The organism is Rathayibacter sp. PhB1 (assembly GCF_004362935.1).
GTDB classification, from domain to species: domain Bacteria; phylum Actinomycetota; class Actinomycetes; order Actinomycetales; family Microbacteriaceae; genus Rathayibacter; species Rathayibacter festucae.
The window spans coordinates 454112-554030 of record NZ_SNYD01000005.1 but is presented as its reverse complement, the minus strand read 5'-3'; the positions used below and the strand labels follow the sequence as shown (position 1 = coordinate 554030).

The following is a 99919-nucleotide window of genomic DNA, read 5'->3' as shown; positions in this document are numbered from 1 at the left end:
CAGATCCAGCAGTGGACACACCCCGCGAGGCGGTCCGTCGAGTAGAAGGTCAGACACCCTCCCGCACCACACCACCATTCTCAATGTCGAGTAGCCGCCCCCGGCGGCGTATCGAGACCCACCATCGCCGAGACCTCCACGAGCAGGCCTCCTCCCCAGCCCCCGATCCGACGGTGCTCTCCCCGATCGGCCCGGAACCCGGCTCGAGTGTCGGTGGTCCCTGCTTCAATACCCGTATGTCAGAAGACGAGACGGCAGCGGCACTCGCGGAGGTGCGCGACTGCTTCGACGACGCCGCGGCCACCGAGCGCGCCGCGTCCCCGACGCGCCTGAGGGCGGCGGAGCGGCTGCACCGCGGCTACCGCAGAGCGCTCGCCGTTCCCGAGGCGTTCGCCCGCGGCGCGTCCCGGAGTGAGACCCGCGACCTGGCCGAGCGCTCCATCCGTGCCGAGCTCGCGGTGGCGTTCGGCGTGTCCGAGCGGGAGGTCTCGCGCCGCCTCGAGACCGCGCAGATGCTGATGGAGCACCTCCCCCTCACGCGCGCGCTCCTCCGCGACGCCCGGATCCTCTGGGAGGCGGGCGAGGCGATCTGCAGAACCGCGAGCAGCCTTCCCGACGCCTCCCGCGCCGCACTCGACGAGCGCGCTGCTGACGCCGCCGTGACGATGACGACGACCCAGCTGCGCCGCGCCTTGAGCCGCTGGCGCGAGGAGCTGCACGAGCAGCCCCTCGCCGAGCGCCACGCCCGCGCCACGCTGGACCGCGCCGTCTGGGTCACCCCGGACGTCGACGGGATGGCCACTCTCTGCGTCCACGCCCCCGCGCCGGCGGTGACGGGCGCGTACGACCGGCTGCGCCGCATCGCGCGCACCCTCCGCGACGAGGGCGATCCGCGCACTCTCCAGCAGTCGAGCGCGGACGCGGCGGTCGACCTCCTCTGCGACGGAGACATCGCCGGCACGACCCCGGACTCCGAGCACCGGCCGGACCCGACCTTCGTCCCCGGCGTCCGCGCCGAAGTCCGCCTCACCCTCGCGGCCTCCACCGCCGTCGGCCTCGACGACGCACCCGCGGACCTCGACGGCTACGGACCCGTCCCCGCCCCGATCGCCCGCGAGCTGATCCGCACCGCAGCCTCCTTCACCCGCGTCCTCACCGACTCCGACACCGGCGTCGTCGTCTCCGTCGGCCGCACCCAGCGCCTCCCACCGCAGCGGATGCGCCTGCACCTCCAACTCCGCGATCAGACCTGCCGCTTCCCCGGCTGCACCCGCCCCGCCGCCTCCAGCGAGGCCGACCACACGGTCGAGTGGCGCAACGGCGGCGAGACCTGCCTCGAGAACCTCGTCATGCTCTGCACCTCCCACCACCACGTCCGGCACGGAGAGCAGTGGAGCTACGACCCGGTCGACTCCGGCGGGACGATCGTCTGGACGAGCCCCACCGGCCGGCGGATCAGCAACCGGCCGCCACCGCTCCCCGGCCGCCCGCCCGACCCGCCACCCGAGCCCCGCTTCGTCGACGTGCCCGCACCGTTCTGACGACAGTGAATCTCGATACGCCCGCTGCGCGGGCTACTCGATCAGCATGCTGCGCTGCGCTGGCGCGCGCTCAGGGTGACACCCCGACTTCCATGCTGGTCGAGTAGCGCGCAGCGCGTATCGAGACCCGGCGTGAGCAGGCGCGCCTCCACCGAGGTTCGGACGACGTGGATCTCTATGCGCCCACTCCGCGGGCTACTCGATCAACATGCAGCGGTCGGCGTCAGCTCAGCCAGGAGAGCCGGCCGCCGTGCGGCGCCGCGAAGGCGAGCGGCACCCCGTCCGCCGCGAGCAGGAACGGCGTGCGCTCGGGCGCTGTCAGCGAGGCGGCCCGGTCCCGGAGCGACGGCAGCAGCGCCTCCGCCTCGAGCGTCAGCAGGCTCGCGCCCGACTCGGCGACCGTCGCCAGCACCCGCTCCCGCGCGGCCCACGGCAGGTACACCAGCGTCCCGAGGGACACCACGACCGTCCGCAGCCCGCGCGGGACCGCGGCGAGCACCTCCGGCAGCGCCTCCGCCGCGTCGCCCGCGATGATCTCCGGCGGGTCCTCCCGCAGCGTCGCCACGGCGGCCCGGAGCCGCTCGGTGCGCTCCGGCCGGTCCGGCGGCAGCAGCGCCTCCAGCCAGGCACGGTCCTCGGCGGAGCCGACGTCGAGCGGACGCAGGTCCAGCCCGCGCCGCCACGCCACGACGGGGAGCCGCGAGGGCGCCGCCCCCCCGGTCACCGCGCACTCGAGCGCCGGCTCGCCCCGCCCCGGCTCGCCCCGCCCCAGCCGAGTCGTCCCCTCCGCCCCCGTGAACACGTACGAGTACCGCTCCGGCGCCAGGCACAGCCCGGCCGAGGCGCCGATCTCGATCAGCGCGACCGGCTCTCCCGGCTCCGTGATCCGCTCCAGCGCCGCGACCAGCGGGGCGCAGCGCAGTGCCTCGTTCGTCTGGGTGAGCCGCTCCGCCGCCACCGGCGCGACCCGCGGCCACTCCCGCCGCAGCCACTCCGCGAAACCCGGGCCGGCCACCGCCGACACCCCGAGCAGCCGCGCCACCGAGAACAGCAGCGACGGCTGCCGGTGGGCGGGCGGCAGCTCGTCGATCAGCGCCAGCAGCGCCCCGTCGCCGGCGACGGCGAGCGCCCACTCGACCTGCAGCTCGGAGGTCTGCGCCAGCTCGACGGCGGCGCGGCGGTAGCGGTCGGCGGTCGGCTCCATGCCTCCATCCTCCGCGATGCCCCATCCTCCGCGATGCCCCGCTCAGCGCTCCAGGTGCGGCGGGTGGTCGCCGTGCCGGTGCACGATCCGCCAGCCCTGCCCGTCGATGCGGCGGTAGACGTGGGTGACCCGGATGACCAGCGGAGCCGTCTCGCGCCCGTCGATCCGCGTCGCGCCGATCTCGCGGCCGACCGTGTAGGCCAGGTCGCCGGCGACGTGGATCAGGTCGTAGTGCGGCGTCAGCCCGCCGCCGGCGAAGCGGCCCGCGACCCAGCCGAGCGTCTCGTCGATCGCCGCGCGGCCCCGCTCGATCGTGCCGAACGCGCCGTAGAGCGTCGAGTCCGCGGTGTCGGCCCAGCAGCGGCGGTACGGCTCCGCGTCGCCCGCGGCCATCGCGGCGAGCGCCTCGCCGACGGCCTCGAGGGCGAGCACGAAGTCGGGCAGCAGCTCGGTGACGGCGGCGGCGCCGATGGCGGAGGAGGCGGCGGCGTCCATGCGCGGGACTCTACTCCCGAGGACTGTCGGTGGTCGCCGGTAGAACGGACGCATGTCCGGCACCCGTCAGCGCACCCTCCTCGACGTCCGGCGCATCTACGCCGAGCCGGCCGCGCTCGAGCTGCCCCGCGGGCAGGAGATCGTCGAGCGCTGGCCCGCGGCCGAGATCGTGCCGGTCGACTCGCACTGGAACATCCCGGAGGTGCACGGCGACGAGGCGAACGTCGCGCGCTGGGTGCGGATCAAGACGGAGGCGCTCGTCGTGGGCGTCAAGAAGTCGCTGGTCACCCGCCCCAACGGCCGCTCCGCCGACTTCATCGCTCCCTCCTCCGCCAACGGCTGCGCGATGGCGTGCGTCTACTGCTACGTGCCGCGGCGGAAGGGCTACAGCAACCCGATCACGGTCTTCGCCAACATCGAGCAGATCCAGCGCCACCTCGCCCGCCACATCGCGAAGCAGGGCGTGAAGGCCGAGGCGAACCAGTGCGACCCCGAGGCCTGGGTCTACGACATCGGCGAGAACAGCGACTGCTCGGTGGACGCGCTGCTGAGCGACAACGTCCGCGACCTCTGCGACCTGTTCCGGATGTCGCCGACCGCCAAGGCCTCGTTCGCCACCAAGTACGTCAACCGCGAGCTGCTCGAGTGGGACCCGCTCGGCCGCACCCGCATCCGCTTCTCACTGATGCCCGCCGAGACGGCGAAGGTCACCGACGTGCGCACGTCGCCGATGGCCGAGCGGATCGCCGCGATCAACGACTTCGTCGACGCCGGCTACGAGGTGCACGTCAACTTCTCGCCGGTGATCCTCACCGAGACCTGGCAGCGTGACTGGACCGAGCTCTTCGAGCAGCTCGACGCGGCCCTGCACCCGCGGGCGAAGGCGCAGCTCGCCGCCGAGGTGATCCTGCTCACCCACAACGCAGGCCTGCACGAGGTCAACCTCGGCTGGCACCCGAAGGCCGAGGACCTGCTCTGGGCGCCCCGGATGCAGGAGTCGAAGGTCTCCGAGAACGGCGCCGTCAACATCCGCTACCGCCGCGACCTCAAGCGCGCGGCCCTCGACCGCTTCCTCGCCCTGCTCGCCGAGCGCCTGCCCTACTGCCGCGTCCGCTACGCGTTCTGAGCACGCGGCATCGCGTTCCTGGGAGTCCGCCCGCGGCACCCGGGCGCCGCTTCGCAAAGCGGATAGCGGCCCCCGTTCCAGGGCCGCTCCCCGTACCTTCGGAGAACGGTCGTTCCTGCGACCACTCGCTCGACTCCCCCCTCCGCCCGGCACCCGGCAGAGGGAGTCGCCGCCAGGGCCCTTCGCGCCCGGCGGTGGGTCGGCCCCCTCCGACCCGCACGACGTCCCGGCGCTCAGCCGGTTCTTCCCTCGCACGAGTCGCGGCCGACACCGCGACGCCTCACACAGAACGGCGGCTCCGCACATGGGCGCTCTCCTCTACGGCACTCCGGCCACCTCCCACGAGATCGACGACCGCGCGCTCGCGCACCTGCAGATCGTGATGATCAACAAGTTCCGCCGCAACGAGGCCTTCGCCTTCCAGCTGGACGCCTCGAGCGCGCACGGCACCGGCCGCCAGACGCTCTGGCTGCACCCGACCATCCCGCTGCAGTTCTCCTTCCACGGCAGCCGCGTCCCCGCCATCAACGCCGCCTGGGTGCGCGCGCTGATGGAGGAGGCCAACAGCGGCCGCGGGCTGCGCATCGTCCCCGAGCCGGCGCAGCAGCCGGACTCCGCCGTCGCCACCGCCGCGGCCTGATCCCGTCACGCAGCCGGGGGGCGGGGAGACGATGATGCACGGCACCGAGCACTGGGCCCCCGACTTCCTCCGGCTCGCCGGGCCGGCGCACCACGACGCGGACTTCGCCTGCTCGACGACGCTCGACGGCGTCACCGGCTCGCTCTGCGTCACCGAGGGACTGCTGGTCCTGGGCGGCACGCAGCCGACCGTCCGGCTGCGGGCGCTCGACATCCGCTCCTGGTGGGACACCTCGACGGGCGGCACGTTCTCGCTCGCCGTCGAATCCGGGGCCCGGCACTCGGTGGTGCTGCTCTCGCAGTTCCGCGGTGCCACGGTGGTCGCCATGACGCAGGCCTTCGGGCCGCGGAAGCGCCGCGCCGCCGCCTAGGTCGTCTCCGCAGGCCGTATCCGCCCAGCGAACTTCCGCGCCGCTGCTCTCGACCTCGATGCGCACGCATGCGACGCTGGTCGCGATGGACGACTCGAACGGCGAGGTCATCCGCTCCGACATCGGCGGGCGGGACTTCGAGCAGGCACGCGCACTGCTCGAGTCGGTGTACAACGGGCACCGCTTCTCGGTGGAGCCGGGCGAGGACTTCTCCTACCGCTACACCTCGGTCGGCGACAGCGACGTCACCCTCCGCGGCAGCCAGTTCGCCGGCTCGATCGAAGGGCGTATCCAGACCGACGGCGAGTACGTCGTCTCCTGGCTCACCGCCGGCGAGGGCGTCACCGACCTCGACCAGGCGCCGATGCGCCAGATCTACGGCCGCCCCGCGATCTTCGTGACCGGCCGGCCGAACGCCTTCGAGTTCCACGACTACCGGCAGAACCTCATCCACTTCGACGGCGGCTACCTCGAGGGCGTCGCCCAGGAGGTGGAGGGCACGGCGGGTGGACCGCTGCTGTTCGACACCACCGCGCGCCCCGAGGGCGAGGCGCTGCGCCGCTGGTCGGCCACGGTCGCCGCGGTCGCCCGGGTGATCTACGACGTCGACAGCTCCGCGCTCCTGCGCCAGGAGGCCGACCGCGCCGTCGCCGTCGCGCTGCTCGAGACGTTCCCGCACGAGTCCCTCGCGGCGCCGACCGACCTCGCCGTGCCGCGCAGCGGGCGCCTGCGCACCGCGATCGAGTTCATGTACGCCCATGCGCACGAGCCGATCCGCACCGAGACGATCGCCGAGGCCTGCGGCGTGGGACTGCGCACCCTCCAGTCGGAGTTCCGCCGCGAGTTCGGCTTCACCGCGGTCGACTACCTGCGCCGCATCCGGCTCGACGCCGTGCGCAAGGAGCTGCGCGCCAAGGCCTCGGGCGAGGTCAGCGTGACCGAGGTGGCGCACCGCTGGGGCTTCGCGCACCTCGGCCGCTTCTCGGCGTCGTACGCGCACCGCTTCGGCGAGCGGCCGAGCACGACGCTCGAGAAGTGACGTGCGCCCGAGTGACCGGCGCCTAGAAGAAGTCCCCGCCGCTGTCGTGGTCCTCGCTCGCGCGGGCCTCCGTGGTGGGCCGGGCCGGCAGCAGCCGCCGCGTCTTGTCGCGCATGGACTCGACCGCCTCGTCGTCGTCGAGGTCGATCCCGCGGTCGAGTGCCGGGCTGGTGAAGAGCTGGCTCGCGGGCCCGAGCAGCAGGCGGGTCTCGCCGCGCAGCCCCTCGTCGGAGAGCCCCGGGACGACGACGAGGTCGGACTTCCCGACGTTCGCCAGGGCCTGGGCGTACTCGACGACCGCGGTGCACACCGCGTCCCCCAGCAGCACGAATCCGCTCGCGTAGTACAGCTTCTGCATCGTCTTCCCCTCTCGCGCGCACGACCGCGCCGAGATCCGACGCTAGAACGCGGCGCTGAGAGCTCCCACCCCCTTGACGGAGGGCCCGAGAACTCCCCTCCCCCTACTCCTCCGCGCCGCCGACGGGCGTGCGGTTGAGCGTGTAGGCCTGCTCGCTGCCGGCCACGCCGGCGACGATCACCGTGATCGGCGCCGTGTAGGTGCCGAGCGGCCAGGTCAGCAGCAGGTCGGCGGTCTGCTCCTGGGTGCGGCCGTCGACCGGGACCCAGGCGATGGTCTTGCGGTACGAGCCGTCGGCGAGGTCGCGGTTGGTGCGCAGCAGGAGCGTCTGCGAGCCGTCGGAGCCGACGCTCGAGGAGACGACCGAGAAGTTGGGGCCGTCGGCGGCGGTGATGCGCAGCGGAGTCGCGCGCGAGTCGCCGGAGCCGGAGCGGGTCATCCGCGGCGCGACCGTCAGGGTGACGAGCTCGCCGGCGGTGAGCTGCCCGGTGATCGCGATGGCGAGCGGGCGGTTCACGTTGATCTGCTCCTCGCGGAAGCTCTCGGCGGTGAAGGAGGTGTACTCGACCGAGCGGACCGACGGCGCGGGCGGCGGGGTGGTCGAGGCCGCGGCGAGCGGGGCGGCGGCGGCGACCGCGACGATCGGGACGCTCCAGGCGGCGGCGGTCGTGAGGGTGCGGCGGCCGAGGGTGCGGGATGCGGTGGTGCGGGATGCGGTGGTGCGGGATGCGGTGGTGCGGGATGCGGTGGTGCGGCGGGAGGGGGCGGTGGTCATGTCGTCTCCAGACGTCGGCGCGGTGCGTCCCCCTTCCGGGGACACGCGCTCACGCTAACCGACACCTGACGGCCAGCCGAGCCCCTGCGAGCCCTCTCAGCCCGGGTGCCACCCCTACGGGGGAGGCGGCACCCGGGAGCCCCGCCGGGAGCGCTACTGCTCCGCCGCGCGCGCCACCGCCTCCAGGCGGGCGACGTGCTCCGGCCACCACTCGGCGGGGACCGGCGGCAGGTTGTCGCCCGGCGTGCGCAGCCCGACCCGGCCGTCGATCAGCTCGCGGACGATGTCGGCGTGCCCCGCGTGCCGGTGGGTCTCGGCGGTGAGGTGCACGAGGATCCGGTGCAGCGTCACGTCCCGGGTCGTCCACCACGGCACGACGCCCGGCGCGTCGAGGTCGAGCGCGGCGACCGTCGCGTCGGAGTGCGCCCAGACCCGGCGGTACTGCTCCACCACCTGCTCGCGCGACTCCTCCGCCGTCGCCCACATGTCGGAGTTCGGCTCGGACTCCTCCTCCATCCAGGGCATGGGCTCGGGGAACGGCCGGCCGAAGACGGCGCCGAGGTAGCCGGCCTCCGTCCCCGAGACGTGCTTCACCAGGCCGAGCAGGTTGGTGCCGGTGGGTACCAGCGGCCGGCGGAGGTCGTACTCGCCCAGGCCGTCGAGCTTCTGCAGGAGGGCGTCGCGGCCCTCCTGCAGGTAGCGGAGGAGGGTCTGCTTCTGATCGGCGCTGCTCGGATCACTGCTCATGCCCCCCAGCCTGGCCCGGGGCTCAGAGCACCGCCACCCGCGCGTCCTCGCGCACGACCTCGGTCAGCACGGTGCGCCGGGTCTCGGCGCCGACGGGCGACACCTCGCCGATCAGCACGACCTCGGCCGTCGCCTCCCTCGAGGCGCAGTCCGGCCCGACCCAGAGCTCGACGAGCCCCGGCTCGACCGAGCGGACGCCGCGCCGGTCGGTGAAGGCGAGCCGCGCTGCGGGGACGTCGAAGCGCACCAGCGCCTCCTCCCCCGCCGCGAGCTCGACCCGCGCGTAGCCGAGCAGCTGCGCTACCGGCCGGGTCACCGAGGCGACCACGTCGCGCGCGTAGAGCTGCACGACGTCGACGCCGTCGCGCTCCCCCGTGTTGCGCACCCGCACGGTCGCGGTGAAGGCGCCGTCGGTCGGTGCCTCCGCCGCTCCGGGATCCGCCGACTCCAGCGCCAGCTCGGACCGGGTGAACGCCGTGTAGCTCAGCCCGTGCCCGAACGGCAGGACGGGCGTGCTGTCGGCGCTGGTCACGTCGGAGGGCCCGCCGAGGATCGGGTGCAGGTAGGAGAACGGCTGCGCGCCGGCCGAGCGCGGCAGCGAGACCGGCAGCCGGCCGGACGGCGCGACGCGGCCCGAGAGGACGCCCGCGATCGCGCCGGCCCCCTCCTCCCCGGGGAAGAACGCCTGCAGCACCGCCGCGGGCGCGGAGTCGCCGCGGATCGCCCAGTCGATCGCGTAGGGGCGGCCGGTGAGCAGCACCAGGGCGACCGGCGTGCCGGTGGCCACGACCGCCTCGACCAGCTCGCGCTGGCGGCCGGGCAGCTCGAGGCTCTCGACGTCGTTGCCCTCGCCGACGGTGCCGCGGCCGAAGAGCCCGGCCCGGTCGCCGACGACGACCACGGCCACCTCGGCACCGCGGGCGGCCTCGACGGCCTCGGCGATCCCGGCGGTGTCGGCGGAGGAGTCGTCGCCCTCCACCGAGCAGCCCTCGGCGAGGAGCAGCTCGCTGCCGGGGAACTCGGCGGCGAGCGCCTCCCGCACCGTGCGGATCTCGAAGCCGAGCGGCACGCCCTCGTGGTGCGCCAGCACGTGGTTGGCGAAGGAGTAGCAGCCCATCAGGGCGGGCGCGCTGTCGGCGTTCGGGCCGATCAGGGCGATCCGGCGCGGCTGCGCGAGCGGGAGATGCCCGTCGTTCGTCAGCAGCACGAGCGACTCCTCGGCCAGGCGGCGGGCGAGGTCGCGGTGCGCGGGTGAGTCGAGGTCGATCGACTCGGGCGCGTCGTCGAAGCGGGCGTCGAGCAGGCCGAGCCGCTCCTTCTGGGCCAGCACCCGCAGCAGCGCGCGGTCGACGATCGCCTCGTCCGCCGCGCCGGCGCGGATCCGCTCGGCCAGCGGCGCGAGGAACGCGTCACCCGTCGGCAACTCCACGTCGATGCCGGCCTCGAGCGCCAGCTGGGCGGCCTCGCCGAGGTCGGCGGCGACGGCGTGCATGAGGTGCAGGAAGGCGACCGAGAAGTAGTCGGCCACCACCACGCCGTCGAAGCCCCAGCGCTCGCGGAGGACGCCGGTGAGGTAGGCCGGCGTCGCGCCGACCGGGTCGCCGTCGATCTCCGCGTAGGAGTTCATCACCGAGCGCGCCCCGCCGTCGCGGATCGCCATCTCGAACGGCGGGAGCAGCACGTCCGCGATCTCGCGCGGTCCGGCGTGCACCGGCGCGTGGTTGCGCCCACCGCGCGAGGCGGAGTAGCCGATGAAGTGCTTGAGCGTCGCGTCGACGCCCGCCGACTGCAGCCCGCGCACGTAGGCGGTGCCGATCGTGCCGACCACGTACGGGTCCTCGGCGATGCACTCGTCCACCCGGCCCCAGCGGGGGTCGCGGATCACGTCGAGCACGGGAGCCAGGCCCTGGTGGATGCCGAGCTCGCGCATCGAGCCGCCGATGGCCGCGGCCATCTCCTCGACCAGCTCCGGGTCGAACGAGGCGCCCCAGGCCAGCGGCGTCGGGAAGGTCGCCGCCTTCCACGCCGCGAGCCCGGTCAGGCACTCCTCGTGCACGATCGCCGGGATGCCCAGCCGGGTCTCCTCGACCAGCCGGCGCTGCTCGGCCCACAGCCACTGCGCGCGCTCGACCGGGTCGAACGGGCGGGTGCCGTAGACGCGGGTGAGCTGGCCGATGCCCTCGCGGGTCGCGTCGGCGTAGCCGGTGGAGGTGGCCATCTCTCCGGCCAGCGGCGCGACGACCTCGCCGCCCTGGTCGACCCAGTAGCCGACCAGCTGGGTCAGCTTCTCCTCCAGCGTCATCCGGCCGATCAGGTCGGCGACGCGCGCGGAGGGGGTGAGTGCTTCAGTCATGGGGGTCATCCCTTCACCGCTCCGGTGAGTCCGCCGACGATGCGGCGCTCGAAGACGCTGAAGAAGATCAGCGCCGGGATCATCGACAGCGACACGAAGGCGAGCACCTTCGCCGTGTCGACGGAGTACTGCGACGAGAAGGCCTGCACGCCCAGCGGCAGGGTGAAGCTCGACTCGTCGTTGAGGATGAACAGCGGCAGCAGGTAGCTGTTCCAGCTCGCGATGAAGGCGAGGATGCCCGTCGTGATCACGCCCGGCATCGCCAGGCGGACGACCATCCGCCAGAAGAAGCCGATCCGGCTGCAGCCGTCGATGAAGGCCGCCTCCTGGATCTCGTCGGGGATCGCCCGCAGGAACGGCACCAGGATGATGATCGTCGTCGGCAGGCCGAATGCGATCTGCGGGAGCACGACGCCGGCGAGCGAGTTCATCAGGCCGAGGCTCTTGATCACCAGGTAGAGCGGGGTGATCGCGACGGTCATCGGGAACATCAGTCCGGCCGCGAAGAGCGCGTAGAACACGCCGCGTCCGCTGAAGCTGTAGCGGGCGAGCACGTAGCTCGCCATCAGTCCCAGCACGACGACGCCGAGGGTGGTCGCTCCGGCCGCGATGGCGGAGTTGCCGACCTCGCGCCAGAAGATGCCGCCGGTGATCACGTCGAGGTAGTTCTGCACGTTCCACGGCGCGGGGAACCCGGACGGGTCGGTGGTGATCTGCGCGTTCGTGCGGAATCCGCCGATGATGATGTACGCGACCGGCGCGAGCATCAGGGCGATCACGACGATCGCGACGACGTAGGCGATGATCGTGCCGCGCCCCAGCGGGCGGCGGCGGGGCTTGGGCGGCCGCGGCGAGAGCGGCGTGGTCGCGGTGGGCGGCTTGGTGCCCGGGGGCACCGCTGTCAGGGTCGTCATCTCTTGGCTCCGGCCTTCCTCGTGTCTCCCGTGAGGGCGCCTTCGGTGTCCCGCCGCAGCACGAAGCGCTGGTAGAGCAGCGCGACGATCAGCGAGACGAGGAACAGGACCACGGCGACCGCGTTGCCGTAGCCGTAGTTGCCGGCGTTGCGGCCGTTGGTGACGAGGTACGTCGCCATGGTCGAGGTGCCGGCGGTCGAGGACACGTACTGCCCCCAGATGATGTAGACGAGGTCGAACAGCTGCAGCGCGCCGATGATCGACAGGAACGCCCAGATCCGCAGCGTCGGTGCGAGCAGCGGCAGGGTGATCCGCCGCTGCACCTGCCAGTAGGACGCGCCGTCGATCGACGCGGCCTCGGACAGCTCCTCCGGGATGCCCTGGAGGCCGGCGAGGAAGAGGATCACGGCGAAGCCGATGTACTTCCACGTGATGATCAGCATCAGGGTCCAGATGGCGATCGCCGGGTCCGAGAGCCAGTCCTGCTTCAGTGCGCCGAGCCCGACCTTCTCCAGGAAGCCGTTGACGGCGCCGCTGGTCTGGAGCATGAGGCTCCAGCCGGTGCCGACGACGACCTCGGAGATCACGTAGGGCACGAAGATCAGCACGCGGATGATCGACTGCCCGCGCAGCTTGCGGTTGAGCAGCAGCGCGATCAGGATCGCGGCCGGCCCCTGCAGGACGAGCGAGAGCACCACGATCGTGCCGTTGTGGCTGAGCGCCTCGTGGAAGGTCGGGTCCTGCAGGATCGTCAGGTAGTTCTTGAACCCGACGAAGTCGGTCGGGACGCCGTAGCCCTGCCAGCTGAAGAAGCCGTAGTAGGCCGCCATCACGACCGGGAAGATCACGAAGGCGAGGAAGACGATCAGCGCCGGGCCGACGAGGATCGCGACCTCGAGGCGGCCCGACCAGCCGAGGCCCCGGCGGCGTCGCTTCGCCGCCGGGGCCTCGGGGCGCGCGTCCTCGCGGAGCGCAGTGGTCGTCACGGTCAGGCCTTGGCCGCGGCCGCGTCGACAGCCTCGACGAGCTGCTCCGGGTCGCTCTTGCCGGCGAGCAGGTCGACGACGGCGACGTTCAGCGCGTTGCCGACGTTCTGGCCGTAGACGGTGTCGAGCCACTGCGAGACGTAGGGCGCCGAGTTGTACGCGGCGAGGATGTCCTTCAGGTACGGCTCGGTGACGGCCTCCTGCGCGACGGTGTTCACCGGCGGCGCGTTGAAGGCGGCGTAGTACTCCTTCTGCACGTCGGAGGTGGCGAGGTAGTTCAGGAAGTCGACGCACTCGTCGGGCGCCGCGGTGGAGCAGGAGTAGCCGTCGACGCCGCCCATGATCGAGCCGGGCGCGCCGGCGCCGCCGTCCACCTCGGGGAAGGGGAACCAGCCGAGGTCGGGCAGGGGCTTCTCGTCGGGGGTGAGCGAGGCGATGACGCCGGGGTTCCAGGCGCCCATCAGCTCCATGCCGGCCTGGTGGTTGGCCAGGAGTCCGGCGGAGGATCCGGCGCCCTGCTGGGCGGCGGTGGTGAGGAAGCCCTCGTTGAACGGCTCGGTGCCGGCGAAGGACTGCAGGTCCTCGCCCGCCTTCAGCCAGCAGTCGTCCGAGAAGTCCTTGGAGTCGGCCGCCTCGGCCATGGTGTCCGCGCTGCACTCGCGCAGGGCGAAGAAGTAGAACCAGTGCGCGGCGGGCCAGGCGTCCTTCGCGCCGAGCGCGATCGGCTGCGCTCCGGCGCTCTTGAGCGCGGTGACCGCGGAGTCGAGCTCGTCGAGGGTCTTCGGCGTCTCGGTGATGCCGGCCTCGGTGAAGAGGTCCTGGCTGTAGAAGAGGCCACCGGGGAGCACGGCCACGGGCATCGCCCAGACCTTGTCGTCGAGCGTGTTCGCCAGGAACGAGCCCTCGGGGATCTCGCTGCGCGCCTGGTCCGAGATGCCGCCGGTGAGGTCCTTGACCAGGCCGCCGGCGACCATCGCGGCGAGCTTGCCGCCGCCGCGCTGGAGGAAGATGTCCGGGGCGTCGCCCGAGTTGAGCGCCGTCTGCAGCTTGCCGTCCAGGTCCTCGTTCTGGATGGCCTGCGACTCGATGGTGACGCCCGGGTTGGCGGCCTCGAAGTCGGTGATCGTCTTCTCCCAGAACTCCTGGCCGGGGCCGGTGGTGGAGTTCTGCCACAGGGTCATCGCGACGGTGCCGTCGGAGGATCCCGCGTCCTGGGCGGAGCAGCCGCTGAGGGCCGCCGCCGCGCCGAGCAGGGCCACGGTGGCCACCGCCGTCTTCCTGAATGCTGTTCTCGTGAACTTCATCGTTCGAACCGTTCTCTTCGCTGAGAGGCGCCGCCAGGGAGAGCGGCGCCGGGGTGCGCCCGTCCAGGACGGGCCCGATCAGTCTCAGAGCGGCCGAAAGGATCGGCAAACGTTTTCGAAACCATTTTCGAAGCGCCGGGTCAAGGATCCGGATCGCGCTCTCATCGGCGCGCTTCCGGGGTCTAGGGTCGACCGCATGTCCCTCCGCCCGACCATCCACGACGTCGCCGCCGCCGCCGGCGTCTCGGTCGCGACCGTGTCGAAGGCGATGAACGGCCGCTACGGCATCGCGCCCGCGACGGCGAACCGCGTGCTCGAGATCGTGCGCGAGCTCGGCTACGAGTCGAGCCTGGTCGCCAGCAGCATGCGCTCGCGGCGCACCGGGGTGATCGGCGTGCTGGTCGCCGGCTTCGAGCCGTTCAGCGCGGAGATCCTCAAGGGCGTCGGCTCGGTGCTGCGCCGGTCGCGGTTCGACCTGCTCGCCTACAGCGGCTCGCACGAGGGCGAGCAGGAGGGCTGGGAGCGGCGCTCGCTCAGCCGGCTCAGCGGCACCCTGATCGACGGCGCGATCGTGGTGACGCCCTCGGTGGTGAGCACGCCGTCGGACATCCCGCTGGTCGCCGTCGACCCGCACACCGGCCGCGCCGACGTGCCGACCGTCGAGTCCGACAGCTTCGGCGGCGCCCTCCAGGCCGTGCGGCACCTCGTCGCCCTCGGCCACCGGCGCATCGGCTTCGTCGCCGGTCGCGTCGACCTCCGCTCCGCCCGGCTGCGCGAGGCCGGCTACCGCGCCGGGCTCTCGGAAGCGGGGATCGCGTTCGACGAGCGGCTGCTCCGGGTGGGCAGCTACCACCACGACACGGCGCGGCTGCCGGCCTCGACGATGCTCTCGCTGGCCGACCGGCCGACCGCCGTCTTCGCCGCGAACGACGTCTCGGCCCTCGCGATCATCGAGACGGCCGCGCACCTCGGGCTCGACGTGCCGCGGGACCTCTCGGTGGTCGGCTTCGACGACGTGCCCGAGGCGGCCCGCTTCGACCCGCCGTTGACCACGATCCGGCAGCCGATGCAGACGCTCGGCGCGACGGCCGCCGAGATGCTGATCACGCTGATGGCGGGCGGCACTCCCCCGTCGCTGCACGTGCAGCTGCCGACCCAGCTGGTGCGCCGCGCGACCACCGCGCCGCCGTCGATGCGGAGGACGCCGTGACGCCGGACGAGCTGACACCGGACGACCTGACACCGGGCGAGGGCGGGGCCGAGCCCCGCGAGGCGCACGACGAGCTCTTCGACGCGCTGGTGTTCGTCGACCTCCCCGTGCTCGACGCGCTGCTCGACACCCGCTTCGTGATCGAGCACCCGACCGGGCTCGTGCAGTCGAAGCTCGACTGGATGGACGACATCGCCGAGGGCCTGAAGGAGTACCACGCCATCGACCACGTCGAGAGCGCGGTCTCCGGCACGGCCGCGCACCCGGTGCTCGTCTCGCGCACCCTGACCGAGGCGACGATCGGCTCGCTGCACGCCACCTGGCGCCTGCAGCTCACCAGCCGGCTGGTGCCGGTCGGCGACGAGTGGGTGATCACCCGCACGACCGTCAGCACCTGGTGAGCGGGCGGGCCTGGTGAGCGCGGGCCCGGCTCAGGCCTGCAGGATCACCGCGCCGTAGTGCGTGCCCGCGCCGGTGCCGACCAGCAGCACCGACTCGCCCTCCTGCACGCGGGCGCGGTGCAGCGCGAGCGGGATCGCCGCGCCGATGGTGTTGCCGACCTCGGGGAGGGTGATCACCATCCGCTCGCGGCCCCAGAGCCGGGCCATGCCCTCGAGGCCGGCCTTGCTGGTCTGGTGCGGCACGACGCGGTCGATACCCGGCAGGCCGGTGCCGAGGCCCGGCCGCACCCGCTCGAGGAAGGCCGGGAAGTGCCGGAGGGCGTCCACGAGCAGCGCGCCGCCGTGCATGTCGAAGCGGAAGTCGTCGAGCCGCCCCGGGGCGTCCTCGATCCGGATGCGCGAGCCGAAGCCGCGGATCTCGGCGTGCCGGACGCCGCTCGGCCGGGTCTCGAAGCGCGAGGTCACGATGCCCTGGCCCGGGCCCTCGGCGCGGCCGAGGACCACGGCGGCCGCCGCGTCGCCGAAGAGCAGCGCGCTCTCGGGCTGGCGGAGGTCGATGCCGCGGCTGCCGCCCTCGGTCGAGACGACGAGCACCCGCTCGGCGCGGCCGGTCGCGAGCAGGAAGCCCGCCTCCTGCAGCGCGAAGAGGAACGAGAGGCAGGTCGCGTTCAGGCTGTAGGCCGAGACGTCCTCGAGGCCGAGGCCTGCGGCGATCAGCGCCCCGCCGTCGGGGATCGCCTGCAGCTGGGTCCCGGAGGCGTTCAGCACGACGTCGACGTCGCTAGCGTCGATCCCCGCCGCGTCCAGCGCCCGCCGGGCGGCGAGCAGGCCGAGCTCCAGCGGATCCTCGTCGTCGGCGAGCCAGTGCCGGGTCAGCACTCCGGAGCGGCGCGCCGCCTCCTCCGCGTCGATGCCGCAGAGCGCGGCGACCTCGGCGGTCGGCACGACGCGCGACGGCAGGGCCTCGCCGGTGCCGAGGACACGGACGGGCAGCAGGAGCGGGAGCGCGTCGGCCACGGTCCTGTATAGCGCCGATGAGTCCGTGCCCGCTCGCGCTAGGCTCCGGCGGGACGGAAGGGGGGGGTCCGGCGTGACCGAGTCGACGAGTGGCGCGTTCTGGGTGGTCGTGCCCTTCTACGACGAGGAGAAGCTGCTCGGCGGCGCCCTCGACGCCCTCGCCGACCAGACCGATCCCGGCTTCACCCTGCTGCTCGTCGACAACGGCAGCACCGACCGCTCCCGCGCGGTGATCGACGCCTTCCGGGCCCGGCGGCCCGACCGCCCGGTCCTCGTGATCGACGAGCCGCAGAAGGGCACCGGAGCCGCCTCGGACACCGGCTTCCGCCACGCCGTCGCGCACGGCGCCGCGACGGTCGCGCGCACCGACGCGGACTGCCTGCCCGCCCCGGACTGGGTGGCGCGGCTGAAGGCCGACGTCGCCGACGGCGCCCGCTTCGTCGGCGGCCGGCTCGTGCCCCGCACCGACGAGCCGGTCTACCGCTGGTACGACGGCGTGATCGGCACCGCGATGATCCGTCTGATGGAGCACGCCCCGGGGATCTTCTACCGCCGGCCCGGCCAGCGCTACCGGATGTTCATGGCGGCCGGCTCGAACCTGGCGATCGACGCCGCGCTCTACCTCGAGGTCGGCGGCTTCCCGCGCTCGAGCATCGACGACACCGACGAGGACCTGGAGCTGCACCTGAAGGTCTGCCGGGTGATCCCGCGCTCGCAGGCGCGGCTCGATCGGAAGGCCGTGGTGCGGATGTCGATCCGCAAGGGCAAGGCGCTCGGCTACCTCGGGATCCTGCTCTGGTACTGGGGCCGCAAGCGCTGGGGCCGCGCGGGCGTCGCGGAGGTCGTCGATGTCCGCTGACGCGCGGGAGTCCGCTGACGCCCGGGAGTCCACTGAGCAGCCCGCGCCCCGCCGCGTCCTGATCACCGGTGCGACCGGCTTCCTCGGCGGCCACGCGGTCGCCGAGTTCCTGGCCGCCGGCGACGAGGTGATCGCGACCGGCCGGAACGCCGACGCGCTCGCCCGCCTGCGCGCGACGGGCGCCGAGACGATCGCGGCCGACCTCGCCGAGCTCGCGACGCGCGACGTCCGCGCCGACGTGCTCGTGCACGCCGCCGCCCTCTCCAGCCCCTGGGGCCGCTGGCGCGAGTTCCACGCGGCGAACGTCGCGGGCACCGCGGCGATGATCGACCTCGCCGAGCGCTGCGGGATCCGCCGCCTCGTCTTCGTCTCCTCGCCGAGCATCTACTCGGCCCGGCGCCACCGGCTCGGCATCCGCGAGGAGGACGTCGACACCCGCAGCCGGATGAGCCTCTACATCCGCAGCAAGATCGCCGCCGAGCGGCTGCTGCAGGAGGCGCACGCCGCCGGCCGGATCCCGGAGCTGGTGATCCTGCGCCCGCGCGGGCTGATCGGCGTCGGCGACCCGAGCCTCATCCCCCGCTTCGTCGCCGCGAGCCGGCGCCGCGGCGTCCCGCTCTTCGACGGCGGCCGGAACCCGGTCGACATCACCTGCGTCGAGAATGCGGCCCTCGCGCTCCGCCTCGCCGCGGACGCCCCGGTGGCGACCGGCGGCGTCTACAACATCACCAACGGCGAGCCGGCCCCGCTCGGCGAGCTGCTGGACCGCTTCTTCGCCGCGATGGGCGAGAAGCCGCGCTACCTCACCGTGGACCTGCGGGTGCTCAGCGCGGTCGCGGCCGTCCTCGAGCGCGTGTACGCGGCGCTCCCCGGCGGCGCGGAGCCGCCGTTCACCCGCTACACGGTCGCCACCCTCGCCTACGCGCAGACCCTCGACATCTCGCGGGCGCGCGCCGAGCTCGGCTACGCGCCGCGCGTGCCGCTCGCGGAGGGCCTACGGAGGGTCGGCGAGCACTACCGGAGGACCGCATGAGCGAGCACGGGCCGGCTCTCCAGGTCTTCGCCTGCGGCGAGACGAGCTTCCCGCTCTCCCGCGTCTTCCGCGGCGGGAGCCCCGCGCGGCGCACCTTCCCCTCCGCCGCCTTCCTCTACACGCACCCGAGCGGGCGGCGCGTGCTCTTCGACACCGGCTACCCGCCGACCCTGCGCGGGACGGGCACCGTCGGCGCGCTCTACCGGCGAATCCTCCCGGCCCGGGTCGGCGCCGACGAGACGATCGACCGGCGGCTCGCGGCCGTCGGCCTCGCGCCGTCCGACATCGACACGGTCGTGCTCTCGCACCTGCACCCCGACCACGTCGGGGGCCTCCGCTGGTTCCCGGACGCGACGCTCGTGCTCTCGCGCGGCCAGCTCGAGACGATCGAGCGGAGCCGGATCACCGACGGCGTCTTCGCGGCGCTGATCCCGGCCCGGGCGGACACGGCGACGCTCGTCGACGACCAGCCGGTGGCGACGACTCCCAGCGGGGTCGCCGGCTACGACCTCTTCGGCGACGGCCGCTTCGTGATCACCCCGCTGCCCGGGCACGCGAGCGGCCACCTCGGCGCGCTGGTCGAGGGCCGCGTGCTGCTGGCCGGCGACGCGGCCTGGGGCCGCGAGTTCCTGACCTGGTCGGACCGGCTGCGCTTCCTCCCCCGGCTGATCAGCCACGACGCGGAGGCGCACCACCGGACGTCGCGCGAGCTGGAGCGCCTCGAGGCCGCCGGGCTGACTCTGTGCTTCAGTCACGACCACTACCCGGAGCGCGTGCTGCTGGCCTGAGCCGGCTGCACCGGCCCGCTCAGCTCGCGAACTCCTCCGGGCGGTCGTGCTCGGCCAGCGAGAGCCGGACCCGCTCGATGTCGGCGTCCGACGGCAGCTCCGAGGTGACCGCGGCGATCGCCGTGCCGACGTCGACGCGGCTGGCCGGCAGCCCGCCCTCGGCGGCCAGGCGCGTCGCGACCTCGGCGACCTCCTCGTCGGAGAGCCGGCGGCGCAGCAGCGCGATCAGCGGCACGAAGTCCTGCTCGGGCAGCCCGGCGGGGTAGCCGGCGCGGAGCCAGCGGACGACGCGCGTGACGAGTCCGGCGCGCTCCGAGGCCGGGCGCTCCGGCTCGGCGAGCTCCTCCGGGCGGGCGAGCGGCCAGCCCGCGCTCGCGAGCCGTGCCGACACCCGGACGAGGTCCTCGGGCAGCGCGGGTCCGAGGAGCGTCTCCTCGATGCGCTGCCGCATCCTCGCGGCGGAGAACTCCTCGCCGGCCGCGTCGGCGCGCACCGCGTCGGACAGCAGCTGGCGGACGACCTGCTCCAGCTCGTCGCGGGTCAGGCTGCGCTGGAGGAGGCCGAGCAGCGGGACGTAGTCGGTCTCCGGCACTCCGGAGGGGTAGCCCGCGCGGAGCCAGCTGACCACCCGAGCGACGACGCCGTCCGCGGGAGCGGGAGCCGCCGCGTCGGGCGCCGCCGGGTCGGTCGCCGCCACGGTCAGCCCTTGGGGACGAACGTCGGGAAGACGTGCTCGAAGCTCACGGCCTGGCCGAGGCCGGTCGCGATGATGATGCTCAGGCCCACCGCCACGGCGGCGACCACGATCACGAAGCAGAGCACGCCGAGCGCGCGGAGCAGCGGCGCCGGAAGGCCGGGAGCCTGCGCGGTCGAGGCCGCGGTTCCACTGGCTCCGTCACCGCCGGCGAGGGCGAACGAGCGGACGCCGACGGCGAAGAGCACGGGCAGGCCCGCGCCGAGGAGCACGGCGATGAGCGCCACCTGGCCGGCGGCACTGAAGAAGAGGGAGAGCACGGGTCGGTCCTTTCGAGTCGGTACGGAGGGATCCGGGCTAGACGCCGGCGGTCTGCTTCGCCGCGGAGCCCGCGTCCGACCACTCGTCGTTGACGTTGTGCGCGCCGATGCTGTCGCGGCGCGAGCGGACGTAGATGAAGATCGCGACGGCGACGAGGACGGCGGTCATCAGGACGCCGCCGCCGGCTCCGCCGACCAGGTGGCCGATCCACCACATCACGGCGCCCATCAGTGCGGCGGCGGGGAGCGTGATCACCCAGGCGGTCACCATCCGCAGCGCGACGCGCCAGCGGACCTGCGCGCCGGGGCGGCCGACGCCGGAGCCGAGGATCGAGCCGGTCGCGACGTGCGTGGTCGAGAGGGCGAAGCCGAGGTGGCTGGAGGCGAGGATGACCGCTGCGGAGGCGCTCTCGGCGGCCATGCCCTGCGGGGTGTCGATCTCGACGAGGCCCTTGCCGACGGTGCGGATGATCCGCCAGCCGCCGATGTAGGTGCCGAGCGAGATGGCGAGCGCGCAGCTGAGCTTGACCCAGAAGGGGACGGACTCGGTGTCGCTCCAGCCGCCCGCGGCGATCAGCGCCAGCGTGATGACGCCCATGGTCTTCTGCGCGTCGTTGGTGCCGTGCGCGAGCGAGACGAGCGAGGCGCTGCCGATCTGGCCGATCCGGAAGCCGCGGTGGATGCGGCGGTCGGCGAGGTTCCCGATCACGCGGAAGACGAGCCAGGTGCCGATCGCGGCGACCGCGCCGGCGAGCACCGGCGACATCAGCGCGGGCAGGATCACCTTGCCGACGACGCCGTCGAGCTTCGAGCCGTCACCGGCCCAGTTGACGCCGTTGAGGCCGAGGCCGGCGAGCGCCGAGCCGATCAGGCCGCCGAAGAGGGCGTGCGACGAGCTGGAGGGCAGACCGAGCAGCCAGGTGAGGAGGTTCCAGACGATGCCGCCGATGAGGCCGGCGAGCACGATCAGCAGGAGCGCCGAGCCGCCGCCCTCGAGCAGCGCCGGGTCGGGCGCGCCGGTGGAGTCCTGGATCTTGACGACCGCGTTGGTGACGGTCAGCGCCACCTCGATGCTGAGGAATGCGCCGACGAGATTGAGGACGGCGGAGAGCGTGACGGCCACCTTCGGCTTCAACGCGCCGGTCGCGATGGACGTGGCCATCGCGTTCGCCGTGTCGTGGAAGCCGTTGGTGAAATCGAACGCCAGAGCGGTGACGATGACGAGCGCGAGAAGGATGAAGGGATCCACGGAGGAGATCCTCCCGCCCGCGCAGGCCGCTCGGAAGGGTTCGCCGGGGCGTTCACCGGCTGTTCACCTCTCCGAGCGGCGCGCCGGGCTACCCTGTGCATTCTTTCAGGGTAGGGGCGTCCCGCGGGGCTCGCTCAGTTCGAGGAGTGCGGCAGCGGCGGCGTGAGGTCCGGCACGTGCTCGGGGTCGGCGTCGGGCTCGGGCTGCTCCTCGGCCTGCTGACCCTGGGCCTGCTCCTCGGGAGCCTGCTCCTGGTCCTGCTCGTCGTGCGCCGCGCTCGGCAGCGGCGGCGTGAAGTCGGGCGTGACCGACGGGTCGGCCGCGCCGACGGCGATGTGCTCGCGCTCGACCACGTGCTTGGGTGCGGAGGGCGCGCTGCGCTTCTCGGCCTGGGCGGCCTTCTTCGCCGCCTTCTCCTGCCGGCGCTTGAGCGTGTCGGTCTGCTCGGCGAGCTTGCGAGCCTTCTTGCGCAGCTTCTTGCTGGAGTCGCGGACGGCGTCGTGGGCCGCGCGGACCGACTTCTCCGCCTTCGCCAGGGCCTTCTTCGCGCGCTTCTGCGCGGCCTTGTCGTCGGTCTTCTGCGACGACTTCTTCGAATCGGACTTCTTCTTCTGCGCCATGCCGGCTCCTCACACTCGTCGACCCGATCGGTCGTGGGTCCACCGTAGCGAGCGGGCACCGCACGGGGCCTGGGCAGAACGGCCGGCCGGGGAGTACAACTGCCGCATGACCGATGCGATCTCCCCGCGCGACTTCCGCGCCGCCCCCGGCACCGCCGACTGGCGGGTCGTCGGCGACGGCGCCCGCGCCTACTTCCGCACCGGCGATCACGGGGCCGGCTCCTTCGCCGCGGGGGCCGCCCTGGTCGCCGCGATCGCGGCCCTCGCCGAGCAGGCCGGCCACCACCCCGACGTCGATCTGCGCTACGGCGGCGTCGGCGTGCGCCTGATCAGCCACGACGTCGGCGACATCAGCGAGCGCGACCTGGCCCTCGCCCGCGAGATCTCGGCCACCGCCCGCGCGCTCGGCCTCCCCGCCGAGCCGGCCGCGGTGCAGAGCCTGCAGATCGCGATCGACGCCGTCGACGTCGCCGCGGTCCGCGCCTTCTGGCGGGCCGTGCTCGGCTACTCCCCCGTCGAGGACGCCGACCTCGCCGACCCGCGCGCCCTCGGCCCGAACCTCTGGATCCAGCAGATCGAGGGCCCGCGCCCCGAGCGCAACACGATCCACCTCGACCTCTACCTGCCGCGCGACGTCGTCGACACCCGCCTCGCCGCGGCCCTCGCCGCCGGCGGGCGCGTCGTCGACGACTCGAACGCGCCGGAGTGGTGGACCCTCGCCGACCCGGAGGGCAACGAGGTCGATCTCGCGCCCTGGCGGGACGACAGCGAGTGGAGCGCCTGAGGCCGTGACCCGGCGAGCCTGGTGAGGCAGGCTGGAGTCATGGTCTTCACTCCCAACCACGGCGGCTACTCCGGCAGGCACGGGCTGCGCCGCCCGATGCGCGGCCCCAAGCGCGACCGCTGGATGTGGTGGCGCCTCGGCTCCGGCGTCGCCGCGACCGTCGCCGGACTGATCGCCCTGCTGGTCTTCACGAGCGGCCGGTACTGATCGTGTCGCGCGAGAGGGTCACGGGCATCGGCGGCTTCTTCTTCGCCGCGCGCGATCCGGAGGCGCTGGCCCGCTGGTACGCCGAGCACCTCGGCATCGACGAGGTGCCGACCGAGTACGGCGCCCCGTCGTGGCGCCAGGACGCCGGCACCACCGTCCTCGCCCCGATGCCGGCCGGCTCCGAGCCGCTCGGCCCCGCCGGCTGGACCCTGAACCTCCGCGTCCGCTCGCTCGACGCGCTCGTCGCCCAGCTCCGCGCCGCGGGCATCACCGTGCAGATCGACCCCGAGATCTACCCCAACGGCCGCTTCGCCGACCTGGACGACCCCGAGGGCAACCGCCTCCAGCTCTGGCAGCCGGCGGGCGCGGACGCGTAGCGTCTCGCAGTCGCAGGTGCGTCAGGCGCGGTCGTGGAGGGTGATCAGGTAGCCGTCCGGGTCGGCGAAGGTGAAGGTCAGGCCGAAGGGGCCCTCGGCGGGGGCCGACGCGATCGGGACGCCGGCGGCGGCGAGGGAGTCGTGCAGGGCGGCGACCTCGGTGGCGTGCAGCCAGAGGGCGACGCCGCGGCCGGGCTCGGCGGGGAGCTCGGTGCCGGGAAGAACGTCCCTGATGGCGAAGGGGATCGGCGCCGTGTCGAAGACGACGGCGTGCGGCGGGCCGGGGCGGCGGGAGAGGCCGAGGCGGGTCTCGTAGAACTCGGCGGAGCGCTCGAGGTCGCGGACCTGGAGGGAGAGGAAGTCGGGGCCGGTGATCGCCATGGGAGCGCCTTTCGTCGGGGTGGGTGTCAGTTTCCTTACATGGAGCGTATGTCAGAATAATGACATGAGTCAACAGGGCGAGAGCACGGCACGGATCGAGTTGGACACCTCCGTCGGCTACGTGCTGAAGGAGGCGTCGAGCGCCCTGCGCGTCGCGATGGAGGCGGCGCTGCGGCCGCTCGGGATCACGGTCACCGCCTACTCCTGCCTGGAGCTGCTGGCGCACCGGCCGGGGCTGTCCAGCTCCGAGCTGGCGCGGGGCGCGTTCGTGACCCGGCAGTCGATGCACGTGCTGCTGCAGTCGCTCGAGCGCGACGGTCATCTGATCCGGGCCGAGACAGCGCCGAGCGGCCGGGCGCTGCCGATCCGGCTCACGACCTCCGGCGAGGAGCTCCTCGGCGAGGCGAGCGCGGCCGTCCGGGCGGTCGAGGAGCGCATGCTGACGGGGCTGGACGGGGCGCGGATCCGCGAGCTGCACGCCCTGCTCCGCCACTGCGCGGAGGCGCTCGCCTGAGCCCGAGACGTCAATACCGTGCACCGCTCGGCATTCTCTCAGTGGCGTTCCGGAGCTACGCAGGTACTCTGGAGGGTCGCCGCGCGGTCCCCTGAGCCCCGGCTGACACCCCCCTGAGCACCACCTGCTGGGCGCCGCTGAGCGCTCCGCCGCCCCGACCCGCCCTGCCGCGCCCCCGTTCCCCCGCGGCGAACGACCCGGAAACCACGACTGCATGCACCACTCCGACCACGCCCCGGCCCCCGTCTCCGCCGCGACCGCGCAGGCCCTCCCGACCCGCCGGCAGCTGCGCGAGCAGCGCGAGGCCGAGCAGGTCGCCGCGCGCAGCGTCGCCCGCACCGCCGCCGCCCGCACCGCCGCCGCGCGCAGCACGGCCCGGAGCACCGCCGTCCGCCGCCCCTCGACGCGCCGCGTGTCCGCCTTCGCCGCGATGACCTTCGTGGTCGGCCTGGCCGTCACCTCGACGATGCCCGCCTTCGCCGTCGGCGACACCCCGGAGTCCGCCGTCGCGACCGACACCGCGAACGCCGTCGCCGCGGCCCGCCCGCAGAGCTTCGTCGCCGCGGGCGTCGTGCAGCAGAGCGTCACCCGCGACGCCTTCGCCGCCGAGGCCAAGCCCGAGGTCCTCGTGCCCACCGCCTCCCTCGACGCGATCACCGCCGGCGCGGGCGAGTCGACCGCCGCGGCCGCCGGGGTCTCCGGCACCTGGGTGCTCCCGATCGCCGGCCACATCAGCAGCAGCTACGGCCCCCGCCCGGACCAGCCGGTCGCCGGCGTGAACCTCTTCCACAAGGGCACCGACCTCGCCGGCGCCTGCGGGACCCCCGTCCTCGCGGCCGCGAGCGGCACCGTCGAGGAGGCGGCCTACTCCGGCAGCTACGGCAACTGGATCCTGCTCGACAACGGCGGCGGCATCGAGACCGGCTACGCGCACAACACCGACCTGCTCGTCGACGTCGGCGACACCGTCGTCGCGGGCGAGGTCATCGCGACCCGCGGCTCGACCGGCGCCTCGACGGGCTGCCACCTGCACTTCGAGACCCGCGTCGACGGCGAGGCGGTCGACGCCGTGCCGTTCATGGCCGCGCTGGGCGTGCCCCTGGGCTAGCGCCGAGCCGGAGCCTCTGGATCAGCCCAGCGGCACGGTGCGCGGGCCGGTCGAGACCGCGCCGGACCAGTGGGCGTCGGCGGGGTCGGTCGTCACGGTGATGCGCGCGTCCTGGTCGACGGCGATCTCCATCGAGCCGGTGTTGCCGCCGCCGTTGCTCGTCGTCCGGGTGGTGCCCGGGTCGTAGACGCAGGACGAGCCGGTGGTCATCAGGCCCTCGACCTCGACGGTCACCTCGGCGTCGGCGCTGTCGCAGACGACCGAGACGGTCACGTGCAGCGGCTCGCCGGTGAGGCGCACGGTCTGCGGCTCGACTGCGCCGGTCTCGTCGACCCACTCGACGGCGGCGGTCGCCCCCTCCGGCAGCCGGACGGGCCCGATCGGGCGGTCGCCCGGCGAGGCCGAGGCCGAGGCGGTCGAGGAGGCCGCGGGCGCCTCCGAGACGGTCGGCGTCGCCTCCGCTCCGCTCTCCGCCGGGGCGGTGCAGGCGGCCAGCGCCAGCCCGGTGAGGGCCAGCGCGGCCCCCGTCGTCATCGTTCTTCTCCTGCTCTTCACGGCTCCCCCTGCTCGTGTCGGCGGTCGTGTCGGTCCCTCCGGTCTACCCGAGGCGGTCGCCGAGCGGGACGGTCTCTGCGGCGGTTGCCAGGGACGCGGAGCACCGGACGCGGCGGTTCCGGGCATCGGATCCACGGAGCCCGCACCCAGATTCCCGAGTATTACTAGGTATATAGTGCACCTATGGATATCAGCAGCACCCGCTTCACCGATCGCGTCGTCCTCATCACCGGCGGCGGCTCCGGCCTCGGCCGCGCCACCGCCGTCCGCCTCGCCGCGGAGGGCGCGAAGCTCGCCCTCGTCGACGTCTCCGAGCAGGGCCTCGCCGCGACCGTCGAGGCGCTCCCCGAGGGCACCGAGTCGCTCACCGTGATCGCGGACGTGTCGAAGGCGTCCGACGTCGACGACTACGTCGCGCAGACCCTCGCGCGCTTCGGCCGCATCGACGGCTTCTTCAACAACGCCGGCATCGAGGGCCGCCAGAACCTCACCGAGGACTTCACCGCCGACGAGTTCGACAAGGTCGTCGCGATCAACCTCCGCGGCGTGTTCCTCGGCCTCGAGAAGGTGCTCAAGGTGATGCGCGAGCAGGGCTCGGGCATGGTCGTCAACACCGCGAGCGTCGGCGGCATCACCGGCATCGGCAATCAGTCCGGCTACGCGGCCGCGAAGCACGGCGTCGTCGGCCTCACCCGCAACTCCGGCATCGAGTACGGGCAGTACGGCATCCGCATCAACGCGATCGCCCCAGGCGCCATCTGGACGCCCATGGTCGAGAACTCCATGAAGCAGCTCGACGCCGAGAACCCGCGCAAGGCCGCCGAGGAGTTCATCCAGGTGAACCCGACCAAGCGCTACGGCGAGGCCGCCGAGATCGCCTCGGTCGTCGCCTTCCTGCTCTCGGACGACGCCTCCTACATCAACGCGGTCGTGCTGCCGATCGACGGCGGGCAGTCGATCAAGTACTGAGCCCTCACCTCGAAGCCGTCGCGGCGCGAGAGGATGGTCGGATGAACCCCACCGGGCGCCTCCGCGCCGCGCGCGACACCCTGCTCGAGCACCGCACCGACGCGGCGGCCGCCACGGACGCCTTCCGCTGGCCGGACGTCGGCCCGCACTTCAACTGGGCCGTCGACTGGTTCGACGAGATCGCCATCGGCAACGAGAAGACCGCCCTCTGGATCGTCGAGGAGGACGGCTCCGAGACGAAGGTCTCCTTCGACGAGATGCGCTGGCGCTCCGACGAGGTCGCCGCCTGGCTGCACTCCGTCGGCGTCGAGCAGGGCGACCACGTGATGCTCATGCTCGGCAACCGGCTCGAGCTGTGGGAGTCGATGCTCGCGATCATGAAGCTCGGCGCGGTCATCCTGCCCACCACGACGCTCCTCTCCCCCGCGGACCTCGCCGACCGGCTCGAGCGCGGCGAGGTCGCGCACGTGATCGCGGACGCGACCGAAACCGCGAAGTTCGAGGGCCTCACGGAGGACGTCGGACTGATCGCGGTCGGCGGCGCGGCGGGCGTGCCGGACGGCTGGCTCGACTACGCCGACTCGATCGAAGCCCCCGGCATCGCCCCGAGGGTCGTCGTCGACAGCACCGACGCCTGCCTGATCTACTTCACCTCGGGGACCACCTCGAAGCCGAAGATGGTCGTGCACACCCACGAGTCCTACCCGGTCGGGCACCTCAGCACGATGTACTGGCTCGGCGTGCAGCCGGGCGACGTGCACTCGGCGATCAGCTCACCCGGCTGGGGCAAGCACGCGTGGAGCTGCTTCTTCGCGCCGTGGAACGCCGAGGCGACGGTGTTCGTCTACAACTACTCCCGGTTCTCGCCGGTCGCGCTGCGCGAGCAGCTGGACCGCGCGGGGGTCACCACCTTCTGCGCGCCGCCGACGGTCTGGCGGATGCTGATCCAGTCCGATCTCGGCGCCCGCCCGCGCGCGCTCACCGAGATCCTCTCGGCCGGCGAGCCGCTGAACCCCGAGGTGATCGCGACGGTCGAGCGCGACTGGGGCCTCACCATCCGCGACGGCTACGGCCAGACCGAGACCACGGCGATCATCGCCAACCCGCCCGGCGGCGAGGTCGTCTCCGGAGCGATGGGCCGGCCGCTGCCGGGCGTCGCGATCGCGCTGATCGACCCGGTCACCGGCGAGTCCTCCTCCACCGGCGAGATCTGCCTCGACCTGTCCACCGAGCCGGTCAACCTGATGTCCGGCTATCTCGGCGACGACGAGCGCACCTCGCGCGCGCGTGCCGACGGCTACTTCCACACCGGCGACGTCGCCGTCCGCGCCGTCGACGGCACCATCACCTTCCTCGGCCGCACCGACGACATCTTCAAGTCGTCCGACTTCAAGATCTCGCCCTTCGAGGTCGAGAGCGTGCTGCTGCAGCACCCGGCCGTCGCCGAGTCCGCGGTCGTCCCGGCGCCCGACCCGACCCGGCACAGCGTGGTCAAGGCCTACGTCGCTCTGGCGGACGGCTGGGAGCCGACCGCCGAGACCGCCGCGGCGATCTTCCGCCACACCGACGAGCTGCTCTCCTCCTTCGAGCGGGTGCGCCGGATCGAGTTCCACGAGCTGCCCAAGACCATCTCGGGCAAGATCCGCCGCGTCGAGCTGCGCGAGCGCGAGGAGCAGGCCTTCGCCCGCGGCGAGGAGCTCGCGGCGGAGTGGCGGAGCGACCGGCTCTAGCGACGCCGTCCCGGCCGGCCGCTCCTAGAGCTTCCGGGCGACGATCTCGCCGTGGTCGCGGACGCCCGGGCTCGTGCGCGCCGCCGCCGCGACGACCTCGAAGCCCGCGTCCGCGACGGCGGTGCGCATGCTCTCGAGCGGGTGGAACCAGGCCGGCAGGACCGCGTGCGCGAACTCCCGCTGCGGGGCGCCCACGAAGAAGCCGATCAGCAGTGCGCCGCCGGGCCGCAGCGCGCGGGCGAAGCCGCCGAGGACCTCGGGCAGCTCGGCGGGCGGGAGATGGATGAGCGAGTACCAGGCGAGGATCCCGCCGAGCGATCCGTCGGCGCCCGGCTCGCGCAGGGTGCCCGTCCGGAACGGGACGCCGGGGAAGCGCCGTCGTGCGACCGCGACGAACTCCGGCACGAGGTCGACGCCCTCCGCCTCGAGACCGCGCTGCCGAAGGAACGCGGTCCAGTGGCCGGGACCGCAGCCCGCGTCGAGGACCGGACCGGTCAGGCCGGCGGCCCAGGCGTCGATCAGCGCGCGGTCGCGCGGGTCGGCGTCGTCGACGGAGCCGAGCAGGGCGGTGTACTCGTCCGCTCGGACGCCGTAGGCGTCGCGCACTTCCGGCTCGGTCACGAATCCGCCTCGGTCATGAAGCGCCTCGGTCACGAGTCACCCGTCGGACGGCGGCGCTGCTGCTTCGTGGCGGAGCGCTGCTGCTTGCTCGCGAGGTGGCGGCGGCCGGAGCCGCGGGTGGGGCGGGTCGGCCGGCGCGGAGCGGCGGGCGGGGCGAGGGCCGCGGCGACGAGGTCGCGGAGGGTCGTGAGGGCGACCTCGCGGTTGCGCAGCTGCGAGCGCTCCTGCGAGACCGTGACGGTGATCGCTCCGGAGACCAGGCGCTGGGCGAGCCGCTGGAGGAGGCGCTCCCGCTGGTCGTCCGTGAGCGCGGCGGACTCCGCGACGCTCCAGGTGAGCTGCACGCGGCTGTCGGAGGTGTTGACGTGCTGCCCGCCCGGGCCGGAGGAGCGGGAGAACCGCCACTGCAGCTCGGACGCGGGGATCGTCAGGCGCGCGGACACCTCGAGATCCGCACCCACCTCGACAGCCATGCGGCAAGCCTGGCACGCCGAGCGCCGTCAGGCCGAGGGCGGACGTCCCCCGCCCGCGCCGCCGCCGCCGCCGCCCGAGGGCACCGACCCGCCGGTCGGCTCCGTCGTCGTGTCGACGCGGACCGTGAGGGCGAAACGGTAGCCGGAGGTGGCGTCGCCGGTCGCGGTCGGCAGCTGCAGCTCGCCGCCGTCGTCGCCGAAGACGTTGTCGTCGTCGAGGCTCACCTGGGCGAGGTTCTCGCTCGAGCCCTCGTATCCGCTGAGCGCGTAGACCGCGGTGCAGGCGTCCTCGGGGACGGCCAGCTGCGAGGTCGCGATCGCGTTGCCGGAGTCGCTGATCGAGTAGACGTCGGGGTAGACCTCGAAGTGGATGTGCGGCCAGCGGCCGGAGTAGCAGGCCGGGAAGATCGAGGTGTAAGTGACCTCGCCGTTCGCGTCGGCGACCTGCACGCCGCGGAGATAGGTCTCCTCGGTGATGCCGTCGGAGTACATCGAGTAGCCGCCGGACGCGTCGCAGTGCCAGACGTAGACGGCGGCGTTCTCGAACGGGACGCCGCCGTTCGCGGTGTCGAGGATCGTCAGGGTGAAGGCGAGCGGCAGGCCGGCCGCGGTGGCGCCGCCGTCGATGCTCGAGCGGATGTCGCTGCGGACGATGCCGGAGTCGCTCAGCACGTCGGGGCCGTTCGAGCCGTCGCCGGGATAGGGACCGGCGGTCTCGTCGGGGATCTCGCCGGTGGTCGCGGCGGCGCTGCTGCTCGCGCTGCTCGTCGCGGTTCCGGAGGCGCTGCCCGCGACGGCCGAGCACGCGGCCAGCGCCGTGGTGGCGGCGCCGACCCCGATCAGGCCGAGCACGCGGCGCCGATCGAGCATCCGGCGGCTCAGCAGGGTGCCGACGTCGAAGGAGAGGCCCTGGTCGACGACCTCGTCGTCGGGGCGGACGAGGGCGCGGCCCTCGTAGCGGAGGCCGTCGGGGGTGCGGTCGGGCTCGGGGATGCGGGACATCGGGGGATCCTTGTCACTCGGGGGCTCGGGGAACCCCAGAGTGACCGGCGCGGCAGGCGGGACCCTTTGCGTCGCCTATGAGCCTCCGATGTCAGGAGCCGCTGGTGTCCCGGCGCGACCGCCGCCAGAAGGCCTTGAGCCGGTCGACCTGCCGGTCGGTCCACGCGTTCGACAGCGCGAAGGCCGCGGCGGCGGGATCGCCTCCGCTGCTGATCCGCTGGATCGCCTCGAGCGCCTGCTGGGCGGGGTCGCGGTCGTCGGGGACTTCGGGATCGTGACGCGACTCGGTCACGATGCGCTCTCCGGGTACGGCGTGCTCGCCGCCGGCCAGTCCGAGGCCAGCAGCTCGCCGCGCAGCCGGTGGTACTGCTGCACGGCGCTGAGCGAGTCGGTGCGGAACGCGATCGCGACGGCGGCGTCGCGCCAGTAGCCGTCCCAGCCGCTGTACTGCGCGAAGACGCGGGAGCCGATGCTCTCCAGCAGCTCCCAGGCCCGGTCGGCGGTCACGTAGCCGGCGACGTAGGCGTAGCGGATCGCTCCGATCGTGCGCTCGGCGTCGCCGGCGAGCAGCAGCACGGGCGGCCGGCCGCCGACCGGCTGCGCGCGCTCGAGCAGGTGGAACTCGCTCTCGCCGGTGAGAGCGGCGATCCGGGAGCGCATCCGCTCGGCGTCCTCCGAGGCAGAGACCTCGGCGAAGCGCGTCGACAGCGGACCGCGGGCGAGGACGTCGGCGACGAACAGCTCGACGTCCTCCGCCGAGGCGATGCGGAAGTCGCGGTCGAGCGCGCCGCGCTGCTCGGCGAGCGCCGGCATCGGCAGCTCCGGCCAGGGCGAGCCCTTGGCGCCGTCGGCGTAGCGGGCGCGCAGCTCGGCGGGCAGCTCGGCCCAGGTGGGCTGGAAGGCGAGCGAGGAGTTCCAGCCGCCGAAGGAGAAGTCGCTGACGGCGTCGAGGGCGAGCAGCTGCTGCTGGCGCAGGGTCGGCGCGGGCGTCCGCGCCTCGGCGCGGTAGGCGAGCTGCTGCCGGCGGGGCGCTCCGGCGTCGCGGATCTGGAAGGCGATCGACGCGAGGGCCAGCCCGAGGACGAGGCCGATTCCGAACGTGAAGATCGGCAGTCCGGTGCTGCCGTCCGCGCTCGCGAGGCCGAGCACGAAGCCGACGATCCCGAGCGGAGCGGCGACGGCCGTGACCAGCAGTGCGCGGCGGCCGATCCCGCCGCCGGGGGCGCGCCGGTGGGCGTCCGCGACGCGCGCGTAGCGCAGGCGCGAGCGCACGGGGAACTCGACGTCTCCCGGGTGATTCTGCAGCGGCACGATCGGCAGCCTAGACGGGCAGCGAGGACGCCGCGCGTGTGGTTGCCTGGGGGCATGAAGCTTGCCGAAGCACTCCTCGAGCGGGCCGATCTGCAGAAGCGGATCGAGGCCCTCCAGTCGCGGATCGTCGCGAACGCCTCCTACCAGGAGGGCGAGGAGCCGACGGAGGACCCGTCGGAGCTGCTGGCCGAGTGCCTGCGCGCGCTGGACGCGCTGGAGCGGCTGGTGACCGCGGTCAATCTGACGAACACGGCGGCGACCACGCCCGACGGCGTGCGGCTGACCGCGGCGCTCGCCCGGCGCGAGGCGCTCAGGTCGCAGCACAGCATCGTCGTGCGCGCGGCCGACGCGGCGGCGGGCGACCGCGGCTACCGACAGCTGCGCAGCGAGCTGCGGCGGCTGCCGGCGCTGCCGGTGCGCGAGCTGCGCGCGCGGGCCGACGTGCTCGCCCGTGAGCTGCGCGACCTCGACGCGGCGATCCAGCGCACCAACTGGGAGGTCGATCTGCTGCAGGAGTGAGCCGGAGCGCCCTGCGGGGCGCGGTCGGGCGGTGAGTCGGTAGGCGCACCGGAGCGAGCACACACCGTCGGGCCGGCGGTCAATCCGGCCCACTGTCACGCGGTGGGCAGCGTACGGCTTCGGCCATCACTCACAGCCCAGCACCGACGACCGGTGACCGCGCAGACAGGACATCTCATCACCACGTGCTGGCCGGGGCGCCGAGGGCGGGTTCGGGGACCTCACCGCCTGTCCTGCGTCAGCTCGCGCAGCCGGGCCGCGAAGAAGGCGAGCGAGCGGTCGACCTCGGGCAGCGCGGGCGTGCGGTTGAGGTGGCCGTGCGGCATGCCCTGCGCGAGGTAGCCGGTCGCGGCGACGCCCGCCTCCGCGAGCTGCCGCAGCAGGAGCTCGGCCGAGCCGCGGAGCTCGTCGAACTCGTTGACGAGGACCGAGGTCGGCGGCAGTCCGTGCAGCGGCGCCGCGCCGGGGAGCGCGTGCGGGGGCAGGTCGGAGATCCGGCCGACGTAGGTGCGGACCATGTCCTCGATGCCCGCGGTCGGGAAACGCAGCAGCGGCGGGAGCGGCAGCAGCTCGCGGATCACGGCGTCGTCGAGCGCCGGGTTGGGGAAGTGCGCGAACGGGTAGGCGAGCAGCACGTGGTCCGGGAGGCGGGTGCCGGCGTCGCGCTCGCGGAGCGTCGCGGCGAGCGCCAGGGCGGCGCCGGCGCTGGCCCCGCCGATGGCGACGGGCAGCGCGTCGGGGGTCTCGGCGCGGAGGTGGCGCCAGGTGGCCTGCACGTCGTCGAGTGGGACGGGGAAGCGGACGTCGGCGCTCGCGAGGCGGTAGCCGACCGAGACGACGCGACTGCCGGCGCGGGCGGCGAGCTCGGCGGAGACGACGTGCGACTCGCGCATCTCGAGGTCGCCGGCCTGGAAGCCGCCGCCGTGCACCCAGAGCAGGGCGGAGGTGGCGGGCTCTGCAGGCGCGTAGACCCGGAGCGGGATCGGGCCGTGCGGGCCGTCGATCGCGGCGTCGGAGACGGTGACGCCCTCGGGGAGCGACCACGGGCCGGGGTCCTCCTCGAACTCGGCGACCTTCGCCGCTTGCGCCGCGTCGAGCGGGTAGGCGACTCCGTCGAGCAACGGCAGGCGGGCGGCGAGGTAGGGATCGAGCGGCAACGGTGCCTCCTGGGTGGGTGCGGGGTACGGAGAACACGGTAGTCAGCGCTCTGCCGGGCGGTGGATCTCGATACGCCCTCTGCGAGGGCTACTCGATCAGCATGAATCGCCCCCGCGGCGCCGACCATTCAGGGAAGGCGCGAACGCGCTGGAGAGCATGGGCGGGCGCGCTCGTTCCATGCTGGTCGAGTAGCGCGCAGCGCGTATCGAGACCCGCCCTCTGCAGAACGGTGGATCTCGATACGCCCTCTGCGAGGGCTACTCGATCAGCATGGATCGCTCCAGCCCGGTGTGCGCTGGGCGGAGCATGCTGGTCGAGCAGCGCGCAGCGCGTATCGAGACCCGCGTCCGTCAGAACGGGGGCGGGACGTCCTCGAAGCGGGGGCCCGGCGGCGCTCCGGCCAGGGCGGGCGGGCGGATCGTGACGGTGCGGCCGGTCGGGGTGGTCCAGACGATGCTGCCGTCCTTGCGGGGGACGTAGGTCCAGCGGTCACCGTGGCGGACGTGGTGGTGGCTCACGCACAGCGAGACGAGGTTCTCGAGCGATGTCTCGCCGCCGTTGCGCCACTCGATCGTGTGGTCCGCCTCCGACCTCGATGCGGAGCGGGTGCAGCCCGGGAAGCGGCAGGTCTGGTCTCGGAGCTGCAGATGCAGGCGCATCTGCGGGGGCGGGACCCGGTAGGTGCGGCCGACGGAGACGACTGCGCGGGTGTCCGGATCCGTGAGGACGCGGGTGAAGGAGGCGCCGGTCTCGACCAGCGCGCGGGCGAGGTCGGCCGGGATGAGGCCGTACCCGTCGAGGTCGGCTGGTGCGTCATCGAGTCCCGCGGCGGTCGACGCGGCGAGGGTGAGCCGCACCTCGGCTCGGATCCCGGGACGTACGACTCGGACACGCGAGGACCGTCGCTCGCGGGAGTGGTGCCGGCGATGTCGCCGTCGCGCAGCAGATCGGTGAGGGCATCGGCCCTCAGCTGAGCCAGGGTGCGCTCGTCGCCGCCCTCCCGGAGGGAGCGGGCGATGCGGTCGAGACGATCCCCGATGCCCATCGCGTCCGGTGCGGGGAGGAGCGCGCAGAGGGTGGCCATCCCGTCGATCTCGGGCGAGATCCACACGGCGCGGTCCTGGCGGGCGCGGGCGTGGCGCTGAGCGAACGGCTCCTCGTGCAGCTCGTCGCGGAGCCGGGCGACGATCCGCCTGAGCTGCGTCGGCGTCACGTCCGGCGCGACGCCCGCGGCGCGCTCGTCGAAGGCGGCGCGAGAGGCGGCGGGCAGGGTCGCGGCGGTCGCACAGATCACCTCGCTCGACTCCCAGAGGAGGCGTCCCTCCGCCACCGCGGCGCGGGTGCACGGCAGCGCCTCGACCAGCAGGATCGCGTGATCGATCACCTTCGACGCCGCCCGCTCCGACAGGCGCAGCGCGACCGCGAACTGCGCCCGGATCGACCGCTCGACGAGGCTGCTCGCCTCGCTCCGGGACAGGCCGCCGCCCCGCGCGAACTCCTCGGGAGCGGTGAGCGCCGTGCGGTACGCCAGATGAACGGCCTCGGCCCGCGTGAGCAGGAACCGCGCCGACGTGACACCGAGATCGGCGGCGACGCCGAGCACCGCGCCGACCGCGGCGACCGGCCCGTTCGGTTCCTCCGCGCTGCTCGCGCTGCTGATGTCATCCATACGGGTATCGAAGCAGGGACCGCCGACACCCGCGGGGCGGTGTCGATCAGCCCGAAGACAACTCCGCGAAAGAGCTCCTGTGGAGGAGCGACGGCGGCGGCTCAGGCGCCTCAGCGCGCAGGCGCCGCGCGCTCGAGGAGGAGGACCCCGTCCAGGAGGACCGTGTCCTCGCCGTCGGGTCCGGTGGCCGTCCGCTCGCGGGTCTCGACGAGCCGGGGCGTCCACTCGGCCGGATCGAGGGCGAGGGCGGCGAGCTCCTCCTCGGGCGAGGCGAGGACGGGTCCGCCCTCGTGCCGGTGCGAGTGCGCGGACCAGGGCGGCGCGGCGGCGTGCGAGACGACCGCGAGGACTCCGCCGGGCGCCACGAGCTCGGCGGCGCGGCGCAGGATGGGGATCCGCGGCAGCTCCACCATCGAGTGCAGGAAGCTCGACGCGACCAGGTCGAAGACGCCCTCGACCGGCCAGTCGGCGCCGAGATCCGCCTGGCGGACGTCGATCACGAGACCCCGGGCGAGCGCCTCGGCCCGGGCGCGCTCGAGCGCGGTCTCGGAGAGGTCGAGGCCGGTGACGGTCCAGCCCTGCGCCGCCAGCCAGAGGACGTCGCCGCCCTCGCCGCAGCCCAGGTCGAGGGCGCGGCCGGGAGTCAGGGCGCCGACGAGCTCGACGAGGGTCGCGTTCGGCCGGCCCGACCAGACGCGGTCGGAGTCGGAGTAGCGCGCCTCCCAGTGCTCGCGGGCGGTCCCGGGTCCGGTGCCGGGCTCGGCGCCGTGCTCGGTGTCGTGCTCGTGCTCGCTGCTCATGTCGTTCCCTCCGGCGAGCGCGGCGCGGGCGTCCGGCTCCGCTCGAGGATGCCGGACCGCGCGCTCCGGAGCCAGCCGTCGTGCCGCTTCGGCACGGGCTCCTCCCCAGGCGCCGAGTGCGTGGCTCTCTCCACCGATCTCCGCGACCCCTTCCGCGACACCGCGGACGCCGATTAGCGTCGGCGGCATGAGCCTGAGCTTCGAAGAGATCATCGTCGACTGCACCGACTTCCGCGCCCTGGGGCACTGGTGGCAGGAGGCGCTCGGCTGGGACATCGTCGACGAGGACGACGAGGGGATCGAGCTGCTGCCCGCGTCCGGCCGCGGCCCGAGCCTCCTCTTCCTCGACGTCCCGGAGCGGAAGACCGTGAAGAACCGCCTGCACCTCGACTTCGTGCCCGACGATCAGGCCGCGGAGGTCGACCGGCTGATCGCGCTGGGCGCCACCCGGATCGACGTCGGCCAGGGCGAGCAGTCGTGGGTGGTGCTCGCGGATCCGGAGGGGAACGAGTTCTGCATCCTCTCCGCGCGCGAGTGACGGAGGGCGAGGATGCGTATGTATCGATAACCGTCTGAGAATGTCAAGGGTAGAACGATCGTTCTCGACACCCCTAGCATCGGCTTCGACGCGAGCCCGGCCCGGCCGCGCAGAGACGAGGAGAGACCCGTGAGCGCGAACGCCCTGCCCTCGAAGGCCCAGCCCGCGAGCGCCCTGCCCGCGACGGCCCAGCCCACGAGAGCGGAGAAGGCGCAGTCTCCCGCGCTGAACCGCACCGCCGGCCTCTACGCCTACGCCTACCGGCTCACGCTCTCGGAGTCGATGGCCACCGCCGCCCTGCACCAGGCCGCGGTCACCCTCCGCTCGGGATCACCGCGGGTGGCCGACGAGCAGTCGGCCCTCGAGATCGCACGGACGGAGATCGGCCGTCACAGCGTCGGCCGCCGCGCCGCGCTCGTTCCGGCGTCCGCTCCGGTCGGGCTCCGCGAGGACGACCTGCTCCGCTCCGCGTTCCACCGCCGCCTGCACGGCCTGCCCGCCCTCGAGCGCCAGTGCTGGCTGCTGCGCCACACCGGCGGGCACGACGTCGCGGTGATCGCCGACCTCCTCGAGATCAGCGCCGAGCAGGTGCGCTCGGCCCTCGGCAGCGCAGCGGCGATCCTCGTCGCGGGCGAGCTCGCCGACGCCGGCGCGGAGGACGCCGAGTCCACCGCCCTCTGACACGCGGATAGCAGCGGCGGGTGCGGGAGAGGAGGAGCCCGAGGGACGCCGGGTCCAGCCGGCGGCGCCCCTCAGGCGTCTGAGACCGCGCGGGCGGCGCTCCCTCGGGAGGCGTCCGGGCGGAGGTTCGGGGTCAGTCCAGGTAGTCGATGTCGTCCCACGGCTCCTGCAGGTCGCCGGTGTCGCGGTCGTCGTCGGGGACCTGGACCTCTTCGAAGATCACCGGCACGCCGGAGGAGATCAGCACACTGACCTGGCGGTTGCCGACCACGACGAAGTCGATGAGCCCGCCGCCGGCCTGGGTCGCGCGGGTCGCGGACTCCTTGAGATCGTCGACGTCCGTCCCCTGGGAGAGTCCGTAGGTCTTGCCCTCGATGGTGACGGTGGTTCGGATCATCTGGCGCGCCTGCTCCTCGACTCGGGAGCCCTCACCCTACGAATCGCGCCGAAGTGCAGCCAGGCCTTGCGGAGGAGGCGGCGGACTGCCACGCGCGCTCGCGGACTCAACGCGGGACACGCGCGGAACGGCCCCGCTCACGCTCTCCCCGCTCGCGTCAACGGGGGTCACGGCGGGCCGGGCGGACCGTAGCGTGGCCGACGCACGATCCGAACACCCGCGGGAGCAGGACCGACCGCGGAACGAGCACTGAGGAGGATCCCATGACGGACAAGAGCACCCCCGACACCGAGCCGGTCGAGCCCGACGAGGTCGACCCCGAGACGGCGACCGACCCCGAGGGCGACCCGGTCGAGAACCCGTCCGGCTGAGCCGGGCGCGCGCCGCACGGCGCAGAGAAGGCTGAGAGCGCCGGACCCCCTGCTAGTCGGGGATCCGGCGCTCTCAGCCTGTGTTCTGCGGGTGCCGCGGTGCTGTCATCACGGCACCCGCCGGCCGGGAGGGGGAGGCTCGGCTCCCCCTCTCAGCGACAGCGCCGCGTCGAGGCGATCAGCTGCGGTTGCGGCGTCGTGCTCGTCGCTGCTGGAGCAGCAGCAGTGCGCCGCCACCCAGGGCGAGGAACGCGAGCGACAGACCCGCACCGGTCTCGACTCCGGTCGAGGCGAGTCCGCTGGTCGGCGGCGTCCCGGACTTCGCCGGGATCACCGGCGGGGTGGAGGCCCGGGGCGTGGGCTGGACCGTGGGCGTCGGGGTCGGCGTGGGCGTCGGGGTCGGCGTGGGCGTCGGGGTCGGCGTGGGCGTCACGACGGGCGGCGTCGTCGGCGGAGTCGTCGGCGGGGTCGTCGGCGAGGTCGTCGGCGGGGTCGTCGGCGGAGTCGTCGGCGGAGTCGTCGGCGGCGTAGTCGGAGGCGTCGTCGGCGGCGTCGTCGGAGGCGTCGTCGGCGGCGTCGTCGTCGGCGGAGTCGTCGGCGGGGTCGTGGGCGGCGTCGTCGGCGGGGTCGTCGGCGGGGTCGTCGGCGGGGTCGTCGGCGGGGTCGTCGGCGGGGTCGTCGGCGGCGTCGTCGGCGGCGTCGTCGGCGGCGTCGTCGGCGGCGTCGTGGGCGGCGTGGTCGGCGTGGTCGGAGGCGTCGTGGGCGGCGTCGTCGGAGGCGTCGTGGGCGGCGTCGTCGGAGGCGTCGTCGGCGGAGTCGTCGGAGGCGTCGTCGGCGGAGTCGTCGGAGGCGTCGTCGGCGGAGTCGTCGGAGGCGTCGTCGGCGGAGTCGTCGGCGGCGTCGTCGGCGGAGTCGTGGGCGGCGTCGTCGGCGGCGTCGTCGGCGGGGTCGTCGGCGGGGTCGTCGGCGGGGTGGTCGGCGGGGTGGTCGGCGGGGTGGTCGGCGGAGTCGTGGGCGGCGTGGTCGGCGGCGTGGTGGGCGGAGTCGTGGGCGGCGTGGTCGGCGGCGTGGTGGGCGGCGTCGTGGGCGGCGTGGTCGGCGGCGTGGTGGGCGGCGTGGTCGGCGGGGTCGTGGGCGGCGTAGTCGGAGGCGTCGTCGGCGGGGTAGTCGGAGGCGCCGTGGTCGGCGCGGTCGTCGGCGGGGCGGTGGTCGCCGGGGTGCAGGAGGACGAGACGAAGGTGTCGTCGTCGAGGGTCACGGCGCCGTTGCGGGCGAGGGCGCGGCCGTCGACGGTGACCGCGTTGGTCACGGTGATCGAGGTCAGCGCGAGGATCGAGCCCGCGAAGTCGGAGGAGGTGCCGAGGGTCGCGGAGCTGCCGACCTGCCAGAAGACGTTGCAGGCCTGCGCGCCGTTGATCAGCTCGATCCGGCTCCCGGAGCCCGTGATGAGCGTCGAGGCGGCCTTGAAGACGAAGACGGCGCCGTTCGCGCCCTCGGCGTCGAGGGTCACGGTGCCCGTGACTCCGATCGGGCCGGAGGCGGTGTAGACGCCGGGAGTGAAGGTGCGGCCGACGAGGTCGCCGGCGACGGACTCGGTGGTGGCCTGCGAGGTCAGCTGGTCGTAGGCCTTGACCAGGTCGGACTGTGCGCCGATCGCGTCGGCGTCCGCGGCGTGGGTCTCTCCGAGCACCTCGCCGGGCGGGAAGCCGGTGATCGCGGTGCCGGGGCTCACGCCGAGGTCGAGCGGCAGGAGCGTGTCGCCGGTGTTGGTGACGGTCGACCCGCCGAGGACCGAGAAGTTCCCGGCCCTCCCGAGGGTCGGCGCCGTGGCCGCCTGAGCGGCGGTGGCGGAGAGGAGCCCCGCGGACAGGAGCAGGATCCCGGTCGATGCCGCGATCCCCACCTTCCAGCGGGCCCGGTCTCGTCGAACGTGGGAAGGAGTTCCGTGCGGCATCGTTGCGCAGCGTTCCGCCCACGACAGCGTGGGCTCGTGACACCCGAGGTGAGTGGAGTCGAACCGTAGCCCCGGGCCTGAGCAGGAGTACAGATCGCGATCGCCGGTCCGGCGCGGATCCCCCGGGAATCCGGGCGCGGATCGACGGAATGACACCCCAAGGGGGGACCCGGGACCGACGCACCGGTGTCCCCGTCGTCGGGACGACGGACGCTTGCCCAGCCCCTCCGCGAGTGGGACGGTGGGCCGCAGCCGCCGACGCAGAGGAGCGCACCGTGGGAAGCATCGACATCGATCTGTTCAGCACGCTCGACGGGGTCGCGCAGGCACCCGGCGGACCGGAGGAGGATCCGAGCGGCGGCTTCGCGTTCGGCGGCTGGCAGGCACCGCTGGTCGACGAGACGGTCGGCGAGCAGGTCCTGGACGGGATGGCCGGCATGGACGCGCTGCTGCTCGGCCGGCGCACCTACGAGATCTTCGCGGGCTACTGGCCGCAGCAGCGCGGGCCGATCGCGGAGCTGTTCGATCGGATCCCGAAGTACGTCGCCTCCCGTGGCACCCCGCCACTCCCCTGGTCCGGCTCGGTGCAGCTCGGCGCCGATCTGCCGGCCGCCGTCCGCGAGGTGCGCGAGCGCCACTCCGCCGTGCACGTGATCGGCAGCCTCGACCTGGTGCAGACGCTGCTCGCGGAGCAGCTCTTCGACCGGCTCACCCTGTGGCTGCACCCGATCCTGCTCGGCTCCGGCAAGCCGGTCTTCGGCGGCGGTGCCGTGCCCACGAACCTGCGGCTCGACGGGCCGGCCGTCACCTCGCCGCGCGGAGTCGTGCGCCTGCAGTACCTGCGGGTCGACGGGACGCCCGGCACCGGGACGATGGGGCCCTGAGCCGCCGATCGACCCGCCGGCCTCGCGACCCTCCGGCATACTGACGGCGTGCAGGACGAGGACGACGAGCGCCAGGATCTCGAGCGCGCGCTCTACGCCCGCCCGACCGGGGACGACCGCGACGAGGCGCTGCGGGCCGAGGCGCTGCGGATCGAGGCGCAGCGGGCCGAAGCGCAGCGCCGACACCTGGCCGCCGCCGCCCCGGAGGCGCAGCCCGCCCCACGAGCCGCGAGACCCGCGCGGACGACCGGCGAACCCTCGACCGCCGCACCCCCTACCCGGTCGCACCTCGTCCTCCTCGGCGCCGGGCTGCTCGTCGGCGGGCTCGCGATCGGCGCGGCCACCGCCTCCGTCATCGGCGCGGCCGTCCCGCAGCCGTCCTCGAGCGGGCCCGCACCGGCGACCGGGACCCCGACCCCGCGCGCGACCGACCGCTTCGCCGCGATCGTCGAGGGCTGGGCCGTCACCACCGACATCCCCACCGGCCTCTCGCTGATCTCGGGCGACGCCGAGGTCTACAGCCCGACCTTCGAGACCACCCAGAACGACCGGCTGCTGCTCACGGCGCCCGACGCCACCCGGATCTGCCTCGCCCTCGAGCGCCCCGACGGCTCGCTCTCGGCCGGCTGCACCGGCCTCGAGGCCTTCTTCGCCGGCGACGCCCTCGACGTGGTCGGCACGGCGACCGGCGACGACACCCCGGTCTACACGCGCGTCACCCTCCGCCCCGACGGCAGCATCGAGGGCGGCTTCCAGCTGGTCGCGACGCCGGGCCCGGAGGCGTGAGCGGCGAATCCGCAGCTGCAACTCCTCACCGGGAGCTGCTCCTCCGCGCCCGGCGGTCCTGACGGCGCGAGCACCGAGCGCTGAACGCGCCTGTCAAGCCTGCGCGGGCGCTCAGAGAAACCGAGGGCGCGGGCGCCAGGATGCGGGGACACCGCCCGCTCCGCCGAGCACCGACCCGAGAGGCCCCGCCGTGCCCGCCAGCACCCAGAACGCCACCGCCGCCACCGACCCCGGCACCACCGCGCCCCAGGAGTACGACGTCGCCGTGATCGGCGCGGGCCCGGCCGGCACCGCCGCCGCCCTGCGCGCCGCCGAGCTCGGCGCGAAGGTGGTCGTGCTCGAGGCCGGCCGCGTCGGCGGCACCTGCGTCAACACCGGCTGCGTGCCCACCCGCGTGCTCGCGAAGACCGCGCGCATCGTCCGCGAGGCCCGCACCGCCGGCGACTACGGCGTCGACGTCGGCACGCCCGTCGTCGACTGGGCCGCGACCGTCCGCCACGTGCACGCGCGGGTCGACAAGGTCCGCTCGATCAAGCGCGAGGCGCAGCGCTTCGAGGAGGCGGGCGTCGAGCTGATCCACGAGGGCCGCGCGCGCTTCGTCGACGAGAGCACCCTCGTCCTGGACAGCGGCCGGCGGATCCGCGCCCGCTCGATCCTGATCTGCGTCGGCGGCCACTCGCGCCGCCTGCCGATCCCGGGCGCCGAGCTCGCCACCGTCCCCGAGGACGTGCTCGGCCGGCCCGCGCTCCCCCGCCGGGTCGCGGTGATCGGCGGCGGCAACACCGGCGCGCAGCTCGTCACGGTGTTCAACGCCTTCGGCTCGGAGGTGACGCTGCTCGACGTCGCGCCGCGCATCCTCACCACCTCGGACGCGAGCATCTCGGAGCACGTCGCCGGCGCCTTCGAGCGCCAGGGCGTGCGCGTGCACCTGGGCATCGAGACGGTCGAGCGCCTCGAGCGCGCGGAGGACGGCTCGATCGACATCACCTGGCGCGAGGCCGGCTCCGCGCGCACCGAGGGCGTCGACGCCGTGATCATGGCGACCGGCTGGCCCGCCGACGTCGAGGACCTCGGCCTGGAGAACGCCGGCATCGAGGTCGTCCGCTCGGCGATCCCGGCCGATCAGTACTTCCGCACGGTCGTGCCGCACGTCTTCGCGGTCGGCGACGCGAACGGGCGCGACATGCTCGTGCAGGCGGCGCAGTTCGAGGCCGAGGCGGCGGCCGAGAACGCGGTGCTGGGCGCCAACCGGCGCACTCCGCAGTTCCTGCTGCCGGCCGGCGGCTTCACGGACCCGGACTACGCGGGCGTCGGCTTCACCCAGGAGCAGGCGCGCGAGCGCGACCCGCAGTGCATCGTCGCCTCGGTGCCGTTCTCGAGCGTGGACCGCGCCGTGATCGACGACCGCGAGGGCGGGTTCCTGACGCTGATCGCCGACCGCCGCCGCGAGCTGCTGCTCGGCGCGCACGCCGTCGGCGAGAACGCGATCGAGGTCGTGCAGTCGGTGACGACGGCGATGGCGGCCGGAGTCGACGTCGCGACCCTCGCGAACGTGCGCTTCGCCTACCCGACGTACAGCGCGGTGATCGGGATGGCGGCGCGCGCGCTGCTGGCCGAGCCGGCGCGGCCCGCCGAGCTGGAGTGAGCGGCTCTACCGGATCCCGGAGCGCGGCGCCAGCCCTCACCGGGTTCAGCGTCCGCTCCGAATCATGAAGGGAGGGCGACTCCGCCCTCCGCTCCCGAGAGGAACCACCGTGCCGATCCCCGCTGTCGACTACGCCCACATCCGCCTGACCGTCCGCGACATCGCCGTGTCGCGCGCCTTCTACGACTCCGTCTTCGGCTTCGACGTCGCCTTCGAGGCGCCGCCCGCGGACGCCCCCGAGGAGCAGAAGGAGCAGCTCGCGTTCCTCTTCGGCGGCGTGATCTACCAGTTCCCGGGCGGACTGCTGGGCCTGCGCCCGGTCGCCGACGCGGGCGACCGCTTCGACGAGGACCGCATCGGCCTCGACCACCTCAGCTTCGCCGTCGCCGACCTCGACGCCCTGAAGGCCGCCGCCGCCGCGCTCGACGAGCTCGGCATCGCGCACGAGCCGATCAAGGACGCCGGCGGCCAGAGCATCCTCGAGTTCCGCGACCCCGACAACATCGCGCTGGAGATCAGCTCGCCGAGCTGAGCGCAGCGCATGCTGGTCGAGTAGCCCCGCAGGGGCGTATCGAGACCCCACGTCTTGAGGACGGTGGATCTCGATACGCCCGCTCCGAGGGCTACTCGATCAGCATGAAACGGGCCCACTGCTTCATCAGCAAGAAATGCCGCGCGGATCGCGCGTCCATGCTGGTCGAGTAGCCCCGGAGGGGCGTATCGAGACCCCACGTCTTGAGGACGGTGGATCTCGATACGCCCGCTTCGCGGGCTACTCGATCAGCATGAAACGGGCCCACTGCTTCATCAGCAAGAAATGCCGCGCGGATCGCGCCTCCATGTGCCTCTCACGGGCGGCGCCAGAGGTACGGGGTCGTCGTCGAGACCTTCACGAGGCCCGAGCGCTCGAGGATGGGGCGGGAGTACTCGGTCGAGTCGCTGTGCACGAGGGTGCGGCCTGCCTCGAGAGCGGAGGCGGCGCGCGCGGCCGTCAGCGCGCGGTAGATGCCGCGGCCGCGGTACTCCTCGAGGACGGCGCCGCCCCAGACGCCGACGACGTCGGAGTCCGCGACCGGCTCGAGCCGGCCACCGCCGACCATGCGGCCGTCGACCTCGGCGACCCACAGCTCCATGCCGTCGCCGCGGGCGAGCCGCGCGACCAGCGCGTCGGCGATGTCCGTGTCGACGTCCTCGCCGAAGGCGGCGTCGATCATGGCGCTGAACGCGCGGACGTCCGGCTCGTCGACGACGCGGCGCAGGGTCGCGCCGTCGGGCACCGGGGCGTCACGGGTGAGCGCCTCGAGCGGGCCGATCATGATCGACTCCGTCTCCTCGGCGGCGAAGCCGTGGCGCAGCAGTGCCTCGTGCAGACCGGGCGCCCGGTCGTGGCCGCGGGTCTTCCACTCGACCTTCCGGATCTCCGCGTCGGCGTCGAAGTGCGCGCGGGCCGCGGCGACGAGGGCGTCGATCGCCGCCTCGTCCGCCCCGCCGAGGTCGCGGTAGGTGACGAAGCCGCGCCCGCCGGCGAAGGTGACCAGCCGGAGCGGGCCGGCGAGCGTCACCGCCACGGCGCTCGGCGTCTCGGCGTCGGTGCGGAGCTGCTCGTCGTAGACGCGCAGGTACTGCGCGCGGAGATCGTCGGGGTGGGTGCTGGTGGTCATCCCGCCACGCTACGGGCGGGGAGCGCAGATCGCCTCGGGGTGCCCATGCTGATCGAGTAGCCCGCGGAGCGGGCGTATCGAGATCCACCGATGTCAGAACGCGAGTCTGCAGACCCACCGCTCTGAGGACGGTGGGTCTCGATACGCCCCTGCGGGGCTACTCGACCAGCATGTTCGCCGACGTCTCTTGCCGGTGGATCCACCGATGTCAGAACACGAGTCCGCAGATCCGCCCTGCTGGTGACGGCGGGTCTCGGGACGCCCCTACGGGCTCCTCGACCGGCAGGGGTGGGCACAACATCAGCTGAGAGCAGGGGGCATCCCCTGACAGCGGAGGCCACCCCTTCTCAGCTGATGTTCTGCAGCGCTCGAGCGCTCCACACCGTTCGAGCGGGCCGTCCGGTGGTCGCACAGCACGTGCAGCGGGCGTGTCGCGGTCCGCTCCGTTCTCGTCGGAAGGCGAGTCTGCAGACCGCCGTGCTGATGACGGTGGGTCTCGATACGCCCCTTCGGGGCTACTCGACCAGCATGAGACTCGACATGCCCCTGTGGGGCTGATCGACCAGCGGAGAAGGGCGGCCGCGGCGTCCACTCCCCCATCGCCGAGGCGCGAAGCGGCTTGGCCTGCTCGACCGGCGGGGTGAGGACCCGTCGGTCAGCCGGTGACGCGGGCGATCAGGTCCTGGATGAAGGGGATGACGTCGCCGGCCTGGTCGACGCTCGCGAAGGCGGTGGCGAGCAGCGGCCAGACGGAGCCGACGAGGGTGGCGATCACGGCGGCGACCGCGGCGACCCAGGCGAGGGCGGCGTTCCGGGAGACGATCGCCAGCGCGAGGAACGCCAGGGCGATCAGGTAGCTGATCACGATCGAGAGGGTGATCGCGCCGACCGGGACGTCGAGGACGCCCGCGGTCGTCGCGTCGGCCGCGCCGATCAGGCCGAGCACCGGCAGCAGCACGCCGACGACGATCAGGAAGCTGACGACGACACCGGTCGCGAGGGCGGCCCAGGCCGCGCGCGGCTTCCGGCGCGAGCCGTAGGAGCGGGTGCGCACGGGCTACTCCGACCCGCGGCGCTCGGCGTCGGCGACGTCGGAGCCGTCGGCCGAGGTGCCGGCGTCCACCGGCTCGACCTCGACGCGGACGACGAACTCGGCGGCGGGAGCATCGGCGGTGACGACGACGGTCTCGACAGCGTCGGAGTCGGAGTCGGAGTCCGCGTCGACGTCGGCGTCGCGCTCCACGCGAGCCGGCCGGGTCGCGACCTCGTCGGACAGCGAGTCCGCGGTGGCGTCCGACGCGGCGGCGCGGTCGGCGGCCTCGTCGAGGCGGTCAGAGGCGTCGTCGAGCGCGTCGGCGGTCCGCTCGCGGGCGGTGTCGAGCGCTGCCGCGCCCTTCTCGCGGGCGGAGTCGAGGGCGGCACCGCCCTTCTCGCGGGCGGAGTCCATCGCGTCGCCGGCCTTCTCGACCAGCGAGGGGCCGTCCTCGCGCTCGGAGTCCGGCACCTCGATCGGGTCGAAGGGGCCGTGCACGTCGGTGACGTTGACGTTGACGACGACGCGCTCGCGGGTCAGCTGAGCGGCGGCCTTGCCGACCTGCTCGCGGACGGCGTCGATGACCTCCTGGACGGGGCGCGGGTACTCCGACACCAGGTCGAGGTCGAGGACGAGCGCGTCGTCGACGCGGGCGATGCTGACGCCGGGGCTCGTGCTGGTGCCCAGGACGGCGCGGGTCGCGCGGTCGAGGGTGCGGGCGGCGGCGCCGCCGAGGTGGTGGACGCCGGTGACACCGGCGGTGGTCTCCGCGGCGGCGGTCGCGAGCAGGCGCTCGATCGACTCGCCCTCCGGGTGCGCGCCGTCGATGGCGCGGAGGTCGTTCGTTCCGACGGTGTCGGTCATGGGGTACTCCTCAGTGGTCTTCCGGCCCTCCCGAGCGGGAGGGCCGGATCGTCCGGTGCGGCGGGTGCGCGGCACGGGGCGGCGCGGACGCCGCTACTGCACGCGGGCGCTGCTGCTCATCCTGGTGCGGAGGCCGCTGACGATCTGGATGACCACGGGGGTCTCCTCGCCCAGGACGGCGTCCCAGCTCTTCACCGCGTCGTCGATCGCGCGGCGGGTCCGCATCGGCGAGACGCCGCGGCGGGTGTGCGCGGTGACGCGGAGGACGGTGCGGTGCTTGACCTCGAAGGCGGTGACGTCGAGCGCGACGATCGAGGGATCGTGCGACAGCGCCTCCTCGAGGACGTGCTCGGCGACCTTCGCGTCGATGGTCACGGAGCCGCCGGTCGGCGTGCCCGCGCCGGAGCCGGAGCCCACGCGCAGCAGCGTCGACGTGCGTCCCCGGCCCTGGCGCACGATGAAGCGCACCAGCAGCAGGATCAGCACGAGGGCGACCACGGCCGTGACCCAGAGGATCCACGGCTGCCCGCCGGAGAGGGCGTCGCTGGTGGGCTGCGTCGCGTCCTCCGCGCCGGTGGAGACCGTCTGCTGGACGTCGGGGAACAGCGCTCCCGCCGCGACGGCACCGCCGGCGAGCAGGAGCACGAGGCCCACGACGAACAGGAGGAGGCGGTTGAGGAACCGGTTGGTGGTGGTCATCGGACCGTCCCCTTCTCGGACAGGCGCACGCGGGCCGTGAGCTTCGGGCTGATGTCGTAGCCGGCGAGCTCGGCGTCGACCGCCGCGCGGATGGTGCCGACGTCGAGGCTGCGCCCGGAGGTGCGGCCGACGGTGACTCCGGCCGTGCGTCCGCCGATCGAGACCGACACCTGGTCGGGGTCGACGTCGCCGGCGTAGGCGGCGGTGCGGGCGAGGCTCTGCGCGATCACGCGGTCGTCGATGACGGCCGCGGTGCGGTCGGCGGCGGCGCGGCGGCGGCCGCGACGACCCGGGGAGAAGGACACGACGATCAGGACGAGCCCGATCAGCGCGGCGACCGCTCCGCCGGCGACGATCAGCGGGACGGGAGCACTCGCGGCGCCGAGCACCGCGGCCGCGCCGTCCTGCGGGGCGACGAGCAGCGCGGGCTGCCCGAGGGCGGCGAGCACCGCCTCCGTGCCGATCCACGCGAAGACGAGGATGAGCAGGACCGCGAGGACGATCGCCGAGGTGGAGCGGGACGAGGTGATCTCGCGCCGGACGAGCCGGGGGTACAGCGAACCCGTGGAGCGGGTCCCTGAGGCTGCGGGGGTCGTCACGAGACTCTCCTTCGCTCGCGCAGGTCGGCCCCGGTGATCCGGAGGTCGACGCGCCCGATGGTGGACCCGGTCAGCTCGAGGCAGCGGGTGCGGATGGTGGACTGGGCCGTGCTGAGACGGCTGAGGACCGTGCCGGAGCGGCGGTCCCCCTCGCCGAGCGGACGGATGCGCAGGGGGGCCTGCGCGGTGACGTGCAGCTTCCCCCCGTCGTCGTCCAGCTCGACCGAGACGTCCGACGCGTCGACGTCGAGCGCCTCCGCGGTGACGGCCGACACGACCCTGCGCACGGCGCGCGAGGTGATCGTCGTGCGGCCGTGGCGGGCCTGGTCGGCCATCACCGCCGCGGTCACGAGGACCGCCGCCCGCGGAGGGTGTCGGCGAGCGAGCTCAGGTCGAGCTTGCCCTCGACGACGCGGCCGACGCCGTAGCCGACGGCCATGGCGAGGGCGACCCAGAGGAGTGCCCAGAAGCCGAAGACCAGGCCGGTGACGGCGAGGACGGCGCCCAGGATCAGGCCGAGGTGGGACGGAGTCACTTGACGCGGCTCTCGGTGTCCTCGTCCTTGTCGTCCGAGGGGATGTAGACGTCGGCGACGGTCACGTTGACCTCGGTGACCTCCATGCCGACGACCGAGGAGATGGCCTCGGAGACGGCGGAGCGGATGCTGTCGGCGAGCTTCTGCAGCGCGACGGGGTACTCGGCGACGACGGTGATGTCGGCGGCGACCTGCTTCTCGCCGACCTCGACGGAGATGCCCTGGCCGCGGTCCTGCGCGTTGATCGCGTTGCGGATGGCGCCGATGGCGCGGGCGGCTCCGCCACCGAGGTCGTGGACGCCGGCGACCTGGCGGGCGGCGATGCCGGCGACCTTCTCGACGACGCCGTCGGCGATCGTGTTCTTGCCGGTCGAGGTCTCGGTGCCGTGCTTGGCCGAGGTGCTGGCGAGGGTGCTGGGGGTGACGTTGGTCATGATGCTCTCCCTGTGTAGAAGGTGATGCGCGACTCGGTCGCGGTGACGACGATCCGTCGCACATGAATCAGACGTGCGGGGCTCCGGGATCGTCCCGCCGGATCAGCCAGTGCGCAGGAAACATCGAGCGACGACGCGCTCTGCGGCCAGCGCCGTCCACAGGCCGGGGAGATGCGCGGCAGCTGTCGGTGAAGAGGGCGTCCCTGCGAGCTCAGGGCGGACTTAGCACGGTCTCGGGGCAGGCTCCGCACCGCGCTCAGACCCGTTTTGTATACAGCGGACACGGAATCACCGCACCGACGGCGCCCTCTCGCGCGGTTCGACGCCCGCGTGCGCAGGTTGTAGCATCGTGGAAACCTGCCCGAAACGGTGTTTGGGATACAAAAGAGGAGTCCTCGCGGTGACCATCACTCTGGAGCCGCCTCACCCCTCGCCCTGCTGGGAGCTACACATGTCAGCTGTATCCCGCACCACCGCTCCGCCCGCCTCCGGACACACGGTCGCCTCCGTCCTCGACTCCATCGGCTTCACCCGCGCGCAGTTCTGGATCTTCCTGCTGATCCTCGCCGGGGAGTTCTTCAACACGCTCGAGCAGAACTCGGTGGGTGCCATGGGCAGCCACATCAAGGAGACGCTGCAGATCGGCGACATCCAGCTCACGACGATCAACACCGCCACGGTCATCGGCGGACTGATCGGCCGCCTGCTGGCCGGCTACCTCGCCGACCGCTACGGCCGCCGCTTCTCGCTCAGCCTGAACCTGCTGATCTACACGCTCGGCGGACTGCTCAGCGCCGTCGCGATGAACTACGAGATGCTGCTCGTCAGCCGCCTGATCGTCGGCATCGGCATCGGCGGCGAGTTCATGATCGGTCTGGTCATGCTCTCCGAGATGGTCTCCACCCGCTTCCGCGGCACCGCGATCGGCGCCGTCAACGTCGGCGCCGGGGGCCTGGGCAACTTCCTCTCCTACGGCCTGTTCCTGCTGCTGCTCGGCCCGCTGGAGACCCCGCTCGGCGGCCCCGACTCGGTATGGCGCTGGTCGTTCGTGATCCTCGCCGTCCCCGCGCTGCTGGTCGTCTTCTACCGCCGCAAGCTGCCGGAGACGCCGCGCTGGCTGCTCTCGCAGGGCCGCACGGAGGAGGCGAACCGCTCGCTCGCGATCCTCGCCTCGAACTCGCTCACCCCCACCGCCGACCGCCCGCCCGTCGAGCTCTCGCCGGACGACCTGCCGCCCGTGCGGATGTCCGCCTCCCCCGCCGCGGTCTTCAGCCGCCCGGTGATCCGCCGCACCGCCGCCCTCGGCGTCGCGTCCTGGATGGCCTTCGGCTCGCAGGTCACGCTGAACTTCCTGATGCCGACCCTGCTGGTCGAGCGCGGCTACTCCGTCTCGGAGAGCCTGCTCTACACGATGATCATGAACATCGGCTCGCTCCTCGGAGCGACGACCGCGGCCCTGATCGCCGGTCGCGTCGGCCGCCGCACCGCCGTCGGCGCCGCCGGAGTCCTCGGCTGCCTCACCGCGCTCGCCTTCGCCGGGTTCGGCAACGGCACCGGGGCGATCCTCGTGCTCGGCGCTCTCTTCCAGTTCTTCACGATGGTCACCAACACGACCCTCGCCACCTGGACCGCCGAGATCTTCCCGACCGCGATCCGCGCCTCCGGCGCCTCGATCGTCAACGGCATCGGCAACATCGCCGGAGCGGTCATGCCGTTCCTCGCCGTCGCGCTCTACGGCTCGTTCGCCTTCGCCGGCGTCTTCGGCCTCGCCGCCGTGATGTACGCGGTGCTCGTCGTCGCCTCCCGCTTCGCCCCGGAGACCCGGGGACGCTCGCTCGAGGACGTCAACGAGAACGCGATCGCCGCCGCCGCCCACTGACCCACCCGTGCCCCCGGCGCTCCGGCGCCGGGGGCGCGACCCACCACCGGACAGCACCTCAAGGAGCACCATGGACACCCTCACCGTCTCGGCCACCGCCAACGGACTCAACTACCTCCCCGAGTACGTCGCCGACGTCGGCGGCCTGTTCGCCGAGCGCGGCCTCGCCGTCACCGCCACCGCCTGCGACCCCTGGACCGGCGTCCTCGACGACCTCGACTCCGGCGCCGCCGACCTCGCCCTCGGCGGGCTCTGGGTCCCCGGCATGTACGCCGGCACCAGCCGCGAGCTGACCGTCGTCGGCCAGCTCAACCACCGCTTCCCGATGACGATCGTGGCCCGCGACGGCTCCGGACCGGTCGGCCTCGACTGGCTGGACGGGAAGGTCGTGCTCGCCCCGGGCGCCGGCGGCAGCGCGCCGTTCGAGTTCACCGCGGGCCTGATCCGCGAGGCCGGCCTCGACGTCTCCGCCACCCGCTGGGCGCGCGACCTGTCCACGGCGATGATGCTGGAGCTCTACCGCGACGGCCTCGGCGACGCGATCGTGCTCGACCTGCTCTCGGCGAAGGAGCTCGTCGCGGCCGGCGGCGGGCAGATCGTCTTCCGCCACCTCGACGCGGGTGTGATGCCCAACAGCGTCTACTACACCCGCACCGAGCGGGTCGAGGAGCTCGCCGACCGCACCGAGCGCTTCGTCGACGCGATCGAGACGGCCATGCAGCGGATCACTGCGGGCGAGGCCGGCGCCGAGATCGACGCGGTGCTCGCCGCGCGCTGGCCCGACCGCGACCCGGTGCTGCTGCACGAGGCCGCCGACGAGATGGCCGCCGGCGGGGTCTGGGACACGACCGTGATCGACGAGGCCGCCTCCGACCGCTGGATGCGGATCCTCGCGGAGGCCGGGCTCGTCACCCGCGCCCCCTCGCTCGCCGAGCTGACCGGCCGCACGACGGTCGGCGCGCGCTGATGACGCTCGTCCTCGCCTCCGAGCAGATCGCCGGGCTGCTCCCCGACGTCGACGTGCTCGGCGCGGTCGAGCAGGTGTTCGCGGACCTCGGCTCCGGCGCGCTGCACCAGGGTGCGCCGACGGCCCTCGCGGGCGAGGACGACGGGCTGATCCTGCCGATGGCGGTCCGCTCCGACGCCCTGGGCCTGGCCGCCGTGAAGCTGATGGCCGACCTGCCCGGCAACGCGGCGCGCGGGCTGCCGACGCAGCGCTCGACGATCCTGGTCACCTCGCTGCTCACCGGGGAGTGCGTGGCCGTCCTGGACGGGGCGCTGATCACCCGGGCCCGCACCGCCGCCGCCTCCGCGGTCGCCACCCGGCATCTCGCCCGCGCGGACAGCCGGGTGCTCGGGCTGATCGGCGCCGGCAACCTCGCCGTCGCGCACGTCCGCGCGCTGCAGGCGGTGCGCGACCTGGACGAGATCGTGGTCTGGTCGCGGTCGGACGCGACGCTCGACCGGTTCGAGGAGGCGGTGGGGCGCCCCGTGATCCGTGCCGCGGATCCGCGGGCCGTCGCCGAGCGCTCCGACGTGCTCTGCACGCTGACGCCGTCGGTCGAGCCGATCGTGCGCGGCGCCTGGCTGCACGCCGGCCAGCACGTGAACGCCGTGGGCGCCCGTCCGCGACCGGAGCACCGCGAGCTCGATTCCGCGGCGATGGCGATCGGCACGCTCGTCGTCGACAGCGCGGCCACCGCGCGGGCGAAGTCGGGCGACCTCGTCCTCGCGATCGCGGAGGGCGCCCTCGACGCCGCTGCCGGGCTGCTCGAGCTCGGCGACGTCGTGGCCGGGACCGCTCCCGGCCGCATGCGCGACGACGAGATCACCGTCTTCGACTCCGTCGGCCTCGCCGCGCAGGACCTCGCCGTCGCCGCCGCGCTGATCGATCTGGCGCGGCTGCGGGACGCGGGCAGCGCTGTCCGGCTGTCCGGCGTCCCCGCGGCGGCGGGCCGCTGATGCGCATCGCCGTCGTCAACTGCAACACGACCGCGTCGATGACCGAGACGGCCGCCGCCCGCGCCCGGCTCGCTGTCGGGCCGGGCACCGAGATCGTCGCGGTCACGCCGAGCTGGGGCGTCGCCTCGGCCGAGGGCTGGTACGACAGCTTTCTCAGCGCCGCGGCCGTCCTGCACACCCTGGAGCGGCTGCCGGCCGGCATCGACGGCGTCGTGATGGCCGGCTTCGGCGAGCACGGCCGCGAGGGGGCGCGCGAGCTGCTCGACGTCCCCGTCGTCGACATCACGGAGGCGTCGGCGCATCTCGCGATGCTGCTCGGCCGCCGCTACGGGGTGGTCACCACGGTCCGCCGCGCGGTCGGCCAGATCGAGGACAGCCTCACCACGGCGGGCCTGATCGCGCACTGCGCCGCGATCGAGGACACCGGGCTCGGCGTGCTCGAGCTGGAGGAGGATCCGCAGGCCACCCTCGACGCCTTCGTCGCCGCCGGCGAGCGCGCGATCGCCCGCGGCGCCGAGGTGATCTGCCTCGGCTGCGCGGGCATGGCGGGGCTCGAGGAGCACGTCGGCGCGCGGCTGCCGGTGCCGGTCGTCGACGGGGTCGCCGCGGCGGCCGCGCTCGTCGAGACCCTCGTCCGCCAGCGGCTCGGCACCAGCCGGATCGACAGCTACGCCCGGCCGCTGCCGAAGGAGCGCAGCTGGCCCGGCGGCTGAGCGCCTCCGGACGGCGAGCGCACCGGGTCGGCCGAGAGTGTTGAATGGTCGCACCGGCGTCGCGAGGAGGACCGTCATGACACTCGCCAGCACCGAGGAGTCGCTCGCCAGCCAGACCTACCGGACGCTGCGCCGGCAGATCATCCTCGGCCAGCACCCGCAGGGGTCGCGGCTCGTCGAGGCCTCACTGGCCGCCGAGCTGCACGTCTCGCGGCTGCCGGTGCGCGAGGCCGTGCCGCAGCTGGCCAACGAGGGCTTCGTGCGGATGCTGCCCCGTCGCTCCACCCGCGTCGCGCAGTGGAGCGTCGAGGACGTGGTTGAGCTCTTCGACGTCCGGCTGAGCCTCGAGACGCTCGCCGCGCGCCTCGCCGCGCAGGCCGTCGCCCGCGGCGCCTCCCTCGCTCCGCTGCTCGACGCGATCGACGCCGAGCACCGCGCCCTCGACAGCGAGGACTGGCTGGAGGTCGCCGAGACCTCGACCGTCGTGCACGAGGCGATCGTCGAGGTGGCCGGCAGCGCCCTGCTCTCCTCGCTGATGCGCGCCGTCACCGGCCGGATGACCTGGCTGTTCTACCTGACCAGCGCCCGCGACCAGCGCCAGCAGTCCGACGAGCACCACGGCCTGCTCGACGCGATCCGCGCGGGCAACGACCGCCTCGCCGAGTCGATCGCCTTCACCCACATCGAGAAGGGCCGCGCGCCGTCGCTCGCGATGATCGGGGAGTAGCCGATCCGGGCACGCAGAGCGCGCCGACCCCGGCACGCTGAGGCGTCCTCCTCCTACGATGGACGGCACGCACGCCGAGGAACGGGGAGAGTCGATGAGCGTCCGGATCCCCGTCAGCGCCGAGGTCCTGCGGTGGGCTGCGGAGCGCGCCGGCTGGTCCGAGACCGCGATCCGCGAGCGCTTCCCCCGCTTCGACCGGTGGCTCGTCTCCGACCCGCCGCCGACGCTCCCGCAGCTGCGGAGCTTCGCCCGCGCGGCCCGTCTCCCGTTCGGCTACCTCCTCCTCCCGACGCCGCCCGAGGAGACAGCGGGGATCCCCGACCGCCGGACGCGCGGCGGCGCGCAGAGGCGGGAGCTCTCGCCGGATCTCCGGGACACCCTCTCCACGTGCCAGCGCCGTCAGGGGTGGTACCGCGACTTCGCCCTCGCTCACGGCCTCGTCGAGATCGCCCTCGTCGGGTCCGCCTCCCTCGACGAGCCCGTGGAGATCGTCGCCGACCGCATCAGCACGATGATCGGCTTCGACAGGGAGCGACGCGGTCGCTTCCCGAGCTGGGACGCGGCGTTCCGACGGCTCATCGATCTCGTCGAGAGTGCCGGTGTGCTCGTGTCCGTCAGCGGCGTGGTCGGCTCGGACACCCATCGGGTGCTCGACCCGCAGGAGTTCGGCGGGTTCGCGCTCGTCGACGACTACGCGCCGCTCGTCTTCGTGAACGCCGCCGACACCAAGGCGGCGCAGATCTTCACCCTCGTGCACGAGCTGGGGCACATCGTCGCCGGGGAGTCCGCGCTCTCCGAGGTCGGATCGACCGGATCCGCGCGCGACGAGCACGAGCGCTGGTGCGATCGGATCGCGGCGGAGATGCTCGTCCCCCGCGCGACCCTGCCCGGTGAGTTCCGGGGCACGACCGACGCCGAGGAGCTCGACCGCCTGGCGGCGCTCTACCGGGTGAGCACGCTGGTCGTCCTCCGTCGCCTCGTCGACATCGGCCTGATCGACGAGGACGAGTACTGGTCCCGCTCCGGCGACGAGGCGGATCGAGTGCGGGAGGCGGCCCGATGGGCCCGCCGGAGCGGTGGGAGCTTCTACCGGACCCAGCCGCTCCGCCTCGGGAGACGCTTCGCTCGAGCGGTGATCTCGGACGCGCGGAGCGGTGGGACGACCTACGGCGAGGCCTACCGGCTCCTCGCACCACGAAGGCCGAGACCTTCCGGAAGCTGGCCGACGAGCTGGGCGTCGCGTGAGGTACCTGCTCGACACGAACGTGCTGATCGAGGCCAAGAACCGCTACTACGCCTTCGATCTCGCCCCGGGCTTCTGGGAGTGGCTCGAGAGGGACGCGGCCGCCGGCGTCATCGGGAGCGTCGAGCAGGTGCAGGAGGAGATCGTCGCCGTCGAGGACGAGCTCGCGGTCTGGGCGCGCGCTCATCGAGAGCTCTTCTCCCGGGTGGATGCCCGGACGGCCGGCGCGCTCGCCGATCTCGCGCTCTGGGCCCCCGCGGGGCGCTTCACGCGAGCGGCGGTCGACGAGTTCCTGAACGTCGCCGACTGCTTCCTGGTCGCCCACGCCGCTGCCCACGGGCACACGGTCGTCACCCACGAGGGGTTCCAGGCGGATGCGCGGCGCCGGATCCTCATCCCGAACGCCTGCCGCGCGCTCGACGTGCCCTACTGCGACACCTTCACCCTGCTGCGCACTCGAGACGTCCGGCTCGGTCTCGCGGCCTGACTGCGCCGGGCTCCGCCCCTCCGCGCCCGGCTCCACCGCGGCGCGGCGGCCGAGCGCTCAGTGGCGCAGCGTGTGGCTCGGCAGCTCCTGGAAGCGGGTCTGGTAGGCGCTCGCGAAGCGGCCGAGGTTGCCGAAGCCCCAGTCGCGGGCCACGGCGGCGACGGTCGTCGAGCAGGGGTCGCCCTCGACGAGGTCGTGGTGGGCGCGGTCGAGGCGGACGTCGCGGAGGTAGACCGACGGCGAGACGCCGAGGTGGCGCTGGGTGGCCTGCTGCAGGGTGCGGGTGTGCAGGCCGGCGGCGCGGGCGGCGTCGGCCGGGGTGATCGGCTCGTGCGCGTGGTGCTGCAGGAAGTCGAGGGCGACGCGGGTGCGCGAGGCGGAGGGGCGACGGAGCACGGCGGGGACGTCCCAGGCGCGCCACGGGAAGAGCAGCAGCAGCGCGCGAGCCAGGTTGAGCTCGGCGGTGAAGCGCACCAGCGGGGCGATCGCAGCGCTCGCGAGCGCGGCCGTCGCGTCGGTCACGGCGGTCCGCCAGCGGGCGAGCACGCCGGGGTCGGCGTCGGCCTCGTGGTCGAAGGAGACGGGCTGGCGCGGGCCGGAGTGCGACTCGGTCGCGACGTCCTCGAGGAAGCCGGGCGCGAAGTGCACGAGGTTCTGGCGGTGCGGCTGGTAGGCCAGGCCGAACTGGCGCTCGGCGGGCAGCAGGAACGGCGCGGACGCGGCTCCGGTGCGGGTGAAGGGGCGCAGGTTGAGCTGGCCGCCGCCGGCGCGGAACCAGCCGACGACGTACTCGCGCAGGTGCGCGATCTCGCCGGTCAGCGCGCCCGCGCAGTCGGAGGTGCGGAGGGTGACCCGCTCGCTCCCGCGGTAGGCGTAGCGGAAGGAGAAGCCGCGCGAGCCCGGCTCCACGCGGAACGAGCCGCCGCCGTACGCCTCGGCGTAGACCGCGGACGCCTCGGCGGGGTCGCCTCCGGCGGCCTCGAACCGGCGCTCGGTGCCGCCGGAGAGGTCGCCGGCGGAGGCGAAGGGGCTGCCCATCGTGAAGGTCGAGCCGGGGGTCGCAGTCGAACCGGGGACGGCCGGGCGTGCCGTCGGTGGCGAGGAGGTGTGCATGGTCGGGCTTCTCTCGGGGTCTGGGAGATCAGAGGCGGACGGGGGTGGGCCTCGGGGCTCTACAGATACAGACGGGTCGACGGCCGGAAACGTCACGGATCCGGGGCGCGCTCGCAATCCGGCCAGCGGATTCGCCGGAGAGGGTGGAGGCTGATAGGCATTCGGAGCGGCGCCTGCGGAGAACGCCCGCAGGCGCGGAACGACGGCGGAACGGCGGGAGGTGGCGATCGTGGCGGAGGCACTGCCCGCGGCGCAGCCCGACGACGCGCGGCCCAACGACGCGCTGCCGGACGACGCCCGGCCCGACGATCCGCTGCTCCGCGCCTCCGACGCCACGCTCGCCTCGCGGGCCGTGGACGGCGACGTCGCCGCGTTCGAGCAACTCGCCCGGCGCCACGGCGCGCTGATGCGGGTGTACGCGGCCAAGCTGCTCGGCTCCGAGGTGGAGTCCGACGACATCGTGCAGGAGGCGTTCCTCACCGGCTGGCGCCGCCTCGGCGACCTGGACAGCCCCGCGCACATCCGGAACTGGCTGATGCGGATCGTGTCGCACAAGGCGATCGACCGGATCCGCGTCCGGCGCCGCCACGACGACATCGACGACTGGGACCCGCCCGCGCCCGCCGAGCACTCGCCCGAGCGGATCGTCGAGGCGCGGCTCCAGCTGGACGCCGTCTGGGAGGCACTGGACCGATTGCCCCCCGATCAGCGACGCTGTTGGCTGCTCCGCGAGACCGCCGGCTACAGCTACCAGGAGATCGCCGACGCTCTCGAACTCCCCGTCTCGACGGTCCGCGGCCTGCTCGCCCGAGCCCGCCGCTTCCTGCTCCACGAACTGGAGGCATGGCGATGATCGACGCAGACGACGCCGTGCCCGAGGACGGGCTGCCCGTGGACGGCGTGCCCGAGAGCGGTGTGCCCGAGGACGCCGTGCCCGAGGACGGCGTGCTCGACGACGCCGCGCCCGACGACGCCGCGCCCGAGGACGGCGTGCCCGAGGACGACGCGCCCGAGGACGGCGTGCCCGAGGACGACGCGCCCGACGACGACCTCGACGGCCACACGCTGGAGGAGCTCGGCGAGTACCTCGACCGCGGGCGCACCCCGGTCGACCCCTCCATCGAGGGCTCGGCCGCCTGCCGCCTGGCGCTCGCGAACCTCACCCGACTGAACGAGCTGTCCGCGAGCGCGCTGCGCCGACGCGCCGACGAGGAGCCGGACCGCGACGAGGTCTGGATCGCCGGGCTGCTCGACGCGATCCGGTCCGAGGTGCGCTCGGGGCGCGACGTGCCGATCCGCCACCCCGACCCGACACTGCGGCTCGCCCTGACCGAGGCGGCGGTGCGCGGGATGATCCGGCGCGCGGGCGACACCATGGGCGGCGTCATCATGGGCCGCTGCACGCTCGACGGCGACGTCGCGGCGCCCGGCGCGGTGATCCGGATCGACGTCACCTTCGCGCTCGAGTTCGGGATCCCCGTCGCGACGGTCGCGGACCGCCTGCGCGAGCGGATCCGCTACGCCCTCGAGCGGCACACCGAGCTCGTCGTCGGCGCGATCGACGTCACCGTCGACGACGTGTACCCGAGCAGGGAGGACCAGCCGTGACCGACAGCACTGCGACCGACGGCACCGGGACGGACGGCGCCGCTCACGACGACACCGCCCACGACGACACCGCGCTCTCGCAGCGCCTGACCGCGGCGATCCGCGAGACCGCGGGCGTCACCGGCGTGTACCCGGCGCAGCCACTGCTCGAGGCGGCCGCCGATGCGCTGGCCGTGAAGCTCGCCCTGCGGCAGCCGGACGTGCTGGTCGACATCGACCGCTCGGACGGCTTCACCACCGTGACCGCGCACATCGCGGCGACTGCGGCGCTGCCCGCGCCCGAGACCCTCCGCGCGGTCGGCGAGGAGCTGCGGCGCCTGCTCGACGCGGAGCCGTCGGTGACGGGCCCGCTCGCCGTGAACGTGAAGGTCCGCCTGATCGAGGACTCGGGCCGCGCCGCGGACTGACGCGTCGATCGTGCGCCGTGACGCCGGTCAGGCGTCGATCGAGCGCTGCACGCCGGTCAGGCGTCGATCGAGCGCTGCACGCCGGTCAGGCGTCGATCGTGCGCTGCGCGCCGGTGCCGGGGCTCGCCCCCGCGTCTGCCGGCCCCGCGTCGGCCGTCCCCCCGTCGGCCGGCCCCTCGTCGGTCACCCCCACGTCGCTCGTCCCCACGTCGCTCGACGCGAGGCTGATCCGGCGCGGCTTCGCCTTCGCGGCGATCGGGATGCGCAGCGTCAGCACGCCCGCCGTGTAGTCGGCGTGCACGCTGTCGGTGTCGAGGGAGTCACCGAGGACGAGCTGGCGGCTGAAGACGCCCCACTGCCGCTCGGCGGCGACGGGGTCGGCGCCCTCGGGGAGGTGGCCGGCGCGCTCGGCGCGCACGGTCAGCACGTTCCGCTCGACATCGATGTCGATCCGCTCGGGCCGGACGCCGGGCAGGTCGAGCTCGACGACGAAGTCGTCGCCCTCGCGCCAGGCGTCCAGGGGCATCACGGTCGGTCGGGCGGCCGTGCCGAAGACCTGCCGGCTGAAGCGGTCGAGGTCGCGGAACGGGTCCTGCTGCAGAAGCATCATGGTCTCCTCACTCGCTGGAAATCGGTCGCCACCGGGCCTTTCACCGGTGGCATACAAGTATTTACAACGGCGGGAGCGCCCTCGCAAGAGCGTCTCAGCGAACCCCGAGGAAGTCGCGCCAGGCGGGCTGATCGGGGTCGTGACCGGGCCAGACCTCGACGGGCCGGCCGTCGAGTCCGGGCTGCGCCGCGAGGTCCGCGAGCCGCTCGACCGAGCGCTGCGCGGCGTCCGCGTCGGACGGGCGGGCCGTCCAGCCGCAGGCGGTGCGCTCGTCGAGGTTGCGCTGCAGGTCGGCGGCGTCGCAGGCGAGCACGATCGAGCGGTCGGCGAGGTCGATCCGGAACGACTGGTGGCCCGGCGTGTGCCCGCGGGTGTCGAGCGCAGTGACTCCGGGGGCGAGAGCGGTGTCGCCGTCCAGGAGCAGCACGCGCAAGTCGGCCTCGAGCAGATCGGCGGGGACGACGGTCTCGCGGCGGCCGAGGCCCTCGCCGAGCCACTCCCACTCCCGCCGCTGCAGGGCGACGGGGGTGCCGGCCGGGACGAGGCGCAGCCCGCCGGTGTGGTCGAGGTGCAGGTGCGAGAGGGCGACGAGGGCGAGGTCCTCCCAGCGCAGGCCGGCCGCCGCGACCTGCTCGGCGAGCGCGTCGCCGGGCGGGACGACGGCGGTGTAGCTCTCGTAGTCGTAGTGCGCGGCACGCTGGGCGGGGTCGCGGACGCGGTCGAGGTGGAATCCGCCGTCGATCAGGATCCAGGAGTCGCCGAGGTCGATCGCGGCGCCGGTGACCGGTTCGAGGAGGAAGCGCGCCGGGTCACCGCCGCGGAGCGAGATCGACTCGGCGATCGGCTCGTGGCCGAGCACGAGCGGGACGAGGCGGCGGGGGCGGGACAGCGGGAAGGCGCCCGGCCAGTCGTCGGCGATCATGCGAGCCTCCTGGAGCACTTCAGATTGGATCCAATATAGTCATGAATGAATCCACTGATCCACTCCCGCACGAGACGAGGGCTCGCATGACCGGCGCCATCCCGATCAACATCCCGATCACCACCGAGATGCTCCACTGGGGCCGGCGGCCGACCTACGAGATGGTCGAGCAGATCGTGGACGGCTACCCCTCCGACGTCTCGCGCTGGCTGATCGGCGCGCACACCGGCACGCACGTCGACGCGCCGTCGCACTTCGTGCCGGGCGGCGCGACCGTCGACGAGATCGCGCTGGAGAGCGTGGTCGGGCCGGTCCGGGTGCTCGACCTGCGGCACGTCGCGGAGGAGATCACCGACACGGACCTCGTCGCGGCCGGCGCCGAGGGGGCGGTGCGCGTGCTGTTCCGCACGCGCAACTCGACCGACGCGCTGACCCGCGCGGTGAAGTCGGAGACCTGGGTCGGCCTCGCGCCGAGCGGTGCCCGCTGGCTGGTCGAGCACGGCGTGCTCTTCGCGGGGCTGGACTACATGACGATGGAGGCGCCCGCGCACACCGAGGAGTGGCCGACCCACGTGATCCTCTGCGGCGCCGGCGTCGTGATCCTCGAGAACGCGGACCTCGCGCAGGTCGAGCCCGGCGACTACCTGATGGTCTGCCAGCCCGTCGCCTTCGAGGGCCGCGAGGCCGCCCCCGCCCCGACGGTCCTGCTCCCCCTCCCGTGACCCCCTCCCCGCGAGATGCCACTTATGAGCGCGACACGCCGTGGAAAGCGCTCATAAGTGGCATCTCGCGGAGGGGGTCAGACTCGCGGCGGGGGTCAGACTCCTGCGGGCTCCAGGGCTCCCTGCTGCTCGCGGTCGAGCTCGGTGCGGACCGAGCGCTCGCCGGCGAGCTCGCGCGGGGTGCGCGGGGCCAGGAGGCCGACCACGATGAACGTGCCGAAGCCGATCGCCGCGGCGACGAGGGTGGCGTAGCCGTCGAAACCGGCGCCGATCAGGTCGTTCGGGACGTAGAGGATGTCGTTCGGCACGCCGTAGAGCGTCGGGGTGAGCGCCAGGAAGACCAGGCGGACGACCAGGCCGACGCCGGCGGCGGTGAGCGCGGCGACGACTCCGGGGCGCTTCCAGAAGACGCCGAGCAGGAACGGCGCGGCGAGGCAGGCGAGCATGATGTCGAACGCGAGCGTCAGCAGGATGCCGGTCTGGCTGACCCGGATCGCGAGGAACGAGCCGAGGATCACGATCGGCACCATGGCGACGCGGGTCCAGCGCAGCAGCGGGTCCGGGCCGCTGCCGGAGTGGCGGCGGACCGAGAGCACGTTGCGGACGACGATCGCCGAGGTGGCGAGGATGGCGCCGGAGGCGGTCGAGAACGACGCGGCGACGACTCCGGAGAGCACCAGGATCGCGATGACCGGCGGCGCGTAGTCGGCGAGCAGCGTGAACAGGACCGGGCCGTCGGCGGCCGAGAGGCCCAGGACGGCGGTGGCGCTGAGGGCGACGATCGCGAAGATCGAGCCGATCGCCGCGGTGCCGACGGCGGCGGCGTAGCAGGCGCGGCGGGCGACCTCGGGCGACTTGGCGCCGAAGATCCGCTGCATGAAGTCGATCGCGACCAGGTCGCCGATGCCGAGGGCGACGAGCGTGGCCCAGTTGACGGGGGCGCCCATCGCCGGGTCGGTGAGCTGCTCGAAGTCGAACGGCCCCATGCCCTCGGGGATGACGATGCCGTAGGCGAGCGCGACCCAGACCAGCAGCGAGATCGCCGCGACGACCGTGATCACGGTCTGGATGGCCGCGGTGTACGCGTCGGAGAAGAGGCCGCCGGCGATCGTGTAGCTGAGCACGAGCGCGACCGAGAGGATCACGCCCCAGGCGTACGGGATGCCGGCGAAGCGCTCGAGCAGGAAGCCGCAAGCCACCAGATTGCCGGCCAGCAGGATCGTGAAGGAGAAGACCATGATCACCGAGGCGACGACCTCGGTGGTGCGGTCGTAGCGCATCCGGAAGAAGTCGGCGAGGGTGAAGAGCTTCATCGCGTTCATCGGCTTGGCGAGGAAGAGACCCGTGATCAGGAGGCAGATCGCCAGGCCGATCGCGAGCGAGGCGCCCGCCCAGAAGCCGAACTGCGAGGTGAGGTCGGTGTTGCCGACGGTGGCGTTCGAGTCGACCGCGGCGGCCGTCAGGCTGACGGCGACGAGCGGGATGCCGAGGCGGCGTCCGGCGACGAGGTAGTTGGCGCTGTCGCCGTCGATCTTGCGGGCGACCGCGATGCCGACGGCGAGGATCACCACGACGGTGATCCCCACTCCGAGGATGATCATGCGTGCTCCGAGCTGCTGGGTGGTGCGGCGGGGTGTTTCTATCGGTTGATAGACACGGATCCTGCCGCGCGCTCGGTCGCGATTCTTTTCGGGCGTGGGTCGATCCTGTTAACTCCGGCGCGCGGCCCCCTCGGCGAGAACTCGAAAGTTGCGGTAGTCGACGCCGAGTACCGCAACTTCTGGAGGATGGGCGGGGGCTCGGGGCGTGCGGCAGGCCGGACGGGCGGGGCGTCAGCGCAGGTGGGCGAGCAGGGCCGGGCCCGCGGCGAGCGCCTCGGCGACGGCGGGGCGCGGGAGGTCGAGGACGCGCAGGGCCGCGAGGGCGACCGCCTCCGCGGAGGGGCCGGGCTCGGCGGGCTGCCGGCGGCGCTGGAGGATGACGTTCTCGACGAGGGCGAGCACGAGGGAGGCGCCGGTCGCGGGGTCGGCGGCGCCGCAGGCCGCGACGAGGGTGCGGTAGGCGGTCTCCAGCTCGGAGCGGCGCTCGCGGAACACGGCGAAGCGCTCGTCGCCGAGCTCGGGCAGCAGGTAGAGCGCGCCGACGTTGTGCTCGCCGGCCGCGAGCAGGCGGGCGTCGGAGACGCAGAGCGCCCAGAGGCGCGCGGCCGGCGGCTCGTCGCGGGTGAGCAGCACGGCGGCGGCGTCGAGCGAGGGCTGCACCGTGCCGAGCAGCAGCTCGAGCAGCACCGCGTGCTTGCCGCCGAAGTGGTGGTAGAGCGAGGCCTGGCGGATGCCGGCCGCCGCGGCGATGGCGTGCGTGCTGGTGCCGCCGAACCCCTCCGTGCAGAAGAGCGCCGCGCTCGCCGCGAGGATGTCGGCCCGCGTCCCCTGCCCCGTGAGCGACGCCCCGGAGGCGCGCGGCCGTCCGGGGGGTGCGCTCGACATGCGCTCGACCGTAGCAGCGCCCGGAGCCCCCTCCGCTCCTCAAAAGTTGTCGTACTCGACGCTCCGGTACGACAACTTCTGGAGAGTGGGAAGGGGTGGGACGCGCGCGAAACACGATCGCAACGTCGGGGTCACAGCGGCGACACGGGGGCGCGGTTGACTTCCTGTCGAGTGATAGAAACCCCGGCAGCGACCGGACCAGCAGACGGAGCAGGCGCAGCATGACGACATCAGGCACCTCGACCACGGCGGGTGCGCGCGAGCACGCCCGCGCCCAGGAGGCGGCGGCGGCGAGCACGCGCCCCGACGCGCCGGAGGGCGTCACCCCGGCGGATCTGCGCTGGTCCGAGCGGATCGAGGGCGGCGGCTACGGCCACCGCGTCCTCGCCCGCGGGACGCACCTCCGCCTGACCGACGTCACGGGAGACGCCTGCGTCTCGCTCCTCGTCTACAACGCGCTGGAGCCGCACGAGCGGCTGAACGTCGCGGACACCGTCAAGGTGCAGTGGCAGGTCTACGCGGGCGCCGGCCAGCTGCTGCTCAGCGACCAGGGCCGCGTGCTCGCGAGCGTCGTCGCCGACGACTCCGGCCGGCACGACACGATCTACGGCACGACCGCGCTGGCGCGGAACGTCGAGCGCTACGGCGACGGCTCGCCGCAGGGCCCGTCGCCGGCCGGTCGCGAGCTGCTGCTGCTCGGCGCCGCCAAGCACGGGCTGGGGCGGCGCGATCTGCCGCCGAGCGTCTCGTACTTCCAGGGGGTGCGGATCCGCGAGGACGGCAGCCCGGAGTGGCTCGGCGGCGCGGGACCCGGCCGCTCGGTGACGCTGCGCCTCGAGATGCCGGCGATCGTCCTGCTGGCGAACACCGCGCATCCGCTCGACCCGCGGCCGGAGTTCACGGTCGGCGCGGTCGACGTGCACGCCTGGGCGGGCGAGCCGGCGAGCGCCGACGAGCGCGCCGCCACTCCGGAGGGCCGCCGCGCCTTCCTGCAGACCGACGAGTACCTGAGCGCGAGGGGCATCGCATGAGCACCACCGGCACCGACACGAGCACGAGCACGAGCAGCACCGGCACCACCACCGCCTACGGCACCGAGACCCACCGCGAGACCGTCGCGGCCCGCGCCCCCTGGTCGCGCCTCCTGAAGCGCGGCGAGCACCTGACCATCGTCGACGTCGACGGCAACCAGGCCGTCGACTTCCTCGCCTACGACGCGGAGGACCGCACCGCCTACTCCGCCGCCGCGACCCTGCAGGCGCAGGAGACGGTGTACCTGGTCACCGGCTCGGTGCTCCGCGACGCCGAGCACCGCCCGCTGCTGACGGTCGTGGCGACCGACGTCGAGCGCCACGACACCCTCGGCGGCGCCTGCTCGAAGGAGAGCAACGCCCTCCGCTACGGCTTCCACACCACGGCGCAGCACGCCTGCGCCGAGAACTTCGTCGCCGAGCTCTCCCGGCACGGGATGGGCAAGCGCGACCAGGTCTCGAACGTGAACTGGTTCATGAACGTGCCGGTGGACCCGGACGGCGCCCTCGGGATCGTCGACGGGATCTCCTCCCCCGGGCTCAGCGTCGTGCTGCGGGCCGAGCGGGACACCCTCGTCGTCGTCTCGAACTGCCCGCAGATCAACAACCCGTGCAACGGCTTCGACCCGTCGCGCGCCGAGATGATCGTGCACAGCGGCGAGAACGCGGGAACGGGCAGCGCATGACCTTCGACACCCTCCTCGTCGCCAACCGCGGCGAGATCGCGGTCCGCATCCTCCGCACCGCGAAGGCGATGGGCCTGCGCACGGTGGCGGTCTACTCCGACGCCGACCTCGGCGCCGCGCACGTCGCGCTCGCCGACGAGGCGGTGCGGCTCGGCCCGGCGCCCGCGGCCGACAGCTACCTGCGGATCGACCGGATCCTCGCGGCGGCCGCGCAGACCGGCGCCGGCGCGATCCATCCGGGCTACGGCTTCCTCAGCGAGAACGCCGAGTTCGCGCGCGCCTGCGCGGCGGCCGGCATCGTCTTCGTCGGCCCCACGCCCGAGCAGCTGGAGGTGTTCGGCGCCAAGCACACCGCGCGCGACGCCGCCGAGCGCGCGGGCGTGCCGCTGCTGGCCGGCACCGGGCTGCTCGACGACGCCGACCACGCGGCCCGCGAGGCCGACCGCATCGGCTACCCGGTGATGCTCAAGGCGACGGCGGGCGGCGGCGGCATCGGCATGCGCGCCTGCCGCGACGAGGCCGAGCTGCGCGCCGCCTGGCGCGAGGTGCGGCGCCTGGCCGAGGCCGGCTTCTCCTCCGCCGGCGTCTTCCTGGAGCGACTGGTCGAGCGCGCCCGGCACGTCGAGGTGCAGGTCTTCGGCGACGGCACCGGCCGCGTCGTCTCACTCGGCGACCGCGACTGCTCGCTGCAGCGCCGCAACCAGAAGGTGGTCGAGGAGAGCCCCGCCCCGGATCTGCCGGACGCCGTGCGCGAGCGCATCGCGGAGGCGTCGCGCCGGCTCTGCGCCGAGGCCGGCTACCGCAGCGCGGGCACGGTCGAGTACATCTACGATCCCGTCCGGCAGGAGGCGGCGTTCCTCGAGGTGAACACCCGCCTCCAGGTCGAGCACCCGGTGACGGAGTCGCGCTACGGCATCGACCTGGTCGAGTGGATGCTGCGGCTCGCGCAGGGCGAGACCGGCTTCCTCGACGTGGTCCCGGAGCCGAGCGGTGCGGCCGTCGAGGCGCGGGTCTACGCGGAGAACCCGGACCTCGGCAACGCGCCGAGCTCCGGCACCATCACGGGGCTGCAGTTCCCCGACGACGTACGCGTCGACGGCTGGATCCGCCCCGGCAGCGAGGTCTCCACCTCCTACGACCCGCTGCTCGCGAAGGTGATCGTGAGCGGCGCGACCCGCGAGGAGGCCTGGGCCGCGCTCGGACGGGCGCTCGCCGCCACCCGGGTCGACGGCATCGCGACCAACGTCGGCCTGCTGCGGGCGATCGCCGCCGAGCCCTCGGTGCTCGCGGCCGAGCACTCCACCGCGACCCTCGACGACCTGCGCGACGCGAGCCCGCGCGTCGAGGTGCTGAAGGGCGGGATGCTGACCACCGTGCAGGACGCGACCGGGCGCCTGGGCTACTGGCCGGTCGGCGTGCCGCCGTCGGGGCCGATGGATCCGCTGTCGTTCCGGCTCGGAAACACCGCGCTCGGCAACCCGGAGGACGCGCCGGGACTCGAGATCACGATGAGCGGGCCGACACTCCGCTTCCACACCGCCACCCGCGTCGTGCTGACCGGGGCGCCCGCGCCGGCGACCCTCGACGGCGCGCCGATCGCGCCGTGGGAGCCGGTCGCGGTGCCGGCCGGCGGCGTCCTCGCCATCGGCACGGCCGAGAGCGGCATGCGGCTGTACCTGCTGGTCGAGGGCGGGCTCGACATCCCGCTCGTGCTCGGCTCGGCCAGCACCTTCGACCTCGGCGCGATCGGCGGGCACGCGGGGCGCGCGCTCGCCCCGGGCGACGTGCTCGGGCTGCGGACGCCGAGCGTCCCGAACACCGTGGCGGTCGTGCCGGCGGAGGAGCGCCCCGCGTTCCCGCACGCCTGGACGCTCGCCGCGCTCGAGGGCCCGCACGCCGCTCCGGAGTTCTTCACCGAGGACGACATGGCCGTCTTCTACGCCAACGACTGGGAGGTGCACTTCAACTCGGCGCGCACCGGCGTCCGCCTGCTCGGCCCGAAGCCGCACTGGGCACGCGAGGACGGCGGCGAGGCCGGGCTGCACCCCTCCAACATCCACGACACCCCGTACGCGGTCGGCGCCGTCGACTACACCGGCGACCTGCCGATCCTGCTCGGACCCGACGGCCCGAGCCTCGGCGGCTTCACCTGCCCCGCGAGCGTCGCGACCGGCCACCTCTGGCGGCTCGGGCAGCTCCGCCCCGGCGACACGGTGCGCTTCGTGCCGGTCACCGCGGCGCAGGCGACCGGGCTGCTCGACGCTCCGCTCGACGAGCCGGCGGCGGGCCGCGCGGCGGTCGACGACCAGGGCGTGCTGCACCGCCGGCCGGCGCACGACGGCGATCCGTCGCTGGTGCTGCGCCGGAGCGGCGACGCGAACCTGCTCGTCGAGATCGGCGAGATGAGTCTCGACCTCGCCTCGCGGATGCGCGTGCACGCCATCGCCGAGACGCTCGAGCAGGCGGCCCTGCCGGGCGTGATCGAGCTGACCCCGGGCATCCGCTCGCTGCAGGTGCACTTCGATCCGCGGACGACTTCGACCGACGCGGTCGCCGAGGCGGTGCTCGCGGCCGAGGCGCTGCTGCCCGCGACGGCGGATCTGCGCGTGCCGAGCCGCACCGTGCACCTGCCGCTGGCCTGGGACGACCCGTCGACGCGCGAGGCGATCCGCCGCTACATGGCGGGCGTCCGCGACGACGCGCCCTGGTGCCCGTGGAACATCGAGTTCATCCGCCGGATCAACGGCCTGGACAGCGTCGACGAGGTCTACCGCACGGTGTTCGAGGCGGAGTACCTGGTGCTCGGGCTCGGCGACGTCTACCTCGGCGCACCGGTCGCGACTCCGCTCGACCCGCGGCACCGCCTGGTGACCACCAAGTACAACCCGGCGCGCACCTGGACGCCGCAGAACGCCGTCGGCATCGGCGGCGCCTACCTCTGCATCTACGGGATGGAGGGGCCGGGCGGCTACCAGTTCGTCGGCCGCACGGTGCCGATCTGGTCGACGCACCACCAGGCCGGAGCGTTCGAGACCGGCGTGCCGTGGCTGCTGCGGTTCTTCGACCGCATCCGCTGGTACCCGGTGGAGCCGGACGAGCTGCTCGAGCTGCGCTCCGAGATGGCCGCGGGGCGGCTGCCGCTGCGGATCGAGGAGGGCGAGTTCGGGCTCGCGGAGTACCAGGAGTTCCTCGCGGAGAACGCGGAGTCGATCGCGGACTTCCGCGCAGTGCAGGCCGGGGCCTTCGGCGCCGAGCGCGCCGCCTGGGAGGCGTCCGGCGAGTTCGACCGCGTGGAGGCGGTGCCCGCGCCGCCCGCGTCCTCCGCCGTGGAGATCCCGGACGGCTGCGAGGGCGTCGAGGCGCCGTTCGTGGCGACCGTGTTCCGGATCGACGTCGCCGTGGGCGAGACGGTCGCGGCCGGGCAGACGCTGGTCGCCCTCGAGGCGATGAAGATGGAGGCGCCCGTGACGGCTCCGGCGGCCGGGCGCGTGGTCGCCGTGGTCGCCGAGGTCGGGGCGCACGTGGCCGCGGGCACGGTGCTCGTGGTGCTGGAGACGAGGGCCGCGCAGGCCGAGGAAGAGGACGCAGCATGATGGACGACCCCGCGCTTCACGACCCCGCGGCGCACGTCGCCGAGCGCTACCGGCGGCTGGCCGCGCGGCCCGAGGCGTTCGTCGCCCTGCGGCCCGAGGCCGAGGTGGCCGCGGAGCTGGCCGCCGTCGATCCGGCGCTCCCGCTCGCCGGGCTGCTGTTCGCGGTGAAGGGCAACATCGACGTCGCGGGGCTGGAGACGACCGCGGCCTGCCCGGCGTTCGCGTACGCGCCCGCCGAGGACGCGACCGTCGTGGCGCGGCTGCGTGCGGCGGGAGCCGTGGTGCTCGGCTCGGCCAACCTCGACCAGTTCGCGACCGGTCTCGTCGGCACCCGCTCGCCGTACGGCGCGGTGCGGCACGCCGTCGACCCTTCGCGCATCTCCGGCGGCTCGTCCTCCGGCTCCGCGGTCGCGGTGGCGCTCGGCGGCGCCGACTTCGCACTCGGGACGGACACCGCGGGCTCCGGGCGGGTGCCGGCCGCGTTCCACGGGCTGGTCGGGCTGAAGCCGACCAAGGGCTGGGTCAGCGCCGCCGGCGTCGTGCCGGCCTGCCGGAGCCTGGACGTGGTGACGGTCATGGCGGCGGATCCGGCGATCGCCCGGCGCGCGCTCGACGTCATGGCCGGGCCGGATTCGCGCGACCCGCTCAGCCGCAGCGGAGTCGCCGAGCCGTTCGCGGCCACCGCGCGGATCGGCGTCCCGCGGCCCGGGCAGCTCGGCGAGCTCGCGTCCGGCTGGGCCGAGGCCTTCGACGCCGAGGTGGCGCGCTGGAGCGAGGCGGGCGCGACGCTGGTCGAGCTCGACATCGAGGTGTTCCTCGAGACCGCGCGGATGCTCTACGACGGCGCGTTCGTGGCCGAGCGCTACGCGGCAGTCGGAGCGTTCGTCGACGCGCACCCGGACGAGGTGGACCCGGTCGTCGGCGGCATCGTCTCGCGGTCGCGGGAGCTGCCGGCCTGGAAGCTCTTCCAGGACCAGGAGCGGCTGGACCGCGCGCGGGTGGTGTCCGACGCCGTGTTCGAGCGGATCGACGCGCTGCTGCTGCCGACGACGACCGAGCACCCGACGCTCGCGGCCGTCGCCGCCGACCCGATCGGCGTCAACTCGCGGCTCGGGCGCTTCACCAACTTCGCGAACCTGCTCGACCTGGCCGCCGTCGCCTACCCCGCGGGAGTCGTCGACGGGCTGCCGTTCGGCGTCCAGCTGATCGGGCCCGCCTTCTCCGACCACCAGCTCGCCGATCTCGTCTGGAGCCGCTCATGAGCACCGCCGCCGCGAGCACCGTCCTCCTCGCCGTCGCCGGCGCGCACCTGCGCGACCAGCCGCTGCACCACCAACTCGCGGATCGCGACGCGGAGCTCGTCCAGGCGACGACCACCAGCGCCGACTACCGCCTCTACGCACTGTCGACCGTGCCGCCGAAGCCCGGCGTCGTGCGCGTCGCCGAGGGCGGCGCGGCCCTCGAGGTCGAGGTGTACCGGCTGACGGAGGCGGCGTTCGGCTCCTTCGTCGCGGCGCTCCCGCAGCCGATGGCCATCGGCTCGGTCGCGTTGGCCGACGGCTCGCTCGTCAGCGGCTTCCTCGTCGAGCCGATCGCCCTCGCCGGCGCGGACGACATCACCGCCTTCGGCGGCTGGCGCGCCTACCTCGCCCACTGACCGACGCCGGATCTCGATACGCCCGCATGCATGCTGGTCGAGTAGCCCCGCAGGGGCGTATCGAGACCCACCCACCGGACGACGGTGGATCTCGATACGCCCGCTCCGCGGGCTACTCGATCAACATGGAATGCGCCCGCTCCACCGGCTCCTCTTTCCACCTGGAGGGGCGCGCCCCATGCTGGTCGAGTAGCGCGCAGCGCGTATCGAGACCTCATGCTGGTCGAGTAGCCCCGCAGGGGCGTATCGAGACCCACCCACCGGACGACGGTGGATCTCGATACGCCCGCTCCGCGGGCTACTCGATCAACATGGAATGCGCCCGCTCCACCGGCTCCTCTTTCCACCTGGAGGGGCGCGCCCCATGCTGGTCGAGTAGCGCGCAGCGCGTTCCATGCTGGTCGAGTAGCGCGCAGCGCGTATCGAGACCCACCCACCGGACGACGGTGGATCTCGATACGCCCGCTCCGCGGGCTACTCGATCAACATGGAATGCGCCCGCTCCGCGGGCTACTCGACCAGCATGAAGGGAGCGCCGCCGTCACTCCGGCGCCGGGCGCTCGAGCTCGTGCGCGAGGGCGGCGAGCTCGGCGCCGCCCGCCATCAGGCCGGTCAGCTCGCCGAGGCCGATCTCGCTCTTCTCGAAGGTGCCGAGGCTGGTGCCGCGGTTGAGGAGCAGGAAGCGGTCGCCGATCGGGTAGGCGTGGTGCGGGTTGTGGGTGATGAAGACCACGCCCAGCCCGGCGTCGCGGGCCCGGGCGATGTAGGTCAGCACCACGCCCGACTGCTTGACGCCGAGGGCCGCGGTCGGCTCGTCGAGGATCAGCACGCGGGCGCCGAAGTGCACTGCGCGGGCGATCGCGACGCTCTGGCGCTCGCCTCCGGAGAGCGTGCCGATCGGCTGGTCGACGTCGCGCAGGTCGATGCCCATCCGCGCCAGCTCGCCCCGGGTGACCTCCTTCATCCGCTGCACGTCGAGGCGGCGCAGCGGCCCGCGCCCGCGGGTGAGCTCGGAGCCGAGGAAGAAGTTGCGCCAGACGGGCATCAGCGGCACGACCGCGAGGTCCTGGTAGACGGTCGCGATCCCCGCCTGCAGCGCGGCGCGCGGCGACGGGAAGACGACCGGCACCCCGTCGAGGAGCAGCTCGCCCGAGGAGGGGGCCTCGGCGCCGGCGAGCATCGCGATGAGCGTCGACTTGCCGGCGCCGTTGTCGCCGAGGACGCAGGTGACCCTCCCGGCGTCGACCGTGGTCGACACTCCGGTGAGCGCGTCGACAGCTCCGTAGCTCTTGCCGAGGTCGCGGACCTCGAGGATCGTCGTGCCCGCCGGGGTGCGCGGTGCCGCGCCGCCGGCGGTCGTGCCGGGGCTCATCGCCGGCCTCCCGCGCGGGTCCGGACGGCGTTGTTGAGCAGCACCGCGGCGAGCAGCATCCCGCCGAGGACGGTGCGCAGCCAGTCGGTGTCCCACTGGGCGAAGGTGATGCCCTGGAAGACCATGCCGTAGATCAGCGCGCCGAGAGCCGCGCCGATCGCCGAGCCGTAGCCGCCGGTCAGCAGGCAGCCGCCGACGACCGCGCAGATGATGTAGATGAACTCCTGGCCGACCCCGGTGTTGGCCTGCACGGTCGAGGTGCGGAAGAGCGAGATCATGCCGACGAGCCAGGCGGCGGCGGCGGTCCCCATGAAGAGGCCGATCTTCGTCTTCAGCACGGGCACGCCGACCTGGCGCGCGGAGGCCTGCGCCCCGCCGACCGCGAAGATCCAGTTGCCGGAGCGGGTGCGCAGCAGGATCCAGGTGGCGACCGCGGTCACCGCGAACCACCACAGCACCGAGACGTAGAAGGTGCCGCCGCCGAGGCCCGCGGACGCGCCGAACAGCGGCTGGATGCCGTCGTAGCCGGGGACCTTCGCCATCCCCTGGATCGCGACCTGGCCGGTGATCAGCTTCGTCACCGCCAGGTCGATGCCGGCGAGGGCGAAGAAGGTGCCGAGCGTCACGATGAAGCTGGGCAGTCCGGTCTTCATCACCAGGACGCCGTTGAGGGCGCCGACGCCGAGGCAGACGACGAGCGAGACGACGACCGCCACCCAGACGCTGAGCCCGTAGTGCGTGGTCAGGATCCCGACGATGAGGGCGGAGAAGCCGGTCATCACGCCCGCGGAGAGGTCGAACTCGCCGCCGATCATCAGCAGCGCGACGGCGACGGCCATGATCCCGAAGGTCGACGCCGACTCCAGCCACACTCCGGCGCCGGCCAGGCTCAGGAACTGCGGGGCGAAGAGGGAGAAGAACACGAGCACGGCGAGGGCGGCGGCGAGCGCGCCGGTCTCGGGGCGCGCGAGGAGCGTGCGGAGCGGGCGCCGCTCGAGGCGCGGGCTCGGCGCGATCGTCGCGGTGTCGGTGGTCGTCACGGGTGGCTCCTGTCGGGGGCGGGCTGCACGCTAGCGCGTGCCGTTCGCGGCGAACTCGGCGACCTCGGCCGCGTTCTCCTTCGTGACGAAGGCGGGTCCGGAGTAGACGGGCTGGCCGCCACCGATGACGTTGCCGTTCGTGGAGTACAGCGACAGCGCCGTGATGCCGAGGAAGCCCTGCACGTAGGGCTGCTGGTCGACGGCGAAGACGATCGAGCCGTCCTCGATCGCGGTGACGACGTCCTCGGAGAGGTCGAAGGTGCCGACCTGGGCCGAGCTGCCCGACTCCGACACGGCGCCGACGGCGTCGATCGCGTACTGGCCGCCGAGGGTGAGCACGCCGTCGATGGACGGGTCGGCCTGGAGCTTGGACTTGATGGTCGCCTTGACGTCCGCGTCGTTGGTGCCGTCCACCTGCAGGTTGCTCATGCCGCCGCCGAAGGTCGACGCCGCGGCCTTGCAGCGCTCCTCGAGGCCGACGTTGCCGGCCTCCTGGATCACGCAGAGCGCCTTCGTGGCGCCCGCCTCGGCGAGCTTCGTGCCGACCGCCTCGCCGGCGACCGTCTCGCTCTGGCCGATGTGGGTGAGGGCGCCGAACTCGGCGGAGCGCTCGATGCCGGAGTTGATGGTGACGACGGGGATGCCGGCGGCGACCGCCTTCTCGACGCTGTCCTTGACGCCGTCGGGATTGGCCATCGAGACGACGATGCCGTCGACCTGCTGGGCGACCGCGTTGTCGATCAGCTGCGACTGCCGCGCCGGATCGGAGTCGGCCGTGTAGGTGATCGTCGCGCCGTAGTCGGCGCCGGCCGCCTCGGCGCCCGACTTCACGCGGTCCCAGAAGGCGTCGCCGGGGCCGGAGTGGGTGACGACCGCGTAGGTGTAGTCGCCGCCGGCGCCGGACGCGCCGCCGCCCGAGGTCGCGGCGGGCTCCTGGCCGGTGCCCGTGCAGCCGCTCAGAAGCAGGGCGGCCGAGGCGGCGAGGCCCAGGCCGGCGAGGAGGCGCGGGCGGGCGGGGAAGCGCGGGCCGGCGGGGGATCGCTTCGTCATGGGAGCTCCTTCTCTGCGGACGGCGTCGTCTCTGCCGGTCCGGAACGTCGTTGTCGGGCCGAGGAGGGGATCCTGGGCGGAATGTCGGGGGGCGTCGGGGCGGCTCCGGGCGCGGAGGCGCCCGCGCGGGGTCCTCGACGCCGCCGTGGACGTCGGCACGGCCGACATCGATCCTGGCACGCGTTCGAGTCCCGAGGTCGACGTCGGCTCAGCCCGCCTCAGCGGCGGCCCGCGAGGCCGGCCCCGAGTCCAGCACGAAAGAGGCGCCGCTGGTGAGGGAGAGGACGCGCCGCGCCCCTTCTCATGCTGGTCGAGTAGCCCCGCAGGGGCGTATCGAGACCCACCGTCTCCAACTGGGCGGGTCTGCAGACTCGCGTTCTGACGGTGGTGGATCTCGATACGCCCGCTGCGCGGGCTACTCGATCAGCATGAGACGAACGCCCTCTGCGAGGACTGCTCGATTAGCGTGATCTGGCCCGCGGGCGCCCTGCATGCTGGTCGAGTAGCGCGGAGCGCGTATCGAGACCAGGCCTCTGCAGAACGGTGGATCTCGATACGCCCGCTGCGCGGGCTACTCGATCAGCATGAGACGAACGCCCTCTGCGAGGACTGCTCGATCAGCATGATCTGGCCCGAGCGCACCCTGCATGCTGGTCGAGTAGCGCGCAGCGCGTATCGAGACCCCGCTGGCGGGCGCGCTCAGTGCCCGTCGCGGCGGAGGCGGGCCTCGCGGCCGGCGATGTGCACGCCGAGGCCGGTGATGCCGGCGGTGAACGCGACGATCACGCCGAGCATCCCGTAGATGCTCCCCGCACCCGCGGCGAACGCGCCGATGAGGAGCGCGATCGAGGCCAGCACGATCAGGACGGCGCCGGCGATCTCGCCGCCGCTGGATCTCCTCAGCACGTCTCGCATGCCTCCAGACTGCGGCGGGCGCCACGCCCGCCGCAAGGCCTGCGAGGTGAACGGAGCCCGAGAGCCCGCCGCCCGTTAGACGCCCGCCCGCACCCGCCGCAACCCCGAGAGATCCGGATCCGCCCCGGCGAGACTGGAGACATGCAGCAGCTGACCTACGCCTCCAAGAGCATCGTCACCACCGACGCCGTCACCGAGGCCCTCCTCGACCTCGTGACCGCGATCGACCGGCAGGAGCACTCGGAGGCCGTCAGCGTCCCCGCCTTCACCGACGAGGGCGTGCTCATCGAGGCGAAGATGACCCTCGACGCGAGCAGCGAGCTCGTCGTCGTGCCGGTGGAGCAGTCCGTCGACGACGAGGCCGCGACCGAGGAGGCCGTCGCCAAGGCCGTCGAGGACATCCGCTCGCGCATCAAGGACAACCGCCGCACGATCGCGCGCCCGGTGATCGAGCCGGACCCGGAGCCGTACAACTACGAAGAGTTCTGAGCCGCCGCTGACCTCGGAGGTCTAGCCCAGGCGCCCGTCGAGGTCCTTGACCACGCGGCCGGACTGCAGCACCGCCTGAACCGCGGCCGGATCGCCGAGCGCGGCGATGTCGGCCAGCGGGTTCGCATCGGTCAGCACCAGGTCGGCGAGCTTGCCCGGCTCGACCGAGCCGAGCTGCGCGTCGAGGCCCAGCAGGCGGGCGCCGCCGAGGGTGCCGGCGCTCACTGCCTCGAGCGGGGTGAGCCCGACGGCGACCAGCTGCGCCAGCTCGGCGAGGTTCCGGCCGTGCGGGTGCACGCCGGCGTCGGTGCCGAGCGCGAGCGGGATCCCCGCCGCGACGGCCCGGCGCACCGAGTCGAGACCGCGCTCGCGCAGCAGCTCGCGCTGCCGGAGCCGTTCGGCGGTCGTCGTCGCCGGATCGAACGCGCGGACCAGGATGCTCAGGGTCGGCACGAGCGTCGTCCCGCGCTCGCGCATCAGCGCGATCGTCTCGTCGGAGAGGTCGTAGCCGTGCTCGATGCTCGTCGCGCCGCCCAGCACGGCGGCCCGCGCGGCGTCGTCGGAGAGGGCGTGCGCGGTGATCGGCCGGCCGCCGCGCTCGGTGAGCAGCTCCGCGATCAGGGCGACCTGCTTCTGCGTGATCCCGACGTCGCGGGCGTCGTCGTTCGGTGAGCCGAGCCCGCCCGAGGTGGCGACCTTGATCACGTCGGCGCCGGTGCGCACGAGCGTGCGGACCATCCGCACGACGTCCTCGTCCGTGTCCACCAGGCCGGGCGCGGGCATGCCCGGGCGCACGGCCCAGGCCGGCAGGCTGCCGTTGCGGTGGTGCGGATCGGCGTGGCCGCCGGTCGGCGAGAGCATCGCGATCGCGAGGTGCAGGCGCGGGCCCGCCACCGCGCCGCGGGCGACGGCCTCGCGGTAGCCCGGCGAGAGCCCGTCGAGGTCGCGGGCGGTGGTGACGCCGGCGTCGAGCGTGCGGCGGAGCAGCCCGGCGATCTCGAGGACGTCCTCCTCGGGGAAGCGCTCGCGCGCCGCCTCCGGAGCGACCGGCACCATCGCGAGGTGCACGTGCACGTCGACGAAGCCCGGCAGCAGGAACGCGCCGGAGACGTCGACCGCGTGACCCTCGAGCCCGGGATCCGCACGCCGCGGCCCCGCGTAGGCGATCACGCCCTCGCGGATCTCCACCTCGGAGTCCTCGAGCGGAGCGGCACCGGTGCCGTCGACGAGCGTCGCGCCGACGAGGCGGAGCACGCCCTCGGCGACGGGGGTGGCGGGCAGGCGGGCCGTCATGCGCTCTCCTTCGCGGGGACCGCCGCGGGACCCGACAGGCTGAAGCCGGGCGAGCCCGGGTCGGCGTCGAGCAGGCGGCGGGTGTACCAGTGCTGGGGGTCGGCGTAGATCCGCTCGACCGGGCCGGCCTCGACGACCTCGCCGCGGTAGAGCACCACGACCTCGTCGCTGACGCGCTGGACGACGGCGAGGTTGTGCGAGATGAACATCATCGTCAGGCCGAGCGACTCCTTGATCCCGGCGAGCAGATCGAGGATCTGTCCCTGCACCGAGACGTCGAGGGCCGAGGTGATCTCGTCGGCGATCACGAAGGTCGGATCGATGATCAGCCCGCGGGCGATCGCGACGCGCTGGCGCTGCCCGCCGGAGAACTCGTGCGGGAACCGGTGCCGCATGTCGGCGCTGAGGCCGACGCGCTCGAGCCAGGCGACGATCAGCTCCTCGTTCCGGCCGACGCGGGCGCGGACCGGGTCGATCGCCTCGGCGAGGGTCTGCGCGATGGTGCGCCGCGGCGAGAGCGAGGAGTACGGGTCCTGCGGGATCATCTGCGTGCGCCGGCGGTAGGCGTGCATCGCCGAGCGGTTGGCGGCGACGATGTCGACGCCGTCCACGCTCGCCGTGCCGGCGGCCGCGCGGACCGAGCCGACCAGCACCTTGGCGAGCGTCGACTTGCCGGAGCCGGACTCGCCGACCACGCCGACGGTGCGGCCGCGCTCGACCCGCAGGTCGACGCCGTGCAGGACCTTCGCGTGGCCGAAGACCACGTCGAGACCGCGGACGTCGACCATCGCGGAGGACGCGGCGGCTCCGGTGGCGGGGGCGGCGGCGGCGCTCACGAGCGCACCTCCGGCGGCGTCGGCACGGTCACGACGGGCGTCGCGGCGAGCAGCTGCCGCGTGTACGGATGCGTCACGGTCTCCTCCGAGAGATGGGCGATGTCGTCGATCCGCTCGACGATGCGGCCGTCCTTCATCACGAGGACGCGGTCGCAGAGCGCCCGGACGACGCCGAGGTCGTGCGAGATGAAGAGCACGGCGGTGCCGGAGTCCTCGTTCATGCGCTTGAGCACCGAGAGCACCTCGCGCTGCACCGTCACGTCGAGCGCGGTGGTCGGCTCGTCGGCGATCAGCAGGTCGGGCTTCGCGCTCATCGCCGAGGCGATCATCGCGCGCTGCTTCATGCCGCCGGAGAGCTGGTGCGGGTACTGCCGGAGCCGTCCCTCCGGGTCGGAGAGCATCACCGAGCGGAAGCCGCGCAGCAGCAGGTCGAGCGCGTCGCGGCGGGAGTGGCGCAGGCGGATCCGCAGCACGTCGGAGAGCTGGGTGCCGAGGACCATCGCCGGGTTCAGCGCGGTGCCCGGGTCCTGGTAGATCAGGCCGATCTTCGCCGCGAGCACCCGGTCCGGGACGGGGCCGAGCAGGTCGGTGCCGCCGAGCTCGAGCCGGCGCGCGGAGGCCTCGAGGCCCTCGCCCAGCAGCTTGGCGACCACCGAGGCGGTCAGCGACTTGCCCGAGCCGGACTCGCCGACGATGCCGAGCACCTCGCCGCGGCGGATGGTGAAGGAGAGGTCGGAGACGAGCTCGCGGCCGGTCGCGCCGTGGCGGACGGTGATGCCGTCGGCGACGAGCACGGCGTCGGCGGGGGCGGGCGCGGGCGCGGCGGTCGAGGAGCCGGTGGCCCTCGTCATCCGGGCCCGCGTCGTGTTCGAGCGCGGGTTCGCCGCCGCCGCCAGCCCGTCGCCGACCAGCAGCGCCGCGAAGGAGGCGACCGTGAGCGCGAGCGCCGGGCCGAGGATGACGACCGGGTTCACCGAGATGCGGCTCAGCCCGTCGTTGAGCAGCGTGCCCCAGTCGAAGGCGGGCGTCTGCGCGCCGAGGCCGATGAAGGAGAGTCCCGAGATCTCGACGAGCGCGCCGGAGAAGGCGCCGGCGACGAGGATCAGCGTCGGCTCGGCCATGTTCGGCAGCACGTGCCGCAGCGCGACGAGGTGCGTCGGCACTCCGGTCAGCCGGGCGGTGGTGACGTACTCGCTCGCCGCGATCTTGGAGGCGAGGTTGGCCGTGAGCCGCGCGAAGCCGGCGATGTTGGCGACCGCGATGGCGACCACCACCTGGACGACGCCCTGGCCGAGGATCGCGGCGACGATGATCGCGACGAGCATCGTCGGGTAGCTGACGGCCAGCTCGATCGCGCGCAACCCGAGCTCGCGGACCCGCCGCGGCGCGAGCCAGACGCCGATGCCGACCGCGATGCCGACGATCGCCGAGAGCACGGTCGCGGCGAGCGCCATCAGCACGGTCGAGCGGGTGGCGACGAGGGTGCGGGCGAGCATGTCGCGGCCGAGGGTGTCGGTGCCGAGCGGGTGCTCGGCGGTCGAGCCGAGGCTGGGGCTGCCGCCGAGGCCGGTGGCCTGGCCCTCGAGCGCGATCGGGGCGATCAGCGCGGTGAGCGCGATCACGCCGAGCAGGCCGAGCCCGATCACGAGCCCGGGGTTCCAGGCGAAGGTGCGCGCGCCGGCGGGCTTCAGGCCGCGGACGGCGGGGAGGGACTCAGCCACGCTGCTCTCCGAGGGTGCGCGGGTCGATCAGACCCAGGATGACGTCGATCACGAGGGTGATCACGAGGGAGATGAGCCCGATCACGAAGACGGCCGCCCGGATCACCGGGTAGTCCTTGTCGATCGCGATCGCCTGGACGATCACGCCGCCGAGGCCGGGCCAGGCGAACACCGCCTCGGTGATCAGCGCCGAGCCGAGCAGGGCCGTGAGGATGATGCCCGAGAGCGTCAGCGCCGTGGTCAGCAGGTTGGGCAGCATGTGCTTGGCGTAGAGGGTGAGCGCGGGCAGCCGCCAGCCGCGGGCGGTGCGCATGTAGTCCTGCTCGAGGATCACCGCGGTCTCGCGGCGGACGATCCTCGCGACGGAGCAGGTGCCGCCGACGGTGAGCGAGGCGATCGGCAGGATCGCGGCGGTGCCGAAGTCGTAGGCCGGCGAGTACGCGGGCGGCAGCACCTTCAGCAGCACCGCGAAGACGACGACGAAGCCGGTCGCGAGCACGTAGGTGGGCACCGAGGAGATCAGCCCGGTGACGGTGCTGAACACCGCGTCGAGCCAGCGGCGGCGGTCGCCGCGGGTCGCGACTCCGACCGCCATGCCCAGCGCGATGCCGAGGACGAGCAGGAGGAGCACCGCGGAGATCGTGATGGTCAGCGTGTACGGCACGGCCGTCATCACGAGGTCCATCGCCGGGATGGAGTAGCGGTAGGAGGCGCCGAAGTCGCCCTGCAGGACGCCGAGGAGGTAGGTCCAGAGCTGCGCGGGCAGCGGCTGGTCGAGCCCGAGCTGGGTGCGGACCAGCTCGACCTGGTCGAGCGAGGCCGCCTCCCCCGCGATGGCGATCGCCGGGTCGCCGGGGATGAGCTGCACGATCAGGAAGGTGACCAGCACGAGCAGCGCGAGGTTGACGAGCAGGCCGAGGGCCCGGCGGACGAGGAACCTCCGCCAGGCCCCGCCGAGGGTGCCGGCGCGGACGGCGCCCGGGGTCAAGCCCGCGCCGGACGACCCGAGGCCCAACGATGCAGCGGTGGTGGCGGTCGTGGTGCTCATCGCGTCGTCTCCTCGTGTCGTCCGGCTCGGGTGTGCTGCTCAGCGGTGCTGATCAGCGGATCAGGACAGGATCCGCATGGCCGAGATGTCCCAGTAGCCCGAGAACACCGAGGTCGCGAAGCCGGAGCGGGCCACGTAGCGGTGCGTGTCGGTGATCAGCGGCGTCATGTCGACGCGCTCGAGGATCGTCTTCTGGGCGGCGAGCAGGTTCTCGCACTGCGTCTCGGTGTCCGAGGCGGCCATCGCGGCCTCGTAGTAGGCGACGCCCTCCGGGTTGTCGCTGGAGGAGACGTTCGTGCCGCCGTCGGCGTAGGTCGGGCCGAGGTAGCGGGCGATCGTGGTGTGGATGAGGCCGGGGCCGGCGTTCTCCGCGGCGATCGCGACGTCCCAGGTGGCGGGCTCGGTGCGCATGGCCTTCGACCAGTCGGCCGGGTCGAGCGCCGAGACGGTGACGGTGGCGCCCGCCGCGCGGAGCGACTCGGCCAGGTAGTCGGCGGCCGGGTCCCAGTTCGACATCATCAGCAGGCGGATCGACTGACCGGTGAGCTCGGGCGTCGCGGCGGCGGGGTCGTACTTCTGCACGAGCGACTCGTCGTCCAGCGCGCAGCGGTAGCTCGCCGCGTTGACGGTGTACTGCGGCACGCCGAGGCCGTCGAGACCGGCCGAGTTGAAGCCCTGGGTGTCGATCGCCTGGGCGACCGCGGCGCGGAGGTCCTGCTTGCCCTCGAAGATCGAGCCGGAGCCGGGGGCCTCGTTGAAGACGAGGTTGTAGGCCGAGCTGGCGAAGGTGACGGTCGTGTAGGCCGGGTCGTCCTCGAAGCGCAGCGCGTTGGAGTCGTAGAAGCGGGCGAGGTCGACGCCGCCGGACTCGAGCAGGTTGGCGCTCGTGTTGGAGTCGGACTGCACGGTCAGGTTGATCGTCTTCGCGGGCTCGCCCTCGACGTCCTGCCAGTCGGGCCAGGCGTCGTAGTCGTCGCGCAGCGTGTAGGCGGCGCTGACGCCGGCCGAGAGGTTCGAGAGCATGTACGGGCCGGACCAGGCGCCGTCGACGGTGCCCGCGGCGAGGCCCTCGGTGTCGGCGAGGCCGGCGGGGCAGATGATGCCGGTGCCGGGGCGGGTGACGCCGCCGAGCAGCTGCGAGTAGGGCTGGCTCAGCGAGATCGTCAGCGTGCCGGCCGCGTCGTCGGGAGTGAAGGTCGGCTCGCCGGAGCCGAAGGCCTGGTTCTTCCAGGTCAGCGCGCCCGAGTCGTCGAGGCCGGTGAGGTAGCTGAAGGAGTCGGCGACGACGGTCGGCGTGATCGCGGTGCCGTCGGCGCAGGTGGCGCCGTCGCGGAGGGTGAACGTGTACTCGGACGCCGAGACGGCGTTCCACTCGGTGGCGAGGCCGCCGATGTAGCCCTCGGTCTCGCCCTGGCGGAGCAGGGTGTCGAAGCCGAGGCGCGCGACGGTCACGTCGGCGTCGGCGGAGGCCTTCGCGGGGTCGAAGGTGGACGGCGCGTACCAGAGCTCCGCGTTGATGGTGTCGGTGGTGCCGGCGGTGCCGGTGGCGCTCTGCGGGGCGCTGGTGGTCCCGCAGGCGGTGAGCGCGAGGCTCGCGACGGCCGCCAGTGCGACGCCGGCGAGCAAGCTCTTCCTGACCATGGTGCTGTCCTCCAAGGGGTACGGGTGGTGCATCGGGGGCGGGGCGGAGTTGCTCGGGTGGCCGCTCAACTTGGATCCAATCTATGGCAATGCGGATCCCATTGTGTTTCGTCGGGATTACATCTGCCGGGTGATCCCCGCGGTCCCCTCGTGCACCGTCCGCCCGCCGACCACCGTGCGCAGCACCTGCGCCCTTGCGAACTCCTCCGCCGAGCACTCCCCCGGGTCGACCGAGAGCAGCACCAGGTCGGCGAGGAAGCCGGGGCGGAGCATCCCGCGGCGGTCCTCCGCGAAGGCCGCGTGCGCCGCTCCCCGGGTGTAGCCCTCGACGGCCTCGAGCACCGTGAGCGCCTGCTCCGGACCGAGCGGGTCGGGCAGGCGGCGCATCCGACGGCTCACCGCGGTCGCGACCACTCGGCGCGGGTCGAACGGGAAGTAGGGGGCGTCGGAGCCGAGCGCGATCACGGCGCCGGAGTCGCGCCAGTCGCGGGTCGGGTTGACCGGGTCGGCCCGCGCGCCGAGCCGGGCGGTCAGTCCGGCCGCGTTGCTCCAGGCGATCGAGGGCTGCAGCGAGGCGACGACGCCGAGCCGGGCCGCGCGCTCGCGGCTCTCGGCGGACGGCTCGAGGTAGGCGTGGATCAGCTGGCAGCGCAGGGCGGCGATCCGCTCGGGCGGGCCCGCCCCCTCGAGGGCGTCGAGCACCTCGGCGACCGCGCGGCTGCCGACCGCGTGCACACCCAGGCCCCAGCCGCGCTGGACGCACTCCGCGGCGAGCCGCGCGAACTCGGCGGTCGCGATCCGCTGCACGCCGTGACTTCCGTCTGGCCAGGGCTGCTCGAGGAGCGCCTGGCCCTTCATCCCCTCGCCGTCGTAGTAGACCTTGATCGGGCCGAGGCGGAGCAGCTCGTCGCCGTCGCCGGTGGTGCCGTCGACGGTGTCGAGCAGGGCGAGCGCCTCGTCGACGCCCGGGACTCTGGCGGTGCCGAGCTCGGGGTAGGGCATCGCGACGACCCGCAGCGACAGCTCACCGCGCTCGTGGGCCGCGCGGTAGGCGGCGAGCTCGTCGAGTGTGACGGCGGGGTCGATGACGCCGGTGAAGCCCAGCTCGTGCAGCAGCGGCTGGATGCGCAGGAGGGCCGCGCGGCGGTCCGCGGGGGTGGGCGGGGTGTCGCCGAGCCAGTCCGGGGCGTCCGGATCGGCGTCCGCGTCGGCGAGCATCGCGGCCGAGAAGGCGTCGGCGCCGGCGCCCGCGTCGAGCAGCTGCAGGGCCTTCAGGCCCGCGCGCTGGGCGTGCGAGTGCGCGTCGATGAAGCCGGGGAGGAGGGTGCCGTCGAGGCGCTCCTCGGGGGTGCCGGCGGGGGCGGCGGCGCGCACGTCGGCGAGGGTGCCGACGGCGGTGATGCGGTCGCCGTCGATCAGGAGCGCCTCGGCGAGCGGGTTCTCGGGGTCCATGGTGCGTATGCGGGCGACGAGGAGGCGGGGAGCGGTGCCGTTCTGCGACTCAGGCATCGATCGTCTCCCGGCGGTCGAGCCAGTCGTGCACGTCGGCGGCGGTGACGAGCGCGTCGCGCTGGAGGTACTCGATCGCCTCCAAGGTGGCCGCGTGCGCGCGCTCGCTCGAGCCGGCGACGCAGTCGGTGAGCACCCGGACGGCGTAGTCGTGCTGGTGCGCGTCCGCCGCCGTGTAGTGGATGCAGACGTCGGTGAGGCCGCCGACCAGCAGCAGCATGCCGGCGCGGTAGGCCTTGAGCACGATCTCGAGCTCGGTGCCGAAGAAGGCGGAGTAGCGGCGCTTGCGGATCACGAACTCCTCCGGCCGCGGCTCCAGCCAGGACGCCAGCTCGGTGCCCGGGTCGCCCTCGAGGCAGTGCGGGCCCTCGGCGCCGTCGAGCTCGCGGCCGATGTCGATCAGGTCGCGCTTGTGCACCTCCTGCACGAAGACGACCGGCACGCCGGCGGCGCGGCAGTGCGCGATCAGCTCGCGCACCCGGGGCGTGCGCTCCGCCCGGCCGCTCATCACGGGAATGCCGGGGGTCGGCAGGCCCGAGGCGGCCCCGCCCTGGATGTCGACGACGAGGAGGACGGGAGTGCCGGAGACGGCGAGCATGCGGGTGGATCCTTCCGGGTGGTGCGCGGGTCGGGTGAGGTGCCCCCACGACCCCGGCGGCGCGAGGGCCGGGGCCCGTCGTCCGCCCGGCAAGTCTGGCCAGGCGATCGTTCGGGCGGGGGTCGGCCGTGTTTCCCCGGGGTAAAACCTCGGGCTGCTCGGCTTGTGGAGGAGAGTCGGTCGCGGGTCGGGTCGTCCGCCCCTTCTGATCCCTCAAAAGTTGCGGTAGTCGCGCTCGACTACCGCAACTTCTGGAGAGTCGGCGAGCGGCGGAGGCGGAGCGCGGCGGGCCTGTGGAGAACGCCGCACTCCCCCGCGTGTGGAGGAGCCTGACCGGCCGCCATTCCCCGAAAGTTGCGGTAGTCGCGCGCCACTACCGCAACTTCCGGAGAGTCGGCGCGGAGGCAGGCGGCCCGGGCGAGCGCCGAGATCGCCACTCCTCGAAAGTTGCGGTAGTCGGACGCCATCACCGCAACTTCTGGAGAGTGGCCCTCGTGTGGAGGAGCGTGGCCGGACGTCATTCCTCAGAAGTTGCGGTAGTCGCGCTCGACTACCGCAACTTTTGGAGAGTGGGGGGGGGCGGCCGCGGGCTAGACCGGGCGGGCCGCCCGGCGGCGGCGGTGCGGGAGGAGGGTGGCGACGGGGACCGGGGCGAAGGCGTCGGTGACGGCGACCCAGACGGTCGCTTCCGGGGCGTGGTCGCCGAGGAGCTCCGCGCAGACGCCGCAGGGCTCGATGAGGTGGCGGGAGCCGGCCGGGCGCTGCAGCACTCCGACGATCGACACGACCGGGGAGCCGGCGACGACCGCGGCGCTGAGGGCGGCGGACTCGGCGCAGACGGAGGCCCGGCCGGCGCTCGCCTCGACGTGCAGGCCGGTCACGATCCGGCCGTCCGCGAGCCGGAGGGCGGCCGCGACCTCGTGCACGCCGGTCCGGTAGCGCGCATCGAGGATCGCCGACGCGGTCTCGAGCAGCTCGCGGTCCGGCGCGGACATCCCGGCGGGCGGCCCGTCGAGCACCGGCCGATCGAGCACCGCACGATCCGGCACCGGCTGCTCCGGCACCGCAGGCCCCGACTCCGCCCCCTCGGTCACGACCAGCCCAGGATCCGCGCCATGTTGCCGCCCTCGACCAGCGCGCGGTCGGCCTCGTCCGGGATCGCCTTGGCGATCTTCATCCGCTCGAGGTCGAAGTCGCTGCCCGGCCACTCGGAGCCGAGCAGGATCTTCTCGGCGCCGAGCCGGGCGTAGGCGCGCTTGACGTCGGACATCAGCGTCGCCGAGGTCTCGAGGTAGACGTGCGGGTTGCGCTCGGCGACGATGATCGCCTCGGGCACGTTCCAGACCGCGCCCATGTGGGCGATGATCGTCGGCACGCCGGGGAAGCCCTTGGCGATCTCCTCGATGGCGAACGGCGCGCAGAACGCGTCGTCGAGGGCGTTGATCAGCACGGGCAGGCCGAGCTCGTCGCAGACCGCGAACAGCGGGTCGAGCAGCCCGTGGTCGGCGACGTGGTAGCCGTGCAGGCTGGGGTGCAGCTTGAGTCCGACCAGGCCGGCGTCGGCGAAGCGGCGGATCTCGTCGGTCGCGTTCTCCCACTGCGGCATGACCTGGCCGAAGCCGAAGAGGCGGTCGGGGTGCGCCTTCACGAGGTCGATCAGGAAGTCGTTCTCGATGCCCTGCGCGAGGGAGCAGACCATCGCGCGGTCGACGCCGGCGGCGTCCATCCGGTCGAGGATGCGCTTCGGGTCGAACGGGGTGTAGGCCGGGGGCTGCTCGCCGGGGCGGACCCCGCTGAGGTAGTCGCTGCGGCCTCGGCGGTCCTGCGTGGTGTTGTACGCGTCGATGATCATGCGGCGTCTCCTTCTTCCGGTGTGATGCGGGTGGGTGTTGTTCGGGGGCGGGGCGGGGTGCTCAGCCGACCGCGGCCATCGCGCCCATGGCGACGAGCGCGGCGAGGGAGGCGAGCCTCCGGGCGGTGTCGAGGCGGCCGGGGCGGCCGGCGAGGGCGACGCGGAGCGTGCACGCCGCGTAGACGGCGACGGCGGCGCCGAGCGGCAGGGCGAGTCCGCCGCCGTGCGCGTGCCCGGCGCTCGCGAGAGCGCCCGCGGTCGGCGCGGCCTCGGCGAGGAGCACGAGGACTGCGGCGAGCAGCATCCCGACGGCGTGCAGCGCGTCGGCACCGTGCCGCCGGACGCCGCGGCCGCGGCGCACCCGGTCGACGAGGGCGGCGACGAGCGCGCAGCCCGCGAGCAGCGCGGACCAGAGCGGCGCGGGCAGGAGGTGCAGGGCCGGCAGGTGCACGTCGAGCATCGCGGCGAGCATGGCCGCCTCGGCGACGAGCCAGCCGCGGCCCACTCCCCGCCAGCCGGCGAGACCGAGCGCGAGGGAGGCGGCGGCGCCCGCGAGCATCACGACCAGCAGCACGTCCACGCCGGCCTCCTGACCTCGATCGGTCGCCACGGCGGGCAACATTGGATCCAATATAGAGCCGGTCGTATCCATGGTCAAGCCGACAGGCTCCCCCGAAGGCGCCTCCGGCGTCCCGCGGGGCCTTGCGAGCGGATCCGCGTGCGCAACTAAGGCTGAAACCCGCGAATCGCGGATTTTGAGAACCGAATCGGTCATCCAGCCTCAGTTGTGTACCGCGCAGAATGCCGAGTGCGTCAGGAGTCGTCCCCGCGGCGGTCGGGATCCAATGACTGGCATGATTGGATCCCGGCCGACCTGGCCGCTGATCGGAGGGGATCATCGCGTGACGACCCAGGGCGACAACGCACTCGTGGACGATCTGGCCGCCCGGATCCGGGCGAAGATCATGTCCGGCGAGATCCCGATCGGCGCCCCGCTGCGCCAGGCCGAGCTCGCGACGCAGTTCGGCATCAGCCGCACCCCGGTCCGCGAGGCGCTTCGCCAGCTGCAGACCGGCGGGCTGATCGAGGTCGTCCCCAACCGCGGCGCCGTCGTCCGCGTTCCGGTGCCGTGGGAGGTGCGCGAGGCCTACGAGGTGCGCGCCGAGCTGGAGTCGCTCGCCGCCCGCCGCGCGGTCGACCGCCTGGACGATGCGACGATCGCCGAGCTCCGCGAGGTGAACACCGCGATGTACGAGCGCTCGCTCGCCGTCGCCGCCGGCACCGCCGCCGAGCGCGACGGCAGCGCCAACGACCAGTTCCACGGGCTGATCTACCAGGCCTCGGGCAACACCCGCCTCAGCCGGATGCTGATCGAGATCAACGACGCCTTCCCCCGGAACGTCTCGGGCCTGGTGCTCCGCGAGAACTCGCGCCACCGCGAGGAGAACTTCCGCGAGCACGAGCAGATCGTCGAGGCCTTCGTCGCCGGCGACCGCGAGCGCGCCGCCGACATCATGCGCGAGCACGTCCTCCGCGCCGGCGAGCACCTCGCGCACTGGTACGAGCGCCGCTCCTCGACGGTGTTCACGGGCTGAGGGGCGGAGTCGGCCGCACAACATCAGCTGAGAAGGGTGGGCCTCCTCCCACAGAGGAGGCCGGGTGCTCTCAGCTGATGTTGTGCGGCGGAGTCAGCCCCGCGGCACCGTCGACCCGCGGATCAGCAGCTCCGTCGGCAGCAGCGTCGCCCGCGGGACGTCGTCGCCGGCCAGCAGCCGCACCAGGACCTCGGCCATCGCGTCGCCGAGTCCGGCGGCCGGCTGGCGGACGGTCGTGATGGGCGGCTCGGCCGCCTCCGAGGAGTAGTCGCCGTCGAAGCCGGCGAGCGCCACGTCGCCGGGCACGCTCAGGCCGCGCTCGCGCAGCACCGCCAGGGCGCCGGACGCCATCTGGTCGTTGGAGGCGAACACCGCGTCGATCGGGCGGCCGGAGTCGAGCAGGCGCCGCATCGCCTCGGCGCCGTCGCGCGGCGAGTAGTCGCCGATCTCGACGAGCGAGGCGTCCAGGCCCGCCGCCTCGACGGTCGCTCGCCAGCCCGCCAGCCGGTCGATCGCGCCGGGCATGTCCTGGCGGCTCGCGATCATCGCCGGGGCGCGCCTCCCGAGACCGAGCAGGTGCTCGGTGACCTGCCGCGCCGCTCCGACGTTGTCGACGTCGACGAAGTGGCTGTCGTGGTCGTCGAGGCTGAGCGGGCGGCCGCCGAAGACGAGGGGCACGCTCGCGCCGATCCGGGCGTAGGAGTGGTCGCCGCTGTGGTGCGACACCACGAGCGCGCCGTCGACGTTGCCGCCGAGGAGGTAGCGGCGGGTCTTGTCGGGCGTCGCCTCGGAGGCGATCACGATGTTGAGCATGTAGTCGGTGGCGGCGAGGCGGGTGGCAGCGCCCTGCACGACGGCCGCGAGGAACGGGTCGCCGAAGACCTTGCCGATCGACTCGGGCACCAGCAGGGCGAGGACCTGGGTCCGCCGGCTGGCGAGCGAGCGCGCCGCGCGGTTGGGCACGTAGCCGAGCTGCTCGATCGCGAGGCGGACCGCGGCCTGCGCCTCGGCCTTCACCTTCGGCGAGTCGTTGACGACCCGGCTGACCGTCGCCCGGGACACTCCGGCGAGCGCGGCGACGGCCTCGAGCGTGGGTGCGGCCGGTGCGGTGTCGTGACTCATGCGTGCCTCTCGAGCGGTGGACCCCCGGGCCCGAGAGTAGCCGAGCGGGCGCGTGCCCTTCGAGACACCCCTGCGGGGGCGCTCGCTCACCGGCCATGGCGGCCGGGTGGCGTCAGGAGACGAATCTGCAGGTCCGCCCTGCTGGGGACTGTGGGTCTCGATACGCCCCTGCGGGGCTACTCGACCAGCATGGATGGCGGCCGTCTCGCGGCGTCCATGTTGATCGAGTAGCCCGCGCAGCGGGCATATCGAGATCCACGATCATCCACAGGCCGGCCCGAAGACCCGATCTGCTGACGAACGTGGGTCTCGATACGCCCCTCCGGGGCTACTCGACCAGCATGGACGGCTGCGCCGGCCACGTCCGGCACGCGGAAACAGCTCCGGCACGCGAGAACCGGCCGATTCCGCGACCCCGAGGTGGAACCGCGAGCCGGACCTCCGTCCCGGCCACCTCCGGCACGCGGAATCAGGTCCGGCACGCCGGAACCAGCCGAATCCACGAGCCCGAGACGGAACCGCGAGCCGGACCTCCGTCCCGGCCACCTCCGGCACGCGGAAACAGCTCCGGCGCGCGGAAACCAGCTGGTTCCGCGTGCCGGAGCTGTTCTCGCGAGCCGGAGGTCCAGCCGGGCGTCCGATGCGCAAGGGGTCAGCCCTTGACCGCGCCGCCCATGATGCCGGCGATCAGCTGCTTGCCCGCCAGCACGAACAGCACGAGCAGCGGGATGATCGACAGCACCGCGCCGGCCAGCACGATCGAGTAGTCGACGTAGTAGCCCGACTGCAGCTGCGACAGGGCGGTCTGCAGGGTCGGGTTGGTCGGGCTCAGCACGATCAGCGGCCAGAGGAAGTCGGTCCACGCCATCATGAACGTGAACAGCGCGAGGATCGCCATCGCGGGCCGCGCGGCCGGCACCGCGACGGTCAGGAAGGTCCGGAACTGGTTCGCCCCGTCGACCCGCGCCGCCTCGATCAGCTCGTCCGGGATCACGTCCACCAGGTACTGCCGCATGAAGAACACGCCGAACGCGGTGACCAGCGTCGGCACGATCACGGCGCCGAGGGTCCCGGTCCAGCCGAGCTGCCGCATCAGGATGAACAGCGGGATGATGCCCAGCTGGGTCGGGATCGCCATCGTCGCGATCACGGTGATCATCAGCCCGTCCCGCCCGCGGAAGCGCAGCTTCGCGAACGCGTAGCCGGCGAGCGTCGAGAACGAGACGACCGAGAGCGTGATGATCCCCGAGACGACCACGCTGTTCAGCAGCGCCGTCCAGAACGGGATCGCCGTGAACACCTGCGCCGCGTTGGCCAGGAAGTTGCCGCCCGGGATCAGCGGCAGCGTCTCGCCGCGGGTCGCGTTGCTCCCGCTGGCCACCACGAACGACCACCAGAGCGGGTAGGTCGAGCCGAGGATGAAGGCGCTGAGCAGGCCGTAGGTGAGGAAGCCGGGTCGGTCGACCCGGCCGGCCCCGGAGGAGCGCGGGCGCCGGGCACCACGCTCGGGCTCGGCCGCGACAGGCGCAGCGGCGGGAGCGGTGGGAATCGTCGCGGTCATCGGTCGCTCACCTTCTGCGCCGGTCGGCGCGTGCGCGTTCTCACGCGGTTCTCGACGGACGCGATCCGCCGCGAGATCGCGAAGTTCACCAGTCCGATCAGCACGATCAGCAGGAACAGCAGCCAGGCGACCGCCGCCGCCTCGCCGAAGTTCTGCCGGAAGAACGCCATCTCCCAGAGATAGAGGACGGTGGTCTGGAACTGGCGGTCCGAGCCGCCGATGCCGCCGGCGTTCGAGACGTCGAACAGGCGCGGCTCGGCGAAGATCTGCAGCCCGCCGATGGTGGCCGTGATGATCACGAAGATCAGGGTCGGCCGGATGCTCGGGATCGTGATCGAAGTGAAGCGGCGGAACGAGCCCGCCCCATCGAGCGCGGCCGACTCGTGCAGGTCGCGCGGCACGGCCTGCATCGCGGCGAGCAGGATCAGCGCGTTGTAGCCGGTCCAGCGCCAGTTGACCATCGACGCGATCGCGATGTGGCTGGCGAGGCGGTCGTTGGTCCAGTCGATCGGGGCGATGCCGACCAGGCCGAGCAAGTTGTTCGCCAGGCCCTCCTGGTCGCCGAAGATGCTCGAGAAGATCAGCGCCACGGCGACCGGCGAGACGACGTAGGGCAGCAGCACGCTCATCCGCCAGAAGGTGCGGGCGCGCAGCGACTGGTCGAGCACCGCCGCGAGCACCAGGGCCACGGCGAGCTGCGGGATCGTGGAGAGCAGGAAGATGCTCAGCGTGTTGCCGATCGAGTTCCAGAAGAAGCGGTCGCCGAGCACCGCGGCGAAGTTGCCGAGGCCGACGAAGTCGCCCTGGCCCTGCAGCAGCTGCCAGTCGTAGAGCGAGACCACCAGCGTGTAGACGAGCGGGAAGGCTCCCGTGATCGCGAAGAGCAGGAAGAACGGCGAGATGTAGAGGTAGGGCGACGCCTTGACGTCGAAGCGGCTCATCCGCTGCCGTGCGGTCAGCGGCAGTCGGGGCGCGGGGCGGCGGCCGGGAGGCTGCGCGGCCGACGCGGTCGGCGGGGTCAGGGTGCTCGTCATGGGTCGCTCTCGTCGGTCGCTCTCGTGGGGAACGCGTTCGTGGGACGCGTCGTCGGACGCGTCATGGGAAGGGGAGGGAGGGCCCCCGCCCGGCCTGCTACCGGACGGGGGCCCTGTCTGAGGGGAGCGGGTCAGTCGACCAGCTCGTCGAGGAGCGAGAGCGCCTCGTCCCAGCCCTTGTCGCCGTCGAGCTCGCCGCGGTCGACCTTCTGCAGGACCGGGCCGAAGACGTTCTCCTGGATCAGCGAGTCGTCCGGACCCTTGTACTGGGCGACGACGCCCTGGGCGCGCTCGGCGAGGATCGCGCCGGTCGGCGAGCCGTTCAGCGCCGGGTCGGGCGCGGCGGCGGAGGCGAGCTGCTCCTGGGCGGAGACGGTGCTCGGGAACGGACCGGTCGCGTCGAACGCGGCGATCTGCTGCTCCGGCTCGCTCAGCCACGAGGCGAGCTCGGCGGCCTCGGCGGGGTGCTTCGACTGCGTCGGGACGGAGAGGAACGAGCCGCCCCAGTTGGCCGCGCCGCCGGGGAAGACGTCGGCGAAGTCCCAGCCGGTGGCCTCGGGATCGCCGCCGCCGGCCTCGACCTGCGCCTTCACCTGGCCGAGCATCCAACCCGGGCAGACGAACGTCGCGAAGGTGCCGTCGTTGAACGACTTGCCCTTGTTCCAGTCCCAGGCCTTCTGCGCGGCCGAGAGTCCGGAGGCGGCGCCGTCGGTGATCCAGCCCCAGCGCTCCTGAAGCTCGGCGTTGCCGTCGATGTTCAGCTCGCCGTCGGCGGTGTAGTAGCCCTCGGGGAGCTGGTTGACCATCGCGTTCCAGACGAAGCCGGACTGGTCGTACCAGGCCTTGCCGGTGGCGTCGTGATACTGCTTCCCGGCCGCGAGGTAGTCCTCCCAGGTCGCGTCCTCGCCGCCGAGCAGCTCCGCGACGGCGGCGCGATCGGTGGGCAGGCCCGCAGCCTCGAAGGCGGCGGTGCTGTAGCAGAGGCCCTCGGGGCCGATGTCGGTGCCGTAGCCGATGACGCGGCCGTCGGGGTCGACGGCCTGCTCGTACTTCCAGTCGACCCAGTCGGCCTTGCGGTCCTCGATGCCGTGGTCGCGCAGGTCGACGAACTGGTCGGAGACCTCCATGATCGAGCCGAGCCAGCCCTCCTCGATGGCGACGACGTCGGCGAGGCCGGAGCCCGCGGCGAGCTTGGTGAACGCGTCGGTCCGGGCGTTGCCGCCGGTGTCGATGTTGTTCGGGACGATCGTGACGCCCGGGTGGGCCTCCTCGTACTCGGCGTAGAGGTCGTCGAACCCCATGGCGCCGAACGTGGTCACGGTCAGTTCGATGTCGCCGTCCTCGGCCGCTCCGGATCCGGACGAGCAGCCGGAGACGAGCAGGGCCAGGGTGGCGGCGCCGGCGATCGCCGTGGCGATCCTGGCGCGTCGTGATTCGAGCACGGTCACTCCTTCGTGATGGGTGTCAGGGCACCCCTGGGGGCGCTCCCACGGTGCTGTGCTGCCGTGTGTGAGAGCGCTCTCACGAGGTGTGAGGCGAGCATACGGAGCGGGCCGCGGGGAGGTCAAGACTTTTGTGAGAGCGCTCTCTTTCGGGGTCGTGGCGGGTCCTGGAGGAGGTTCGGCTCGCGGAATCGGCCTCGGCACGCGGAACCGGGCCGGACTCGCGAGCCGGAGGTGCTTCCGCGAGCCGGAGGTGCCGCCGGGTGATCTCCGGCACGTGGAATCACCCTCGGCTCGTGGAAACGAGGCGGAATCGCGAGCCGGAGCTGCTCCCGCGAGCTGGGGGTGACGCCGAGCGACGTCCGGCACGCGGAACAGCTCCGGGCTCGTGGAAACCCCACGAAACAACGTGCCGGAGCTGATTCCGCGAGCCGGAGTAATGCGAGCTCGAGATCCGCCGGGACCACGGGCGACTCCGGACGTTTCCGGCACACGCCCGGCACGGTTCCGGCACGCGGAAAGGCCCTCGGCACGCGGAAATCCCTCAGAGCTGCGAGCCGGAGGTGATCCGACGAGCCGGAGGTGATCCGACGAGTCGGAGTCGGCTCGGGGCACCTCCGGCACGCGAAATCACCCTCGGCACGGGGAAACCCGCGGAAACGACGAGCCGGAGCCGACCTGGCGAGCCGGAGGTGCCTCCGCAGCCACTCAGGCTCGTCGAATCACCTTCGGCACGCGGAAACCGGCCGAAACTGCGAGCCGGAGCGGATCTTGCGAGCCGCGAACTTACTCCGGGCAACTCCGGCTCGCCGAATCACCTCCGGCACGCAGAAACCGGATGAAACAGCGAGCCGGAGTCGATCGCGCGAGCCGGAGGTGCCTCCGCAGCAAGTCGGGCACGCGGAAGCACCTTCGGCACGCGGAGACCGGGCGGAGCAGCGAGCCGAAGGTCGTTTCACGAGCCGGAGGTCGCGGCTCACGAGGCGGAGGCGGCTCCCACGGTGATCGCGGCGTCCCGAGACCGCCTCTTGACGTGGCACTTGTTTTTCACAAGCATGAGCGCAGACGCCGCAGTCCGCGGCTCCGCCGAGAAGGAGAGACCGCCATGCCCTCGATGTTCGTCAACCTGCCCGTCACCGATCTGGAGCGCGCGAAGGCGTTCTACGTCGCGCTGGGCTTCTCGATCAATCCGGCGTTCTCCGACCACAACGCGGCCTGCGTCGTGGTGGAGGAGGACCACAACTACTTCATGATCCTGGTGCGCGAGTACTTCCAGACCTTCAGCGATCTGCCGATCGGCGACCCGGCCGTGAACCCCTCCGTCTCGACCGCGATCTTCCTCGACACCCGCGAGGCCGTCGACGCCGCCGTGACCGCCGGGCTCGCCGCGGGCGGCTCCGAGTCGCGGCCCGCCTCCGACTACGGCTTCATGTACCAGCGCCAGGTCGCCGACCCCGACGGCAACCTGCTCGAGTTCGGCTGGATGGACCCGGTCGCCGCGGCGCAGGGCCCGGAGGCGTTCACCGGCGAGCAGGCCTGAGGGCGATGGCCGCACGCGACTACGGGCAGTACTCGGCGCTCACCCGCGCGGTCGAGCTGGTCGGCGAGCGCTGGGCGCTGCTGATCGTCCGGGATCTGCTGGTCGGGCCGCGCCGGTACAGCGAGCTCGCGCAGGGGCTCGCGCGCATCCCGAGCAACGTGCTGGCCGGCCGGCTCAAGGAGCTGCAGGCGGCCGGGATCATCCGGCGGGCGCCGCGCTCGCGCATCATCGTCTACGAGCTGACGCCCTACGGCCGCGAGCTCGAGCCGATCGTGCTGGCGCTCGGCGCCTGGGGGTTCAAGGCGCTGGGCGATCCGCGCGAGGAGCAGGTGATCACCCCCGACTCGATGACGGTGGATCTGCGCACCGCGTTCCGGCCGCAGGTCGCGGCCGGACTGCCGGCGACGGTGTACGCGGCGCAGGTCGGACCGGCCGGGCTGCTGATCCGCGTCGACGGGGCGGCGCTGGACGTGTCGCGCGGCGAAGTGCCGGGTGGCGAGGCTCCCGTGGACCTCGCGTTCTCGACCGGCGCGGACATCCGGCTGCTGCTGTCGGGCGAGCTCGCGCCGGAGCGGGCGATCGCGACCGGCGCGGTCACGGTGCTCCGCGGGCGGGACGCGCTGCTCGGGCGCTTCGCGAGCACGTTCCACCTCGCGGCGTGACGCGCGGCACTGCGGTCGCGCACCCGCGGAGGCCCCCTGCATGCTGATCGAGTAGGCCGCGCAGCAGGCACATGCATGCTGATCGAGCAGGCCGCGCAGCAGGCACATGCATGCTGATCGAGTAGTCCGCGCAGCGGACGTATCGAGATCCGACGTGTTGCAAACGGTGGGTCTCGATGCGCCCCTCCGGGGCTACTCGACCAGCATGCAAGGGACCCTCCGGGCTACGCGACCATCATGCAAGAGTGACGCCCCGCTCAGCGCGGCCCCCTGCATGTTGATCGAGTAGTCCGCGCAGCGGACGTATCGAGATCCACGCCGGTTCGGAGGGTGGGTCTCGATACGCCCCTGCGGGGCTACTCGACCAGCATGCAGGGGCCCCTGCGGGGCTACTCGACCAGCATGTAGGGCGCCCTCAGGGGCTGCTCGACCAGCATGTCGGGGGCTGCTCGGCCGGCATGCAGGCGGAAGGGCTGGCCGCTGAGCGAGGGGCGGGTGGCCGCGCAGGGCGCCTCCGGGGCCGCGCGGCCGGGAGCCGACTGGGCGCGCGCCTCCCCTGGCGCCCGCGGGTGCTGGAGTGGCGGTTGCCCTCGCGCGCCGCGGGGCCGTCCACGACCCGCGGAGGAACCCCCATGCCGTCATCGAAGCCCGCCAGCCGCACCACGAGTGAGCAGCGGAAGGAGCACGCCGAGCAGTACTCCGCCGCGGCGCGCTACGCCTCCGAGGCGTTCGGCACGTTCCTGCTCGTCGCGGGCGGCGTCGGCACGGCGATCTTCGCCTCCGCCTTCCCGGACAGCGGCAACGCGCTCGGCGTCGGCTTCCTCGGCGTCGCGCTCGCCTTCGGGCTCACGCTGGTCGCCGGGATCTACGCCGTCGGACACATCTCGGGCGGCCACTTCAACCCGGCGGTCTCGATCGGCTTCGCCCTCGCGGGGCGGACGGAGTGGCGGCACATCCCCGGCTACATCGTCGCCCAGATCGTCGGCGGCATCGCGGGTGCCGGAGTCGTCGCGCTGATCGCGGCCGACGGGCCGGCCGGCTACTTCGACACCGCCCGCGCCTCGGGCTTCGCCTCGAACGGCTACGGCGCGCACTCCCCCGGCGGCTTCGGGCTCGGCGCGGTCATCCTGGCCGAGGTCGTGCTGACGGCCGTCTTCGTCGGCGTGATCCTCTCCGTCACCTCGAAGAGCGAGTACAAGTCCGTCGCCCCGATCGCGATCGGGCTCACGCTGACCCTCGTGCACCTGATCAGCATCCCGATCAGCAACACCTCGGTGAACCCGGCCCGCTCGATCGCGGCCGCCGTCTTCGCCGGCCCCGACGCCCTCGGCCAGGTCTGGGTGTTCCTGCTGGCGCCGGTGCTCGGCGCGGCGATCGCCGGCCTCGCCTCATAGACGCTGCACCGCAGCCGCTGACACGCGGCGCCCGCCGGTCGCCTCGTCGACAACGCAGAAGTTGCGGTAGCCGAGCGCGACTACCGCAACTTCTGAGGAATGGGGGCCGCCCGGTGGGCGGGGCGAGCAGCAGGACGGAGGCGGGCCCCGGGCTGGAGCGCCTCGGCCGTGCAGAACATCAGCTGAGGGGGCCGCTCGACCGCGATGGGCGATGAGTGCGCGTCTCAGCTGATGTTGTGTCGCACAGAACGCGCGGGATCTCGATACGCCCGCAAGCGGGCTACTCGATCAGCATGTCGGCGGGGCGGTCGCCGGAAGCTTGCTGGTCGAGTAGCCCCGGAGGGGCGTATCGAGACCTTACGTGCTCACAACGGTGGATCTCGATACGCCCGCAAGCGGGCTACTCGATCAGCATGCTGCTGCGGCCCGCATGAGGGGCGGGTCGCTCGATCAGCATGCGGCGTCAGCCGACGAGCATCGCGAAGCCCTGGGCGGGGAGGGTGACCGGGGTCGGGCCCGTGGCGGGCGACTCGCTGACCAGGGTGCCGTCCTGCGCGTAGACGCGGAGGGTGCCGGTGCCGTCGACCGTGGTCGGCTGGGGCGTCGCGGTCGAGTTGCGGACCAGCTCGGTGCGGCCGGTGTCGCCGACGACGACCAGGCGCGAGACGACGGGGCGGACCAGCAGGGCGTCGAGCTTCGTCTCGCCGGAGAGGGCGCGGACCTCGACGGTGGTCGCGCTCGCGGGGAGCGTCCGCCGCAGCTTCTGCGGGAGCAGGATGCCGGACGCCTCGGTGACGCCCTGCGCGCCGACGGTGCTGGTGAGCACGTCGAGCGGGCGGCGGCCCGAGTTCCAGAGGCTGATCGGGGTCTTCTCGGTGCCGCGCTCGGCGGCGAAGATCACGGCCTCGACCAGGCGGTCCTGGGTCGCTGAGCCGACGGGGATCGTCGCCGCGCGGCGCCAGTTCGTGAGCGACAGGTAGGAGCCGCTCCAGCCGGACTCGCCGGTCCAGGCCGACTCGGGCGTGACGACCGTGCCGCCGCGAGCCGACTCGGCCTCGACGAGGCGGAGGCCGTCGCGGCTCGCCTGGGTCGTGACCGCGGTCGCGCGGGCGGCGACGGACGGGTGCGCGTCGAGCGCGAGCATCGACAGCAGGCCGTGGATGGTGCTCTCGGCGCCGCTGTTGCGGTTGACGCTGCCGTCGGCCTGGACGCCGTCGTAGGTGACTCCGGTCGCCGGGTCGTAGACGGGGGCGCCGCTGAGGTTGAGGCCGAAGAACCAGGCGCCCTGCACGCCGGCGAGGTCGAGGTACGCGCTGGGACCAGTGGCGGTGGATCCGGTCGCGTCGGCGAGGGCGAGCGAGTTCTGCAGCCGGGAGTCGGCGCCGTAGGCGATCTGCACGCGGTCGGTCGGCGTCGGGTTCCAGCCGTTGTCGGGGCCGCCGGCGGTCAGCAGCTCGGGGGCGAAGCGCGCGGCGTCGACTACGGCCGGCTCGAGGAGCGACGCGTCGCCGAGCGCGACGGACGAGGCGGCCAGGCCGCCCGCCATCTGCGACGACCAGGAGTGCCAGAGCGAGCGGGACTTCGTCCAGGGCAGGATCGCGCCGTACGGCCAGGCGGTGGTGTCGCCGTGAGTCGTGGTGCGGGCGTAGGCGGCGACGCCCTCGGCGAGCTTCGCGGTGCTGGCGCGCACCGCGGCGTCGTCGGGCGCGGCCTCGACGTAGGCGGAGAGGCCGAGCAGGGCCTCCGCGGTGGCGTCGGCGCCGTCGACGATCAGCCAGGCGGGCACGTCGACACCGTCGGCGACCGCGTACTCGCCGTAGCGGGTGAGGACCTCGCGGTCGACGGCGGAGACGCCGAGGCGGAGGCGCTCCTGCAGGAAGGCGGCGAAGTCGGGGTCCTCGTCCTGGAACGCGGCGTAGCCCTCGCCGAGCGCCCAGAGGGTGCGGGCGAGCCAGTAGCTGTCCTCGGAGTCGCTCGGGTCGGGCAGCTCGACGGGCTCGGCGCTGGGGTTCAGGTCGCCGTCGGGCTGCATCCAGAGGACGACGTTGCCGGCGTCGTCGCCGTCGGTGGTCTGGAAGTAGGCGAGGGAGCGGAGGGTCTCGTAGGCCTTGTCGCGGCTCGCCGTCGAGCCGGTCTGCTGCCAGTGCCGGAGGTAGACGACGGCGGCGCGCGAGACGTCGTCGGTGTTGTAGGCGCCCTGCGCCCAGTCGCCGGTCGCCGGGTCGAGCGGGCCGCCGCCGACGCGCTCGAAGGTGCCGCCGTCGCGGGCGTCGGCGTAGGTCCACGGGAGCACGAGGTCGGGCTCCTCGGCGAGGCGGTAGGTGCTGTGGCCGGCCCGGGGCCCCGGCGTGGCGGTGTCGAGCAGGAAGTCGAGGTGCGCGGTGTTGGTCAGCGGCTCGGCGGCCTGCGCGGGGGCCGCGCCGACGGCGAGGCCTCCGGCGGCGAGGGCGGTCGCGGCCAGGACGGCGGCGGCGCGGGGTCTGAAGTTCGTCATTGAACTCTCTCCTTGAGGGGGGGGGTGGCTGGGGGTGGGGGATCTCGATACGCCCGCAAGCGGGCTACTCGATCAGCATGAAAAGGGTGCGCCCGCAGCGCGGGCTCGAAGGGCGATGCATGTTGGTCGAGTAGCCCCGGAGGGGCGTATCGAGACCCGACGTCTGCAGAACGGTGGATCTCGATACGCCCGCGGAGCGGGCTACTCGATCAGCATGAGAAGGGTGCGCCCGCAGCGCGGGCTCGAAGGGCGACTGCATGCTGGTCGAGTAGCCCCGGAGGGGCGTATCGAGACCCGGCGCCTGCAGGACGGTGGATCTCGATACGCCCGCGAGCGGGCTACTCGATCAGCATGGGACGGCGCCCGCAGCGCGGGCTCCGCCGCGCCTACTCGTCCGTGCGGAGCAGGCGGGCCGCGCCGATCTTGGAGTCGGCCATGCCGTAGAAGACGTAGTGCCGGCCGTCGATCTCCTCGATGGCGGTGGGGAAGACGACGTTGGGGACGATGCCGCTGCGCTCCTCCTCCGTCTCGGCCTCGAGCAGGGGCTCGGAGGTGCGGGCGAT

The 99919-nt window shown here is 73.3% G+C and carries 102 protein-coding genes and 2 pseudogenes (1 of these 104 only partly in view); 45 read left to right on the top strand and 59 right to left on the bottom strand.

What is annotated here, in order from left to right:
* Positions 1–236: 236 nt before the first annotated feature.
* Positions 237–1541 carry an HNH endonuclease signature motif containing protein gene (locus tag EDF17_RS15630; protein WP_166649708.1) on the top strand — a complete coding sequence of 435 codons (1305 nt, stop codon included), beginning with the start codon at positions 237–239 and terminating at the stop codon, positions 1539–1541.
* Between the two features lie 223 nt (positions 1542–1764).
* Here the strand turns inward: EDF17_RS15630 and EDF17_RS15625 are convergent, their stop codons facing one another.
* Both EDF17_RS15625 and EDF17_RS15620 read right to left on the bottom strand, forming a co-directional pair.
* Positions 1765–2745: a DUF2332 domain-containing protein gene (locus EDF17_RS15625; protein WP_123447519.1), complete on the bottom strand. Its 981-nt coding sequence runs from the start codon at positions 2743–2745 to the stop codon at positions 1765–1767.
* Between the two features lie 42 nt (positions 2746–2787).
* Positions 2788–3240, bottom strand: a complete 453-nt coding sequence (locus tag EDF17_RS15620; protein WP_166649707.1) for a DUF4440 domain-containing protein — start codon at positions 3238–3240, stop codon at positions 2788–2790.
* Between the two features lie 52 nt (positions 3241–3292).
* Between EDF17_RS15620 and EDF17_RS15615 the strand changes: the two genes are divergently transcribed.
* The 4 genes from EDF17_RS15615 to EDF17_RS15600 all read left to right on the top strand — a co-directional run bounded on the left by EDF17_RS15615 (position 3293) and on the right by EDF17_RS15600 (position 6415).
* On the top strand, positions 3293–4366 hold the full coding sequence (locus tag EDF17_RS15615; protein WP_123447517.1) for a spore photoproduct lyase family protein: 1074 nt from the start codon (positions 3293–3295) through the stop codon (positions 4364–4366).
* Between the two features lie 304 nt (positions 4367–4670).
* On the top strand, positions 4671–5006 hold the full coding sequence (locus EDF17_RS15610) for an ATP-dependent DNA ligase (RefSeq protein WP_123447516.1): 336 nt from the start codon (positions 4671–4673) through the stop codon (positions 5004–5006).
* A 34-nt stretch (positions 5007–5040) separates the two neighbouring features.
* Positions 5041–5376: a hypothetical protein gene (locus EDF17_RS15605; RefSeq protein WP_133672107.1), complete on the top strand. Its 336-nt coding sequence runs from the start codon at positions 5041–5043 to the stop codon at positions 5374–5376.
* An 85-nt stretch (positions 5377–5461) separates the two neighbouring features.
* A complete protein-coding gene (locus tag EDF17_RS15600) occupies positions 5462–6415 on the top strand; it encodes an AraC family transcriptional regulator (protein ID WP_166649706.1) in 954 nt (317 codons plus the stop codon).
* Positions 6416–6437: 22 nt separating this feature from the next.
* Here EDF17_RS15600 and EDF17_RS15595 read toward each other — a convergent pair whose 3' ends face one another.
* The 7 genes from EDF17_RS15595 to EDF17_RS15565 form a co-directional block, all read right to left on the bottom strand.
* Positions 6438–6773 carry a hypothetical protein gene (locus EDF17_RS15595; protein WP_123447513.1) on the bottom strand — a complete coding sequence of 112 codons (336 nt, stop codon included), beginning with the start codon at positions 6771–6773 and terminating at the stop codon, positions 6438–6440.
* A 103-nt stretch (positions 6774–6876) separates the two neighbouring features.
* Positions 6877–7548, bottom strand: a complete 672-nt coding sequence (locus tag EDF17_RS15590; RefSeq protein WP_123447512.1) for a hypothetical protein — start codon at positions 7546–7548, stop codon at positions 6877–6879.
* A gap of 153 nt (positions 7549–7701) precedes the next feature.
* Positions 7702–8295 (bottom strand): DinB family protein, encoded by a 594-nt coding sequence (locus EDF17_RS15585; RefSeq protein WP_123447511.1) that lies wholly within the window; start codon positions 8293–8295, stop codon positions 7702–7704.
* A 22-nt stretch (positions 8296–8317) separates the two neighbouring features.
* A complete protein-coding gene (locus EDF17_RS15580; RefSeq protein ID WP_208110626.1) occupies positions 8318–10657 on the bottom strand; it encodes a glycoside hydrolase family 3 N-terminal domain-containing protein in 2340 nt (779 codons plus the stop codon).
* A complete protein-coding gene (locus EDF17_RS15575) occupies positions 10654–11562 on the bottom strand; it encodes a carbohydrate ABC transporter permease (protein WP_123447510.1) in 909 nt (302 codons plus the stop codon). Before EDF17_RS15575 ends, EDF17_RS15580 begins: the two co-directional genes overlap by 4 nt.
* Complete coding sequence (locus EDF17_RS15570) at positions 11559–12548, bottom strand: sugar ABC transporter permease (protein WP_243585885.1); 990 nt, start codon at positions 12546–12548, stop codon at positions 11559–11561. Before EDF17_RS15570 ends, EDF17_RS15575 begins: the two co-directional genes overlap by 4 nt.
* 2 nt (positions 12549–12550) lie before the next feature.
* A complete protein-coding gene (locus EDF17_RS15565; protein WP_123447509.1) occupies positions 12551–13852 on the bottom strand; it encodes an extracellular solute-binding protein in 1302 nt (433 codons plus the stop codon).
* Positions 13853–14048: 196 nt separating this feature from the next.
* Here EDF17_RS15565 and EDF17_RS15560 point away from each other — a divergent pair, with 196 nt between their 5' ends.
* Together EDF17_RS15560 and EDF17_RS15555 are read left to right on the top strand one after the other, a co-directional pair.
* The gene (locus tag EDF17_RS15560; RefSeq protein ID WP_123447508.1) at positions 14049–15062 is read left to right on the top strand and encodes a LacI family DNA-binding transcriptional regulator; all 1014 of its coding nucleotides are present in this window, start codon (positions 14049–14051) and stop codon (positions 15060–15062) included.
* Entirely contained in the window at positions 15059–15463 is a 405-nt protein-coding gene (locus tag EDF17_RS15555) for a nuclear transport factor 2 family protein (RefSeq protein WP_123447507.1), read from the top strand. Before EDF17_RS15560 ends, EDF17_RS15555 begins: the two co-directional genes overlap by 4 nt.
* Positions 15464–15493: 30 nt before the next feature.
* On the opposite strand, the gene EDF17_RS15550 is transcribed toward EDF17_RS15555, so the two are convergent.
* On the bottom strand, positions 15494–16480 hold the full coding sequence (locus EDF17_RS15550; RefSeq protein ID WP_123447506.1) for a ketoacyl-ACP synthase III: 987 nt from the start codon (positions 16478–16480) through the stop codon (positions 15494–15496).
* Between the two features lie 73 nt (positions 16481–16553).
* Between EDF17_RS15550 and EDF17_RS15545 the strand changes: the two genes are divergently transcribed.
* The 3 genes from EDF17_RS15545 to EDF17_RS15535 are packed head-to-tail and all read left to right on the top strand — an operon-like array spanning position 16554 to position 19160.
* Positions 16554–17339: a glycosyltransferase family 2 protein gene (locus tag EDF17_RS15545; protein ID WP_166649705.1), complete on the top strand. Its 786-nt coding sequence runs from the start codon at positions 16554–16556 to the stop codon at positions 17337–17339.
* Positions 17329–18372: an NAD(P)-dependent oxidoreductase gene (locus tag EDF17_RS15540; protein ID WP_123447505.1), complete on the top strand. Its 1044-nt coding sequence runs from the start codon at positions 17329–17331 to the stop codon at positions 18370–18372. Before EDF17_RS15545 ends, EDF17_RS15540 begins: the two co-directional genes overlap by 11 nt.
* On the top strand, positions 18369–19160 hold the full coding sequence (locus EDF17_RS15535) for an MBL fold metallo-hydrolase (RefSeq protein ID WP_123447504.1): 792 nt from the start codon (positions 18369–18371) through the stop codon (positions 19158–19160). Before EDF17_RS15540 ends, EDF17_RS15535 begins: the two co-directional genes overlap by 4 nt.
* 19 nt (positions 19161–19179) lie before the next feature.
* Here EDF17_RS15535 and EDF17_RS15530 read toward each other — a convergent pair whose 3' ends face one another.
* From EDF17_RS15530 to EDF17_RS15515, 4 genes are all read right to left on the bottom strand, one after another.
* Positions 19180–19857, bottom strand: coding sequence for a DUF3349 domain-containing protein (locus EDF17_RS15530; protein ID WP_127888116.1), 678 nt, complete (start codon positions 19855–19857; stop codon positions 19180–19182).
* Between the two features lie 2 nt (positions 19858–19859).
* Positions 19860–20174, bottom strand: a complete 315-nt coding sequence (locus EDF17_RS15525; protein WP_123447502.1) for a hypothetical protein — start codon at positions 20172–20174, stop codon at positions 19860–19862.
* A gap of 37 nt (positions 20175–20211) precedes the next feature.
* Positions 20212–21423 (bottom strand): inorganic phosphate transporter, encoded by a 1212-nt coding sequence (locus EDF17_RS15520; protein WP_123447501.1) that lies wholly within the window; start codon positions 21421–21423, stop codon positions 20212–20214.
* Between the two features lie 134 nt (positions 21424–21557).
* Positions 21558–22043 carry a hypothetical protein gene (locus tag EDF17_RS15515; RefSeq protein WP_123447500.1) on the bottom strand — a complete coding sequence of 162 codons (486 nt, stop codon included), beginning with the start codon at positions 22041–22043 and terminating at the stop codon, positions 21558–21560.
* A 106-nt stretch (positions 22044–22149) separates the two neighbouring features.
* Between EDF17_RS15515 and EDF17_RS15510 the strand changes: the two genes are divergently transcribed.
* The 3 genes from EDF17_RS15510 to EDF17_RS15505 are packed head-to-tail and all read left to right on the top strand — an operon-like array spanning position 22150 to position 23411.
* The gene (locus EDF17_RS15510) at positions 22150–22827 is read left to right on the top strand and encodes a VOC family protein (RefSeq protein WP_123447499.1); all 678 of its coding nucleotides are present in this window, start codon (positions 22150–22152) and stop codon (positions 22825–22827) included.
* 39 nt (positions 22828–22866) lie between these two features.
* Positions 22867–23034 carry a hypothetical protein gene (locus EDF17_RS19960; RefSeq protein ID WP_164874583.1) on the top strand — a complete coding sequence of 56 codons (168 nt, stop codon included), beginning with the start codon at positions 22867–22869 and terminating at the stop codon, positions 23032–23034.
* A 2-nt stretch (positions 23035–23036) separates the two neighbouring features.
* Complete coding sequence (locus EDF17_RS15505) at positions 23037–23411, top strand: VOC family protein (RefSeq protein WP_123447498.1); 375 nt, start codon at positions 23037–23039, stop codon at positions 23409–23411.
* A gap of 21 nt (positions 23412–23432) precedes the next feature.
* Here the strand turns inward: EDF17_RS15505 and EDF17_RS15500 are convergent, their stop codons facing one another.
* Complete coding sequence (locus tag EDF17_RS15500) at positions 23433–23792, bottom strand: VOC family protein (protein WP_123447497.1); 360 nt, start codon at positions 23790–23792, stop codon at positions 23433–23435.
* A gap of 64 nt (positions 23793–23856) precedes the next feature.
* Here EDF17_RS15500 and EDF17_RS15495 point away from each other — a divergent pair, with 64 nt between their 5' ends.
* Positions 23857–24306 (top strand): MarR family transcriptional regulator, encoded by a 450-nt coding sequence (locus EDF17_RS15495; protein WP_123447496.1) that lies wholly within the window; start codon positions 23857–23859, stop codon positions 24304–24306.
* 214 nt (positions 24307–24520) lie between these two features.
* On the top strand, positions 24521–25414 hold the full coding sequence (locus EDF17_RS15490; RefSeq protein WP_123447495.1) for a M23 family metallopeptidase: 894 nt from the start codon (positions 24521–24523) through the stop codon (positions 25412–25414).
* A gap of 21 nt (positions 25415–25435) precedes the next feature.
* Here the strand turns inward: EDF17_RS15490 and EDF17_RS15485 are convergent, their stop codons facing one another.
* Positions 25436–25948: a hypothetical protein gene (locus EDF17_RS15485; RefSeq protein WP_123447494.1), complete on the bottom strand. Its 513-nt coding sequence runs from the start codon at positions 25946–25948 to the stop codon at positions 25436–25438.
* A gap of 204 nt (positions 25949–26152) precedes the next feature.
* On the opposite strand from EDF17_RS15485, the gene EDF17_RS15480 reads away from it, so the two are divergent.
* Complete coding sequence (locus EDF17_RS15480; RefSeq protein ID WP_123447493.1) at positions 26153–26938, top strand: glucose 1-dehydrogenase; 786 nt, start codon at positions 26153–26155, stop codon at positions 26936–26938.
* Positions 26939–26979: 41 nt separating this feature from the next.
* Positions 26980–28668, top strand: coding sequence for an AMP-binding protein (locus EDF17_RS15475; RefSeq protein WP_123447492.1), 1689 nt, complete (start codon positions 26980–26982; stop codon positions 28666–28668).
* A gap of 24 nt (positions 28669–28692) precedes the next feature.
* On the opposite strand, the gene EDF17_RS15470 is transcribed toward EDF17_RS15475, so the two are convergent.
* The 5 genes from EDF17_RS15470 to EDF17_RS15450 form a co-directional block, all read right to left on the bottom strand.
* On the bottom strand, positions 28693–29289 hold the full coding sequence (locus tag EDF17_RS15470) for a class I SAM-dependent methyltransferase (RefSeq protein ID WP_123447491.1): 597 nt from the start codon (positions 29287–29289) through the stop codon (positions 28693–28695).
* 29 nt (positions 29290–29318) lie between these two features.
* Positions 29319–29762, bottom strand: a complete 444-nt coding sequence (gene arfB / locus EDF17_RS15465; protein WP_123447490.1) for an alternative ribosome rescue aminoacyl-tRNA hydrolase ArfB — start codon at positions 29760–29762, stop codon at positions 29319–29321.
* A 27-nt stretch (positions 29763–29789) separates the two neighbouring features.
* Positions 29790–30764: an intradiol ring-cleavage dioxygenase gene (locus EDF17_RS15460; protein WP_123447489.1), complete on the bottom strand. Its 975-nt coding sequence runs from the start codon at positions 30762–30764 to the stop codon at positions 29790–29792.
* A 91-nt stretch (positions 30765–30855) separates the two neighbouring features.
* Entirely contained in the window at positions 30856–31056 is a 201-nt protein-coding gene (locus EDF17_RS15455; RefSeq protein ID WP_123447488.1) for a hypothetical protein, read from the bottom strand.
* A complete protein-coding gene (locus EDF17_RS15450) occupies positions 31053–32075 on the bottom strand; it encodes a DUF1266 domain-containing protein (protein WP_123447487.1) in 1023 nt (340 codons plus the stop codon). Before EDF17_RS15450 ends, EDF17_RS15455 begins: the two co-directional genes overlap by 4 nt.
* A gap of 54 nt (positions 32076–32129) precedes the next feature.
* On the opposite strand from EDF17_RS15450, the gene EDF17_RS15445 reads away from it, so the two are divergent.
* Positions 32130–32594 (top strand): DIP1984 family protein, encoded by a 465-nt coding sequence (locus EDF17_RS15445; protein WP_123447486.1) that lies wholly within the window; start codon positions 32130–32132, stop codon positions 32592–32594.
* Positions 32595–32815: 221 nt separating this feature from the next.
* Here EDF17_RS15445 and EDF17_RS15440 read toward each other — a convergent pair whose 3' ends face one another.
* The 3 genes from EDF17_RS15440 to EDF17_RS15425 all read right to left on the bottom strand — a co-directional run bounded on the left by EDF17_RS15440 (position 32816) and on the right by EDF17_RS15425 (position 36221).
* Positions 32816–33751 (bottom strand): alpha/beta hydrolase, encoded by a 936-nt coding sequence (locus tag EDF17_RS15440; RefSeq protein WP_123447485.1) that lies wholly within the window; start codon positions 33749–33751, stop codon positions 32816–32818.
* A gap of 351 nt (positions 33752–34102) precedes the next feature.
* Complete coding sequence (locus tag EDF17_RS20360; protein WP_243732916.1) at positions 34103–34609, bottom strand: HNH endonuclease signature motif containing protein; 507 nt, start codon at positions 34607–34609, stop codon at positions 34103–34105.
* A gap of 922 nt (positions 34610–35531) precedes the next feature.
* Positions 35532–36221 carry a class I SAM-dependent methyltransferase gene (locus tag EDF17_RS15425; RefSeq protein ID WP_123447482.1) on the bottom strand — a complete coding sequence of 230 codons (690 nt, stop codon included), beginning with the start codon at positions 36219–36221 and terminating at the stop codon, positions 35532–35534.
* A gap of 187 nt (positions 36222–36408) precedes the next feature.
* Here EDF17_RS15425 and EDF17_RS15420 point away from each other — a divergent pair, with 187 nt between their 5' ends.
* Both EDF17_RS15420 and EDF17_RS15415 read left to right on the top strand, forming a co-directional pair.
* Positions 36409–36759: a VOC family protein gene (locus tag EDF17_RS15420; protein ID WP_123447481.1), complete on the top strand. Its 351-nt coding sequence runs from the start codon at positions 36409–36411 to the stop codon at positions 36757–36759.
* 129 nt (positions 36760–36888) lie between these two features.
* A complete protein-coding gene (locus EDF17_RS15415) occupies positions 36889–37440 on the top strand; it encodes a sigma-70 family RNA polymerase sigma factor (protein WP_123447480.1) in 552 nt (183 codons plus the stop codon).
* Positions 37441–37573: 133 nt separating this feature from the next.
* Here EDF17_RS15415 and EDF17_RS15410 read toward each other — a convergent pair whose 3' ends face one another.
* Together EDF17_RS15410 and EDF17_RS15405 are read right to left on the bottom strand one after the other, a co-directional pair.
* Positions 37574–37837, bottom strand: a complete 264-nt coding sequence (locus EDF17_RS15410) for a hypothetical protein (RefSeq protein ID WP_123447479.1) — start codon at positions 37835–37837, stop codon at positions 37574–37576.
* 549 nt (positions 37838–38386) lie between these two features.
* Positions 38387–40111, bottom strand: coding sequence for an ice-binding family protein (locus tag EDF17_RS15405; protein ID WP_243732915.1), 1725 nt, complete (start codon positions 40109–40111; stop codon positions 38387–38389).
* A gap of 326 nt (positions 40112–40437) precedes the next feature.
* On the opposite strand from EDF17_RS15405, the gene EDF17_RS15400 reads away from it, so the two are divergent.
* The 4 genes from EDF17_RS15400 to EDF17_RS15385 all read left to right on the top strand — a co-directional run bounded on the left by EDF17_RS15400 (position 40438) and on the right by EDF17_RS15385 (position 44009).
* The gene (locus EDF17_RS15400; protein WP_123447477.1) at positions 40438–41046 is read left to right on the top strand and encodes a dihydrofolate reductase family protein; all 609 of its coding nucleotides are present in this window, start codon (positions 40438–40440) and stop codon (positions 41044–41046) included.
* Between the two features lie 48 nt (positions 41047–41094).
* Complete coding sequence (locus EDF17_RS15395) at positions 41095–41832, top strand: hypothetical protein (RefSeq protein WP_123447476.1); 738 nt, start codon at positions 41095–41097, stop codon at positions 41830–41832.
* A gap of 190 nt (positions 41833–42022) precedes the next feature.
* A complete protein-coding gene (locus EDF17_RS15390; protein ID WP_123447475.1) occupies positions 42023–43477 on the top strand; it encodes an NAD(P)/FAD-dependent oxidoreductase in 1455 nt (484 codons plus the stop codon).
* Between the two features lie 109 nt (positions 43478–43586).
* The gene (locus tag EDF17_RS15385; protein WP_123447474.1) at positions 43587–44009 is read left to right on the top strand and encodes a VOC family protein; all 423 of its coding nucleotides are present in this window, start codon (positions 43587–43589) and stop codon (positions 44007–44009) included.
* A gap of 316 nt (positions 44010–44325) precedes the next feature.
* On the opposite strand, the gene EDF17_RS15380 is transcribed toward EDF17_RS15385, so the two are convergent.
* The 8 genes from EDF17_RS15380 to EDF17_RS15345 form a co-directional block, all read right to left on the bottom strand.
* Positions 44326–45138, bottom strand: a complete 813-nt coding sequence (locus EDF17_RS15380; protein WP_123447473.1) for a GNAT family N-acetyltransferase — start codon at positions 45136–45138, stop codon at positions 44326–44328.
* Between the two features lie 655 nt (positions 45139–45793).
* Positions 45794–46192: a hypothetical protein gene (locus EDF17_RS15375; protein WP_123447472.1), complete on the bottom strand. Its 399-nt coding sequence runs from the start codon at positions 46190–46192 to the stop codon at positions 45794–45796.
* A gap of 3 nt (positions 46193–46195) precedes the next feature.
* Complete coding sequence (locus EDF17_RS15370) at positions 46196–47035, bottom strand: Asp23/Gls24 family envelope stress response protein (RefSeq protein WP_123447471.1); 840 nt, start codon at positions 47033–47035, stop codon at positions 46196–46198.
* A 93-nt stretch (positions 47036–47128) separates the two neighbouring features.
* Complete coding sequence (locus tag EDF17_RS15365) at positions 47129–47734, bottom strand: hypothetical protein (protein WP_123447470.1); 606 nt, start codon at positions 47732–47734, stop codon at positions 47129–47131.
* Positions 47731–48333, bottom strand: coding sequence for a DUF6286 domain-containing protein (locus EDF17_RS15360; RefSeq protein ID WP_123447469.1), 603 nt, complete (start codon positions 48331–48333; stop codon positions 47731–47733). Before EDF17_RS15360 ends, EDF17_RS15365 begins: the two co-directional genes overlap by 4 nt.
* Entirely contained in the window at positions 48330–48683 is a 354-nt protein-coding gene (locus EDF17_RS15355; protein WP_243581525.1) for a hypothetical protein, read from the bottom strand. The genes EDF17_RS15360 and EDF17_RS15355 overlap by 4 nt, the downstream gene beginning before the upstream one ends.
* Positions 48680–48868, bottom strand: a complete 189-nt coding sequence (locus EDF17_RS15350; protein ID WP_123447468.1) for a DUF2273 domain-containing protein — start codon at positions 48866–48868, stop codon at positions 48680–48682. The genes EDF17_RS15355 and EDF17_RS15350 overlap by 4 nt, the downstream gene beginning before the upstream one ends.
* Entirely contained in the window at positions 48865–49302 is a 438-nt protein-coding gene (locus tag EDF17_RS15345) for an Asp23/Gls24 family envelope stress response protein (protein WP_123447467.1), read from the bottom strand. Before EDF17_RS15345 ends, EDF17_RS15350 begins: the two co-directional genes overlap by 4 nt.
* A gap of 451 nt (positions 49303–49753) precedes the next feature.
* Between EDF17_RS15345 and EDF17_RS15340 the strand changes: the two genes are divergently transcribed.
* The 7 genes and pseudogenes from EDF17_RS15340 (at position 49754) to EDF17_RS15310 (ending at position 56313) form a co-directional block, all read left to right on the top strand.
* Complete coding sequence (locus tag EDF17_RS15340) at positions 49754–51181, top strand: MFS transporter (protein ID WP_243732914.1); 1428 nt, start codon at positions 49754–49756, stop codon at positions 51179–51181.
* 70 nt (positions 51182–51251) lie between these two features.
* On the top strand, positions 51252–52148 hold the full coding sequence (locus EDF17_RS15335) for an ABC transporter substrate-binding protein (protein ID WP_123447466.1): 897 nt from the start codon (positions 51252–51254) through the stop codon (positions 52146–52148).
* Positions 52148–53143: an ornithine cyclodeaminase family protein gene (locus EDF17_RS15330; RefSeq protein WP_123447465.1), complete on the top strand. Its 996-nt coding sequence runs from the start codon at positions 52148–52150 to the stop codon at positions 53141–53143. The genes EDF17_RS15335 and EDF17_RS15330 overlap by 1 nt, the downstream gene beginning before the upstream one ends.
* Positions 53143–53856: an aspartate/glutamate racemase family protein gene (locus EDF17_RS15325; protein ID WP_123447464.1), complete on the top strand. Its 714-nt coding sequence runs from the start codon at positions 53143–53145 to the stop codon at positions 53854–53856. The genes EDF17_RS15330 and EDF17_RS15325 overlap by 1 nt, the downstream gene beginning before the upstream one ends.
* 76 nt (positions 53857–53932) lie before the next feature.
* On the top strand, positions 53933–54583 hold the full coding sequence (locus EDF17_RS15320; protein WP_123447463.1) for a GntR family transcriptional regulator: 651 nt from the start codon (positions 53933–53935) through the stop codon (positions 54581–54583).
* A gap of 58 nt (positions 54584–54641) precedes the next feature.
* Positions 54642–55502 (top strand): annotated as a pseudogene (locus tag EDF17_RS20535) (ImmA/IrrE family metallo-endopeptidase); the annotation flags it as partial.
* A gap of 322 nt (positions 55503–55824) precedes the next feature.
* Positions 55825–56313: a DUF4411 family protein gene (locus EDF17_RS15310; RefSeq protein ID WP_123447462.1), complete on the top strand. Its 489-nt coding sequence runs from the start codon at positions 55825–55827 to the stop codon at positions 56311–56313.
* A gap of 57 nt (positions 56314–56370) precedes the next feature.
* On the opposite strand, the gene EDF17_RS15305 is transcribed toward EDF17_RS15310, so the two are convergent.
* A complete protein-coding gene (locus EDF17_RS15305) occupies positions 56371–57426 on the bottom strand; it encodes a helix-turn-helix domain-containing protein (protein ID WP_123447461.1) in 1056 nt (351 codons plus the stop codon).
* Positions 57427–57655: 229 nt separating this feature from the next.
* Here EDF17_RS15305 and EDF17_RS15300 point away from each other — a divergent pair, with 229 nt between their 5' ends.
* From EDF17_RS15300 to EDF17_RS15290, 3 genes are read left to right on the top strand one after another with little or no spacing between them, the layout of a single operon-like run.
* Positions 57656–58279 (top strand): sigma-70 family RNA polymerase sigma factor, encoded by a 624-nt coding sequence (locus tag EDF17_RS15300; protein ID WP_311316445.1) that lies wholly within the window; start codon positions 57656–57658, stop codon positions 58277–58279.
* Positions 58276–59034, top strand: coding sequence for an Asp23/Gls24 family envelope stress response protein (locus EDF17_RS15295; RefSeq protein ID WP_133672105.1), 759 nt, complete (start codon positions 58276–58278; stop codon positions 59032–59034). Before EDF17_RS15300 ends, EDF17_RS15295 begins: the two co-directional genes overlap by 4 nt.
* Positions 59031–59441: a hypothetical protein gene (locus EDF17_RS15290; RefSeq protein WP_123447459.1), complete on the top strand. Its 411-nt coding sequence runs from the start codon at positions 59031–59033 to the stop codon at positions 59439–59441. Before EDF17_RS15295 ends, EDF17_RS15290 begins: the two co-directional genes overlap by 4 nt.
* Positions 59442–59655: 214 nt before the next feature.
* Here EDF17_RS15290 and EDF17_RS15285 read toward each other — a convergent pair.
* Positions 59656–60048 (bottom strand): annotated as a pseudogene (locus EDF17_RS15285) (Hsp20/alpha crystallin family protein); the annotation flags it as partial.
* Positions 60049–60145: 97 nt separating this feature from the next.
* Positions 60146–60973 (bottom strand): N-acyl homoserine lactonase family protein, encoded by an 828-nt coding sequence (locus tag EDF17_RS15280; RefSeq protein WP_123447458.1) that lies wholly within the window; start codon positions 60971–60973, stop codon positions 60146–60148.
* An 86-nt stretch (positions 60974–61059) separates the two neighbouring features.
* On the opposite strand from EDF17_RS15280, the gene EDF17_RS15275 reads away from it, so the two are divergent.
* Entirely contained in the window at positions 61060–61695 is a 636-nt protein-coding gene (locus EDF17_RS15275) for a cyclase family protein (RefSeq protein ID WP_123447457.1), read from the top strand.
* A gap of 95 nt (positions 61696–61790) precedes the next feature.
* On the opposite strand, the gene EDF17_RS15270 is transcribed toward EDF17_RS15275, so the two are convergent.
* Both EDF17_RS15270 and EDF17_RS15265 read right to left on the bottom strand, forming a co-directional pair.
* A complete protein-coding gene (locus EDF17_RS15270; RefSeq protein WP_123447456.1) occupies positions 61791–63296 on the bottom strand; it encodes a sodium:solute symporter family protein in 1506 nt (501 codons plus the stop codon).
* A 231-nt stretch (positions 63297–63527) separates the two neighbouring features.
* Positions 63528–64181: a TetR/AcrR family transcriptional regulator gene (locus EDF17_RS15265; RefSeq protein ID WP_123447455.1), complete on the bottom strand. Its 654-nt coding sequence runs from the start codon at positions 64179–64181 to the stop codon at positions 63528–63530.
* 221 nt (positions 64182–64402) lie between these two features.
* Between EDF17_RS15265 and EDF17_RS15260 the strand changes: the two genes are divergently transcribed.
* Genes EDF17_RS15260 through EDF17_RS20180 form a run of 5 tightly spaced genes read left to right on the top strand, consistent with a single transcriptional unit; the run spans position 64403 to position 71148 of the window.
* Entirely contained in the window at positions 64403–65212 is an 810-nt protein-coding gene (locus EDF17_RS15260) for an urea amidolyase associated protein UAAP1 (RefSeq protein WP_123447454.1), read from the top strand.
* Positions 65209–65898, top strand: coding sequence for an urea amidolyase associated protein UAAP2 (locus tag EDF17_RS15255; RefSeq protein ID WP_123447453.1), 690 nt, complete (start codon positions 65209–65211; stop codon positions 65896–65898). Before EDF17_RS15260 ends, EDF17_RS15255 begins: the two co-directional genes overlap by 4 nt.
* A complete protein-coding gene (gene uca, locus EDF17_RS15250) occupies positions 65895–69491 on the top strand; it encodes an urea carboxylase (RefSeq protein WP_123447452.1) in 3597 nt (1198 codons plus the stop codon). Before EDF17_RS15255 ends, uca begins: the two co-directional genes overlap by 4 nt.
* Positions 69488–70753, top strand: coding sequence for an allophanate hydrolase (gene atzF, locus EDF17_RS15245; RefSeq protein WP_208110625.1), 1266 nt, complete (start codon positions 69488–69490; stop codon positions 70751–70753). Before uca ends, atzF begins: the two co-directional genes overlap by 4 nt.
* Positions 70750–71148: a hypothetical protein gene (locus EDF17_RS20180; protein ID WP_208110624.1), complete on the top strand. Its 399-nt coding sequence runs from the start codon at positions 70750–70752 to the stop codon at positions 71146–71148. The genes atzF and EDF17_RS20180 overlap by 4 nt, the downstream gene beginning before the upstream one ends.
* Before the next feature lie 541 nt (positions 71149–71689).
* Here EDF17_RS20180 and EDF17_RS15240 read toward each other — a convergent pair.
* The 4 genes from EDF17_RS15240 to EDF17_RS15225 all read right to left on the bottom strand — a co-directional run bounded on the left by EDF17_RS15240 (position 71690) and on the right by EDF17_RS15225 (position 75525).
* Positions 71690–72520 carry an ATP-binding cassette domain-containing protein gene (locus EDF17_RS15240; RefSeq protein ID WP_123447451.1) on the bottom strand — a complete coding sequence of 277 codons (831 nt, stop codon included), beginning with the start codon at positions 72518–72520 and terminating at the stop codon, positions 71690–71692.
* Entirely contained in the window at positions 72517–73560 is a 1044-nt protein-coding gene (locus EDF17_RS15235; protein WP_123447450.1) for an ABC transporter permease, read from the bottom strand. Before EDF17_RS15235 ends, EDF17_RS15240 begins: the two co-directional genes overlap by 4 nt.
* A gap of 30 nt (positions 73561–73590) precedes the next feature.
* Entirely contained in the window at positions 73591–74610 is a 1020-nt protein-coding gene (locus tag EDF17_RS15230) for a sugar ABC transporter substrate-binding protein (protein ID WP_123447449.1), read from the bottom strand.
* Between the two features lie 699 nt (positions 74611–75309).
* Complete coding sequence (locus tag EDF17_RS15225; protein ID WP_123447448.1) at positions 75310–75525, bottom strand: hypothetical protein; 216 nt, start codon at positions 75523–75525, stop codon at positions 75310–75312.
* A 141-nt stretch (positions 75526–75666) separates the two neighbouring features.
* Here EDF17_RS15225 and EDF17_RS15220 point away from each other — a divergent pair, with 141 nt between their 5' ends.
* Complete coding sequence (locus EDF17_RS15220; RefSeq protein ID WP_123447447.1) at positions 75667–76014, top strand: hypothetical protein; 348 nt, start codon at positions 75667–75669, stop codon at positions 76012–76014.
* Positions 76015–76035: 21 nt separating this feature from the next.
* Here EDF17_RS15220 and EDF17_RS15215 read toward each other — a convergent pair whose 3' ends face one another.
* From EDF17_RS15215 to EDF17_RS15170, 10 genes are all read right to left on the bottom strand, one after another.
* Positions 76036–77307, bottom strand: a complete 1272-nt coding sequence (locus tag EDF17_RS15215) for an amidohydrolase family protein (RefSeq protein ID WP_123447446.1) — start codon at positions 77305–77307, stop codon at positions 76036–76038.
* The gene (locus EDF17_RS15210) at positions 77304–78143 is read right to left on the bottom strand and encodes an ABC transporter ATP-binding protein (protein ID WP_243732913.1); all 840 of its coding nucleotides are present in this window, start codon (positions 78141–78143) and stop codon (positions 77304–77306) included. Before EDF17_RS15210 ends, EDF17_RS15215 begins: the two co-directional genes overlap by 4 nt.
* Positions 78140–79864: a dipeptide/oligopeptide/nickel ABC transporter permease/ATP-binding protein gene (locus tag EDF17_RS15205; RefSeq protein WP_243732912.1), complete on the bottom strand. Its 1725-nt coding sequence runs from the start codon at positions 79862–79864 to the stop codon at positions 78140–78142. Before EDF17_RS15205 ends, EDF17_RS15210 begins: the two co-directional genes overlap by 4 nt.
* Positions 79857–80912, bottom strand: coding sequence for an ABC transporter permease (locus tag EDF17_RS15200; protein ID WP_123447445.1), 1056 nt, complete (start codon positions 80910–80912; stop codon positions 79857–79859). The genes EDF17_RS15205 and EDF17_RS15200 overlap by 8 nt, the downstream gene beginning before the upstream one ends.
* A gap of 60 nt (positions 80913–80972) precedes the next feature.
* Positions 80973–82553 (bottom strand): ABC transporter substrate-binding protein, encoded by a 1581-nt coding sequence (locus EDF17_RS15195; RefSeq protein WP_166649703.1) that lies wholly within the window; start codon positions 82551–82553, stop codon positions 80973–80975.
* A gap of 117 nt (positions 82554–82670) precedes the next feature.
* Positions 82671–84062: an amidohydrolase family protein gene (locus EDF17_RS15190; protein ID WP_123447443.1), complete on the bottom strand. Its 1392-nt coding sequence runs from the start codon at positions 84060–84062 to the stop codon at positions 82671–82673.
* Complete coding sequence (locus EDF17_RS15185; protein WP_123447442.1) at positions 84055–84660, bottom strand: isochorismatase family cysteine hydrolase; 606 nt, start codon at positions 84658–84660, stop codon at positions 84055–84057. Before EDF17_RS15185 ends, EDF17_RS15190 begins: the two co-directional genes overlap by 8 nt.
* A 590-nt stretch (positions 84661–85250) precedes the next feature.
* Positions 85251–85694, bottom strand: a complete 444-nt coding sequence (locus EDF17_RS15180; RefSeq protein WP_208110623.1) for a hypothetical protein — start codon at positions 85692–85694, stop codon at positions 85251–85253.
* 56 nt (positions 85695–85750) lie between these two features.
* Positions 85751–86512, bottom strand: coding sequence for an amidohydrolase family protein (locus tag EDF17_RS15175; protein ID WP_123447441.1), 762 nt, complete (start codon positions 86510–86512; stop codon positions 85751–85753).
* Between the two features lie 61 nt (positions 86513–86573).
* Positions 86574–87122, bottom strand: coding sequence for a hypothetical protein (locus tag EDF17_RS15170; RefSeq protein ID WP_133672101.1), 549 nt, complete (start codon positions 87120–87122; stop codon positions 86574–86576).
* Between the two features lie 292 nt (positions 87123–87414).
* Here EDF17_RS15170 and EDF17_RS15165 point away from each other — a divergent pair, with 292 nt between their 5' ends.
* Positions 87415–88107: a GntR family transcriptional regulator gene (locus EDF17_RS15165; protein ID WP_208110622.1), complete on the top strand. Its 693-nt coding sequence runs from the start codon at positions 87415–87417 to the stop codon at positions 88105–88107.
* A gap of 93 nt (positions 88108–88200) precedes the next feature.
* Here the strand turns inward: EDF17_RS15165 and EDF17_RS15160 are convergent, their stop codons facing one another.
* From EDF17_RS15160 to EDF17_RS15145, 4 genes are all read right to left on the bottom strand, one after another.
* Positions 88201–89229 carry a LacI family DNA-binding transcriptional regulator gene (locus EDF17_RS15160; RefSeq protein WP_123447438.1) on the bottom strand — a complete coding sequence of 343 codons (1029 nt, stop codon included), beginning with the start codon at positions 89227–89229 and terminating at the stop codon, positions 88201–88203.
* A gap of 652 nt (positions 89230–89881) precedes the next feature.
* Positions 89882–90790 carry a carbohydrate ABC transporter permease gene (locus EDF17_RS15155; RefSeq protein WP_123447437.1) on the bottom strand — a complete coding sequence of 303 codons (909 nt, stop codon included), beginning with the start codon at positions 90788–90790 and terminating at the stop codon, positions 89882–89884.
* Positions 90787–91824 (bottom strand): sugar ABC transporter permease, encoded by a 1038-nt coding sequence (locus tag EDF17_RS15150; protein ID WP_123447436.1) that lies wholly within the window; start codon positions 91822–91824, stop codon positions 90787–90789. The genes EDF17_RS15155 and EDF17_RS15150 overlap by 4 nt, the downstream gene beginning before the upstream one ends.
* 131 nt (positions 91825–91955) lie before the next feature.
* The gene (locus tag EDF17_RS15145; protein ID WP_123447552.1) at positions 91956–93266 is read right to left on the bottom strand and encodes an extracellular solute-binding protein; all 1311 of its coding nucleotides are present in this window, start codon (positions 93264–93266) and stop codon (positions 91956–91958) included.
* Positions 93267–94371: 1105 nt separating this feature from the next.
* Between EDF17_RS15145 and EDF17_RS15140 the strand changes: the two genes are divergently transcribed.
* From EDF17_RS15140 to aqpZ, 3 genes are all read left to right on the top strand, one after another.
* Positions 94372–94806: a VOC family protein gene (locus EDF17_RS15140; RefSeq protein WP_123447435.1), complete on the top strand. Its 435-nt coding sequence runs from the start codon at positions 94372–94374 to the stop codon at positions 94804–94806.
* 5 nt (positions 94807–94811) lie between these two features.
* The gene (locus EDF17_RS15135; protein WP_123447434.1) at positions 94812–95468 is read left to right on the top strand and encodes a winged helix-turn-helix transcriptional regulator; all 657 of its coding nucleotides are present in this window, start codon (positions 94812–94814) and stop codon (positions 95466–95468) included.
* Positions 95469–96100: 632 nt separating this feature from the next.
* Positions 96101–96862 (top strand): aquaporin Z, encoded by a 762-nt coding sequence (aqpZ, locus tag EDF17_RS15130; RefSeq protein WP_123447433.1) that lies wholly within the window; start codon positions 96101–96103, stop codon positions 96860–96862.
* A 463-nt stretch (positions 96863–97325) separates the two neighbouring features.
* Here aqpZ and EDF17_RS15125 read toward each other — a convergent pair whose 3' ends face one another.
* Together EDF17_RS15125 and EDF17_RS15120 are read right to left on the bottom strand one after the other, a co-directional pair.
* Positions 97326–99356, bottom strand: a complete 2031-nt coding sequence (locus EDF17_RS15125) for a hypothetical protein (protein ID WP_123447432.1) — start codon at positions 99354–99356, stop codon at positions 97326–97328.
* 386 nt (positions 99357–99742) lie between these two features.
* Positions 99743–99919, bottom strand: the 3' end of a protein-coding gene (locus EDF17_RS15120; protein WP_123447431.1) for a glycosidase. It continues 924 nt past the right edge of the window; 177 of the gene's 1101 nt are visible here — the last part of the coding sequence; its start codon lies off the right edge, out of view; it ends in the stop codon at positions 99743–99745.

Bases quoted from the DNA above. Each gene is read 5' to 3' on its own strand.
- EDF17_RS15595 (WP_123447513.1), bottom strand. From the start codon at position 6,773: ATGCAGAAGCTGTACTACGCGAGCGGATTCGTGCTGCTGGGGGACGCG.
- EDF17_RS15140 (WP_123447435.1), top strand. From the start codon at position 94,372: ATGCCCTCGATGTTCGTCAACCTGCCCGTCACCGATCTGGAGCGCGCG.
- EDF17_RS15420 (WP_123447481.1), top strand. From the start codon at position 36,409: ATGAGCCTGAGCTTCGAAGAGATCATCGTCGACTGCACCGACTTCCGC.
- EDF17_RS15335 (WP_123447466.1), top strand. From the start codon at position 51,252: ATGGACACCCTCACCGTCTCGGCCACCGCCAACGGACTCAACTACCTC.
- EDF17_RS15540 (WP_123447505.1), top strand. From the start codon at position 17,329: ATGTCCGCTGACGCGCGGGAGTCCGCTGACGCCCGGGAGTCCACTGAG.
- EDF17_RS15575 (WP_123447510.1), bottom strand. From the start codon at position 11,562: ATGACGACCCTGACAGCGGTGCCCCCGGGCACCAAGCCGCCCACCGCG.
- EDF17_RS15240 (WP_123447451.1), bottom strand. From the start codon at position 72,520: ATGAGCCCCGGCACGACCGCCGGCGGCGCGGCACCGCGCACCCCGGCG.
- EDF17_RS15625 (WP_123447519.1), bottom strand. From the start codon at position 2,745: ATGGAGCCGACCGCCGACCGCTACCGCCGCGCCGCCGTCGAGCTGGCG.
- EDF17_RS15480 (WP_123447493.1), top strand. From the start codon at position 26,153: ATGGATATCAGCAGCACCCGCTTCACCGATCGCGTCGTCCTCATCACC.
- EDF17_RS15560 (WP_123447508.1), top strand. From the start codon at position 14,049: ATGTCCCTCCGCCCGACCATCCACGACGTCGCCGCCGCCGCCGGCGTC.
- EDF17_RS15185 (WP_123447442.1), bottom strand. From the start codon at position 84,660: ATGCTCGCCGTCTCCGGCACTCCCGTCCTCCTCGTCGTCGACATCCAG.
- EDF17_RS15215 (WP_123447446.1), bottom strand. From the start codon at position 77,307: ATGACGGCCCGCCTGCCCGCCACCCCCGTCGCCGAGGGCGTGCTCCGC.
- EDF17_RS15270 (WP_123447456.1), bottom strand. From the start codon at position 63,296: ATGATCATCCTCGGAGTGGGGATCACCGTCGTGGTGATCCTCGCCGTC.
- EDF17_RS15460 (WP_123447489.1), bottom strand. From the start codon at position 30,764: ATGTCCCGCATCCCCGAGCCCGACCGCACCCCCGACGGCCTCCGCTAC.
- EDF17_RS15320 (WP_123447463.1), top strand. From the start codon at position 53,933: ATGACACTCGCCAGCACCGAGGAGTCGCTCGCCAGCCAGACCTACCGG.
- EDF17_RS15535 (WP_123447504.1), top strand. From the start codon at position 18,369: ATGAGCGAGCACGGGCCGGCTCTCCAGGTCTTCGCCTGCGGCGAGACG.
- aqpZ (WP_123447433.1), top strand. From the start codon at position 96,101: ATGCCGTCATCGAAGCCCGCCAGCCGCACCACGAGTGAGCAGCGGAAG.
- EDF17_RS15410 (WP_123447479.1), bottom strand. From the start codon at position 37,837: ATGATCCGAACCACCGTCACCATCGAGGGCAAGACCTACGGACTCTCC.
- EDF17_RS15615 (WP_123447517.1), top strand. From the start codon at position 3,293: ATGTCCGGCACCCGTCAGCGCACCCTCCTCGACGTCCGGCGCATCTAC.
- EDF17_RS15580 (WP_208110626.1), bottom strand. From the start codon at position 10,657: ATGACCCCCATGACTGAAGCACTCACCCCCTCCGCGCGCGTCGCCGAC.
- EDF17_RS15260 (WP_123447454.1), top strand. From the start codon at position 64,403: ATGACGACATCAGGCACCTCGACCACGGCGGGTGCGCGCGAGCACGCC.
- EDF17_RS15380 (WP_123447473.1), bottom strand. From the start codon at position 45,138: ATGACCACCAGCACCCACCCCGACGATCTCCGCGCGCAGTACCTGCGC.
- EDF17_RS15610 (WP_123447516.1), top strand. From the start codon at position 4,671: ATGGGCGCTCTCCTCTACGGCACTCCGGCCACCTCCCACGAGATCGAC.
- EDF17_RS15585 (WP_123447511.1), bottom strand. From the start codon at position 8,295: ATGAGCAGTGATCCGAGCAGCGCCGATCAGAAGCAGACCCTCCTCCGC.
- EDF17_RS15630 (WP_166649708.1), top strand. From the start codon at position 237: ATGTCAGAAGACGAGACGGCAGCGGCACTCGCGGAGGTGCGCGACTGC.
- EDF17_RS15195 (WP_166649703.1), bottom strand. From the start codon at position 82,553: ATGGTCAGGAAGAGCTTGCTCGCCGGCGTCGCACTGGCGGCCGTCGCG.
- EDF17_RS15590 (WP_123447512.1), bottom strand. From the start codon at position 7,548: ATGACCACCGCCCCCTCCCGCCGCACCACCGCATCCCGCACCACCGCA.
- EDF17_RS15490 (WP_123447495.1), top strand. From the start codon at position 24,521: ATGCACCACTCCGACCACGCCCCGGCCCCCGTCTCCGCCGCGACCGCG.
- EDF17_RS15500 (WP_123447497.1), bottom strand. From the start codon at position 23,792: ATGGCGATCACCGGCCCCGACTTCCTCTCCCTCCAGGTCCGCGACCTC.
- EDF17_RS15445 (WP_123447486.1), top strand. From the start codon at position 32,130: ATGAAGCTTGCCGAAGCACTCCTCGAGCGGGCCGATCTGCAGAAGCGG.
- EDF17_RS15510 (WP_123447499.1), top strand. From the start codon at position 22,150: ATGACCGATGCGATCTCCCCGCGCGACTTCCGCGCCGCCCCCGGCACC.
- EDF17_RS15125 (WP_123447432.1), bottom strand. From the start codon at position 99,356: ATGACGAACTTCAGACCCCGCGCCGCCGCCGTCCTGGCCGCGACCGCC.
- EDF17_RS20180 (WP_208110624.1), top strand. From the start codon at position 70,750: ATGAGCACCGCCGCCGCGAGCACCGTCCTCCTCGCCGTCGCCGGCGCG.
- EDF17_RS15280 (WP_123447458.1), bottom strand. From the start codon at position 60,973: ATGATCGCCGACGACTGGCCGGGCGCCTTCCCGCTGTCCCGCCCCCGC.
- EDF17_RS15370 (WP_123447471.1), bottom strand. From the start codon at position 47,035: ATGACCGACACCGTCGGAACGAACGACCTCCGCGCCATCGACGGCGCG.
- EDF17_RS15305 (WP_123447461.1), bottom strand. From the start codon at position 57,426: ATGCACACCTCCTCGCCACCGACGGCACGCCCGGCCGTCCCCGGTTCG.
- uca (WP_123447452.1), top strand. From the start codon at position 65,895: ATGACCTTCGACACCCTCCTCGTCGCCAACCGCGGCGAGATCGCGGTC.
- EDF17_RS15475 (WP_123447492.1), top strand. From the start codon at position 26,980: ATGAACCCCACCGGGCGCCTCCGCGCCGCGCGCGACACCCTGCTCGAG.
- arfB (WP_123447490.1), bottom strand. From the start codon at position 29,762: ATGGCTGTCGAGGTGGGTGCGGATCTCGAGGTGTCCGCGCGCCTGACG.
- EDF17_RS15515 (WP_123447500.1), bottom strand. From the start codon at position 22,043: ATGGCGCAGAAGAAGAAGTCCGATTCGAAGAAGTCGTCGCAGAAGACC.
- EDF17_RS15485 (WP_123447494.1), bottom strand. From the start codon at position 25,948: ATGACGACGGGGGCCGCGCTGGCCCTCACCGGGCTGGCGCTGGCCGCC.
- EDF17_RS15150 (WP_123447436.1), bottom strand. From the start codon at position 91,824: ATGACGAGCACCCTGACCCCGCCGACCGCGTCGGCCGCGCAGCCTCCC.
- EDF17_RS15230 (WP_123447449.1), bottom strand. From the start codon at position 74,610: ATGACGAAGCGATCCCCCGCCGGCCCGCGCTTCCCCGCCCGCCCGCGC.
- EDF17_RS15325 (WP_123447464.1), top strand. From the start codon at position 53,143: ATGCGCATCGCCGTCGTCAACTGCAACACGACCGCGTCGATGACCGAG.
- EDF17_RS15565 (WP_123447509.1), bottom strand. From the start codon at position 13,852: ATGAAGTTCACGAGAACAGCATTCAGGAAGACGGCGGTGGCCACCGTG.
- EDF17_RS15190 (WP_123447443.1), bottom strand. From the start codon at position 84,062: ATGCCTGAGTCGCAGAACGGCACCGCTCCCCGCCTCCTCGTCGCCCGC.
- EDF17_RS19960 (WP_164874583.1), top strand. From the start codon at position 22,867: ATGGTCTTCACTCCCAACCACGGCGGCTACTCCGGCAGGCACGGGCTG.
- EDF17_RS15175 (WP_123447441.1), bottom strand. From the start codon at position 86,512: ATGATCATCGACGCGTACAACACCACGCAGGACCGCCGAGGCCGCAGC.
- atzF (WP_208110625.1), top strand. From the start codon at position 69,488: ATGATGGACGACCCCGCGCTTCACGACCCCGCGGCGCACGTCGCCGAG.
- EDF17_RS15330 (WP_123447465.1), top strand. From the start codon at position 52,148: ATGACGCTCGTCCTCGCCTCCGAGCAGATCGCCGGGCTGCTCCCCGAC.
- EDF17_RS15340 (WP_243732914.1), top strand. From the start codon at position 49,754: ATGTCAGCTGTATCCCGCACCACCGCTCCGCCCGCCTCCGGACACACG.
- EDF17_RS15365 (WP_123447470.1), bottom strand. From the start codon at position 47,734: ATGACCACCACCAACCGGTTCCTCAACCGCCTCCTCCTGTTCGTCGTG.
- EDF17_RS15220 (WP_123447447.1), top strand. From the start codon at position 75,667: ATGCAGCAGCTGACCTACGCCTCCAAGAGCATCGTCACCACCGACGCC.
- EDF17_RS15255 (WP_123447453.1), top strand. From the start codon at position 65,209: ATGAGCACCACCGGCACCGACACGAGCACGAGCACGAGCAGCACCGGC.
- EDF17_RS15275 (WP_123447457.1), top strand. From the start codon at position 61,060: ATGACCGGCGCCATCCCGATCAACATCCCGATCACCACCGAGATGCTC.
- EDF17_RS15620 (WP_166649707.1), bottom strand. From the start codon at position 3,240: ATGGACGCCGCCGCCTCCTCCGCCATCGGCGCCGCCGCCGTCACCGAG.
- EDF17_RS15155 (WP_123447437.1), bottom strand. From the start codon at position 90,790: ATGACCGCGACGATTCCCACCGCTCCCGCCGCTGCGCCTGTCGCGGCC.
- EDF17_RS15135 (WP_123447434.1), top strand. From the start codon at position 94,812: ATGGCCGCACGCGACTACGGGCAGTACTCGGCGCTCACCCGCGCGGTC.
- EDF17_RS15225 (WP_123447448.1), bottom strand. From the start codon at position 75,525: ATGCGAGACGTGCTGAGGAGATCCAGCGGCGGCGAGATCGCCGGCGCC.
- EDF17_RS15160 (WP_123447438.1), bottom strand. From the start codon at position 89,229: ATGAGTCACGACACCGCACCGGCCGCACCCACGCTCGAGGCCGTCGCC.
- EDF17_RS15495 (WP_123447496.1), top strand. From the start codon at position 23,857: ATGAGTCAACAGGGCGAGAGCACGGCACGGATCGAGTTGGACACCTCC.
- EDF17_RS15345 (WP_123447467.1), bottom strand. From the start codon at position 49,302: ATGACCAACGTCACCCCCAGCACCCTCGCCAGCACCTCGGCCAAGCAC.
- EDF17_RS15425 (WP_123447482.1), bottom strand. From the start codon at position 36,221: ATGAGCAGCGAGCACGAGCACGACACCGAGCACGGCGCCGAGCCCGGC.
- EDF17_RS15600 (WP_166649706.1), top strand. From the start codon at position 5,462: ATGGACGACTCGAACGGCGAGGTCATCCGCTCCGACATCGGCGGGCGG.
- EDF17_RS15295 (WP_133672105.1), top strand. From the start codon at position 58,276: ATGATCGACGCAGACGACGCCGTGCCCGAGGACGGGCTGCCCGTGGAC.
- EDF17_RS15200 (WP_123447445.1), bottom strand. From the start codon at position 80,912: ATGAGCACCACGACCGCCACCACCGCTGCATCGTTGGGCCTCGGGTCG.
- EDF17_RS15265 (WP_123447455.1), bottom strand. From the start codon at position 64,181: ATGTCGAGCGCACCCCCCGGACGGCCGCGCGCCTCCGGGGCGTCGCTC.
- EDF17_RS15605 (WP_133672107.1), top strand. From the start codon at position 5,041: ATGCACGGCACCGAGCACTGGGCCCCCGACTTCCTCCGGCTCGCCGGG.